95 protein-coding genes and 2 pseudogenes (1 of these 97 cut by a window edge) are annotated in these 115,343 nt (G+C 70.5%); 62 read left to right on the forward strand and 35 right to left on the reverse strand.

Annotation, left to right across the window (positions count from 1 at the left end; translation table 11 throughout):
* Positions 1-63: 63 nt before the first annotated feature.
* Together AC1DWP_RS13860 and AC1DWP_RS13865 are read left to right on the forward strand one after the other, a co-directional pair.
* On the forward strand, positions 64-774 hold the full coding sequence (locus tag AC1DWP_RS13860; protein ID WP_477615055.1) for an MOSC domain-containing protein: 711 nt from the start codon (positions 64-66) through the stop codon (positions 772-774).
* A gap of 115 nt (positions 775-889) precedes the next feature.
* Positions 890-2,383 (forward strand): sensor histidine kinase, encoded by a 1,494-nt coding sequence (locus tag AC1DWP_RS13865; RefSeq protein WP_477615056.1) that lies wholly within the window; start codon positions 890-892, stop codon positions 2,381-2,383.
* 74 nt (positions 2,384-2,457) lie between these two features.
* Here the strand turns inward: AC1DWP_RS13865 and AC1DWP_RS13870 are convergent, their stop codons facing one another.
* Entirely contained in the window at positions 2,458-2,706 is a 249-nt protein-coding gene (locus AC1DWP_RS13870; RefSeq protein ID WP_477615057.1) for a WhiB family transcriptional regulator, read from the reverse strand.
* Between the two features lie 486 nt (positions 2,707-3,192).
* On the opposite strand from AC1DWP_RS13870, the gene AC1DWP_RS13875 reads away from it, so the two are divergent.
* Positions 3,193-3,609 (forward strand): hypothetical protein, encoded by a 417-nt coding sequence (locus tag AC1DWP_RS13875; protein WP_477615058.1) that lies wholly within the window; start codon positions 3,193-3,195, stop codon positions 3,607-3,609.
* Positions 3,610-3,677: 68 nt separating this feature from the next.
* Here the strand turns inward: AC1DWP_RS13875 and AC1DWP_RS13880 are convergent, their stop codons facing one another.
* Both AC1DWP_RS13880 and AC1DWP_RS13885 read right to left on the reverse strand, forming a co-directional pair.
* Complete coding sequence (locus AC1DWP_RS13880; RefSeq protein ID WP_477615059.1) at positions 3,678-4,088, reverse strand: PPOX class F420-dependent oxidoreductase; 411 nt, start codon at positions 4,086-4,088, stop codon at positions 3,678-3,680.
* Positions 4,089-4,185: 97 nt separating this feature from the next.
* The gene (locus tag AC1DWP_RS13885; RefSeq protein WP_477615060.1) at positions 4,186-8,631 is read right to left on the reverse strand and encodes an FtsK/SpoIIIE domain-containing protein; all 4,446 of its coding nucleotides are present in this window, start codon (positions 8,629-8,631) and stop codon (positions 4,186-4,188) included.
* Positions 8,632-8,890: 259 nt separating this feature from the next.
* Between AC1DWP_RS13885 and AC1DWP_RS13890 the strand changes: the two genes are divergently transcribed.
* From AC1DWP_RS13890 to AC1DWP_RS13910, 5 genes and pseudogenes are all read left to right on the forward strand, one after another.
* Positions 8,891-11,029 carry a hypothetical protein gene (locus AC1DWP_RS13890; protein WP_477615061.1) on the forward strand — a complete coding sequence of 713 codons (2,139 nt, stop codon included), beginning with the start codon at positions 8,891-8,893 and terminating at the stop codon, positions 11,027-11,029.
* 184 nt (positions 11,030-11,213) lie between these two features.
* Positions 11,214-11,825 (forward strand): annotated as a pseudogene (locus tag AC1DWP_RS13895) (ATPase, T2SS/T4P/T4SS family); the annotation flags it as partial.
* Positions 11,826-11,951: 126 nt separating this feature from the next.
* Positions 11,952-13,151 (forward strand): adenine-specific methyltransferase EcoRI family protein, encoded by a 1,200-nt coding sequence (locus AC1DWP_RS13900; RefSeq protein WP_477615062.1) that lies wholly within the window; start codon positions 11,952-11,954, stop codon positions 13,149-13,151.
* Positions 13,148-14,317 carry a GmrSD restriction endonuclease domain-containing protein gene (locus tag AC1DWP_RS13905; RefSeq protein ID WP_477615063.1) on the forward strand — a complete coding sequence of 390 codons (1,170 nt, stop codon included), beginning with the start codon at positions 13,148-13,150 and terminating at the stop codon, positions 14,315-14,317. The genes AC1DWP_RS13900 and AC1DWP_RS13905 overlap by 4 nt, the downstream gene beginning before the upstream one ends.
* Before the next feature lie 207 nt (positions 14,318-14,524).
* Positions 14,525-15,016 (forward strand): hypothetical protein, encoded by a 492-nt coding sequence (locus AC1DWP_RS13910; RefSeq protein ID WP_477615064.1) that lies wholly within the window; start codon positions 14,525-14,527, stop codon positions 15,014-15,016.
* Between the two features lie 158 nt (positions 15,017-15,174).
* On the opposite strand, the gene AC1DWP_RS13915 is transcribed toward AC1DWP_RS13910, so the two are convergent.
* The 6 genes from AC1DWP_RS13915 to AC1DWP_RS13940 form a co-directional block, all read right to left on the reverse strand.
* On the reverse strand, positions 15,175-16,329 hold the full coding sequence (locus AC1DWP_RS13915) for a phage major capsid protein (RefSeq protein ID WP_477615065.1): 1,155 nt from the start codon (positions 16,327-16,329) through the stop codon (positions 15,175-15,177).
* A 486-nt stretch (positions 16,330-16,815) separates the two neighbouring features.
* Positions 16,816-17,406, reverse strand: a complete 591-nt coding sequence (locus AC1DWP_RS13920; protein WP_477615066.1) for a hypothetical protein — start codon at positions 17,404-17,406, stop codon at positions 16,816-16,818.
* The gene (locus AC1DWP_RS13925; protein ID WP_477615067.1) at positions 17,403-17,564 is read right to left on the reverse strand and encodes a hypothetical protein; all 162 of its coding nucleotides are present in this window, start codon (positions 17,562-17,564) and stop codon (positions 17,403-17,405) included. Before AC1DWP_RS13925 ends, AC1DWP_RS13920 begins: the two co-directional genes overlap by 4 nt.
* A 235-nt stretch (positions 17,565-17,799) precedes the next feature.
* A complete protein-coding gene (locus tag AC1DWP_RS13930) occupies positions 17,800-19,065 on the reverse strand; it encodes an ATP-binding protein (protein WP_477615068.1) in 1,266 nt (421 codons plus the stop codon).
* A 148-nt stretch (positions 19,066-19,213) separates the two neighbouring features.
* A complete protein-coding gene (locus AC1DWP_RS13935) occupies positions 19,214-19,447 on the reverse strand; it encodes a hypothetical protein (protein ID WP_477615069.1) in 234 nt (77 codons plus the stop codon).
* Positions 19,448-19,674: 227 nt separating this feature from the next.
* Positions 19,675-21,186, reverse strand: a complete 1,512-nt coding sequence (locus AC1DWP_RS13940; RefSeq protein ID WP_477615070.1) for a recombinase family protein — start codon at positions 21,184-21,186, stop codon at positions 19,675-19,677.
* A 43-nt stretch (positions 21,187-21,229) separates the two neighbouring features.
* Between AC1DWP_RS13940 and AC1DWP_RS13945 the strand changes: the two are divergent.
* The 13 genes and pseudogenes from AC1DWP_RS13945 to AC1DWP_RS14005 form a co-directional block, all read left to right on the forward strand.
* Positions 21,230-21,847 (forward strand): annotated as a pseudogene (locus AC1DWP_RS13945) (CpaF family protein); the annotation flags it as partial.
* 4 nt (positions 21,848-21,851) lie between these two features.
* A complete protein-coding gene (locus AC1DWP_RS13950; RefSeq protein ID WP_477615071.1) occupies positions 21,852-22,718 on the forward strand; it encodes a type II secretion system F family protein in 867 nt (288 codons plus the stop codon).
* Positions 22,715-23,647 carry a type II secretion system F family protein gene (locus AC1DWP_RS13955; RefSeq protein ID WP_477615072.1) on the forward strand — a complete coding sequence of 311 codons (933 nt, stop codon included), beginning with the start codon at positions 22,715-22,717 and terminating at the stop codon, positions 23,645-23,647. Before AC1DWP_RS13950 ends, AC1DWP_RS13955 begins: the two co-directional genes overlap by 4 nt.
* Positions 23,648-23,751: 104 nt before the next feature.
* Positions 23,752-23,979, forward strand: coding sequence for a hypothetical protein (locus tag AC1DWP_RS13960; RefSeq protein ID WP_477615073.1), 228 nt, complete (start codon positions 23,752-23,754; stop codon positions 23,977-23,979).
* Positions 23,980-24,029: 50 nt separating this feature from the next.
* Positions 24,030-24,380, forward strand: a complete 351-nt coding sequence (locus AC1DWP_RS13965; RefSeq protein ID WP_477615074.1) for a TadE/TadG family type IV pilus assembly protein — start codon at positions 24,030-24,032, stop codon at positions 24,378-24,380.
* Entirely contained in the window at positions 24,380-24,841 is a 462-nt protein-coding gene (locus AC1DWP_RS13970; protein ID WP_477615075.1) for a TadE/TadG family type IV pilus assembly protein, read from the forward strand. The genes AC1DWP_RS13965 and AC1DWP_RS13970 overlap by 1 nt, the downstream gene beginning before the upstream one ends.
* A 125-nt stretch (positions 24,842-24,966) precedes the next feature.
* On the forward strand, positions 24,967-25,383 hold the full coding sequence (locus AC1DWP_RS13975; RefSeq protein ID WP_477615076.1) for a pilus assembly protein TadG-related protein: 417 nt from the start codon (positions 24,967-24,969) through the stop codon (positions 25,381-25,383).
* Between the two features lie 267 nt (positions 25,384-25,650).
* Complete coding sequence (locus tag AC1DWP_RS13980) at positions 25,651-26,334, forward strand: hypothetical protein (RefSeq protein WP_477615077.1); 684 nt, start codon at positions 25,651-25,653, stop codon at positions 26,332-26,334.
* Between the two features lie 3 nt (positions 26,335-26,337).
* Positions 26,338-36,303 carry a DUF6603 domain-containing protein gene (locus AC1DWP_RS13985; RefSeq protein WP_477615078.1) on the forward strand — a complete coding sequence of 3,322 codons (9,966 nt, stop codon included), beginning with the start codon at positions 26,338-26,340 and terminating at the stop codon, positions 36,301-36,303.
* Entirely contained in the window at positions 36,300-38,360 is a 2,061-nt protein-coding gene (locus AC1DWP_RS13990) for a hypothetical protein (protein WP_477615079.1), read from the forward strand. The genes AC1DWP_RS13985 and AC1DWP_RS13990 overlap by 4 nt, the downstream gene beginning before the upstream one ends.
* A complete protein-coding gene (locus AC1DWP_RS13995) occupies positions 38,357-39,346 on the forward strand; it encodes a hypothetical protein (RefSeq protein ID WP_477615080.1) in 990 nt (329 codons plus the stop codon). Before AC1DWP_RS13990 ends, AC1DWP_RS13995 begins: the two co-directional genes overlap by 4 nt.
* Positions 39,346-43,233, forward strand: coding sequence for a hypothetical protein (locus tag AC1DWP_RS14000; RefSeq protein WP_477615081.1), 3,888 nt, complete (start codon positions 39,346-39,348; stop codon positions 43,231-43,233). The genes AC1DWP_RS13995 and AC1DWP_RS14000 overlap by 1 nt, the downstream gene beginning before the upstream one ends.
* Entirely contained in the window at positions 43,230-47,042 is a 3,813-nt protein-coding gene (locus tag AC1DWP_RS14005; protein ID WP_477615082.1) for a hypothetical protein, read from the forward strand. Before AC1DWP_RS14000 ends, AC1DWP_RS14005 begins: the two co-directional genes overlap by 4 nt.
* A gap of 80 nt (positions 47,043-47,122) precedes the next feature.
* Here the strand turns inward: AC1DWP_RS14005 and AC1DWP_RS14010 are convergent, their stop codons facing one another.
* From AC1DWP_RS14010 to AC1DWP_RS14020, 3 genes are read right to left on the reverse strand one after another with little or no spacing between them, the layout of a single operon-like run.
* Positions 47,123-48,334: a hypothetical protein gene (locus AC1DWP_RS14010; protein WP_477615083.1), complete on the reverse strand. Its 1,212-nt coding sequence runs from the start codon at positions 48,332-48,334 to the stop codon at positions 47,123-47,125.
* Between the two features lie 10 nt (positions 48,335-48,344).
* On the reverse strand, positions 48,345-48,662 hold the full coding sequence (locus AC1DWP_RS14015; RefSeq protein ID WP_477615084.1) for a hypothetical protein: 318 nt from the start codon (positions 48,660-48,662) through the stop codon (positions 48,345-48,347).
* Positions 48,662-48,934 (reverse strand): hypothetical protein, encoded by a 273-nt coding sequence (locus AC1DWP_RS14020; RefSeq protein ID WP_477615085.1) that lies wholly within the window; start codon positions 48,932-48,934, stop codon positions 48,662-48,664. Before AC1DWP_RS14020 ends, AC1DWP_RS14015 begins: the two co-directional genes overlap by 1 nt.
* A gap of 272 nt (positions 48,935-49,206) precedes the next feature.
* Here AC1DWP_RS14020 and AC1DWP_RS14025 point away from each other — a divergent pair, with 272 nt between their 5' ends.
* Entirely contained in the window at positions 49,207-50,430 is a 1,224-nt protein-coding gene (locus tag AC1DWP_RS14025; RefSeq protein ID WP_477615086.1) for an acetyl-CoA C-acetyltransferase, read from the forward strand.
* On the forward strand, positions 50,431-51,393 hold the full coding sequence (meaB, locus tag AC1DWP_RS14030) for a methylmalonyl Co-A mutase-associated GTPase MeaB (RefSeq protein WP_477615087.1): 963 nt from the start codon (positions 50,431-50,433) through the stop codon (positions 51,391-51,393).
* Between the two features lie 68 nt (positions 51,394-51,461).
* Here meaB and AC1DWP_RS14035 read toward each other — a convergent pair whose 3' ends face one another.
* Positions 51,462-51,929: a group II truncated hemoglobin gene (locus tag AC1DWP_RS14035; protein WP_477615088.1), complete on the reverse strand. Its 468-nt coding sequence runs from the start codon at positions 51,927-51,929 to the stop codon at positions 51,462-51,464.
* 102 nt (positions 51,930-52,031) lie between these two features.
* Between AC1DWP_RS14035 and AC1DWP_RS14040 the strand changes: the two genes are divergently transcribed.
* The 8 genes from AC1DWP_RS14040 to AC1DWP_RS14075 all read left to right on the forward strand — a co-directional run bounded on the left by AC1DWP_RS14040 (position 52,032) and on the right by AC1DWP_RS14075 (position 62,371).
* Positions 52,032-53,534, forward strand: coding sequence for a serine/threonine-protein kinase (locus tag AC1DWP_RS14040; RefSeq protein WP_477615089.1), 1,503 nt, complete (start codon positions 52,032-52,034; stop codon positions 53,532-53,534).
* A gap of 69 nt (positions 53,535-53,603) precedes the next feature.
* Complete coding sequence (locus AC1DWP_RS14045) at positions 53,604-54,611, forward strand: GNAT family N-acetyltransferase (RefSeq protein WP_477615090.1); 1,008 nt, start codon at positions 53,604-53,606, stop codon at positions 54,609-54,611.
* 64 nt (positions 54,612-54,675) lie between these two features.
* Positions 54,676-54,984: a thiamine-binding protein gene (locus AC1DWP_RS14050; protein ID WP_477615091.1), complete on the forward strand. Its 309-nt coding sequence runs from the start codon at positions 54,676-54,678 to the stop codon at positions 54,982-54,984.
* 177 nt (positions 54,985-55,161) lie between these two features.
* Positions 55,162-58,281, forward strand: a complete 3,120-nt coding sequence (locus tag AC1DWP_RS14055) for an FtsX-like permease family protein (protein ID WP_477615092.1) — start codon at positions 55,162-55,164, stop codon at positions 58,279-58,281.
* 20 nt (positions 58,282-58,301) lie between these two features.
* Entirely contained in the window at positions 58,302-59,177 is an 876-nt protein-coding gene (locus AC1DWP_RS14060; RefSeq protein ID WP_477615093.1) for an ABC transporter ATP-binding protein, read from the forward strand.
* Positions 59,170-59,913, forward strand: a complete 744-nt coding sequence (locus AC1DWP_RS14065; protein WP_477615094.1) for an ABC transporter ATP-binding protein — start codon at positions 59,170-59,172, stop codon at positions 59,911-59,913. The genes AC1DWP_RS14060 and AC1DWP_RS14065 overlap by 8 nt, the downstream gene beginning before the upstream one ends.
* A gap of 10 nt (positions 59,914-59,923) precedes the next feature.
* Positions 59,924-60,439: a MarR family winged helix-turn-helix transcriptional regulator gene (locus AC1DWP_RS14070; protein ID WP_477615095.1), complete on the forward strand. Its 516-nt coding sequence runs from the start codon at positions 59,924-59,926 to the stop codon at positions 60,437-60,439.
* Positions 60,440-60,631: 192 nt separating this feature from the next.
* Positions 60,632-62,371 carry an acyl-CoA mutase large subunit family protein gene (locus tag AC1DWP_RS14075; RefSeq protein ID WP_477615096.1) on the forward strand — a complete coding sequence of 580 codons (1,740 nt, stop codon included), beginning with the start codon at positions 60,632-60,634 and terminating at the stop codon, positions 62,369-62,371.
* 58 nt (positions 62,372-62,429) lie between these two features.
* Here the strand turns inward: AC1DWP_RS14075 and AC1DWP_RS14080 are convergent, their stop codons facing one another.
* A complete protein-coding gene (locus AC1DWP_RS14080) occupies positions 62,430-63,071 on the reverse strand; it encodes a TetR/AcrR family transcriptional regulator (protein ID WP_477615097.1) in 642 nt (213 codons plus the stop codon).
* A gap of 147 nt (positions 63,072-63,218) precedes the next feature.
* Between AC1DWP_RS14080 and AC1DWP_RS14085 the strand changes: the two genes are divergently transcribed.
* Genes AC1DWP_RS14085 through AC1DWP_RS14100 form a run of 4 tightly spaced genes read left to right on the forward strand, consistent with a single transcriptional unit; the run spans position 63,219 to position 67,326 of the window.
* The gene (locus AC1DWP_RS14085) at positions 63,219-63,959 is read left to right on the forward strand and encodes a hypothetical protein (protein ID WP_477615098.1); all 741 of its coding nucleotides are present in this window, start codon (positions 63,219-63,221) and stop codon (positions 63,957-63,959) included.
* A complete protein-coding gene (locus AC1DWP_RS14090) occupies positions 63,956-64,957 on the forward strand; it encodes a DUF8094 domain-containing protein (RefSeq protein ID WP_477615099.1) in 1,002 nt (333 codons plus the stop codon). The genes AC1DWP_RS14085 and AC1DWP_RS14090 overlap by 4 nt, the downstream gene beginning before the upstream one ends.
* 15 nt (positions 64,958-64,972) lie before the next feature.
* Positions 64,973-65,971 carry a co-chaperone YbbN gene (locus AC1DWP_RS14095; protein WP_477615100.1) on the forward strand — a complete coding sequence of 333 codons (999 nt, stop codon included), beginning with the start codon at positions 64,973-64,975 and terminating at the stop codon, positions 65,969-65,971.
* A 44-nt stretch (positions 65,972-66,015) separates the two neighbouring features.
* On the forward strand, positions 66,016-67,326 hold the full coding sequence (locus AC1DWP_RS14100; protein ID WP_477615101.1) for an ATP-grasp domain-containing protein: 1,311 nt from the start codon (positions 66,016-66,018) through the stop codon (positions 67,324-67,326).
* A gap of 295 nt (positions 67,327-67,621) precedes the next feature.
* Here the strand turns inward: AC1DWP_RS14100 and pgm are convergent, their stop codons facing one another.
* Genes pgm through AC1DWP_RS14125 form a run of 5 tightly spaced genes read right to left on the reverse strand, consistent with a single transcriptional unit; the run spans position 67,622 to position 77,240 of the window.
* Entirely contained in the window at positions 67,622-69,265 is a 1,644-nt protein-coding gene (gene pgm / locus AC1DWP_RS14105; protein ID WP_477615102.1) for a phosphoglucomutase (alpha-D-glucose-1,6-bisphosphate-dependent), read from the reverse strand.
* The gene (glgB, locus tag AC1DWP_RS14110) at positions 69,262-71,979 is read right to left on the reverse strand and encodes a 1,4-alpha-glucan branching protein GlgB (RefSeq protein WP_477615103.1); all 2,718 of its coding nucleotides are present in this window, start codon (positions 71,977-71,979) and stop codon (positions 69,262-69,264) included. Before glgB ends, pgm begins: the two co-directional genes overlap by 4 nt.
* Positions 71,976-73,412, reverse strand: coding sequence for a maltokinase N-terminal cap-like domain-containing protein (locus AC1DWP_RS14115; protein WP_477615104.1), 1,437 nt, complete (start codon positions 73,410-73,412; stop codon positions 71,976-71,978). The genes glgB and AC1DWP_RS14115 overlap by 4 nt, the downstream gene beginning before the upstream one ends.
* Positions 73,405-75,114: a maltose alpha-D-glucosyltransferase gene (gene treS, locus AC1DWP_RS14120; RefSeq protein ID WP_477615105.1), complete on the reverse strand. Its 1,710-nt coding sequence runs from the start codon at positions 75,112-75,114 to the stop codon at positions 73,405-73,407. The genes AC1DWP_RS14115 and treS overlap by 8 nt, the downstream gene beginning before the upstream one ends.
* Positions 75,114-77,240, reverse strand: coding sequence for an alpha-1,4-glucan--maltose-1-phosphate maltosyltransferase (locus AC1DWP_RS14125; protein ID WP_477615106.1), 2,127 nt, complete (start codon positions 77,238-77,240; stop codon positions 75,114-75,116). The genes treS and AC1DWP_RS14125 overlap by 1 nt, the downstream gene beginning before the upstream one ends.
* Positions 77,241-77,371: 131 nt before the next feature.
* Here AC1DWP_RS14125 and glgP point away from each other — a divergent pair, with 131 nt between their 5' ends.
* On the forward strand, positions 77,372-79,951 hold the full coding sequence (glgP, locus tag AC1DWP_RS14130; protein ID WP_477615107.1) for an alpha-glucan family phosphorylase: 2,580 nt from the start codon (positions 77,372-77,374) through the stop codon (positions 79,949-79,951).
* Positions 79,952-80,243: 292 nt separating this feature from the next.
* Here glgP and AC1DWP_RS14135 read toward each other — a convergent pair whose 3' ends face one another.
* Positions 80,244-80,852, reverse strand: coding sequence for a hypothetical protein (locus tag AC1DWP_RS14135; protein ID WP_477615108.1), 609 nt, complete (start codon positions 80,850-80,852; stop codon positions 80,244-80,246).
* A gap of 202 nt (positions 80,853-81,054) precedes the next feature.
* Between AC1DWP_RS14135 and AC1DWP_RS14140 the strand changes: the two genes are divergently transcribed.
* The 5 genes from AC1DWP_RS14140 (at position 81,055) to AC1DWP_RS14160 (ending at position 84,739) form a co-directional block, all read left to right on the forward strand.
* The gene (locus AC1DWP_RS14140; protein WP_477615109.1) at positions 81,055-82,260 is read left to right on the forward strand and encodes a hypothetical protein; all 1,206 of its coding nucleotides are present in this window, start codon (positions 81,055-81,057) and stop codon (positions 82,258-82,260) included.
* Between the two features lie 142 nt (positions 82,261-82,402).
* Entirely contained in the window at positions 82,403-82,981 is a 579-nt protein-coding gene (locus AC1DWP_RS14145) for a hypothetical protein (protein WP_477615110.1), read from the forward strand.
* 115 nt (positions 82,982-83,096) lie between these two features.
* Positions 83,097-83,579: an Hcp family type VI secretion system effector gene (locus AC1DWP_RS14150; protein WP_477615111.1), complete on the forward strand. Its 483-nt coding sequence runs from the start codon at positions 83,097-83,099 to the stop codon at positions 83,577-83,579.
* Positions 83,580-83,666: 87 nt separating this feature from the next.
* Entirely contained in the window at positions 83,667-84,380 is a 714-nt protein-coding gene (locus AC1DWP_RS14155; RefSeq protein ID WP_477615112.1) for a spermidine synthase, read from the forward strand.
* A gap of 26 nt (positions 84,381-84,406) precedes the next feature.
* On the forward strand, positions 84,407-84,739 hold the full coding sequence (locus AC1DWP_RS14160) for a hypothetical protein (RefSeq protein ID WP_477615113.1): 333 nt from the start codon (positions 84,407-84,409) through the stop codon (positions 84,737-84,739).
* A gap of 33 nt (positions 84,740-84,772) precedes the next feature.
* Here AC1DWP_RS14160 and AC1DWP_RS14165 read toward each other — a convergent pair whose 3' ends face one another.
* From AC1DWP_RS14165 to AC1DWP_RS14175, 3 genes are read right to left on the reverse strand one after another with little or no spacing between them, the layout of a single operon-like run.
* Positions 84,773-85,171, reverse strand: a complete 399-nt coding sequence (locus AC1DWP_RS14165) for an MAPEG family protein (protein WP_477615114.1) — start codon at positions 85,169-85,171, stop codon at positions 84,773-84,775.
* Positions 85,168-86,139: a glutathione synthase gene (gene gshB / locus AC1DWP_RS14170; RefSeq protein WP_477615115.1), complete on the reverse strand. Its 972-nt coding sequence runs from the start codon at positions 86,137-86,139 to the stop codon at positions 85,168-85,170. Before gshB ends, AC1DWP_RS14165 begins: the two co-directional genes overlap by 4 nt.
* On the reverse strand, positions 86,136-87,023 hold the full coding sequence (locus tag AC1DWP_RS14175) for a glutamate-cysteine ligase family protein (protein ID WP_477615116.1): 888 nt from the start codon (positions 87,021-87,023) through the stop codon (positions 86,136-86,138). The genes gshB and AC1DWP_RS14175 overlap by 4 nt, the downstream gene beginning before the upstream one ends.
* A 59-nt stretch (positions 87,024-87,082) precedes the next feature.
* Between AC1DWP_RS14175 and AC1DWP_RS14180 the strand changes: the two genes are divergently transcribed.
* The 8 genes from AC1DWP_RS14180 to AC1DWP_RS14215 all read left to right on the forward strand — a co-directional run bounded on the left by AC1DWP_RS14180 (position 87,083) and on the right by AC1DWP_RS14215 (position 93,016).
* A complete protein-coding gene (locus AC1DWP_RS14180) occupies positions 87,083-87,736 on the forward strand; it encodes a TetR/AcrR family transcriptional regulator (protein WP_477615117.1) in 654 nt (217 codons plus the stop codon).
* 70 nt (positions 87,737-87,806) lie between these two features.
* The gene (gene bioB / locus AC1DWP_RS14185) at positions 87,807-88,823 is read left to right on the forward strand and encodes a biotin synthase BioB (protein WP_477615118.1); all 1,017 of its coding nucleotides are present in this window, start codon (positions 87,807-87,809) and stop codon (positions 88,821-88,823) included.
* Between the two features lie 13 nt (positions 88,824-88,836).
* On the forward strand, positions 88,837-89,034 hold the full coding sequence (bsaP, locus tag AC1DWP_RS14190) for a biotin synthase auxiliary protein BsaP (protein ID WP_477615119.1): 198 nt from the start codon (positions 88,837-88,839) through the stop codon (positions 89,032-89,034).
* Entirely contained in the window at positions 89,027-90,376 is a 1,350-nt protein-coding gene (locus tag AC1DWP_RS14195; protein ID WP_477615120.1) for an adenosylmethionine--8-amino-7-oxononanoate transaminase, read from the forward strand. The genes bsaP and AC1DWP_RS14195 overlap by 8 nt, the downstream gene beginning before the upstream one ends.
* A gap of 12 nt (positions 90,377-90,388) precedes the next feature.
* Complete coding sequence (locus tag AC1DWP_RS14200; protein ID WP_477615121.1) at positions 90,389-91,513, forward strand: 8-amino-7-oxononanoate synthase; 1,125 nt, start codon at positions 90,389-90,391, stop codon at positions 91,511-91,513.
* Complete coding sequence (gene bioD, locus AC1DWP_RS14205) at positions 91,506-92,249, forward strand: dethiobiotin synthase (protein WP_477615122.1); 744 nt, start codon at positions 91,506-91,508, stop codon at positions 92,247-92,249. The genes AC1DWP_RS14200 and bioD overlap by 8 nt, the downstream gene beginning before the upstream one ends.
* Before the next feature lie 10 nt (positions 92,250-92,259).
* The gene (locus AC1DWP_RS14210) at positions 92,260-92,727 is read left to right on the forward strand and encodes a methyltransferase family protein (RefSeq protein WP_477615123.1); all 468 of its coding nucleotides are present in this window, start codon (positions 92,260-92,262) and stop codon (positions 92,725-92,727) included.
* 100 nt (positions 92,728-92,827) lie between these two features.
* The gene (locus tag AC1DWP_RS14215; RefSeq protein WP_477615124.1) at positions 92,828-93,016 is read left to right on the forward strand and encodes a hypothetical protein; all 189 of its coding nucleotides are present in this window, start codon (positions 92,828-92,830) and stop codon (positions 93,014-93,016) included.
* 43 nt (positions 93,017-93,059) lie between these two features.
* Here AC1DWP_RS14215 and glgX read toward each other — a convergent pair whose 3' ends face one another.
* The gene (glgX, locus tag AC1DWP_RS14220; protein WP_477615125.1) at positions 93,060-95,216 is read right to left on the reverse strand and encodes a glycogen debranching protein GlgX; all 2,157 of its coding nucleotides are present in this window, start codon (positions 95,214-95,216) and stop codon (positions 93,060-93,062) included.
* Between the two features lie 115 nt (positions 95,217-95,331).
* Between glgX and AC1DWP_RS14225 the strand changes: the two genes are divergently transcribed.
* From AC1DWP_RS14225 to AC1DWP_RS14240, 4 genes are read left to right on the forward strand one after another with little or no spacing between them, the layout of a single operon-like run.
* Complete coding sequence (locus tag AC1DWP_RS14225) at positions 95,332-95,820, forward strand: T3SS (YopN, CesT) and YbjN peptide-binding chaperone 1 (RefSeq protein ID WP_477615126.1); 489 nt, start codon at positions 95,332-95,334, stop codon at positions 95,818-95,820.
* Positions 95,817-96,611, forward strand: a complete 795-nt coding sequence (locus tag AC1DWP_RS14230) for an enoyl-CoA hydratase/isomerase family protein (protein WP_477615127.1) — start codon at positions 95,817-95,819, stop codon at positions 96,609-96,611. The genes AC1DWP_RS14225 and AC1DWP_RS14230 overlap by 4 nt, the downstream gene beginning before the upstream one ends.
* A 3-nt stretch (positions 96,612-96,614) precedes the next feature.
* Positions 96,615-97,562: a class I SAM-dependent methyltransferase gene (locus AC1DWP_RS14235; protein WP_477615128.1), complete on the forward strand. Its 948-nt coding sequence runs from the start codon at positions 96,615-96,617 to the stop codon at positions 97,560-97,562.
* Positions 97,563-97,597: 35 nt separating this feature from the next.
* A complete protein-coding gene (locus tag AC1DWP_RS14240) occupies positions 97,598-98,272 on the forward strand; it encodes an acyltransferase (RefSeq protein WP_477615129.1) in 675 nt (224 codons plus the stop codon).
* Between the two features lie 48 nt (positions 98,273-98,320).
* Here AC1DWP_RS14240 and AC1DWP_RS14245 read toward each other — a convergent pair whose 3' ends face one another.
* From AC1DWP_RS14245 to AC1DWP_RS14255, 3 genes are all read right to left on the reverse strand, one after another.
* On the reverse strand, positions 98,321-98,752 hold the full coding sequence (locus AC1DWP_RS14245) for a hypothetical protein (RefSeq protein WP_477615130.1): 432 nt from the start codon (positions 98,750-98,752) through the stop codon (positions 98,321-98,323).
* Between the two features lie 176 nt (positions 98,753-98,928).
* Positions 98,929-100,449 carry a 1,4-alpha-glucan branching protein domain-containing protein gene (locus AC1DWP_RS14250; protein ID WP_477615131.1) on the reverse strand — a complete coding sequence of 507 codons (1,521 nt, stop codon included), beginning with the start codon at positions 100,447-100,449 and terminating at the stop codon, positions 98,929-98,931.
* Positions 100,450-100,489: 40 nt separating this feature from the next.
* A complete protein-coding gene (locus AC1DWP_RS14255) occupies positions 100,490-100,903 on the reverse strand; it encodes an MmcQ/YjbR family DNA-binding protein (RefSeq protein WP_477615132.1) in 414 nt (137 codons plus the stop codon).
* Between the two features lie 97 nt (positions 100,904-101,000).
* Here AC1DWP_RS14255 and AC1DWP_RS14260 point away from each other — a divergent pair, with 97 nt between their 5' ends.
* Together AC1DWP_RS14260 and arfB are read left to right on the forward strand one after the other, a co-directional pair.
* The gene (locus AC1DWP_RS14260; RefSeq protein ID WP_477615133.1) at positions 101,001-101,714 is read left to right on the forward strand and encodes a VOC family protein; all 714 of its coding nucleotides are present in this window, start codon (positions 101,001-101,003) and stop codon (positions 101,712-101,714) included.
* On the forward strand, positions 101,711-102,196 hold the full coding sequence (arfB, locus tag AC1DWP_RS14265) for an alternative ribosome rescue aminoacyl-tRNA hydrolase ArfB (protein WP_477615134.1): 486 nt from the start codon (positions 101,711-101,713) through the stop codon (positions 102,194-102,196). Before AC1DWP_RS14260 ends, arfB begins: the two co-directional genes overlap by 4 nt.
* Here the strand turns inward: arfB and AC1DWP_RS14270 are convergent.
* Positions 102,193-102,942: a class I SAM-dependent methyltransferase gene (locus AC1DWP_RS14270; protein WP_477615135.1), complete on the reverse strand. Its 750-nt coding sequence runs from the start codon at positions 102,940-102,942 to the stop codon at positions 102,193-102,195. The two genes, arfB and AC1DWP_RS14270, sit on opposite strands and share 4 nt — an antisense overlap.
* Positions 102,943-103,151: 209 nt before the next feature.
* Between AC1DWP_RS14270 and AC1DWP_RS14275 the strand changes: the two genes are divergently transcribed.
* The 3 genes from AC1DWP_RS14275 to AC1DWP_RS14285 all read left to right on the forward strand — a co-directional run bounded on the left by AC1DWP_RS14275 (position 103,152) and on the right by AC1DWP_RS14285 (position 105,777).
* Complete coding sequence (locus tag AC1DWP_RS14275) at positions 103,152-103,616, forward strand: hypothetical protein (RefSeq protein WP_477615136.1); 465 nt, start codon at positions 103,152-103,154, stop codon at positions 103,614-103,616.
* Positions 103,617-103,987: 371 nt separating this feature from the next.
* Positions 103,988-104,770 (forward strand): electron transfer flavoprotein subunit beta/FixA family protein, encoded by a 783-nt coding sequence (locus AC1DWP_RS14280; protein ID WP_477615137.1) that lies wholly within the window; start codon positions 103,988-103,990, stop codon positions 104,768-104,770.
* 47 nt (positions 104,771-104,817) lie between these two features.
* Positions 104,818-105,777, forward strand: coding sequence for an electron transfer flavoprotein subunit alpha/FixB family protein (locus AC1DWP_RS14285; protein WP_477615138.1), 960 nt, complete (start codon positions 104,818-104,820; stop codon positions 105,775-105,777).
* Between the two features lie 282 nt (positions 105,778-106,059).
* Here AC1DWP_RS14285 and AC1DWP_RS14290 read toward each other — a convergent pair whose 3' ends face one another.
* From AC1DWP_RS14290 to AC1DWP_RS14300, 3 genes are all read right to left on the reverse strand, one after another.
* Positions 106,060-107,520, reverse strand: a complete 1,461-nt coding sequence (locus AC1DWP_RS14290) for a S8 family peptidase (protein WP_477615139.1) — start codon at positions 107,518-107,520, stop codon at positions 106,060-106,062.
* 117 nt (positions 107,521-107,637) lie between these two features.
* Complete coding sequence (locus AC1DWP_RS14295) at positions 107,638-108,795, reverse strand: hypothetical protein (RefSeq protein ID WP_477615140.1); 1,158 nt, start codon at positions 108,793-108,795, stop codon at positions 107,638-107,640.
* Entirely contained in the window at positions 108,785-109,288 is a 504-nt protein-coding gene (locus AC1DWP_RS14300; protein WP_477615141.1) for a SigE family RNA polymerase sigma factor, read from the reverse strand. The genes AC1DWP_RS14295 and AC1DWP_RS14300 overlap by 11 nt, the downstream gene beginning before the upstream one ends.
* A 137-nt stretch (positions 109,289-109,425) precedes the next feature.
* On the opposite strand from AC1DWP_RS14300, the gene AC1DWP_RS14305 reads away from it, so the two are divergent.
* The 3 genes from AC1DWP_RS14305 to AC1DWP_RS14315 are packed head-to-tail and all read left to right on the forward strand — an operon-like array spanning position 109,426 to position 112,087.
* The gene (locus AC1DWP_RS14305; protein ID WP_477615142.1) at positions 109,426-110,613 is read left to right on the forward strand and encodes a cysteine desulfurase family protein; all 1,188 of its coding nucleotides are present in this window, start codon (positions 109,426-109,428) and stop codon (positions 110,611-110,613) included.
* Positions 110,613-111,698, forward strand: coding sequence for a tRNA 2-thiouridine(34) synthase MnmA (gene mnmA / locus AC1DWP_RS14310; protein WP_477615143.1), 1,086 nt, complete (start codon positions 110,613-110,615; stop codon positions 111,696-111,698). Before AC1DWP_RS14305 ends, mnmA begins: the two co-directional genes overlap by 1 nt.
* A 5-nt stretch (positions 111,699-111,703) precedes the next feature.
* Entirely contained in the window at positions 111,704-112,087 is a 384-nt protein-coding gene (locus AC1DWP_RS14315; RefSeq protein WP_477615144.1) for an MmcQ/YjbR family DNA-binding protein, read from the forward strand.
* 109 nt (positions 112,088-112,196) lie between these two features.
* On the opposite strand, the gene AC1DWP_RS14320 is transcribed toward AC1DWP_RS14315, so the two are convergent.
* From AC1DWP_RS14320 to AC1DWP_RS14330, 3 genes are all read right to left on the reverse strand, one after another.
* A complete protein-coding gene (locus AC1DWP_RS14320; RefSeq protein ID WP_477615145.1) occupies positions 112,197-112,820 on the reverse strand; it encodes an antibiotic biosynthesis monooxygenase in 624 nt (207 codons plus the stop codon).
* A 151-nt stretch (positions 112,821-112,971) separates the two neighbouring features.
* Entirely contained in the window at positions 112,972-113,202 is a 231-nt protein-coding gene (locus AC1DWP_RS14325) for a hypothetical protein (RefSeq protein ID WP_477615146.1), read from the reverse strand.
* A 223-nt stretch (positions 113,203-113,425) separates the two neighbouring features.
* Positions 113,426-113,755 (reverse strand): hypothetical protein, encoded by a 330-nt coding sequence (locus AC1DWP_RS14330; RefSeq protein WP_477615147.1) that lies wholly within the window; start codon positions 113,753-113,755, stop codon positions 113,426-113,428.
* A gap of 257 nt (positions 113,756-114,012) precedes the next feature.
* Between AC1DWP_RS14330 and AC1DWP_RS14335 the strand changes: the two genes are divergently transcribed.
* The gene (locus AC1DWP_RS14335) at positions 114,013-114,987 is read left to right on the forward strand and encodes a S1C family serine protease (RefSeq protein ID WP_477615148.1); all 975 of its coding nucleotides are present in this window, start codon (positions 114,013-114,015) and stop codon (positions 114,985-114,987) included.
* Between the two features lie 8 nt (positions 114,988-114,995).
* On the opposite strand, the gene AC1DWP_RS14340 is transcribed toward AC1DWP_RS14335, so the two are convergent.
* Positions 114,996-115,343: the 3' portion of a hypothetical protein gene (locus tag AC1DWP_RS14340; protein WP_477615149.1), read on the reverse strand. Its footprint extends 69 nt past the window's final position; only the last 348 of its 417 coding nucleotides appear in the window; its start codon lies off the right edge, out of view; its stop codon occupies positions 114,996-114,998.

Genomic DNA, 115,343 nt, shown 5'->3' on the forward strand with positions numbered 1-115,343 from the left:
GTCCGCGAGACTAGGCGGAAATGGACGGCGATGTGGCGTGATCGTGCGGTTAGGGTGACCCGGGTGACCGCTGAGCTGACGAAGTACCAGGTGGTCCTGGTGACCCGCTACCCGGTGAAGTCCATGGGTGGCGAAACCCTGTCGACCGTTGAGGTCGGGCGCGAGGGGCTGCTCGCCGACCGCGAGTACGCCGTCTACGGCGCCGACGGCAAGCTGGCCAGCGGCAAGCACACCCGGCGCTTCCGCCGGATGGACCCGGTCTTCGAGCTTGCTGCCGTCAAGCTCGGCAGCGACACCGTGGTGCGGTTGGCCGACGGGAGGGAGGTCCTTGTCGGGCAACCGGATGCCGACGCGGTGCTGTCGGAGCACTTCGGCGAGCCGGTCACCCTGCGACGCGAGACCGACGTGATGCACCAGGACCAGGCGCAGCTGTCCATCGTGGGCAGCGCCACCCTCGCCGAGCTCGGTCGTCACGAGGGTGACGGCCGACCTCTGGACCCGCGGCACCTGCGCGCCAACATCGTGGTTCGGACCGATCAGCCGTATGCCGAGGAGTCGTGGGTCGGGCGCGAGGTCGCCATCGGGACGGTGCGGGTGCACGTCGCCGAGCCGATCGAGAGGTGCCGCATGGTCGGGGTGGCGCAGGTGGGCCTCGCCGCCCGCGGCGGCATGCTGAAGGCGATCAGCGACCACCACGACCTCAACGCGGGTCTGTACGCCTCGATCCTCCACCCCGGCACGATCTCGGTGGGGGATCCCGTCACGCTCGCCTGACCCTGCAGCCGACAACCCGGAAGTCGCCGGCCCCGCCCGACCCGAACCGATGAGCACGGTGCGAGCCGGGCGGGCGCACCGTGGGTGGCAACGTCTCGCCGATTAGGCTTCCCGCGTGCCCACCCTCAACGAGGTCCTCCAGTCAGCGACCGACCTCGCGCCCGCCGAGGTCGAGTGGCTGCAGCTGCTCGTCGGTGACTGGCAGCTCATCTCCGACCTGTCCTTCGCCGACCTGGTGCTGTGGGTGCCGGGCGGGATCGAGGGCTGGCTCGCCGTCGCCCACGTCCGCCCGACGACTGGACAGATGGTGTTCTTCGAGGACGTCGTGGGCCGTCGCACGCATCGCGGGCGGCAGTCGCTGCTGGACCAGTCGTACCTCGACCTCCGCATCGTCCGCGAGAAGGACCCGATCTTCCGCGACGACATGCCGGTCCGCGAGGAAGCCATCCCCGTCGTGCGCGGAGGGCGTGCGCTCGCGGTGATCACGCGGCATACCAACCTGGCGGCGATGCGGACGCCGAGCCGTCTGGAGCTGACTTACCAGGCGCTCGCCGACGCGTTGGCGCGGATGATCGCGGCAGGGGAGTTCCCCAACACGGCAGCGCCCACCGGGCAGCGGCGTGGCGCGCCGCGCGTGGGGGATGGCGTCATCCGGCTCGACGTCAACGGGATCGTGTCCTACGCCAGCCCGAACGCCCTCTCGGCCGTCCACCGCCTCGGGCACGTCGGCGACGTCATCGGCGAGCTGCTGGCCCAGGTCGTGGCTGACCTCCTGCGAGACGAGTCACCGGTCGACGAGTCGCTGGCGCTCGTCGTGACCGGGCGGGCGCCGTGGCGCACCGAGGTGACCTCGCGTGGCGCGAGCGTCTCGATGCGCGCGATCCCGCTCACCGAGGGGGGGCACCGGATAGGCGCGCTGCTGCTGCTGCGCGACGTGTCCGAGCTGCGGCGCCGCGAGCTCGAGCTGCTCACCAAGGACGCGACCATCCGCGAGATCCACCACCGCGTGAAGAACAACCTCCAGACCGTCGCGGCGCTGCTGCGGCTCCAGGCGAGGAGGCTGCCCGAGGGAGAGGCCGGTCGGGTGGCACTCGAGGAGGCGGTGCGACGCGTGGGGGTCATCGCGCTGGTCCACGAGACGCTGAGCGCGGGCTTCGACGAGACGGTCGACTTCGATGACATCGCGGTGCGAGGGCTCCAGGCCATCACGGAGGTGGCCAAGGTCGAGCACCCGATCACCTCGGCGGTGCAGGGGTCGTTCGGCACGCTGCGCGCCGAGGACGCGACCGCCCTGGCCATGGTGCTGTCCGAGCTGGTCCAGAACGCCGTCGAGCACGGCCTCGCCGAGACCGGTGGAGGCACCGTCGAGGTCGAGGCCCACCGCACGACGGACGACCGCGGCGACGAGCTCCTCACCGTGACGATCACCGACGACGGGGTGGGTCTGCCGGGCGACTTCAGGCCGGGTGGCTCGGGGCTCGGCACCCAGATCGTGCAGTCGCTCATCCAGGACCTGCGGGGCCGGATCACCTGGGAAGCAGCAAAGCCGCACGGGACGCGGGTGCGTTTCATCGCGCGGCTTCGGCCACTGGGGAGGGAGCTCGCCTGACGGCGGTCCCTGTTCTGTGCAGTTGTGGGGGTTGTGTGGTGCGGCCGACGTGAGTCGGTGGAGGAACGCTCGGGTCAGCCGGCGCGACGGGCGCGCGCGTTGCGGCGCTTGAGGGCGCGGCGCTCGTCCTCGGACATGCCGCCCCAGACGCCGGCGTCCTGGCCGGACTCGATGGCCCACTTGAGGCACACGTCGACAACGGTGCAGCGTCGGCACACAACTTTTGCTTCCTCGATCTGGAGGATCGCCGGGCCGGTGTTCCCGATCGGGAAGAACAGCTCAGGGTCCTCGTCGAGGCAGGCAGCGCGGTCGCGCCAGTCCATGAAGATCGTGCTCCTTGCGGTGACAGGGGGGTTCGCGTCCGTGTGGTGGGCCCTGGGTTGCGGACCTCACGGCACGGACGCGTCATTGCGGGGTGTGCGGGGTCGTTCACCTGAGAGTCAGGGCCGACCGGCAAGACTAGCCGACCCATGTCCACACAGGGAGAAACACGTGCGCACCCATTTTGGTGGGGTGGACGCACTTCTGCCAACGGGTTGCCGGGTGTTTCTGTTCCAGCCTCACAGATCGGGCTCAGTTTCGGGCGTCTGAGCACAAGATATCGCCCGTGTAACAGTGAGGTGTTGGTCACATGTCGGACTGAGACGGCCCGCAAGGGCCATTTCGCGCGTCCGAATCCCGGTCATCCGCGCCCAGCGGGTGGCCTCGACAGCCCACGTGTGGCATGGCCGGCCCCCTGTTGGCTGACCTGAGGGCACGTTCGGTATGCCGCGTGCGCGCCGTCCGCGCGCGGGCCTAGCCTGAGTCCCGTGACCAGTCCGGCCCCTGCCCCGTCCCGCCCTCGCGACGTGTTCCGCTCTGTTGCTGCAGGGGTGTGCGCCGTGCAGGTCGTGACGCTGCTGGGGTTCGTCGTGTTCTACCTCTGGGAGCTGACCCAGGACTCAGCCGGCGACGTCACGCGCGTGGTCATGTCAGCGTTGTTGATCGCCGTCTTCGCTGTCGGGATCGCAGCCATGGCCCGGGGCTGGCTGCGCGGCGACAACTGGCCGAACACCCCGACCGTCGTCTGGAACGCGCTGCTGCTCCCCGTCGGCTGGAGCCTCGTGCAGGGTGGTCGAGGCCTCGTGGGTGCGCTCGTCATCGTCGTGGCGCTGGTCGGCATCGTGGCGGCGATCCGGGCCAGGACGACGGACTCCGAGGACACCGAAGACCTCTCGACGGACTGAGCCGGCCGTGCCACGGCCGGGTCGGGCCGCGCCCGGGCAGGTCCGAGCCCGGCCGGTCCGAGCCTGGCTCAGACGGCGTCAGGCGCCGGCGTGATGCGCAGCATGACGCGCTGCGGGGCGCCGCGGCGGAGCAGCCGCTCGATCCCCATGACGAGGCGGTACTCGAGCCCGTACTTGGCGCCCATCACCTCATCGAGTCGGGTCGTCGCGTGACTGCCCTCCACGACCTCGGCCATGCCTGCCACCGGCGGGACGGAGTTGTCGATGGTCCCGCGACGGCTGGACGGCTGCAGCTCGATGCGCTCGTCGTTGCGCACCCGCTTGACCTTGCCACTGCCGCTCGGCGTGGTCACGACGAGCGTGTCACCGTCGCGGCCGACCCACACGGTGGTGGGCACGCCTTCGCCAGACTTGCGGAACGTGGTGAGGGAGACGAACTTCTCGTCGCCGAGGGCGGCCAGGTCAGGGGTGAGAGTCACCTCCTGACCCTAGTCCGGACCCGCCCCGCGCGCAGGGCGGGCTCGTGCCGCGGCGAGCTTCGCGTAGATGGCTGGTCGGGGCTTGGTAGGGGGCTGGTCAGGGTTGGTCGGGGGCTTGGTCGGGCATCGCGACCTGCAAGGCCGTCGCGACGCCGCCGTGCACGAGGTAGCCCCGACCAGGGAGGGCAGCGCGGTCGACCGGCACCCGGACACCGAACACGTCCGCCCCGGCCGAGGTCTCCGGTCCGAGCAGGACCCCCGTGCGGTGTCGGGCCAGCTCCACGGTGAGGCCGCGGTACTGCGCGGCGAGGGTGCTCGCGTCGCAGCCAGCCACCAGGAGGCCGTCGTCGCGGTCGACCACTGCGGCCACCTGCCTGAGCGCGGCTTCGACTGCGGAGTCGAGCAGCTCGTCGGCGTTGTCCACCAGCACGGCCAGGTTCGGCACGTCCCGGCGCAGCGCCACGAGGCCTTGGGGCTGGGTCGGGTCGTCGCACCACGTGACCCGCGGGTCGCAACGAACGGCTCCCCAGGGACCCGGTCGGGTTGCGACAACGGCCAGACGTCGCCCCCGCCTCAGCAGCTCGGTGGCGATCATGGCGAGCGTTGTCGACACACCAGATCCGTTGCTGCCGGCCACGATCCAGCGTCGGCCATCTCGGTCGGGGGACAGGCCCTGGGCAGCGAGCTCGTCGCCACCCACACCGATCGGCACCAGGTCGTCGTGCCCGGAAGGTCTCGGCAGGGACGCGGCGCCCACCCGATCCGGGAGGGCGTCGACCCGCCAAGGCAGGCGGGTCGGGCGCTCTGCGTCCGCGAGCGAGGCCGATGGCCCCCTGCCGCGGGTGTGGGTCTTCCTCGGGTGGGTCGCGCCCGCCGCGACCGGCGTACCCGACGTGACCGCCGCTACCGCCGCTACCGGGGCGACCGCAGATGGGCTCAGTCGCGGCGACGCGAGGGCGAGCTGGACCTCGGTGCCGTCCAACAAGATGCCGCGGCCGGGCGGCTGCGAGCGGGGCACGGCCCTCGCTGGGAGGCCCGCGAGCAACAGGTCGGCCGGGTCGGCAAGCCTCAGCAGGACCCGATGGGCCGTGGCCGAGGCGGCGCGTCCGACCAGGAGGGCTCGCTCACCCGCCAGCGCTGCGGTGAGTCCCACCCCGGCTCCCTCCCGAAGCAGCCCCAACAGTCGCTCCACCACGGTGCCGTGCGCCACCTCGTCGGTGCGCTGGGCCAGCACGTCCCAGTCGTCCACGACGACCAGCAGCCCGGGAGGCGCGAGGTGGTCACCCGCCTGCCACCAGGCGGCCATCGTGGCGTGATCGCTCGCAGCGAGTCGCTGCCGGCGGTCGGCCACGTCGCGGGACAGCCTGGCGACCAGGCGCTCCAGCCTGGGCAGGTCGTCCCACCCGACGTGTGCGCCGCAGTGGGGCAGCGCCTCGAGGTGGGACAGCGAACCCCCGCTCACGGCATACACGTGCAGCCGAGTGGGGTCGAGCGCGGAGGTGGCGCCGAGGGCGACGGCCGACAGCGCACTGCTGCGTCCGCTCCCCGCGGTGCCGACGAAGCCCCAGTGACCCGGCGCAGCGAGATCGACCTCCAGCGGAAGCTGTCGCTGTGCCTCAGGCTGGTCGGCGAGCCCGATGGGAATGACGTACCCGCCTTTGGCAGACAAGTCCTCTGCCTCCAGCCGTCTCGGCAGGGGAGGCAACCACGGACTGGGTGCCGCACGTGCGCCGATCTGCGCGACAGCTTCCGCCACGACCTCGATGATGTCCGCGAGGTCCGAGCCCACCGCCTCCTGGTCGCCGGGCGCGACAGGCCACGGTGCCGGCCCGTGGTCCCACTCGACCGCCCTGACGCGTATGCCGCTGGGCGCGGCCGGGCGGGAGCGTCCGCCCGCGTGGGCTGCCTGGAAGGTCACCAGGGATCCGCCTCCGGCCCGAGCGAAACCACGCCCCGGTACGGCGCGATCGAGTCCCGCGGCATCGGGAGCGTCGATGACGTCGTCGGAGTCAGCGCGGTCGCGGACGCGCAGGGCGATGCGGAGGTTGACGTTGGCCTTGATGTCGGCCGTCACCACTCCCGCCGGTCGTTGCGTGGCGAGGATGACGTGGACGCCGAGGGACCTGCCCAGGGCGGCGACGCGGACGACCCCGTCGACGAACTGGGGGAGCTCTTCAGCCAGCGCCCTGAACTCGTCGACGACGATGACAAGTCGCGCAAGCGGACACGCTGCAGAGGTCGACGAGGACTGGTACGCAACGAAATCCGTGACCGCAGCCTCGGCGAGCAGCCGCTCACGCCGCGTGAGCTCGGCCAAGAGCGAAGCGAGGGCGCGGTCAGCGAGATGGTCATCGAGGTCGGTCACCACGCCGGCCACGTGGGGCAGGCCCTGGCACTCGCGGAAGGCTGCGCCACCCTTGTAGTCGACGAGGACGAACGAGAGGTGCTCGGGACGGTTGTGGAGCGCGAGAGAGGCGACCAGGGTCCGCAGCAGCTCCGACTTGCCGGCGCCGGTGGTGCCGGCCAGGAGAATGTGCGGCCCGTCTTCGGCAAGGTCCACGGTGAAAGGGCCCTCGGCGGTGACGCCGATCGGCACGGCCGTGCGGTGTGGTGTCCGTGCCCAGCTACGGACCAACGCGGCCGGGGCGTCGTCGGGTGCGTCCCTGTCCTGCGCGATGCCCAACAGGTGGGCAAGGCCGAGGGCTGTCGGCAGCGACTCGTCCCTTCCTCCGGGTGTCGCGTCCCGCAGCGGAGCGAGCCCCCGGCTGAGCCGGTCGGCCCACCAGGCGCCGGCCCGGTCCACGACGAGGTCGGTGGCGGCACCGCCCGGGAGGTGCAACGAGGCGCGGGCAGGGGTGGTCAGGTCGAGAACGGCCCCGGACTCGGACGGCAGCCCGGCGCGGTCCTCGTTGAGGGCGACCACGCAGATCCCGACGGACGGACCGTGCTCGAGCACCTCGGCAAGGTCGGGGAGGCCACGCAGGGCAGAGGCTCCGTCGAGGACCACCACCGTGCGAGAGCCGGACCACCGGCTGGTAGCGACGGCCGGAGCCGAGCGGCGCGCCCGGACTCGTTCGGCCAGCTGGACGACGGCGGCACGGGCGGTGCCGTCGTCGTCCAGGCCGCTGACCCACTGCCGGTTCGTTTCGCCATCCGGTTGGCGCACGTGGGGGAGTCGACTCATCCATGACCAGGCCGGGTCAGCTCGCAGTGCCCCGGCGACGAGGACGAGGTCGAGATCGAGGGGGGAGTGCAGGGCGACGAGCTGGCCGAGGACGACGCGCAGCACGCCCATCACAGCGCTGCGCTCACCGCAGACCCCCAGGACCCCGATGCCGGCCACCGAGACGGCGCACGGAACCTGTTGCACCGCAGGATGTTCCGCGCCCTGGTCGCCGGGCGGTCGGATGACCCGCACGGTCGCTGCTGTCGTGCACTGGCCGATGCTCACCGTGAGTGCGTCAGCGTCTCCGCGACGTCGCTCCCAGAGACGGGCGCCTGGCAACGTCGCGATCGCGAGGATCTCGGAGGGGTCGGGTAGCGCTCGTCGGAGTGAACGCGACTCCTCGGCGCAGGCCGCCGCCACGCGCTGTCCGGCGCTGGCAAGGTGACGTTCGTATGCCGCGTGCTCCGCGGCATACGTCCGCTTGCTCCCGAGGCGGTCGCTCAAGGCGGTGCCCGCCATCAGGAGGGGGCTCATCACCGCGAACGCAAGCATCATCGGACCGAAGAAGACCGCCATGACGGCTGCGAACGGGACCGGGAGCAGCATCGCGATCCAGGGCACGCGGGCGCGGCCGGGCGCCTCCGGCGGTGACGGCAGCGCGATCGACACGGAAGCAGTGGGCGAGAGCAGCCGGGGCCGCCTGTTGACGGCGCGGGTCCCGTCAGGTCGAGCACTGAGCGCGGCCGGAACCGCGGCCGCCGGACGCAGGACCAGCACGGTGTCGCCGACCTTGACGGTCGTACGGACCACCAGGTGAACGGGTTCTGAGCCGACAGGGGCACCATCGAGGTCGGTGCCGTTGGTCGACCCGAGGTCGGCAAGGGTGATGTCGTCGACCGTCACCCGGACAGCAGCGTGCAGCCGAGACAGTCGCTGGTCGTCGAGACCGATGGTCGCCTCGTCGGAGCGACCCACGGTGTAGTACCCCGGTGCCAGCTCGACCGTCCGACCGGCGTCGGGTCCATGGGCGATCGCCAGGGCGACCGGGGTGCGCGGGGAGCTGCGGGCAGGGGGCCCGAGCGGACGCCTGGAGGCGAGGGCGATCGCCGCACCGTCGACGAGCAGCCCCAGCCCCAGCAAGGCGTCGTCGGCGACGGGGATCCCGCCGATCCAGATGACCGGGTCCCGCAGCTCGTCGCGCGTCTGGTCGGCCACGAGGTGCGGTGCGTGGTCGGCCAGGAGGTCCCCCAAGGCGGTGGCCAGGTCGGACGAGGTGGCACCCACGGGAGCCTCGACCTCGACCTCGACCTCGACGGGTCGGGGCGACGGCGCGACCCGTCCTGTGGAACGGCGCACGACCGTCAGCTGTAGTCGCATGCCACGACCGTAGGCAGGGAGCGGAAGGGGTCCATGTGGTTATCCACCACTGTGGACGACAAGGACCGAGCCGGTACGTTACCCCCTAGTGTTCCGTGGACGTCCGCAACCGGAGGCAGACGAGGGGTTTGCCGACCGGGGTCTGGGACGTTGTCGACGTGTTCACGCCGGGGGATGCCCTGAGCTCGGTCGCCTGCCTGCACCCCTCTGACCTGCGGCGTTGCTCGATCACGACGGGCGCGCCTGTTAGCCTGACCGCGTGCGGGCGGTCGCCATCCCGCGGTGGACACGGGGGGTGGGGCGCCCTCCGCCGGGACCGTGCGTTCTCGCGTTCCTGCTGACCGTGGTCGGCGCTACGCCGCTGCTGTGGAATGGTCGATACTTCTTCCGCGGCGATACCCAGATCGCGTACCTGGGCTGGTGGTACCACTTGGGCGAAGCCGTGCGCGAGGGCCATCTCCCCCTCATGGAACCCTTGGCCTGGGAGGCCGGAAACTACGCCGCGGAAGGACAGTGGGGACTGTTCAGCCCCCTGACGATCCTCATCGGCGTGTTGGCCACGGTCGTGCCCGACGTCGTCGTGTTCGTCACGGTGTTGAAGATCGGGCTCATCGTTCTCGGTGGCGTCGGCACGTACCTGGTCGCCACCAGCTACGGCGCCCGTGAGCCCTTCGCCCTCGTGGCCGGACTCGTCGTGGGGCTCTCCGGCCAGTCGGTGTTCCAGGACTGGCCCTCGTGGGTCAACGGTCACATGGGGGCGGCACTCCTGCCCTGGGCGTGGTGGTTCATCCGGCGGGCGATGGCGGGGCGCAGCCCGGCGGGCGCGCTGATCCTGTGCTACCTGGTTGCCGCCGTCGGCTACGTCTACTGCGCGATGTGGCTGACGGTGATCTTGCTCGGCTGTCTGGTCGACGCGGCGCTGTCCCGCTCCCGACCAGAGCTGTTCACGGTCGTCGGCCTCTTGACCTTCAGTGGGTTGGTCTCGGTTGCGGTGTATCTGCCTGGCCTGCTGACCTCGCCCGTGACGATGAGGGACTCGTGGGCGGTGGTAGGGCGGGGCGGGTTCACGGTGGACCTCCAAAGCCTCTTCTCGTCGATGTTGCCGACGCGGAAGAGGAGCTACCTCGTCTGGCTCCTCCCAGCGGTCCTGTGGATGGACCTCGGACGGCTCCGGCGCTCGTCGCGCGACCTGGCTGGCGCAGCTGTGGCGACGGCGGTCCTCCTCCTGTGGGTGCTCGGTCCGAGCGCTGTCGGGCCGTTGCGGTGGCCGATGCGCGTCGTGCCGGCCCTGATGGTGCCCCTCGTCGTGCTTCTCGCCGTAGTTGCCTCTCGATGCCTCCCGACGCGGGTCTCCCGGTCTCGCCTGATCCTGTCGCTCGCGTGGGTGTGCGGAGCCGCCTACGTCGTGGTGGCCCGTGACCCGGGCCAAGGCAAGCAGGCAGCGCTGGGTGTGGTGCTTCTGGGCCTGGCCCTGGGGATGACGGCCTGGTCACTCGGCTATCAAGGGGCGCGCACGACAACGGGCGTTGTCCTGGCCTGGACGGTGGCGTTGTTCGTCGTCCTCTTCGCCCTCTACCCGGTTCCTCCCGCAGCCGATCGACACATGCCTGCGGCGCCGGCGCAGTATGGCGGCCGGATCCCATCGGCCCGTGGCGACGTCATGGTCCTTGGAGAAGCAGGGGGTCAGATCCAACTCAACCCGGCCATCGCTGACGAACTTCTCATCGGTTCGTCGTGGTACCTGGGGCGCGGGGATGTCCAGAACGGGTACTCAACCATCAGGTTCCGCAGGTTCAGCGAAAGGTTCTGCCGAACGGTCAACGGTGGCACGTGCGCCAGGGCGCTGAGCGCGCTGATGTCGACCGAACCCACGACGGGCCGGCCATGGGCTGACCTCCTCTCGGTCAGCTCCGTGGTCCTGTACCGCCCGTCCTTTCCGACGACGGACCTCATGCGTCCACCACAGGGGTGGAGGGTGGCCGGGGTGACGACCCACACCGTTGTCTGGACGCGAAACCACGCCGTCCCCTCGGCCGGGGGTGTGGTGGCGACCTCCGCGGGCGTCGTCGTGGACCGGGAGTCCGTGTCCGATCGCGTGGTCAGACTACGAGTGACCAGTTCGGGGTCGGGTCGTGGAACGGTCACCTTCAGCCGCCTCGCCTGGCCGGGCTACTCCACCGAGGGCGCCGAGCGGGTGGCGCCGGTCAGCGGCATGCTCCTGCGGGTGGCACTGCCTCCCGGTTCGAAAGGCTCCACCATCACCCTGCGATGGGACCCGCCCGGTTGGACGGTTGAGCTGTCGGCACTGTCGACGGCTGTCCTCGGCGGAGTGGCGTGGATCCTCTGGTTCTGGGCTGACCGGTCGCGGTGGCGCCGACGCGAGCCACTGGTCGAGTGACACTCGCTCGACCTCGGGAACGAGGCTGACCGGCCGAGGGGAGTGTCCGGGCGGTTGCCCCGTGCCCTGTGGACGGGCAGGAGCGGGCTGGAAAGTTACCCGCTAGTATGACGCAGACGTCCGCAGCCGGAGGCAAACGAGGGGTTCGCCTACCAGGGGGGTTGGGACGTCCTGGGGGGATGAGATGGACGCTGTCATGACCGTTGAGTCCGAAGTTCGGGAGCTCATCCGCCGGTCAGGGGTTGACCCTGTCCGGGACGTGGGGGAGCTGGACCGACTCGTGCGCGACGCGGTGGCCGACTACGACGAGCGCTCGCTGCACGGGAGCCTTCCGGCACTGGCCGACCTCGAGCACGCGGTGAAGTCGGTGAAGGACGCGGTGGCGGGGTTCGGTCCGCTGCAGCCCTACTTCGACGACCCCGAGATCGAGGAGATCTGGATCAACGAGCCCACGAAGGTGTTCGTTGCCCGTGGAGGAGTCTCCGAGCTGACCACCACGATGTTGACGGCCGACTCCGTCCGCGACCTCGTCGAAAGGATGCTCAAGACGAGTGGTCGGCGGGTCGACCTGTCGAGTCCGTTCGTCGACGCCGTCCTCCCGGACGGGTCACGCCTCCACGTGGTCATCCCGGACATCACCCGGGCGCACTGGTCGGTCAACATCCGCAAGTTCGTGGTCCGTGCAGCGCACCTCGACGACCTGGTCGGGCTCGGCACCCTGACGCCGCACGCCGCGCGTTTCCTGGGCGCCGCCGTCGCCTCCGGGCTCAACATCCTCGTGGCGGGAGGGACCCGCACGGCTTGGGTCCGGGTATGTTCTTAGATCGTCTGCCTGCCTGATGGCGGGCCTCCCGAATCTTGTCGGACCGTCCCGATAGTGTGACGCGGAGCGAGCGCCACGGCGGTGCGGGGAGAGGCAGACATGGGCGTGTCCACGGCAGCGAAGAAGCGAAATCTCGATGCGGCCAAAGCAGCCAAGAACGACGAGTTCTACACCCAGTGGGCCGACATCGAGCGGGAGATGAACGCCTACCTGGAGTACGACCCAGACGCGTTCCGCGGGAAGGTCGTACTCCTGCCGTGCGACGACCCGGAGTGGTCCAACTTCGCGAAGTTCTTCGCCCTCCACTTCGCCGACTACGGCATCAAGCGGTTGGTCTCTACCTCGTACGCCCCAGACAGCAACCCCGCTGGCGAGTTCTACCGGCCGACGTTGTTCGAGTCGGACAGCCCTGCTTTCGACGCTTCTATGGACCGCATCCGGGGCAAGAAGTTTGTGCTGGAAGCGAAGGATGTAAACGCGGACGGTGTCATCAACATCGACGACCTCCAGTGGGAATACCTCGACGGTGACGGTGACTTCCGCAGCGAGGAGGTCACCGCTCTGCGTGACGAGGCGGACATGGTCATCACCAACCCGCCGTTCAGCCTGTTCCGTGCGTTTCTTGCGTGGGTCGTCGAAGCGGACAAGAAGTTCTCGATGATCGGCAACAGCAACGCCGTGACCTACGTTGAGGCGTTCCCGCTCATCCAGGACAACAAGATGTGGAAGGGCGCCACGGCCAACCACACGGACATGGTGTTCGGTGTGCCCAAGGGGACCGAGGTCAACGAGGCGGATCGCCTTAAGGCGGAGAGGCTCGGCTACCCGTCGGACGACGAGCGCGACTACACCAGGCTCGGGAACTCGTGCTGGTTCACGAACATTGACCATGGGCGGCGTCACGAGGCCCTGCAACTGATGACAATGGCTGACAACGTCAAGTTCAGTCGGCACAAGGACGTTCGGGGGACCGGCTACCGTCGCTACTACAACTACGACGCCATTGAGGTCCCGCATGTTGATGCGATCCCGGCGGACTTCCAGGGCGTAATGGGGGTCCCGATCACCTTCCTGGACAGGTACAACCCGGACCAGTTCGAGATCGTCGGAAGTTCCGAGGACATGGAGCAGATGGGCGCGCTCGGTGCTAAGCCGCTCGGGCCGGACTTCGTGCGGACCTACTTTGAGCAAGGCGGGACGGGCAGTATCAGTGCGGGCCACCGGAAGCTTGGCCTGACCGAGCCGCGCTACTACGTTCCCTTTAAGCGCATCCTTATTCGACACAAGGCCACGCAGTGATCACCGACCTCAAGCACTTCACCGTCGCGGAGGTCCTCGACGGATTCGTCTACAACGAGCTGGAGGCGAAGGGGCTGTTTGGGCTCTCCGGACGACTCACCATCCAGCCCGAGTACCAGCGGCACTACATCTACGGTGACGGCAAGAGGGACGTCGGCGTCATCGACTCGATCCTGAAGGGCTACCCGCTCGGTCTGATCTACTTCAACGTGGTGGGAGACCGCTTAGAAGTGCTCGACGGACAACAGCGCATCACTAGCATCGGGCGGTTCGTAACCGGCAAGTTCGCCATCAAACTGGCCGGGCGCGAGCAGACGTTCACCTCCCTTCCGCCCGAGGAACGGCAGAAGATCCTCGACTCCGATCTGCTCGTCTACGAGTGCACAGGGACGGAAATAGAGATCAAGGAGTGGTTCGAGACGATCAATATCGCCGGCATCCCGCTCAACGCCCAGGAGTTGCTGAACGCGATCTACTCAGGCCCGTTCGTGACGCTGGCCAAGGCGGAGTTCAGCAACTCGGCGAACGCCAACCTCCAGAAGTGGAACGCCTACATCAAGAAGGCCGACCCGAAGCGGCAGGAGGTACTCGCGATCGCGCTCGACTGGGTCGCCACCTCGAAGTCGATGACTGTCGACGCGTACCTCGCCCAGCACCGGAGTGACGACAACATCACCGAGTTGAAGACGTACTTCACGACGGTCATCGACTGGATCGTCTCGGTGTTCACCCGCTCGCCCGACAAGGAGATGAAGGGCCTGGAGTGGGATCGGCTGTACGAGACCTATCACTCGACCTCGTACAACCCGGCGGCAGTCGATGCCGAGGTCTCGCGCCTGCGTAGTGACGCGTTCGTGGACAACCACCGAGGGATCTACGAGTACGTGCTCGGAGGCGAGACCGACACCAAGCTGCTGTCGATCCGCGTGTTTGACGACAGGACCATCGCTCTCCGATATCAGCAGCAGACCGATAAGGCGACCGCCGATGGGGTTTCCAACTGCCCGCTGTGCGCAATCGGCGAGAACGCCAACAAGACGCGGATCTACAAGTTGACCGAGATGGACGCCGACCACGTGGACGCCTGGTCTAAGGGCGGCGCCACTGACATCAGCAACTGCGAGATGCTGTGCGTGACACACAACCGGGCCAAGGGCAACCGGTAGGTCGGACGCGCTGCGCGTTATCCGACCACCCACCTGTCTTGCGTAGGGGTGACCTAACCGTCCGCCCTTGCGCTGCTCGGCCGTTCAGCGTCCTGCAAGACGACGTGGAAGGCGGGCACGATACACCGCCCCGTGCCGCGGGGGTCCACTACTAGCGGTACGGACAGTACAGAACGTGACCCGAGCCGCGGGTGCTGTAGTGGGTGCATGTACAGCCGCATGACGATCGGGGATGCCGCGTGGGAAGACCCCGCCCGGTTCGCGCGGTTCTACCGCGACCCAGCCAACCGCGACTACATGGCCGAGTACGCGAGCGCTGCATGGGATTACGTCGGCGGCTGCACCCGTTACCTCGGCCGTGCGGCGTGGCGGGACCTGTTCCAGCGAGCCGGTTACCGGGAAGACGACCGGCCCGCGGAGCGTCCCACCGAGCCCATGCTGTTGTGGCGCGGCGCGCCCTCCGAGCACCGTGCGCGCTGGTCGTGGACGCCGAATCGCGACCTAGCAATCGGGTTCGTCGTGAACGCCCCGTTCCACGAGGAGATGGGCGACCTGTGGTGCGCGATGGTTGAGCCGTGGCGCCTGCTGGCCAAGATCACGAACGGAGACGACTACGTCGAGTACGTCGTGGACACTGAGGGGCTGCGAATCGTCAGTGACAGCGAGCGGATCCGAACCGATCTAGTCGAGGTGCTGTAGACGCAGCACCGCCCACCGGAGGGAACCATCTCCGGTGGGCGGTGCGGGGGACGGGCGCAGGTCCGGCTGAGATTAGGAAGCTCCGGCCTTCGCTCCCCGACGGGCAAGGACTGATCCGAAGAGCAGCCCGCGGGGTGACGTTGACGCCCGGGTCAGGGTCAGGCGACGGTCGCCTGCACGACGCCAGCGGGGCGCAGGACGCCCATCTGGAACCGACCTTCGGCGCGACCCACGACCTGGTTCTTCTCGAACCCGCCCGCGGCGTAGCCGAACCGGAAGTCGATCACTCCGTCGGTGAACAGCTTCACGCTGTCCTGCGACAGCACGTATGCCTTCGCGCCAGCGCCGCTCGGGACCGACGTGCTGAGCGCCACCGGGACGCCCCACACCTGCCGCTTGCTGCGGTCGATGGGGAGTGCCTGGTCGGTGTTTCGGAGCAGGTAGCCACCCGTGGCGCCGCCCTCGCGGAGCAGTTCGATGGCCTCCCATGTGACCGGGTTCATCACGACGAGGAACGGGGTCAGCGAGAGGGTCTCCAGAGACGTGATCGCCTTCCTGATGGTGGTCAGCGCGTCCGTGACCAGCGCCTGCAGCTGGATGCCGGAGGTGAGTGCGATGCCGTGGAGGTTCGGGCTGACGCCGTCACCCGTGAGCGCCTGCGCTGCAACGGCTTCCGCGAGCCCTCCGACCATCTCCAGCCGGAGCCACTGGGACAGGGACGAGTTGTCCTTGATCCAGTACTCGGGGATCGGCTCGCTGATGTGCGCGACGACCTCCAGCTTGTCATCGACCCGGGTGAGGGTGAAGACCGAGGTCGGCTTGGTGCCACCGGTCGCGACGGGCGCGGCGTTGTTGGTGCGAGTCGTCTCGCGGAGGTAGTTGAACGTCGACGCGACGACCTGCGCCGGGATCGACTCCATGAACGACACCGGGGCGCGCTCCTTGAGCACCGTCAGGTCGATGAAGTCGGACGGAGTGACGGCCGAGCCGACAGCCAGCAGCGACTTGACGTTGGTCGGGCTGTCGCCGTCGGCGTTCAGGATGCGCGACGCGACTCCCTTGAACGACAGCGCCCGGGTGTTGTCGTCGTCGTTGGAGGCCTCGCTGTAGGAGTCGAAACCCTTGAACAGCTCGGCGTCCGCGTCGGCCTTGGCCTTCACGTCGGCGAGCCGCTGGATCTCGGACTGGTGGCCTTCCAGCGCCTTGCGCTCGTTGACCGTGACGTCGCGGCCAGCGGCCTTCGCCTCGGTGATGATCGCCTGTCCAGCCTTGACGTGCTCGGTGATCTGCTCGTGCAGTGACTTGGTCTTCATGGCGGAACCGTCCCCTTCTGGGACTCGAAGTGATGAGGGGAGTCGTCACGGAGGCGGGCGCTCAACGAACGAGCCTGGCACTCAACGGGATTCGACTCGGTGGCGGTGTCACGGGCGTTGGCCCTTCCGGCTCCTCGGCCGACTCGCGTCGGTGTTGGCCTTCCGGGCTCCTAGGCTGGCGTCCTGCTACCTGAGCCGAATGCTACTGTGCCGCAACGGATTTCGGCTAGTGGGGCTCGCCGGGGGAATCCCTACTATCTCGGGGGGGCATTCGGAACACGTTCCAGTGCATCGGCATCCGGGAATCCCTACACCCGTGGGGGTATTTTTCCCAAAACTCGCAGCATCACACGCGTTGTTACCGGCGCGCACATCCAGAGGACGGTCGCTTGCGGCAGTCTACGCCCCTACCCCCACAGCGCGTCCTCTCCAGTCCTCGCTGCGTCCTTGGCCGCGCAGTCCGGGGCACCTCGGTCACGCGGGGTCTCATGAGACCTCCTCGGCCGCTTTAGCGAGCAGGTACTCACTGACGACCAGCCGGATGCGCGGCTCCTTTGCCTCGAGTTCCCGAGCCAGTGCTCGTGCGAGCGACCACGCGAGGTGGCGCGGGTTGACGTCAGCCTCGTTGAGCAGCGCGACGAACGCGGCCATGTCGTTGTCGAGTGCCGCGACGAGAGCCCGAGCGTGGGTCTGTGTCTTGGTCATGACGGTCTGTCCTTCCTGTCGTTCCTCGGGGGGACGGCGATAGCGAGCGGCGAAGCACTCGTCGCTACACACGACGCGCCGACGCCCGGACAGCGGTCGGCCGCACTCGGTGCAGAAGCGACGGGTGGCGAGGTCCTTGCGCTGCTCGGGGACAGGCCCGTGGTCCACGCCTCCCCACACACCAGCCGTCTCACCGCGGCCTGCCTCCTGGCACAGCCCGAACACCGGGCAGTCGGTGCACAGCTTGGCTGCCACGGCGCGGACGAGCGGGTCGTCAGAGGTGAAGCGCGGGTCGCTGTCACAGGCGGTCGGCTCGGGGAGGCTAGCCAGCGCGAATCGGAGGTCTACCTGCGCTGCCGTGCGTGCCCTCATGACCACGGTCCCGCGTCGATGCGGTCGGTGTCGTACGGACCGAGTTCGTCCATCCGGCGCTCCCTCTCGCCGAAGACAACGAACGGGTAGCAGTCCGTCTCGGGCCGCTGCTCGTCCTCGTCGTCTTCGGGTGTGGTGGGGTTGGTGGTGTCAGGCATGACGAACCTCCTTGGTTCGATCGGTGATTGGTGTGAGCCCATGCCGCAGCGGAGCCGAACACGTTGCGACACGGGCAGTTCGATCCGCCCCGGGGCGGATACCTGAGGTGAGACGAGCCGCCCACCGGCAGCGGGTACCCGCCCTCCGCCCCTATAGGCGGATGGGCGGATACATCCGCCCGTTCGCCCCGAGGTGTAGGGGCGGATAGGGGCGGATGGGCGGATAGCCTCGTGGTTAGTCCTCATTCGAGTCCTCCCCGGCGAGCCAGTAATAGGTGCCGCGTCCGCGCTGGCGGGCGACCAGCTGGCCCGTGTCGGTGAGCCGGTCGCGCGCCTCGCGGATGGGGTCGTTCTTGCCGGCGATGCCTTCCTCGATGGCGGTCTTGGTGCAGCCCGGGTTCTCCCCGACGAAGGCCAGCACCTCGGCCTGGAACCTGAAGCCGCGCTCCTGCTTCCGCGAGCCACCACCGAGCGACAGGTGCCGGGTCTCGGGGTCGTAGGTCAGCCGCGACTCGGGGTGCTCCACGTCCCGTCCGTACGCCTTGAAGTAGCGACGCGACACGGGGTCGTCAGGGTCCTCACGGACGAGTGACCACACGGCGTCGGGCCAGTCGAGGATGCGGGAGTCGCCGCGGGACCGCTCGTTGCTGTGGCCCATGTGATGCACGACCAGCAGCTCGCTGATACCGGCCTCGCGGACAAGCTCGTCCAGCGCCTCAAGGAAGCGACCGGCGTCCTTGTCCTCGCTGAGCCCCAGCGCGTCCAGCGCCGGACGGAGGCAGTCGAACACGAGCACGTCCGCCGACCCCAGCGCCTCCGCCCAGCGCGAGCGGACCCCGGGGTCGAGGATGTTGAACGACGACAGCCGCCCCCGCAGGGAGAGCAGGTCAACGGAATCCACCTTGCCGATGTCCTGGTCGCGCAGCCAGCGGCGCCACATGCCCGGGCTGAGTTCGTTGTCCACCAGCACGATCCGGTCGGCCTGCGCGGTGAAGAACTCGTCCAGGAACGGTTCGCCGTCTGCCAGCGCCCGCGCGAGGTTGCCTGTCACTGTCGTCTTTCCGGCCTTCTGCGCCGCGGCGAACACGACCCGGCCACCGCTCGGCCACAGCCGGTCCACGCGGTAGGCGACTTCCTCGTCCGGCTCGTCGAGGAAGTCCGACAGGTGAGTCAGCGAGGGGATGTCCACCCTGATGCCGCTCTCCCCGTCGTAGATCCGCTTGGCCTCGTCGCGCGCCCGCATGTAGTTGAGCTGGTCAGTGACCCTTTTGACGTAAGAAACCTGATCAGGCTTGAGCTTCGGGATCAGATCGAGCATCAGTCCCACACCGTCCGGGTGCTGCCCGAGGTAGAGGCGCAGGTAGTCCTCGTCGGGCATCATCGCGGCGACCTGCCGCAGCGTGATGCCGTCCTCCCCGGGCGGCTCGGCCGCTGCGTCCTGCCGCTTCCAGTAGGCGATCTCCTCCGGCGTCGCGTCGTCCGGGTAGTCGTTGCGGCTCATGACGATCCGCCACCTCCCCGGCGACGCAGGGTCGCCTGTAGAGCAGCGCCGAGCCGGTCCCGCCGCACCGTAGACTTGAGGTCAGTCCTGCTGGCGCGGACTTTGGAGGCGGATCGGTTCTTGAGAGCCGGTCCGCTTTCCGTTGCAGTCATCGGGAACCGCCTCCCCGCAGCATCCCCGCGAGGTAGGCCAGCTGCTCCTCGGTCGGCTCGGAAGCCGACAGCTCCTCGCTGATCGCGCGCCGCAGCTTGGCGAAGGCGAGGTTGCCCTTGGCGCGGGCGAGCCGGTCAGGGTCCCCCTTGCCTCCGCCGCGGCTCATCCGGTAGGCCACCGCGAGCTGCGAGCGAGCCCTCCGAACCTCGTGTGCCAGGTCCTCTTTCATGCGAAACTCCCGTTCTGCTGGTAGGTCGCCCGGTGGGGCGGCTCTTCAGAACGGGAGTCGGGTTCAGCGGATATCGATTCAGCGGTAGAGCCGCTGGCGCGGGCATCTAATACGGCGAGTATACCCGGGGACCCTCGGATCGCCTAGACACGGCGCATCGGAAGTCGTTGCGGTACAAGGGAATCCGCGCGCTATTGCTCAGACAGATAGGTCGCGGACGTGCTAGGTCAGACAGCCCAGGAGGCGAGCGTCTCGTCATCGGGCGCATCGGTCGGGCCGAGGTCCTCCGGGACCTTCCACTCGAACGACATCCGCGCGAGCAGCTGCGCCTCGGTCCGGCGACCCGGCTTCCCGCGCGTGATCGTGATCCGGTGGAGCGCGTCCCCGACCACGTCACGCTTGTCCTCGTCGGTGGTCGCGGCAGCCCAGTCCTCCACGAAGTAGTTCGCCGGGGTGTACACCGGCTCGACACGAGTCGGCATGTCCCGAGCCTGACGCCGCAGCTCCCTCAGAGCCTTGATCTGCTCGGCGAGCCGGTCATACTCGGCGTCGTCGTCGGTGGCGTTCTGCGTCGCTTGCAGGTCCCGTATCGTCCGCTCCAGCTCGGCCAACTCCACCGCGCCGCCCTCTACCGCCTCGTGCACGACGGTCCAGCGGACCCGGTCGCCCTTCTGCCGCAGGAACTCCCGCACCACCGCGTCCTCGAAGTTGCTGATCGCGTGAGAGCAATCGGGGCAGTAGTACCCGGGCCGTCGCTGAATCGTGCCGCGCCACATGCGGACCGGCTCGTCGTGCTCGCCGCAGTACACGAGCCCGCTGAGCATCCCGCTCGTCTTGGCGCGCAGCGCCCTCGGCTTGGACTGGGCGGTGTCGCGGTTGTCCAGCAGGGCGATCATGGTGTCCCAGTCGCGCTTCGGCATCACCGCGAGGTCCTCATCGACCAGCGGCAGTCCGGTGGCCGCGTCGCGTAGGACCTCATTGCCGCGGATCTTCGTGTCGCTGTTGCCCGGGTTGAACGGCGTCATCCCCGCGAGTACCGGGTGCCGCAGGATCCGCTCGACGGTCGAGTAGACCCAGTCGCCCTTGCCCGTCGGCGTGGGCGCGCCGACCTCGTCCAGCCACTGCACGGTGCTGTAGACGGACCGCCCGGCGAGCGTCCGCCGAGCCGCCTCGCGGACGTAACCGATCCGCTCCGGGTCCTGCGCCAGCACGTACCCCGGGCCGTCCGGGTTCGGCACGGACCGCCACCCGTAGGGGATCGTCCCGCCGACCACCCGGCCGGAGCGAACCAGGTGCGACCGGGCAGCCTTGACCCGAGCCGAGATCGCGGCAGCTTCCATCTCCCCGAACACCGCCAGCATCTGCGCGAACCCGCGACCCTCCGCCGTGGTCATGTCGATGGTCTGCTCCACGCCGACGATGCCGGCTCCGCGGGCCTGGAGCGCCTCGTCGGCGTGAAGGAAGTCGAGCACCCGGCGCGCCAGCCGGTCCACCTTCCACACGATCACCGCGTCGTAGCGGGTTGGGGACCTCATGAGCGCCTGCCAGCCCGCGCGGTCCTCCGGCTTGTTGTGCGTCGCTGATACGCCGTCATCGCGAAACGTGCCGACGACCTGCCAGCCGCGGGCAGCGGCATACTGCTCGGCAGCTTCGACCTGGCGCTCGATGCTGACGGACTCCTCCGAGGTGACGGAGATGCGTGCGTAGATGACCGCCCTGCGTTCCCGGTTCGTGCTCATACCGGGAACGCTACTCCAACATACCCGGAACTACCCCGCTAGTACCCAAGCCGGCAAGACGACGCTGCTCAACTGCCTGAGTGCCGCCATCCCACCACGCGAACGAGTCGTCACGTGCGAGGAGGTCTTCGAGCTGAAGATCCCGCTCAGGGACGTGGCATCGATGCAGTGTCGTCAGCCCAGCCTCGAGGGCACCGGGGAGATTCCACTGCGACGACTGGTCAGGGAAGCGCTGCGCATGCGTCCGTCGCGGATCATCGTCGGAGAGGTGCGTCAGGCCGAGAGCCTCGACCTGCTCATCGCCCTCAACAGCGGTCTGCCCGGCATGTGCACCATCCATGCCAACAGCGCTCGCGAAGCCATCACGAAGATGTGCACGCTGCCGCTGCTCGCCGGCGAGAACGTCGGTAGTCGGTTCGTCGTGCCGACCGTCGCGGGGTCAGTCGACATCGTGGTGCACGCCGCGCTCGACCACGATGGGGTCCGGCGGGTTCGCGAGATCGTCGCGGTACCGGGGCGGGTCGAGGGTGACGTCGTCGAGACGGCCGACATCTTCACCCAGCGTGAGGGTGTGCTCCGTCGAGCAGACGGTTTCCCGCCGCATCCGGAGCGGTTCCGACGCGCCGGGTACGACGTTGCCGCCCTCTTGGCCCAGGAGTGACCAGATGATCGGAATCCTCGTGGGGTTGCTCCTGGGCTGTGGCCTCTTCTGCCTGTGGTGGTCGGCCTGGGTGCCTGAGCCGAAACCCATACGCCCGCAACGGGTCTCGCTCATGGACCGGTTGCACGACGAGCTCGTCCAGGCGGGGTACCCGTCCCTCGGTCCACGCACCCTGGTCGTTGCCTGCCTGGTGGCTTTCGTGTTCGTCGCAGTCGGGGTCCTTGCGACCACCGGGGTCGCGCCGGTGGCGCTGTGCTTCGCAGCCATGGCGGGTTATGGCCCCTTCGCCCTGGTGCGGCTGCGGGCCAGGCGACGCCGATCCAACCTGCGTGAGCTCTGGCCCGATGCGGTGGACAACATCACCTCCGGGGTGCGCGCAGGGCTGGCCCTGCCCGAGGCGCTGAGCCAGCTGGGCGTGCGTGGGCCGGAAGAACTACGACCGGCGTTCCAGGCCTTCGCGGAGGACTATCGGGCCAGCGGGAGGTTCCACGACTGCCTCGACCGCCTCAAGGACCGGCTGAGCGACCCGGTCGCGGACCGGCTTGTCGAGTCCCTGCGGATCGCCCGGGAGGTCGGCGGAAGCGATCTCGGTGGTCTGCTGCGCACCCTGTCGACGTTTCTTCGCGAGGACAGCCGCACCCGATCCGAGCTCGAGACCCGACAGGGCTGGACCGTCAACGCGGCCCGGCTCGCCGTCGCGGCCCCCTGGATGGTGCTGGCGATGCTGTGCACCCGATCCGAGTCGATCCAGGCCTATGCGACCACGACCGGCACGGTGATCCTGCTCGTCGGCGCGGCGGTGTCGGCGGCCGCATACCGGGTGATGGTCTTCATCGGGCGGCTGCCCGAGGACGAGCGAGTGCTCCGATGACGAGCGCGCTGGCCGGCGGGGCCCTCGGGCTCGCACTGGGACTCGGCCTGCTCCTCGTCTGGGGCGGGCTGCCGCGAAACCGCCGTGCCACCCTCGACGACCGACTCCTTCCCTATCTGCGTGACGCCCCGCGCCCCTCTCGCTTGTTGGACCCTCGCAGGGTCGGGCGACCCGGCGCCCTGAGGGTCCTGGCTGGACCGCTGGTCGCCGATCTCGGAGGCCGCATCGAGTCCATCCTCGGCGGGTCGGCGTCAGTGAGGCGACGCCTCCAGCGGGCTGGCAAGGCTCCAGACGTGGACCGGTTCCGAGCCGAACAGGTGCTGTGGGGCGCTGTCGGCCTGCTCGTGGGGATCGTCGTCGGCAGCCTCGTCTGGCTGGGCAAGGGTGGTTCGGTGGTGCCTGCAGTCCTGGTCGTCCTGTGCAGCGTCGGCTCTGCGGTGGTGGCTCGAGACCAGTGGCTCAGCCGAGAGGCGAACGTCCGCGAGCAGCGGATGTTGGGCGAGTTCCCCACGATTGCCGAGCTGCTGGCTCTCGCCGTCGGCGCGGGCGAGGGCGCCGTGGGCGCACTCGAACGGGTGTGTCGCCTGTCGCACGGTGAGCTGTCCGCCGAGCTCGGCCGCTGCCTGGCCGACGCCCGCGCCGGAGCAAACCTGGAGAAGGCCCTGCAGGGACTAGCAGACCGCACAGGCCTGATGAGCCTCTCGAGGTTCGTCGACGGCATGGTGATCGCGGTCGAGCGGGGCACGCCCCTCGCCGAGGTGCTTCGCGCCCAGGCGCACGACGTTCGCGAGACCGGCCGGCGGGCAGTCATGGAGGCGGGTGGCAAGAAGGAGATCGCGATGATGATCCCCGTCGTGTTCCTCGTGCTGCCGATCACCGTGTTGTTCGCAGTCTTTCCCGGGTTTGCCTTCCTGCGGTTCTCGATCTGACCACTCCTGACCACTTCTGGCCACGTGACCTCCTGACGACAGCACCTCCTGACGACAGCACCACTTGGCTCAGCACCTGCTGAACCATCACCGAGAGGAACCTCATGACAGTCCTTCACCGCTCACTGGTCCGCGCCCAGCTGGCCGGGGCCCGCGCCTTCCGGAGCGTCGGCCAGCCTGGCGAGCGACGCGAGCACCGCGAGCGGGGCGACGTCCCGGGTTGGGTGCTGATCACCCTGATGACAGCCGGCCTGGTGGCGGTCCTGTGGGCAGTCGCGGAGGACCAGCTCACGACGATGTTCTCCGACGCGCTCAACAGCGCACGGCGGTAGCGACCGTGCGGTGCAGGCCTGGCGACGGTCGGCGCGAGGGCGGTGCGGCCGTGGTCGACTTCGTCCTGGTCTCGGTGTTGGTGTCCGTGCTCTTCCTCGCCGTTTTCCAGGTCGGGCTCGCCCTGTACGTCCGCAACACCATCATCTCCTGCGCATCCGAGGGGGCTCGCTTCGGCGCGAGGGCCGACGCCGACCCGCGCGTCGGTGCGGCCCGCGCGCGCGAGCTCATCGGGAGCTCGCTGTCGGCACGATTTGCCCGCGACGTGTCTGCCGAGGTCGTGGAGGCCGGAGGTGTGCAGGTCGTTGCGGTGCGCGTGCGCGCGCCGCTGCCCGTTCTCGGACCGTTCGGCCCTGACAGCGGGTTCGACCTCGTGGGTCGTGCATTCCTGGAGCGGCAGTGATGCTGGTGCTGCGTCGGCGGGCAGTGGCGCTCAGGATGAAGGGCGAGCGTGGCAGCGCCGTCGTGGAGTTCGTCTTCCTGGCCGTGTTGCTGATGGTCCCGCTGTTGTACCTCGTGATGACCCTGTCGAGGATCCAAGCGGCTGCGTATGCCGCGTCGACCGCGGCGCGCGAAGCGGGCAGGGCGTTCGTGACGGCATCCGAGCCTGCGGCTGCCCGCGAGCGCGCGTCAGCCGCCGCCCGGATCGCCTTCGAGGACCAGGGCTTCGGCCCTGACGGGGCGCTGACGATGGCCTGTGACGGCACACCGTGCCTGCGGCCCGACGGTCGGATCGAGATGACGACCACCGTGACGGTTCCCCTGCCCCTGATCCCGTCCTTCGCCCGCGGTGCCGTGCCGCTCGAGGTGCCGGTCACGGCCAGTCACGTGGCCGTCGTCGACCGGTTCCGGGGACAGCGATGACCCGCCAGTGCAGCGGGCAGCTCACGGCGGCATCGCGTGGGCCACTCGGCGACCGCTGGTGGCAGTTGTCGAGGCGCTTGAGATCCCCAGTGGTGCTCGGCCGGAGCGGCCCGGAGGCGGGCCAGGTGACGTTGTTGATCCTGGGGTTCAGCGTCGTGGCGATCCTGCTCATCCTCGGGACCGTGGCCGTCACCTCCGTTCAGCTGTCCCGGATGCGCCTCCTCGACGCCGCCGACGGAGCAGCACTGGATGCGGCCGACTCCCTCGACCTCGGTGCGTACCAGCGCGGGTTGGGCGATGCGGTCGCGGTCAACAGCAAGACCGTGCGCGAGACCGCGGTGGGGTACCTCGCACAGCGCCCGAGGCCCGCCAGCATGCTGGCCTGGCAGGTGGCTCCGGGCACCGGGACTCCGGACGGCCAGACCGCGGTCGTCCGCCTCTCCGGCCGGGCCGAGCTGCCGTTGGTCGGTGGGCTCCTGGACACCTTGGGCGGCTCGGTGACGATCACCGTGGAGTCGCGTGCTCGCGCCGACCTGGATTAGGCGTCCGCCCTGACGATTCGCGACACGGCGAGGCCGCGACGGGCGATTGTCGTGTATGTGGACTTTTGCGTCGCCAGATGTGGCGGTTCTGTGACAGGCCGTTGACCGCCGAGTCTCGCCGCTGGTTACCTGCAGGGAGCATCACTGACATGCATTCGCTTGGGTGTGGCTGCGGAAGGGCACGGAGCCACACCTCATCTGGCCGTGTCTGGGGAGTCCGGGGAGACGGTCTGTCGATGGTCCGCGCCGCCTTCAGGGAGGTGTGCTGTGACGCTGCGGGGCGAGCTTCCCTCCGGCGGGCGGAACTCCGGCGCGCGCAACTCTGGCGCGCGGGCTTCCGCCGCTCTCGGGGTCGGCGGCACGACGGGTCTGAGAGACGTCCTCACCGATGCGTCCATCCTCAAGGCGATCCGCAACGCTGACCGGCTCAAGCCGGGGGACAGGCCCAAGAAGGGCGTGACGCTCAAGGCCGCCGAGGCGACTCGCCTCCTGCGCAGCATCATCCACTTCGTGGCCGACGTGCCGTCCGACTCCTCGCCGATCGTGGTGTGGGAGCAGGAAGGCAGCGAGCTGTGGGTCGACATCTCGACCACCGCGCTCACCTGCATCCCGGGAGTCATCCGGGTCGCCGTGAAGGTCGGCTGCGACCAGCTGCCCGAACCGGCCGTGATCACGGTGCCGTTCGGGGTCGGGACGCCCGAGGCGCCAACGGGTCTGGTGATGTCGAGCCTGAGCCGGCTCGACGGACCCGAGGTCGTCACCGGACGCTGGACGGCGGCCCTCACTGCATTTGCCTGGGAGGCCATCCTGGAGCTCGCGCGCAGGATGTGCGCCGAGCTCGGCAAGGACGCCGCAGGCCTGCCCCTCATCCCCGGGTCGGTCGCCGCGGGGTCGCAGATCCTCGTCGTGCAGCCGATGGCGCGCAACGACCTCTCCGGACTGCGGCGCTGACCGATGACACTGACCCAGGACGGGATGGGCGCCTTCGGGTCGCTCGCTCAAGCGCTGGGGATCACCGACGGGTCAGGGGCCAACAGTGCGTGGTTCGGCGACCCGATGGGCACGTCGGGCAACGCCCACGGCCTGACGACGATCCTCGCCGACACCGGTCAGCGGGACGCGCTCATCGCCTTCGTCGACGAGGCGCTCGGACCGCCTGAGCTGCACCGCGAGGGTGAGCAGAAGTGGATCCCCCTGTTCTCCGAGTCCTCGCCGGCGATCACCGTGTATGCCGTGGTCGAACCGGTGCAGGGCGCGGTGCGCGTGGGCGTTGCGGTGGAGCACCAGGCAGGGACGACAGCCCCGACGGTCAAGACGACGATCCACGTCCCGATCTTCCACGTGCCCCGCAGCGGTCAGACCGACAGCCGCCCGACCGACGCGACCCTCCCGCGCTGGCTGCTCCTCGGCCGCCCCGGTGGCCGGATCAGCATCGGCGTCGAGGCCGACTTCGCGGACGCTCCGCCGGTCCCGGGAGTGGCCTACCTCGGCGGGGCGAGCGTGCACCTCGCGATCCCGACCACGACAGACGACACGGTCGGCTTCTCCCTCTCGCTCGTCGACCTCCAGCTCCCGGGGGCGACGGCTCCCCAGAGCCGCACCCTCGACCTCGACTCCCTGACCACGCTCGGCGCCGACATCCTCGAGTTCGTCGTCGGCATGGTGCGCCAGCAGATCGACGCCCTCAACCCTGCCGACCCGGTCTTCCGGCACGTCATGGGCCTCGCCGGGATGCTCGGCCTGCGCGGACCCACCGTTGGCGTGCCGCCCCTGCCGATCGCCGAGCTCCCGACGCGAGGCCTGACCGCCCTCGTCGAGTGGGTCGAGTCGATCCTCGAGGACGACACCGTCCTGGACGCCTGGCTGGCCGAGCTGGCCCGCCTCGTGGGCGGTATCCCTGATGCCGCGACGAACTCTGTGGGCTTCGCCATCGGGCCGGCGACGCTGCGTCTCGGGCTGCGGGTGACGCCCGGCACCGGTGGGCACCCGACGCTCGTGCCCTGGCTCGACGTCCGCTGGTCGCCCGCGCCGGGGATGGCCGACCTGACGGCGACCGTCGACCTCCTGCGCGCGGACACCGGCACGGGCAGTGTCACTGCAGTCCCGGGGCTGCGGGCCGAGGCAGCCTTCGGCTCCCAGGCCCACAGCGGCACACCCCTGCTGACCGGCGCGACCGCAGTGGGCGGTCTGCGGGTCGGCATCGGCCTGGACGCGGCGCGCAAGCCGGCCTTCACCCTCACCCTCCACGGGGTCGACCTCCCGGGAGGCATCCACCACGACCTGCTCGACCTCTCCTCGCCGCAGGCAGCGGTCGCGGCCGTCGACTCCCTCGTCTCGACTGCCCTCAGCAATGCCCTCCTGGGGCTGGGAGGCGCCCAGGCCGCCGTCGAGCGGCTCCTCGGCATCGCCGCGCCGGCCAACGTCACCGCGATCACCGCCTCGGCCCTCATCGCCGACCCGCTGGCTGCGATCAAGAACTACTGGCTCGACGTCCTGCAGACCCCGAATGCCATGGCCGATGTCCTCGGCCGCCTCGCCGAGCTGCTCACCGGCGCCGTGCAGGTGCCGACCCAGACCGGCGACGCAGCCGACCCGTGGCGCCTCGACGTCGCCAGCGGTGTCGGGCTGCGGGCCTGGCGCGAGACCGACGCCATCCACGGGACGGAGACCCTCGTCCTCGCCCTCGGCGCGGACGCCTCCCTGCCGGTGCTCACCGACCTCGAGGTGGCGGTCGGCGCCGACGTGGTCCTCCTGCGGGTCGAGCTGACCGCTGGTCACGTCTCGTTGGCGGCCGGCGCGAGCGCCGAGGTCCTGCTCCGACCCGTGGGCGCCGACCCGATGACCCTCGACCTCGAGATCGCGAAGGTCGCCTTCACCGGCATCGGCGTCGCAGCCACGTGGGCCCCGGGCGCGGGACTGGCTGCACGCGTCCTGGGTGACGGGCTCACCGTCACCTACACCGACCCGCGCACGCTGGGGCAGCGAGTCCACGGCATACCGCTGCCCGAGATCTCCGCCGCTGGGGTCGTGACGTTCACGCCCGACTGGGACCAGGTCGAAGGCCTGGTCACCGCCCTGCTCGGCAGGGCGCGGTCCGACGTCCTCGGCACCCTCCTGGACCTCGCCGGCTGGAGGGGGAGCGGCGCGCACCTGCGCCTCGGCGCCCTCATCACCGACCCGGGCACTGCCATCGAGAACTGGCTGCTCGACCTCGCCCTCGACTGCGCCAACATCCGCACCGCCCTCGGCCCGGTCGCGTGGTTGCTCAGCGGTGGCGCACTCGCGACGCCGTTCGGTGGCGGCCGGCCGGCCGACCCCTACCGGTGCCCTGTCGGCGGCGATCGCCGTGCGCCCGGACTGGCGGTCTGGACCGTCCCCGGCTGCCCGGACGTCTCGAGCGGCGGACCCGGCGGCCCCGGGTACGGCGAGCTGCTGCGCGGCTACACGGTGCCCGACGGGCCCGCGGTCGCCGCCACGTTGCGAGCGGCCGCACCCAGTGCGCCCGACCTGGCCGACCTGCTCGTGGGCCGGACCCGGCTGGGGGAGGGCATCGACTCGCTCGTCACCCGCTGGAAGGACACCGACGGCGTGGTCGGCGCGGTGGCGCCCACCGGCGTGACCACGAGCGTCCTGACCGGTCTGTCGTATGCCGAGCTCGTCGCCAACGGGCGGACCGGCAGCTACGTCCTGGACGGCGTCGGTGTCGCCACGGACACCGTGGTGCACGTCGGCTGCGGTGCCGGCTGGCTCACCGACGTGCCGGGCGGCCAGGCGATCGACGCGACGGGGACGGCGCCCACGCCGATGCCCGATGCGACGACCGGGCAGTGGTTCGTCCAGCTGCCCACCCCTCCGTCCGTCGCCTCCGAGCGTCCGGACCACGACACCACCGCGGCGCTCGCGGCACGCCTGACCGCGGTGCTGGCCGGGCGCACGGCCGACGTGGTCCTCGTGGGGTACGGCGCGGCCGGCGCCGCGGCGGTGCGCACGGCGGTGGGTCAACAGCGGGTCACCGCCGTCGTGACGGTGGGGACGCCCTGGTCGCCGGTCGTGCTGACGTCGCTGACCACGGGGCTGGGCGGCGATGCCGTGCGCTTCCTCGACCGGCTCGTCCCCGACCCTCTGCCGACGTGGACCGACACGTTGCTCGCCCTCGGCTGCGACCCGCTGCGGCGTGGCCAGGGCCTCGTGCGGCGGGCCATGGCGGTGCTCACCCCCACCGACCTGCCGAGCGCCGCGGACGAGACCCTGCCGACAACCGCCGAGGTGCACGCGGTGTTCGGTGCGGTCCCCGAGGCCGACGTCCGCTCGGCCATCGCCTCGGTCGCCGTGGCCGGAATCGCGGCCCGCTCGGCCGAGGCGGCAGCCGACGTCGCCCGCACCACCGGTCCTCCCACCGAGGTGCATGTCGGTGTCGACCTGCCGGTCCTCGACCTCGACCTCGGCGGCCTGCTCGTGGGCGTCGGGGCGCGGGTCGACCTCGCCTCGGCGCGCCGGGCGACCCCACACCTCCAGCCGCTCCGCGAGGTCGTCCTCGACGTGCACCTCGGCATCACCGACGGCTGGCTGGTCGGCGGGCCGGGCGCGGCCCAGCAGGATCTCGCGGTGCGCTGGGTCGAGGCGCGGGTCACGATCCCCCTCGGCGAGGGCGGCGGCGACGGGACGACCGAGCTCGTCCTCCACGAGGCCCGCGCGTTCGCGGCATACCGGGAGTCGTGGGTGGTCAGGGCCGACGGTGACGGCACCACGGCCACGACCGCGCTGCCCGAGGTCAAGATCCTGCTGTCCGAGATCGGCACGCGCATCCGCACGGCCTCGCCGGCGCTCGCCGGCCTGCTCACCCACCTGGGGATCCTCCGGGACAGCGGAGTCGACCCCGACGCCATCGACCACCTGCTGCACGACCCGGTCGCCACGATCCGCCCCCTCGTCGTCGCACGCGCCGCCCAGCTGGCCGACGACGTGCGCGCACWGACCGGCGTGACGGTCCGCCCGAGCGACTTGGCGCCGACCGCGATCCGGGTCGGGGCCAGTGGCCTGCACGTCGACGTGGACCTCGCCACCGGGACCATCACCGGCGACCTGACGCTCGCCGTCGAGGGTCTGCCCCCGCTGGAGCTGACGCTGGGCGCCGGAGCCGCGGGCGTGACGGCGACCGCCGCCCTGGGCGTCCTTGTCGACGGCGTGGGGGGCATGCGCCTCGTCGGGTCCGCCGGGACCGCGGGTGCCCAGCTGGCCGTGGAGTCGCGGGCTCCGGGCGCGGTCGGGTCGACGACCACCACGCTCTATCCGGCAGTCGACACCGAGGCGCTGACCCGGCTCGCGACGGTGGCCGTCCCGGCCGTCGTCGCCCAGCAGCTCGCCCGCTGGTGCCGCACGGAGGCGAGCGACGCCGGGCGCGCCACGATCGACGCGGGCCTGTCGGCCCTCGGGCTCCTCGGCCCGCCCGCTCCCTCGGGAGCGCGCGACGTCGTGCTGCCGTTCGGACTGTTCACCGACCCGGGCGCGTGGTTGCGAACCCGTTCGGACCCTCTCGCAGCGGCCGTCGCCGTGCTCGAGGCGCTGGCTCCCGTGGTCGTCCCCGGCCGCGCCGTCGGCGAGGCCGGCTGGCCCCTCGGCAACGGGCTGACCATCTCGTATGCCGTGGCCGCGGGTCGCCTCGACCTGTCAGCCGAGCTCGCGCTGACCCCTGACGTCGGGGGCAAGACGGTGACGGTGGCGGTGACCGGTGGGTTGTCGATCACCGCGGCCGGCGTCGTCGCCCCGCTGCTCGACGCCGAGGTGCTCATCGACGGCCCGGGGCTGCGGCTCCAGGTCGCTCCGACCGTCACCCTCGACCTCGTGCGGAGTGCGCCGGGCACGCCGATCCGGCTCTACCCCGCGGGCGCGGGTCTGGCCGACGCCATCGGGGCGGCCGCCCAGTCAGCCGTCCGGGTCGCCCTCAACGAGGTCATCGGGCACCGCAACGACGGGACGGCCACGCCCCTGCGCGCGGTCGCGAGGGCGGTGCACGAGCTCGGTTCCGGCCTGGACCTGCTCGTGGCCGACCAGTTCACCGACGGGCGGATCTCGGCCTTCGTCAGTCCCAGCCCCGCGGCATACCTCGAAGCGCACCTGCCCGGCGTCGTCACCGCCGGCGTGCAGGCCCTGGCCGAGGCACTCGACCCAACCGGAACGCTGGTCCGGGTCGACCCGGTCGCCCTGGGCGTCCGGCGGATCACCTTCGGCACCGTCACGCAGATCCACCTGGACCTCGACTCCACGACGCCCTCGCTGACGATCGGCGGCGACGTGACCCTGCGGGACAGCGGCGCCCACGTGATCGGCCACATCGCGCTCGAGGGGCTCACCCTCTCGCCGCAAGGCGTGCGCGTCGTCATGCGCGCGGGTCCGTTCGCCATCCCGGCCGGCCCGGTCGTGCTCCGGCCGATCGCCGTCATCCGGGCCGGGTTCACCGGCAACGGCTTCATCCCCCTCGTGGGGGTCGGGCTCGGGCTCGACGCAGCCGGGGCACAGTCGGTCGAGGTCCGGTTCGGGCCGACTGGCGTCGACGTGGCCGCGGTGACCCGCGTCGCCGGCGTCGAGACCGGCGCCGACCTGACCCCGGCAGGCGTGGCGCCCATGGTCCTGGGGGTCGCGCTCGACCTGGCAGCCAGCGTGCTCACCGAACGGCTCGGGACCGTCGTCACCGACCGCGCCACCGGCATGCTCCAGGGCGTCGTCTTCACCGGAGGCGGGCGCCAGATAGACACCACGCTCTTCGGCGACTTCCAGCATCCAGAGCGGCTGCTCCACCGCCTCGAGGTGCTGCTGTGGAACTGCGCCACCGACCCCGCCCACGGCGTCAACCCGGTGCGTCCGCTCGGCGTGACCATCGACGGGGCCGTGAAGATCTCGCTCGCGAGCGAGGACCTCGGCGCGGGGCAGAAGCAGATCGGGCTCAACGTCACGCCGGTGGGCGACTTCGCCTTCCCGACCTCGGGAGTCAACGTCGTCCTGCGGGCCGACGCGTCCTGGATCGACGACGACGTCCTGCCCGGCCTGTCGATCTTCGTCCTCAAGGGCACGGGGGTCGACGACCTCGTGATCTCGCCGGCCTTCACGGTGGCCGGCCTCGGCGTGCGCATCACCAAGCCAGCCGGTCCGCTCCTCGAGCTGGGCTCGATCGCCCTGGACGGCATCGGGCTGTCGATCTATGCCGCGGTCAACCCGGACGGCGTGGGCGGGGGCGCCCAGATCGAGCTCGTCGGACTCGCGGTCGCCCCCGGTGGCGGCGGCGACAACGGCGTCGCGAACAACATCATGAACGACGTCGGGTCGGCGAGCCAGAACAACCGCCCCAACTTCAGCCCTGCCCTGTCCGTCCAGCGCCAGCCCGGGCCGGGCCAGCAGGTCAAGGTCGGGCTCCGGGCCGGCGAGCCACCGGGGCCGTGGTGGCTGGTCATCCAGCGACAGCTCGGGCCGTTGTACGTCGACCGGATCGGGCTTGGAGTCGTGGAGTCCGGCGGGCGGGTCACCGAGATCTCGCTGCTGTTCTCCGGCCAGCTCTCCGTCTTCGGCCTGACCGCCGCGGTGGACCGGCTGTCGATCACGTGGCACGGCGGCGACGTCCTGTCGATCTCCAGCTGGTCGGTCGACCTCATGGGTCTGGCCGTCTCCGCGAACCTGTCGGGGCTGTCCATCGCCGGTGGCCTGCTCAAGACCGTCGACGGCGACACCACGTCGTACGTCGGCATGCTCATGGGGCGGTTCGCGGCCTATGGGCTATCGGTGTTCGGCGGCTACTCCGACGACGGCCACGGCCATGCCAGCTTCTTCATCTTCGGCGCGATCAACGGACCGATCGGCGGCCCGCCGGCCTTCTTCCTCACCGGACTCGGCGGCGGCCTGGGCATCAACCGCGGACTGGTCATCCCGCAGGACATCTCCCGGTTCGGCGAGTTCCCGTTCATCCAGGCGCTCGACCCCGGCGCCACGCCACCGGCCAACCCGATGGACGAGCTGCACCGCCTGTCGATCTACTTCCCGCACCAGATGGGCAACTTCTGGTTCGCGGCCGGCATCTCGTTCACCTGCTTCAGCCTCATCGACGGTGTCGCGGTCGTCGCCGTGTCCTTCGGCAACGGGCTGACCATCGACCTGCTCGGACTGGCCCGGATGGCCCTGCCGCGGCCGCAGGCGGCCATCGTCTCGATCGAGCTGGCGCTGCTCGTGCACTTCTCGACGAGCGAGGGCGTCTTCCTCATGAAGGCCCAGCTCACCGACAACTCGTGGCTGCTCTACCGTGACGTCCGGCTGACCGGCGGCTTCGCTTTCGCCCTGTGGTGGAAGGGGCCGCTCTCTGGGCAGTTCGTCGTGACGATGGGCGGCTACCACCCGAGCTTCCACCGCGACGGCTATCCCGTGGTGCCGCGGCTGGGCATCGTCTGGCAGATCAGCAGCGTGCTCGTCATCAAGGGAGAGTCCTACTTCGCGCTGACGTCCGAGGCGCTGATGGCCGGCATCAAGGTCGTCGTCTCGCTCGACCTCGGGTGGGTCTGGGCGCGGGTGGAGTTCGGGGCCGACGGCATCGTCTACTTCGACCCGTTCTGGTTCGAGGTCAGCGCCTATGCCCGGATCTCAGCCGGCATCCACATCGACCTCGGCTGGTTCGGGACGATCAGCTTCAGCATCACCCTCGGGGCGAGCATCAAGGTGTGGGGCCCGGACTTCGCGGGCCGCGCCGAGTTCGAGATCGGCCCGTGCACGGTCCCCATCGAGTTCGGTGGCTCGAAGGCGCTGCCGCCACCCATGCCGTGGACGGCGTTCGTCGCGAAGTACCTCGAGGCGTCCGGCAACGCCGCCCGCACCCTGTCGGCCATCACCGGCAAGGGCACGCTGCCGACGGCGGCCGGGAGCCAGTCGGGCGCGCCGTCCTCCGACGGCACCCTGGCCCTGCCGTTCCGGGTGTTCGCCGAGTTCGAGCTCACCATCACGACGAGCGCCCCGGCGACTGCTTTCGCCTTTGGTGCCACCACCTTCCAGGTCCCCATCCTCCGGGCCGGCCAGTCCACCCGGCTCGGCCTGTCGCCGATGCAGGCCCACGACCTGACCTCCACCGTGGCCGTCCAGCTCTTCGCGCTCGACCCGGTGACCGGGGTCGCCACCCCAGACGCGCGCCTGTCCAAGCTCGTCACCGGCTTCAACTCCAGCCTCACCAGCCCGCGGTCGGGTAACGACTACTACCCGGTCGGGGTGTGGGGGCCGCCGGGTGCCGATGTCCCGAACAAGCCTCTCCCGCAAGGTGATGTCGTCCAGGCGGGCAAGCTCGTCGTCCTCGTCGCCGGCATCGAGGGCGCGGCCGTCGGTCCGCAGATCGACTACCGACAGGTCAAGGCGCGGCCCGAGGACCGCCGGCCCCTCCCGCTCACGGCCAAGGGCACCGACCGCAAGCAGTTCCTCAACGTCGCCAAGGCCCTGGACGACGGGCCCGTCAAGGCGATCGCGTCGGCCGACGACGCCTTGGCCCTGGCCGCCGCACGCCTGTTCACCGAGCGCAACGGCCTGCCGCGCGGCGGGCACAGCGCCGTCGCCCGCGCGGCATACCGGCTGGACCACACCGCACCACCCATGTTCGGCACGCTGACCGACGGACTGGCCCCGGCGAACGCCGACAAGGGGGTCAAGACGGAGCTCGCCCCGCCAACGCCACCCGCGCAGCGCGACCCCCGGAGCCCGTTCGTCGCCGGACACCTCACCTCCGGCGTCGGCGCCGTCATCCGCGCCACCGGGACGACCGTCGCCGACGGCCGGCTCAAGCGCCGCCCGGCCCCGTCGATCGAGTCCGTCCACGGGCGGATGGCGCTGCACCTGCCCGTTTCGCTGACCCTCGGAGCGCCACCGTCGGTCCCGGCCCGTGGCACCGTGCTCGCGTCGGGGTCCGTGCCCCGCACCGACGCCGTCGGGTCGACTCGTTCGTATGCCGCAGGCCCGCTCGGCACGCCCGGCCTCCAGTCCCTCGTCGGTGGGCTCCGCACCGAGGCTTCGCGCTCCTCGGCTCGTGGTCGCCGGTCCGCGGCGACGGCCCGTGGCGATGCTGCGGCTTCCATCCTGCGCAGTGGCGACGTCGTCGCTCTCCAGTGCCCCGACGCGGCCTTCGACGTCGACGAGGCCCGCCGCCCGAGCCTCAAGGTTGCCGGCAAGGCCCGGGTCACCGTGCTGCAGGGACGCACCGTGCTGTTCGACGATGACGTCGTCGACACGACGGTCCCGGTCCCGGCGGGTGCCACGCACATCGGCCTCCACGCCGACGGCGACGCCGACGCGTCCGACGGACTGGCGGGCTGGCACGAGGGCACGCGCGTGGCACGGCTCGGCAGCCAGACCGCGCTGGCGGCGGGCTGCGTCGTGTCCTCCGCAGCCACCGACGGCACGGGCGTGCTGCAGTGGGACAGCGCCGGATCCGTGGCCCACGAGGCCCCCGAGGTGACCACTCGGTTCAGCCGACCCGTGCACACGGTGGCCGTCGCGCTCACCGGCACCAGTCCCACCACCCTCGACCCGACCGAGCTGCGCCTGGTGGGTGGGCACGTGGCGACCGACCGGGCCGGGGTCGAGCGGCCGCCCCAGGCGGTCTCGCTCGGCTCGACGAGCGTGCTCGTGTATGCCGTCGTGCCCGACAAGGACGCCACGGCGATGTCCGTGGTGGTCACGGCGGGTTCGGCCTGGGTCGTCACCGGCGTCGTCGGCTCCGACCTGGCGCCGGAGGAGCTCGCGGCGGTCCTGGCCGCACGCGGTCTGTCGGCCGCCACCGCCAAGGTGCTCGCGGTGGCGGGGCCGGGGTGCCAGGTCCAGTGGACGGCCCCCGCTCAGCGGTCCGGCGGCCCGAGGCGGCCGCGGGCCGCCAGCCCGCGTCGCCCGAGGAGGAAGTCCACGTCATGACGATGCAACCGGGCCGCTTCCAGCTGTACACGAAGTTCTCGCCGGCACTGACGGCTGGCAGCTACAAGTTCACGACCAACCAGAACCTCGCGGCCGTGGGCAAGGACGGGGCCCTCGGCGCGACCGAGCTGCCCGTCGCCCGGCTCGACACCCACGTCACCGTGACCTCTCCGCGCTACCTCCTGCCGCCGGACCAGGCGCTGTCGACCTACCCACCGGCGGGCACCGAGGGCGCGTACGGTTCACGGCTGCCGCAGGTCGTCATCAAGCGGCGCACCCTGCCCTGGGAGCGGGCCGTGGCGGGCGCGCCGGCGGGTACTCCCTGGCTGGCGCTCGTGGTCTTCGCGGAGGGCGAGGCCGAGGTGCTCACCAACGTCGACGTCGCCCAGTGCGTGACCTCCGGCGTCAGCCTGCCCGGTGCACCGGACGTCGCCAAGGGCTCGTGCCTGTCGATCCGCAAGTCGATGGTGGACACGATCATGCCCACCCAGAAGGACGTGCCGCTGCTCGTCCACGGGCGCGAGGTCGACCTCGACGACACCGAGCTGATGATGGGCGACGACGACGGTTTCCTCGCCGTCGTGATCGCCAACCGGCTGCCACTGGCCGTGACGGACTCCGAGGGCAAGGAGGTGCCGGTCAAGTACCACGCCTGCCTGGTCAACCTGGAGGGCCAGTTCAACCAGCTGCTGCCGCAGGCGCCGCCGCACAAGCGGTTCACCGACCACCTCGTCCTGGAGACCGGCTACTTCCAGTACACGCAGGCGGCCTACGACCAGAAGCTCATGGGGATGTCGACGTCGGCGACCAAGGTCGGGCTGGGCGCCCATGGTGAGACGGTCGACGGTCCTGTCGGCCCGGCCGCCGATCCCGACCCGCGGGCAGCCCAGGTCGCGACCCACTACGCCGCGACGGTCACCCCCGAGACGACGACCAAGGCCTACGCCGGGTCCACCTCCTGGGTGGCAGGCAAGGCATCCTCTGAGATCTCGAAGGACGTGGTCGTCTCCGCCGTCGCGGACCGCATCATCCTGGCGCTGGACCCCGTGCTGCGATTCCCCGTGCTGCTGCGCTGGAGCTTCACCTCCGTCGGCGACGCGACCTTCGAACAGCTCATGAAGCACGTCGACAACGGACTGCTCGGCACTCGGGGAGTCACCCCCAAGGACCCGGTCGGGCGGGCCGCTCTCGAGGTCACCGAGACCGGTCACGTCGGTCTGGACCAGCGCACGAGGCGTGGCGACCTGGTCCGGGCGTGGTACCGCGGACCGCTGCTCCCGCACCCGGCCGACCTCGCCGGACCGCGGCTGCAACTCGCCCACACCGGTGACCAGCTGCGGTCGGTCATCCCCGACGGCCGCGAGGACCTGTCGCTGGCTGCCGCGTTCGAGATCGGCAGGCTGCTCGCCCTGAGCCAGCCCTCGATGGTCGCCGCGCTCCTGGAGTGGCGCCAACGGGACTACCAGGTGGCGCGCGGGCACGCCATCTGGGACGGCGTCATCGCCGACCTGGGCATCACCGGTGTCGTGATGAACGCCGCGCCGAGCCTGGGGGTCCTGCTGTCCCGCGCGTTCGCCGGAGCCGCCGCGTCCGCGCCGGGCGCCGTCATCGGGCCGCCGCGCGAGCTGGTCACGCCGGGCGCGCCGATGGAGCTGAAGGGGGACGGGCTGGCCACCGTGCTCCAGCACTTCGGCCTCGACGTCGCCGCTGACGTGGACCTCCCCGTGCTCCTGCACACCCTGCGCGAGACCGAGGTGCCTCGTATGCCGCTCGCTGACCTCACGCGTCCGGCCGCCAACGCGGCGCTCAGCTCGGCCCTGCGCTCGGCTCACGAGCGCACCGTCACCCAGTTCGTCGTCGGCGCGCTGTCCACGCAGATCATGACGTCCCCCCAGATCCCGACCGGACCCGCCGGGGGGCCCGGGCTCGCCGGCGGCACACCGGGAGCGCCCGGCGGCATCCTCGGCGGCGTGCCGGTCCGGCCGCACGACGCACCCCTGGACGAGGGCGACGACGCCCTCGAGCGGGCCCTGCACGACCGGAGGGAGGAACCGTGAAGCTCGACGTGCCCACGATGGTCCTCGACCTGCCACTGCGGCTCAGCGAGGCGATCTCCGTCCCCACCACGGTCGAGGACGACGACGACGACTCGGCCATCCCCGCTGCGCTGCGCGCCTGGCTGGTCCGGCTCCGTCTGTTGGAGGGCGTGCCGTTCGCCAACCTCGTCGCCGACAGTGAGCTGCTGCCGCCCGAGTCGATCCGGTGGTTCTACCTCGACCGGCGCTGGACCGACGCCCTGGTGATGGGCGCCCTGGCGGTCGGCACCGTCAACAGCGACGACCGCACCCAGCTGAGCGCCGCCTACGACGCGATCCGCACCGAGCTGGACCAGGAGGAGCGCAACGCGCGGCGGCACCCGGGTCAGCCGCGGTACGGAGGGGCGGTCGACGCGGTCAGCGGCTTCCTGCTGCGCTCCCAGGCGGTCTCGGGGTGGCCGGGCCTGCACGTTCGGGCGATGACGCTCGACCCTGTCGGCGAGGCAGACAACCGGTTCGTCCCCGAGGACGACCCCAACCGGATGCGGCTGCTGCGTTTGGAACGGCTGGCGCCCGCGGTGCTGTTCTGCCTCTTTGACGGCATTCCCTCGGTCGTGCACGTCGAGGAGCCGCGGCAGGGCGTCCAGTTCGGCTTCGACCCCGGCGAGGTCGACGGGTCGTTCAGCTACATCCCTCGCGACGTCAACACCTTCGCGGACCTCGAGAAGCCGGGCGGTGCCCCGGTCATCCTCGACGTGCCGTTCCGGGCCACCGAGGGCGCCACGGGAGTCATCGACATCCAGCAGGTGCAGAAGGACCTCGTCAACCTGACGGCGACCCACGTGGGGACCAGCCTCGACGCCGCGGAGTACGCGCTGCAGCTGCTCCGTTTCCCCTACCGGCAGGTCTTCGGCGACCCTCGCGGCGTGAGCATCGGCACGGTGTTCAAGGCCTCCGTGGTCTATGCCAAGCAGGTCAACGAGACGTTCAGGCTCGGAGGCGTGTGATGGCAGGCTTCGACCTGACTCCCGAGCGGCTCGCCAAGAGCATCTACACCGACCGCTTCGCCGCGCTGGCCCGCGCCGACGTCGACCTCGCCACGTGGAAGACCTGGGACAAGTACCTGGTCCGGGAGAAGCGGATCCTGGTGCCGGTCGACGTCCAGGCCTACGTCGTGCCCGCCGGGGGAACGGAGCCGTGCGTCGACGTCGCCGGCGTCGACGGAGACCCGGCGCCCTTCGACGCCGGTGCAGCTCGCGCGGCGGGCGTCCATCTCCACTGGGCGCTGCCCGACGCGTTGCTGCGGGGTGAGAACGACCCGGTCACCAAGAAGGTCAGGCTGCCCCGGCTGCCCGACCGGTGGGTCGTGGTCCGCACGCTGCTCCCCGAAGGTGCGCGCACGGCATACGCCTCGGGGTGGGTCATGGACGCGGTGACCGGCGGCGTCACACCACTGTCCACGTATGCCGGGACCGTCCCGCCCGGCGCGTTGCCGCTCGACGGCGGGGTTCCTATGGAGGTGCTGGACGGCGGGGCTCGCGGCAGCCTCATGTGGACGGCGACCTACCTGGGCGCGATCAACCGGTTCGCCCTGCACGACCCCCTCGTCGACCTGCCGGGCGTCGAGGTGGCTCCGCACGGCTTCCACCGGGGCAAGGCCAGCTACACGGTCGCCGGATGGTGGACCGACTCCGCCGCCGACCCGCTCGCCGGGAGTCGCGGGGAGACCAGCGTGCGGGCGCGCCTCGCCCAGCTGCGTTGGTGGGTCAGCCCCGACGGCGAGGATGCCGTGGAGTATCCCGAGGACCCCCGGACCACCAAGCTCGAGCAGTATGCAGGGCTGAAGTCGCCACGGACCTACGCGGCGACGACGGTGCAGACCCAGTACGCGAAGTCGACGACGACCTACAGCTCGGTCGCTCCCGAGGCCGCGATGCCCGTCGCCGACGTGGCTGGGGTGACCGTCGGGATCGGGGCCACCCGCTACCACACGATGCTCCACGGCTCGGTCATCGGCGTGCCCGTCGACGGCACAGCAGGAGGTGCCGACGACCGGCCGGACCCCTCGACCCTGGCGGCGAGCCTGGGCACCGACATCGACGACATCGTGTCGGCCTTCGCGGCCCCTGCGCTCGGGATCGATCCGGCCAAACGCCTGACGGCAGAACGACTGTGCGCGGCCTTCACCGGTGACCTGCTCGGGCGGATCGGCACACCGGACGGCCTCTCCGACCTGGCCGACCAGGAGCACGCCAACGGCTTCTGGGCGCTGCCCGGGCGCCCCGTCGCGGGGGCGAAGGCGGACCGGCTGCGGACCGAGGACGGGACACCCCTGGGCCCCCTGGCCGTGGGGCGCAAGGGCCGGGCCGCCCACCAGCCGGCCAAGGGTTCCGGGGTGCCGAAAGGCACCAAGGTCGGCTGGCGGGGCGTGGCTCCGATGACGAGCGGCAAGCGCGCCACGGCGCGTGACGACGCGCGCGGCGAGGAGCGCGGCGAGCGCGACGACCCCGGAGCGGGGACACGCAAGGGCGGCACCAGCGCCACGCCTCCCGCAAGTCGCGAGGTCGTCCGCGCCGCACCGCGGGTCTTCCGCCCGGCACCGATGATGGTGGGCCTGCGTGGGGCCCACCCGTCGGCGCGGCACCACGGAGACGGGATGTTCGACGACAAGGGGCTGCTGCGCTGCCGCTTCCCCGGCGAGGTGTCGCCCTCGATCGACGGCACCGTCGACGGGCGCTCGGTCCTGCCCACCCTGGGCAGTGGAGCGGTACCCGGCGAGGTCACCCGGGTGGTCCGCGAGGCGATCATCTGCGACGGCTACTCGGTCGGTTGGCTGGCGGCGTCCTCGGGTCGCAAGGGGGACGACGTGCGGGCGATCGAGGGCCGCCTCACCGCCGAGATGCTGCGGCTCTACGGCACGACGGCGACCTATGACGGATCCGGCACCGGTCTGGTCGCCGAGGCTGCCCGGGCCCGGATGCCTCGGGCGGCGGCCCGGGACTCCTGGTCGGGTCACTCCCAGCTCGAGGAGGTCGAGACCCTCCAGGTCGCGGCCGAGCTGTCCCGCTTCTCCCTGGTGGCCTGGACCCCACCGAGCCCGATCGCGATCACGACGTGGCGGCAGCCGTGGGTCCCGCTCTGGCTCGAGTGGCGGGTCGAGCTCACCGGCACCGAGGACCTGGCGGGCTGGTCGCTCGTGGACGGCGACCTGCGGCGCAGCGAGCCGGTCGTCGGCGCGACGCGGACCCTTGCCGGACGCAGCCCGCTGACGACCGGGGTGGGCGAGTCCCTCACGACGGCCATGACGAAGTGGCTGGAGCAGGAGCAGGCGCGGGACCTGGCCTCGCCGAGCCAGTCCCTGATCCCCGACCCCGACGAGGACGTCCTGGCGGGGGTGGCCAACCTCATCCGGCCGCTGGACCTGTGCTCGGCCTCCTTCGACGGGATCCGTGAGCAGCTGCTCGGGATCGCCTACGAGGGGTTCGTCCAACGGGTTCGGGGCACCGACGGGGTCAACCGGCCGCGGGCGACCGGCCTGCCCGTGCCGCTCTTCGGCGGCTCGCTCTCGGTGCTGGACCTGCGGCTGGTCGACGCGTTCGGCCGGGTGGTCGACGTCCCGCTCACGGGGCTCGCGCGCACCAGCACCCAGGAGCTGCCCACCGAGCCGACCGGTGTCCTGCTGCCTCCACGCATCCAGAACAGCGCCCGGTGGCTGCTCCGACTCGTCGACCCGGCCTACGGGCTCGACCAGGACCCGGCCGACGCCCCCGAGGCGTACGTCGACCAGCTGCGGGCCGCGCTCGCCGTCACCCCGGTGTCCGGCTTCCTGCTGCCCGACCACATCGACGAGGCCCTCGAGGTGTTCGACCGCGACGGTCACCCACTGGGGCAGCTCGAGCACGACTCCTTCAGCGTCGACGACGGCCCCGGCTCGGTGCGCTGGGACCCCGCGCCCGGACGACCGGTCCCGCCGGACGCCGGTCCGCTGACCGACATCCCGCCGCACGCGCAGCACGCAGCCCTGTTCGCCGCCGGACTCGTCCAGGCCGACATCGAGGCCCGGCAGGCGGCGGTGCCACCGTCGTGCAGCGCACTGTCGGCCCTGCTGCGCGCCATCGACTCGACGCTCTGGACCGTCGACACGTTCGCCGCCATCGGCACGCCGACGATCGCCGGGCTCGTGGGGCGACCGGTCGCCGTGGTCCGGGCCACGTTGCGCCTGGACGCGCCCGACGACATCGACGAGGTGCAGGTCGACGAGGCCGGCGGCGCGGAGGCGCGCAAGGCGGCATACGCAGCGCTCGCGGCGCACGAGTTCCCGTTCCGCATCGGCGAGCTGGGCCGCAGCGATGACAGCGTCCTCGGCTTCTTCGTCGACGACGACTACACCCGCTTCCACGTCGTCGACAAGGTCGTGGCCGACTCGGCCCTGGCCTCCGGACCGCGGACCGGCTTCCTCGGCCGGCTCGGCGACACCCCGGCACAGGACCCGATCGAGCACGGCTACCTCGTCCTCGAGGACACCCTGACGATCCGCATCGGCCAGACTCTGCGCCTGACGATCCTCATGCTGCCGGCCGGCAAGGTGCACGTCACCTCGGGCATCCTGCCGCGCAAGGCGCTGGAGCTGGCCGACACCTGGGTCGGCCCCGGGCTCGCAGCGATGGTGCCCTCCATGCGCGTCGGACCGCTGCTCGTCGACCCGGCCGAGATCCGGCTGCCCAACGTCGCCTCGCTCGGCGGCAAGCAGCAGTTCACCCGGCGCACCGGGCCGATCAGCTGGAGGGACGACCCGATCCTCGCCTCGACCACCAACGCCTACCTGCCCAAGCTGCCCCACGAGGTCCAGGAGGGCTGGATACGCGTGGCGCCCGACGAGGAGGGGAGCCCATGACCGGCAAGCGGCGGGCACCGCTGGGGTCCGCGTCGCAGCGGGAGGCGATGGCGGCCGGGCTGCGACGTGAGGCGGCGCGCGCAGCCAAACGTGGGCTGGCCGCGGATCGGGCCGCCCGCGACGCCACGCTGCTCAAGGGAGTCGACCGGGTGGCGCTCGAGGAGGCCATGCGGTCGGTCCTCGCGGCGCGGGAGGAAGCAGGAGCCGACCGCCCCCACGCGGCAGCCGCCGAGGCTGCTGATGCAGCACACGCCGAGGACGCCGCCCTTGCGTTCCCTTCGGCGGTGGACCCTGCGGGCCGCTGGGTGCCCATCGGCCCCTCGGTCGTGCGGCGGGGTCAGGCCGTCGACCGGCCACGGGTTGCGGGCCGCATCCGCGACATCGCGGTGGACGCGACCGGGCGGCGGGCGTATGCCGCGACGGCGCAGGGCGGCGTCTGGTACACCGACGACGGGGCGGCGACGTGGTCGCCGGTCGGCGGGTGGTCCGAGCGACGCAGGATCCGTGGGGGCGCGGTCAACGCCCAGGCGTGCGGCTGCCTCCTCGTGGACTTCAACGCGATGCCCCTGCTGGACACCGTGCTGGTCGGGACCGGCGAGCCCAACTTCCTGCCCGTGGGGACGCCTGCGCCGACCGGGGAGACGACGATCGACGGGGTCGGTGTCCTCGCGGCGATCGGCCCGACCTTCCCAGCCGGTCAGGCCGAGCCGTGGGAGCCCGACACCGGCATCGCCGCTCTCGAGGGGCTGGGCATCTTCAAGCTCGTCCGGAGCCCGGCGAGCACCCCGGGCCTGGCCACGGCCGGCGCCACCCAGGACGTCGTCATCGCCTGCACGACCAACGGCGCGTTCCTGGGGCGGCGGCAGTCGTTGCCTGCGGGCGGTGGAAACCCGGTCCGCGACGGGTATGTCTGGCAGCGCCTGGCGGCGGTGACCACGGCCTTTCCCGGTGCGGCGATCTCGGACGCGGTCTGGCTGCCCGGCGGGCGGCTCGTGCTCGCGGTCTCGGGCCAGGGCCTGGCCTTCAGCGACAACCTCGGCGCCGGGGTGACGCCCCTGGCGTTGACCAACCCGGTTGCGATTACCGGTCACGTGAGCCTCGCCGCCACGGGCAACACGGTCTATGCGATCGGCGAGACCGGCGGCAACCCGGCCCTGTGGCGGGTGGCCGACGCGACCGTGGCCGCCCCGACGGCAGACGACGTCGGCACCCCCGGCGGCGCCGGCGGGGTCCCGGCGACGCTGTGGGGGACCCAGCGCGACTACGACCAGTGCCTCGCCGTCGACGTCGTCGGCGCGGTCCACCGCGTCTACTTCGGTGGCAGCTCCTTCTCCTACGGCCCGGCCGACGGCGACTGGGGCGCCAGCCTCTACTGCTTCGACGTGGCCGCATCAGGCGTGGCGGCTCCGCCGTTCGTCCTCCAGGCCACGGTGGGCGTCTCCTCGGCGGCCGCCCTGCCAGGTGGTGATGGCGCGACCGCGGCCGGCGCCATCGGCAACAACGTCCACGGCGACGTGCACCGGCTCGTCCTCACCGGCAACGCCCCGCCGCGCCGTCAGGTCTGGGCAGCGACCGACGGCGGGGTCTTCGTCTCCGACCGCTCGGGTCGCGTCGGCACCTTCGCGGCCTGCAACACCGGCCTCGCCTCGCTCCAACCGGTGTTCGTCCGCAGCCACCCGGTCAACGGACACCTCGTGGCCACCGGGTGCCAGGACAACGGCAGCCAGGTGCGCATCGGCGACTCGGTCTGGGACGAGCCGTTCACCGGGGACGGCGGCGGTGTCGCCTTCCACCCGACCGCCTCGCACCTCCTGGTACGGCAGTTCAACCTCGCCCGGTGGTACTGCACGTCGACCACCGCCTTCGTCGACCCGATGACCCGGAACCCCGGCGAGCCGAGCCGGGTGTTCGGCATCGGCGGCGAGGGCACCAACAACTGGTCCAGCTTCTACTCGGGGGCCGCGACGGTGCGCGTCCCGCCGGTCGGTGCCAACCCGCCCACTGGGCGGCTCGCGATCGGCACGTACCGCGTGTGGCTCACCGACGACCTCGGGGTCGGTGTCGGACCGAACACCTGGCGGGCCATTCCCTACCCCAACGGCGTTGCGGCCGACGGCCGCCCCGGGGTCAACGGCGCGGCCAACGCCGCTCAGATGGGGATCGGTCTCACTGCCCCATCCCTCGGCACGATCGTCACCCTCACGTGGGTGTCACCGACCCAGCTGCTCGTCCTCTACACCGGCGGCATCGTCCGCTTCACCGAGGCCCCGCCGGGAACCTGGGCCTCCACGACGTGGTCGATCACCAACGCCGCCGTCGCGATCCCACGCACCACGACGTTGACCGACGTCGCGGCGGTGCCCGGCACCCAGGACTTCTACGTGGCGACGACCGGCGTGGTCGGTGGCCCCGACGAGACCCTGTGGTTCTTCAACAACGCCGACAACCGCTTCAAGCGCACCACGCTGCGCCGCCAGCTGGACGCGGGCGGGGCCGTCAACAGCGGTCCCCGCGACCCGGTCTTCTCCGTCGTCGTCGACCCCGGCGACGCGACAGGAAACACGGTGTATGCCGGCACCGTCACCGGGGTGTGGCGGGGCACGCGCACCAACAACGCCACCGGTGCCCACACGTGGGTTCCCTACGTCAACGGGCTGCCCCAGGCGACCGTGCAGGACCTCGACATCTGGCGCGACCGGGGCGGTGCGCTGTCGGCGCCACGGCTGCTGCGGGCGGGTGTCCAGTCACGCGGAGTGTGGGAGGTCGACCTGGCGCGGGACGCGGTGCCGCAGACGTGGATCCGTTCGCACCGGTTCGACGACCGGCGCAACCCGCTGACCGTCCACACCGACCCGCTCGCGGCGCCGCCCGCGCTCCCGGCGTCGCTCGCGGCGAGCCCGGACATCACCGTGCGACCGAGGTGGCCGGTCGCGGCCACCCCGGTCTTCCTGCCCGCCCCGGCCATCACGGCAATCAACGCGCCGGCCTACGACGTGTGGACCTTCCAGACGGCCTTCCGGTGGCTGCATCCCAGCGTCGTCGCCAACGGCCAGTTCTCCGACGCGCTCGGGCGGCTCGTGGCGCTGCACCGCACCCAGATGGCGCCGGCAAAGTCGGCCGTACCTCAGATCGACGCAGCTGTCTGGGCCGACGTGGTGGGCGGGGTGCGCGTCAAGGCCGACGGCACGGTGACCACGGACACGGCGGATCCGCGGGCGGTCTACCGCGCGCCGTGGCAGACGCCGCGCGCGGCCAACGTGACCGCGACGGAGGCCGACCTGCTGGACCTCGTGCCCCGCAACGTCGTCAACGACCTCTGGACCGTGTTCCGCGAACCGTCGACCGTCGACGTCCTCGTCCACCACCGGGATGCCATCGGGCTGCGAGCCAACCAGGGCTTCGTCGTCCTGCTGTGGCGCGTGGGCGCGACCCCCTCGGACCTGTTGGCCCTCTCGGTGACCACGCTCCTGCCCTTCCTCACTGCGGCTGCGGCCGGGACGGCTCAGGCGGTACCGGGCGGCTGGAACCTCGCGACGGGCGGGGGCGGGGTCACCTGGCGGACCGTGCCGACGGCAGTGGACGCACGGATGCCGCGAGCGGTGTCCATCGACGTCGACCTCACCCCGGTGCCGAACAAGCAGCAGGTGCTGTTCCTCGCCTTCGTCGGGTCGATCGGTGCCGGCGAGGTGTTCGTGCCGCCCACCACCGCGCCGGGTGCCGTCGTCCCGCCCACCACCGTCTCGGAGCTCGTCCGCTTCTGCCCGTATGCCGCCGCGCGCATCGTCCACATCGAGAACCGCCCCACCTGACGCCCCTGGCTGCGGGGTTGCCGACAAACGCCTGCCGACGCCTGCGCGTCGTCGGCGCGTCGTCGGCGTACGGCGCGGGTTCAGGAGCGGAAGACGACGACGCGGGGCTCGATGTTGCGGCGGTCCTGACCACCCTGCAACGTGTAACCGCTGGCGACCCACGAGGTGGTCCGCGTGGGATGGGGGCGACAGACGACGTAGTCGCCCCACTTGCCCGCCTGCGGGGAGTGGGTCGAGGTCGCCGTCGTCTTCGTGGCCCACGTGTTGGCCTGCTGGTCGAGGACGCCGACCGCGTGCGCCGGCTGGGTCGGGCCGCCGAAGAAGGCGGTGAGACCGATGCCGCCCCGCTTGTTGGGGGCCGCCGCCGGATAGGCCCAGGCGCCGTTCTGGCTCCAGAGGTCCGGCTCGGCCACCACGGCCAGCGACTGCTCGTCGAGCGTCACCCCACGGATGTAGGGCTGAGGCCGACCCGGGCCCCGGCCGGCGCTCCACAGGAAGCCGAGCCGGCCGCCAGCCCGCCAGGCGCCGGTGATCCGGTCATCGCAACGGCTGAGCCAGGGCTGGCCGTCCGGCCCGAGCGAGCGGTAGTCGCTGTCGTTCCACGCCGTGACCGGGATCGTCCAGGTGGTGACATCGGCCGCGTCGTCCAGCCACTGGAAGAGCCGCAGGGACCGGCGCGCCTGGTCGTTCCCGGCGAACCACATCGACGAACCGGCTCCCGAGACCAGGCGCAACGAGCCGACCCCGGTGGTCGACCAGTGCCGCCTCGTGAGGGGCCCGGTCCGGGTCAGGTCGGCACGGGCATACCTGATGATCCCCGCCCGCACCCACCGGTCGGAGCCGTCGTAGTGGTTGAAGGTCAGCCACAGGTTCTTGGTGCTGACCGCCAGGTCGGGGAAGTCGAACCAGACGTCGGTCCAGGCCGGGTCGAGATCAGCCGGCGCGACGTCCCACCAGCGCCACGTCCCCGAGACGGCGGTCCGGCTGACGGCGAGACGAAAGATGTTGCTGCGCCCCGATTTCGAGTACTGCAGCAGCCACACCCACAGGCGTTGGGCCGGCAGGTAGGTGACGATCTGGTCGCAGCAGAACATGCCGCGGTCGGCCGGGAACTCGGTGAAGGGGTCGAGCAGCGACCAGGTCGCGCCGCGGTCCGACGAGCGCGTGGCGAACCAGTTGCCCGTCACGAAGAGGGTCGAGGAGGACACTCCGAGCGTGGGCTCGCCGACGGTCCCGGTCTGCGTGCCGGTGGCCGCGTCGTCGAGGGCGAGGTTCGAGGTGATCGTCACCACGGGTCGGCGCTCACTCCGGGTCGCTCGGCGGGGGAGCGGATGCCGCCGGAGCGACGGGTGTGGCCGGGGGTGTCTCGGGGGGCTTGGGCCCTGGCTTCTTGCGCTTGGCCGACTGCTGCCGGTCGCGCTGGTCCAGGTCCCTGTCGCTCATCGGTGTGCCGAGGTCGGGCTCGGCTCCGGCGGGCAGGCCCTCGGCCGCCTCGGCTCCGGCCAGGGCGTCCTCGCGGGCCTTGTCCCGCTTCCTGCGCGGACGGACATGCGTGCCCGAGAGGGCGTCGGCACCCTCGTGGGTGGCCTCCGTGGAGCCGGCTCGCCGCTTGGTGGCCATCAGTCCGGATCGCCCCCTGAGCCGTTGCGGGCCAGCGCCGGAGCCATCGGGCGGCGCCACTCCACCCGGGCCAGGACGGCCAGCACGGCGGCTGCCGCGAGGAAGACGAGGGCCAGCGCACGCTCGGTCCCGCCGCTGCCCGCGTCTCCGCCCTCACCGCCGAGCCGCTCGATCCAGTCGGGCACCAGGGCTGTCACGACGGCCAGCACGGTGCCGATCCCCGCGAGGACGACCTCGGCCCAGAACCGTCTGCGCACCACACGTCCGCCCATTGCCCGCTCCTCACGATCGGCCGGCCGGCTGAGTCAGCCGCCGCTCCCGGTGGGGGCACGGCCCCCATCCAAGGATGGACCTCGGCCGCGGCCGCGACAAGGTTTCGACGGGGCTCATCCGGTCCGGCGCCGGGGACCCGGGACCCGCTGGGAGGCCACCTCGCGGCATACCGGAGTGTGGTCAGGACCACCTGCCCTGGCGGGTCCTGGCGCCGGGCGCCGCATTAGAGTGAACGCAGGTAGTCCCCAATGGCGCTGGAGGCCTTGTCACCATGTCTGATCGTCCCGTTTCCGTCATCGTCGCGGGTGCCCGCACGCCCATGGGCCGCCTGCTCGGCTCGCTCAAGGACTTCTCAGGCGCCGACCTCGGTGGCTTCGCCATCAAGGGCGCCCTGGAGAAGGCAGGCGTGAGCCCCGACCAGGTCGACTACGTGATCATGGGCCAGGTCCTGCAGGCCGGCGCCGGCCAGATCCCCGCCCGGCAGGCCGCCGCCAAGGCCGGCATCCCCATGTCCGTCCCGGCGCTGACCATCAACAAGGTCTGCCTCTCCGGCATCAACGCCATCGCGATGGCCGACCAGCTGATCCGCGCCGGTGAGTTCGACGTGGTCGTCGCGGGCGGCCAGGAGTCGATGACCAACGCCCCGCACCTGCTGGAGAAGTCCCGCGAGGGCTTCAAGTACGGCGACGTGCAGATGCGCGACCACATGGCCTTCGACGGCCTGTGGGACGCCTTCACCGACCAGGCCATGGGGCTGCTCACCGAGCAGGCCAACACCGGCGACCAGGAGTTCACCCGCGAGCAGCAGGACGAGTTCGCGGCCCGCAGCCACCAGCTCGCGGCGCGCGCCTGGAAGGACGGGCTGTTCGACGACGAGGTCGTCACTGTCTCCATCCCGCAGCGCAAGGGCGACCCGCTGGAGTTCAAGACCGACGAGGGCATCCGCGCCGACACGACGACCGAGACCCTCGGCAAGCTCCGCCCGGCGTTCTCCAAGGACGGCACCATCACGGCAGGCACGGCCAGCCAGATCAGCGACGGCGCCGCCGCCGTCGTTGTCATGAGCAAGACCAAGGCCCAGGAGCTCGGCCTGTCCTGGATCGCCGAGATCGGCGCCCACGGGGTCGTTGCGGGCCCTGACTCCACCCTCCAGCAGCAGCCCGCGCGCGCCATCGCCAAGGCGTGCGAGCGCGAGGGCATCACGCCCGCCGACCTCGACCTCGTCGAGATCAACGAGGCGTTCGCCGCGGTCGGGCTGGCCTCGGCCAAGGAGCTCGGCATCGACGTGGACAAGGTCAACGTCAACGGTGGCGCGATCGCCCTCGGACACCCGATCGGCATGTCCGGCGCCCGGATCGCCCTGCACCTCGCGCTGGAGCTGGGCCGCCGCGGCGGCGGCGTCGGCGCGGCCGCCTTGTGTGGCGGCGGTGGCCAGGGTGACGCCCTCATCGTGCGCGTGCCCAAGAGCGACGCCACCACCGACGCCAAGGCCTGAGTGGCCCCCCGCACCGTCGACGTCCCTGCCCTGGTCGAATCGGCCAGGGCAGGGTCGCCTCGTGCCGTCGCGCGGCTGATCTCCCTCGTCGAGGACGGTCACCCGGCCCTGCGTGAGGTGATGGCAGCACTCGCGCCACACACCGGCAAGGCCCACATCATCGGCATCACCGGCAGTCCTGGCGTGGGCAAGTCCACGTCCACCAATGCGCTCGTCGGCGCCCTTCGCACACAGGGCAAGCGAATCGGCATCCTCGCCGTCGACCCCTCGTCGCCGTTCTCCGGCGGCGCGCTCCTCGGCGACCGGGTGCGCATGCAGGACCACGCTCTCGACCCCGACGTCTACATCCGCTCGATGGCCAGTCGAGGCCACCTGGGTGGGCTCTCGTGGACGACGCCGCAGGCGCTGCGGGTGCTCGACGCCGCCGGGTGTGACGTGATCCTGGTCGAGACCGTCGGGGTGGGTCAGTCCGAGGTGGAGGTCGCGGGACTCGCGGACACGACCATCGTGCTGCTCGCGCCCGGCATGGGTGACGGCATCCAGGCGGCCAAGGCGGGCATCCTCGAGATCGGCGACATCTTCGTCGTCAACAAGGCCGACCGCGACGGGGCCGACGCCACGGTCCGCGACATCCGCCACATGATCTCCCTGGGCGACCGCACCGAACCGAACCTCTGGCGCCCGCCCGTGCTGAAGACCGTTGCGCAGCAAGGTCAGGGCGTCGACGAGGTCATCGAGGCGATCGAGAAGCACACGGCCTGGATGGAGGGGTCCGGCGCGCTGCGCGAGCGCCGCATCCGTCGCGCCGGCGACGAGATCGAGTCGATCGCGCTCCAGGCCCTGCGCGCCAAGATGGGCGACCTGCGGCACGGCAACGGCGTCGACGAGCTCGCCGCCGCCGTCGTGGACGGCACGACCGACCCGTATGCCGCGGCCGACCAGATCGTCGACGCCCTCGCCTGAGTCGCCTCCCGCCGTTCGGGGACCGCCGGGTCCTGTGACGGCGGATCGTCCGGACAACGGGCCCGGGGTCAGTCGCGGCCGGAGGTGACCAGGCCGTCCCAGTCCCAGCGCGGCATACCCAGGCCGTCGGGCACGGTCGCGTCCTCGTCGTGGAACTCGTTGACGTCGGCGACGGCCCACTCCATGTAGGCCCGCAGGGCCGACCGGAACTCGGGGTCACCGGGGAGTCCCACGTCGTCGGCGGCCGCGACGAAGCACTCCACGAACAGCGGCCCGAGCTCGAGCATCCCCGGGCCGTTGCCGGCATGCATCCGCAGCATCGACGACTGGTCGCTCAGCTGCTCCGAGAACCGTGGTGGGCCCCCGAGTACCTCGGCCCAGTAGGCGGCGAGCCGCTCGACGTGCTGGGGGTTGAGGTCTTCCTTGCTGAACGGGTGGTTGAGCAGCGGATCGGCGACGCAGCGCTCGTGGTGCGCGCGGGCCAGGGCGAGGAAGGCCTCGTCGCCCCCGGCGAACTCGTACAGGCTCGGCCGCATCCCGGCAGCCTCGCACGAGGGTCACGTGGAGTGTCAAGGTGCACCCGTGGCGAATAGGGTGAAGCCCGGACCCGACCCGAAAGGACCAGAGTGCAGCCCCAGGTGATTGCCGGACGCTACGAGGTGCTCCGTTCCATCGGCAGAGGTGGCATGGGCACGGTCTGGCTGGCACGCGACACCGTGCTGGGCCGCGAGGTGGCCATCAAGCAGATCGGTGCGCTCCCGGGCGAGCCCGCGGCGGCGGCACGGGCCATGCGCGAGGCCCGGATCGCGGCCTCCCTCAACGACGCCCACGCCGTCGGGGTGTTCGACGTCGTGGACGAGAACGACTCGCACTGGCTGGTCATGGAGTACGTCGAGGGGCAGAGCCTGGCCGAGAAAATCCACGAGGTCGGCGCGCTGCCGCCCACGCGGGTCGCGGCGATCGGGTCCGCCGTGGCGAGTGCCCTCGCTCGTGCGCACGAGCGGGGGATCGTGCACCGGGACATCAAGCCGGGCAACATCCTCATCGACAACGTGGGCACTCCCAAGATCAGCGACTTCGGGATCGCTCGCGCACACACGGACGACCAGCTCACCCAGACGGGGTTCATGACCGGCACACCCGGCTACCTCTCGCCCGAGCTGGCGCGAGGGGGCGACCCGACTCCCGCCACGGACGTCTGGGCCCTCGGGGCGACGTTGTACTACGCGGTGGAGGGCCAGCCGCCCTACGAGTCGCAGGCCAACCCGCTCGCCACCCTGCAGGCCATCGCGCGCGGTGAGGCCCGCCCGATGGAGCAGGCCGGCCCGCTGGGTGGCGCCATCGCGGCCATGATGGACCACGACACCTCACAACGCTGGGACATGGCCACCGCCTCCGAACGGCTGGGCCGGATCGCGGCCGGCGACACCACCATGGCCCTGCCCGCGGGAGCCGTCCTCCCCGGAGCGGGGGCTGCCGCCGCCGGGGCCACGGAGGTGCTGGCCGCACCCCTCGAGACCACCCAGCGACTGGAGACGCCGCCCCTGCCGCCGCCCACGGCATACCCGCCCCGGGAGGCCGAGCCGCGCGGGGACGAGCGTCCCCGCGCACTGGGCTGGGTGGTTGCCCTGCTGGTCCTCGCCCTGATCGGGCTCGGCATCGCCTACGCGCTCACCGACGGTTTCGGCAGCCAGACCCCCAACACGGGCAGGACGACCACCGTCACGTCGACCCAGACCCAGACCGAGACGCCGTCGAGCTCCTCGTCGAGCTCGTCCAGCTCCACGACCAGCAAGACGTCGACGACCACGACCGCTCCACCGAAGTCCGACGCGCAGCTGACCCGCTTCATCGAGTCCTACTACCGGGACGTCACGAAGCAGGGCAAGCGGGACGACACGTTCGCCCAGCTGACCCCGAAGATGCAGCAGGACTCCAAGGGTCGGGCGGGCTACGAGGCGTTCTGGAGCGGCATCAAGTCGGTCGACGTCGGTGACGTGCAGTCCAACGCCGACACCGGCGTGGTGACGGCATCGCTGACCTTCACCAGGCAGGACGACAGCAAGAGCGACGAGACCCACAAGCTGACCGTCGTGAGGGACGGCGACTCCTGGCTGATCGACAGCGACACCCTGCAGTGACCCCTGCGCCCTGAGCGCCACGCCGAAAACCATTGGCGGGCCACGAGTCCGCGGGCCTACCGTCGAGGGATGGAGATCCGCAGACTCAACCCTCTCGACGAGACGGAGCTTGTCCGTTTCCACGAGATCGGCGAGGCTGCCGAGCGCTTCGAGCGTCCCTACGCCACGACGTGGGGGCTGGACGAGATGCGCATCGACCTCACCGAAGAGGACCCCTCCGAACGCAAGGACTGCGTGGTCGCCGTCGATGGCGAGGAGATCGTCGGCGCCGGCATCGCGTTCTCCGCGACCAACGACAACACCCACCTGTCCTGGCTGATGCCGTGGGTCGAGCCGCAGCGACGTGGCCGGGGCATCGGCTCAGCGGTCCTCGCCGAGCTCGTCGCGATCTGCCGTGCGGACCACCGCACCGACCTGGTGATGGAGACCTCCTACCCGTTCGACCGTCGCGAGGACCACCCCTACCGCCGGTTCGCCGAGAAGAACGGCTTCGCCCTCGCCAACACCGAGATCCGCCGGGTGCGGACGTTGCCGGTCGAGGACATCGACCTCGACGCCGTGATGAACGAGGCCGCTCAGCACCACGAGGGCTACCGCATCGTGACGTTCGACGACCCGGTCCCCGATGAGCTGCTGCCGTCGATGTGCGCGGCCCACAACCAGCTCGCCGTCGAGGCGCCCGGTGGTGAGCTCGAGTTCGAGCCCGAGTCGCTCACGCCCGAGCTGGTCCGCATCCACGAGGACCAGCGCCGGCGCATGGGTCGTCGCAAGATCTCGACCCTCGCCGTCACGGATGCCGGCGAGGTGGTCGGGTTCAGCGACCTGGTCATCCCGCCCGAGGACCTGCCCAACGTCTGGCAGTGGGGCACGCTCGTCACGGCCGAGCACCGGGGGCACCACCTGGGCATGGCGATGAAGGCGCGCGGCCTCAAGGAGCTGCAGACCCGGATCGGCCCGGAACGCACGCGCATCGTGACGTGCAACGCCGAGCAGAACGGCTACATGGTGTCGATCAACGAGAGCCTCGGCTTCCGTGCCGTCGAGGTGGCCCCGGCCTTCCTGCTCCGCGAGGCCTGAGCGGCGTGCGGCACCCGGACGGGGCGCATGCCGCGGTGCCGGCCACGCGGCATACGGTGGGGTCATGCTGGTTGCCTTCTCCGTCGCCCCGTCCGTGCCCGCCGACTCCGCCGGTTCGGTGAGTGAGGCGGTCGCCGCCGCCGTCACCGTCGTGCGGGAGTCGGGCCTGCCGCACCGCACCTCCTCGATGTTCACCGAGGTGGAGGGGGAGTGGGACGAGGTGATGGCCGTGGTCAAGGGTGCGGTCGACGCCGTGGCCGCGTTCGGGCCGCGGGTGAGCCTCGTGCTCAAGGCCGACATCCGGGACGGGTATGCCGGTGAGCTCACCGCCAAGCTCGACCGCCTCGAGGCAGCCATCGACGCCCAGAAGTAGCCGGGGCGCTCCCTCCGCAAAACCCTGCGGCAGTCGGCCCGCTTGCGCGTCGATCGTTGCCGGAATGTGCTCCCCTGTCGGATGAATCCCCTTTAGGGTCGAACGGGACGCGGGCGAGACCTGCCGGTGCCCAAGGGAACTCACCGGGACGCGCGGGAGCATGGAGGCACTGACGGCATGTGGGCTGCGATCAGATATCGCCGGGCCCAGGCGGTCGTCCTCGTCCTGCTGTCGGCCCTGATCGCCACGTGTGCAGTCTTCGCGCCGTTGTACCAGCGGGCGCTCGAGCAGTCGCTGCTGCGGACGAGCATCAACGCGGCGAGCGTCGCCGACACGGCCCTCGTGGTCCGGAGCGGCCGAGGAACGGCGAACCCCGACTTCGGGAGTGCCGACCTCGCAGGCAACGTCCCCGTGTCGGTGCGGGTGCTCTACGGCGAGCCCATCGGCCAGCTGTCGGATGCCATCGACATCGTGCCGCGAGCCGGGCTGAAGCCGTCGCCGGGCGACCTCGTCGCGCGAGACCGCGTGTGTGAGCACCTCACCATCACGACGGGTGCCTGCCCCAAGGCGGTCGGTGAGGTCCTCGTGTCCGCCAAGGACCTGGCCGCCTGGAAGTGGCCTCTGGGCAAGACCTTCCAGACCTCGGTTCCAGGCCTCGGCCAGGGCGTCAAACCCACCACCATCCTCACCGTGGTCGGGGCCTACGAGGTGGTCCCCGACGAGGCCTACTGGCTCCGGACCCAGCTCGACGGCAAGTCCGGGTCGCTGGTCGACGTGGGGACCGAGCAGGTGCCGGCCATCGACGACTTCGTGACACCCGAGGCGACGTTCACCAAGGACTGGAGCGTGGCGCAGGCTTCGCTGACCCTCCCGCTGCGCCGGGACCTGTTCACGTTGGGCAACCTGCAGCAGATCTCCCACGTCCTGGCAGCCAGGGGCGGCAACCGCGTCGCGGGGCAGGGGATCGACGGCGCGCTCGTCGAGACCCAGCTGCCCTCGATCATCGACGGGATCCGGGTGGGCCAGCACCAGCTGCAGGTCATCGTTCCGCTCCTCATGGCACAGCTCGGGCTGCTGGCGGCCGCCATCCTGCTTCTGGTCGCCCAGGCAGCGGTGGAGCAGCGACGCCCCGAGGTGGCCCTGGCACGACTGCGTGGCCGCAGCAGGGAGGGCGCCGGCCGGATCGTCATGGGGGAGCTCGCCGTGACAGTCGCCCTCGGGCTGCCCGTCGGATTCCTCCTGGCGCTCTTCCTGACGACCCTCGTCCGGTGGTTCCTCCTGCCCGACGGGGTCCCGTTCGAGGTGCCGTGGTCCTCGGTTGCAGCCCTGGCTGCGTCGGCGGTCGTCTGCGCCGTGGCGATCTGGCTGGCGGCCAGGCCGGTCCAGCAGCAGACCGTGTCGGCCCTGCTCCGGCGGGTGTCGCGCGAACGCGTCCGCGCGTTCGGCATCGTGGACGTCCTCGCCGTCGCGCTCGCCGCCTTCGGGCTCATCGGTCTGGCCACCGGCTCGCTCGAGGGTCCGCTGGCTCTCGTGACGCCGACGCTGATCGCCCTGGCCGCCGGGCTGGTCGCCTCACGGCTGGCGGTCCCGGTCGCGGCCGCCAGCGGTCGTGCCAACCTGCGGCGGGGGCGGATCGGTCCCGCCCTCACCGCTTTCGGTCTCGAACGTCGACCCACGCTGCGCAAGGTGGTCACCGTGGTCAGCGTCGCGGTTGCGCTGACCGTGTTCGCCGCCAATGCGCTCGTCGTGGGCGATCGCAACTGGACAGCTCGTGCCCAGGTGCAGACCGGCGCACCGGCCGTCATCGACACCGACAGCCGCAACCCCGCCAGCCTCTTGGCCACCGTGCGGGCGATCGACCCGACCGGCGCCGAGGCGAGTCCGGTGGCCATCGTCCGGTGGACCGACCGGGGCGCCACCGCGACGATGGCGGTGGTCACCAAGGACTTCGAGGAGACGTCGTTCGCCCCGCCGGGCGAGTCCTACCGACTCGGCGAGCTGGCACCTCCCGACGTTGCGCCCGTGCACCTCGTCGGCACCCGGGTCACTGGACGCGTCGCCTGGGACCTCACCACGCCCGAGGGTGAGACGAGCCAGCGGCCCAGCGGCCAGTCCGGCAGCCCGCTGCCACCCGGCGTGGGCCCGGGGTCCGAGGAGCCCTCGGAGCTGCGCATCTCCGTGACGACACCGCAGGGTCAGCGGCTCACCCGGGTCATCGGGCAGATCCCGTTGCAGGGCAAGGGCTCCCGAGCGCTCAACGCCCTGCTGCTCTGCCCGGACGGGTGCCGGCTCGACGGGCTGGAGTTCCGCAAGACCGACCAGCAGGTCAGCGAGGTCAGCGGCACGCTGAGCATCACGGGGCTCGGCCTTGACGGGAAGTCGCTCGACGTCGCGGCCCCCACCCAGTGGAACCCGTTCGTCGCGCCGGCCACGAGCAGCCGCGACGTCCTGAAGCAGGTGCCGGCCGCCGGCGACACGCTCGCCCTGGAGCTCGTCAGCACCGGCTTTGCGCTCGAGCTCTCCCACGCCGACGTCCCAGCGGTCCTGCCGGGGCTGCTGGCCGGCCCCGTGCCGCCTGGCGGGACCGCGGAGGGCTTCGATGCCATCGGCATCAACGGTGCACCGCTCACGGCCGCCGCCCAGCAGACGGTCTCCACCCTGCCGGTCCTGGGCAAGCAGGGAGTCCTGGTGGACTACGAGACGCTGGCCCGGCTGGGCGGCCGCCTTCCCGACAGCGGAACCCTGTCCGTCTGGGTCGCCGACCCCGCAAGGGCCGACGCCGTGGCCCAAGGCCTCCGCGCGCAAGGGGTGGGCATCCTCGCAAGGCACAGTGTGACCGCGGCCAAGGACCGTCTCGACGAGTCCGCCTCCGCCCAGGGCCTGCGACTGGCTGCCTTCACCGGTGCGATGGGGGTGCTCCTCGCGGCCCTGGTGGTCCTCGTGATGACGGTCACGGGCTGGCGCGTGGTCGCCCGTGACCTGGCTGCCCTCCACATGTCCGGCGTCCCGCTCAAGGCCCTGCGGAGATCCCTGGTGCGCGAGCAAGTGGTGCTCGTCCTGGTCGGCACCGTGGTGGGGGTCGTCTGCGGCACGGTGAGCTCGTTCGTCGCCATGCCACTGGTCCCACTGTTCGACAGCTCAGCCGACCCCGTGCCGGCCCTGGAGCTGGAGCCGGCCACGGTGGCGATCGTCGGTGCCGCCGTCGTGGCCGCAGCGGTGCTCGTCGCCGTCGGCTGGCTGGCCGCAGTGGGAGCGGGTCGCAGGATCACCCTGAACCGGATCCGGGAGTCCCTGTGACCGCCACGAACGGAGTCCCTGTGACCGCCACGAGCGACAGGACCGGGGTGGCCACTCGGGGGCTGCGGGTGACCACGCGCGGCCTCGTCCACATCTACCGCGCCGAGGGCCATGACGTGGCCGCCCTGTCCGGCGTCGACCTCACGGTCCACCCCGGAGAGGTGGTGGGGCTGCTGGGGCCGTCCGGCGCCGGTAAGTCGACCCTCCTGACGTTGTTCGGCGGGCTCATGCGGCCCAGCGCAGGGCGCGTGCTGGTCGGCGATCACGAGCTGTCGACGATGACCGAAGCCGACCTCGACCGGTTCCGGGCCGCGGAGGTGGGGCTGGTCCTGCAGGGCGCTGCCCGCAACCTCCTGCCCTATCTCAGTGCCCGCCAGAACGTCGAGTTCGCCCAGACCTCCGCGCGCAGGGCCGGCCGCGACGTGCCGCCTCCCGGAGAGGTGCTGGAGCTCGTGGGTCTGGGCCACGCCGCGACCGCACCGCTGGACTCCCTGCCGCCCGGTCAGCTGCAGCTCGCCGCCCTGGCCGTGGCACTCGCAAGCAGGCCGGGCCTGCTGCTGGGCGACGAGCCCACCTCCCAGCTGCACCACTCGTCCCGCGACCTCGTGCTCGACACGGTGCACCGGGTCAACCAGGAGTGGGGGACCACCGTGGTGGTCGTGACCCACGACCCCGAGGTGGCGGCGCGGCTGCCCAGGACGGTCACCATCCGCGACGGCCGCGTCGGGGGCGAGGGCCGTTCCGGCGAGGAGTATGCCGTGGTGTCCGCGGACGGCTCGCTGCCCCTGCCGCCCGCAGCCGTGGGGGCGTTCCCCCCGGGCGCCCTGGTGCGCGTGCACGAGGTCGACGGTGTCTGGACGCTGATTCCGGAAGGCAGGGGTGAGGCGGGTGGGTGACCGGCGCGAGTGGTCCACGGACAGCGGGGCGATCGACGACGGCCGGCTGGGGGATGACCGAGCCCTCGGGCGCGTCGAGTCGCCGCCCCTGAGGGTCGAGGGCGTCACCGTGCGCTACGGGTCCACGGTCGCCGTCGCGGGCGCGGACCTGGAGGCTTATGCCGGGGAGTTCATCGCGGTCACCGGTCACAGTGGTGCCGGGAAGTCCTCGCTGCTGTGGGCCATCGGTGGCGCTGTGGCCAGCGAGGGCACGGTGCGCCTCGGCGACGACGTCGTCCGGGACCGGGCCCAGGCCGCGCGACTCGGCATCGAGGTCATCCCGCAGGGAAGCGCCCTCGCTGTGCTCCTCTCGGCCCAGGAGAACGTCGCACTGCCGCTGCTGGCGCGGGGGGTGCGCTCCGACCAGGCCGGGCGTCGGGCTCAGGAGGCACTGGAGTCGGTCGGCCTGCACGAGTCCGGCAGCCACCTGGCCGAGGAGCTCAGCGGTGGCCAGCAGCAGCGGGTGGCCGTCGCTCGTGGCCTTGCCCTGCGCGGCACGGTGCTCCTCGCCGACGAGCCCACCTCCGAGCTCGACCACGACAACCGTGAACGCGTCCTGGCGCTGTTGCGGGCCGAGGCTCGGCGGGGCGCGATCGTCATCATGGCCACGCACGACCCCGAGGCCGCCGAGGAGGCGGACGGTGAGATCCGCCTCGATGATGGACAGCTCGAGACCGTCCGACTCCCTGCGGGCTAGCCTGCTGCGCGTGCCGAAGCCCATTCGCCTGCCGTTCGACCCGATCACGCGCGCGGCCCAGCTGTGGACCAGACGCTGGGGGCGCACCTCCCAGCCGTTGGCGATGGCGAGCGCGACGTCGATCATGCGCGTCCAGCAGCTGCTGATCACGGACTACGACGCCCTGGTCGGCAGGCACGGCCTGACGTTCGCCCGCTACGAGGCGCTGGTGCTGCTCGCGTTCAGCCGCGACGGCCGGTTGGGCATGAGCAAGATCGGCCAGCGCCTGATGGTCCACCCGACCAGCGCCACCAACATCATCCAGCGCCTCGACGCCCAGGGTTTCGTCGAACGCCTGCCCAACCCCGATGACGGTCGAGGCACCCTCGCCGTGATCACGCCGGCAGGACGCGAGGCCATGGAGGCCGCGACCGCTGACCTGGTCAAGGAGAAGTTCGGTCTCGGCATGCTGACCGCCGCCGAGCACGAACAGCTGTTCGACCTGCTCCGCAAGGTGCGCGTCGGCGCCGCCGACTTCGACGCCTGACCCAGCCCCCCGGCATACCCCGAGCCACCCACCCCCCACCTTTATCGGGTCTAGGGACTTGGGTCGACTTCACCCCGAAACGGTTCTGGGGTGAAGCCGACGTTTGTCCCTAGACCCGATAAAGGGTGGGGCGGGGGTGGGTGGGGGAGCTCTGGCGTGACATTTACTAGGACGTCCTAGTAAATTGGCGCCATGCCCGAGAACCCCGCACCCACCACCCCCGCGACGAGCGACGGCGCTGCCCGCTGGCAGGCCCGCTACGACGCAGCCCAGGCCAAGGGGCAGGTGCGCGACGCAGACTTCACCACGCTCTCGCAGATGCCCGTGGAGCCCGTCTACGGGCCGACCGACGGCTCCGAGGTGCCCGAGCGGATCGGCTGGCCGGGGGAGTACCCCTTCACGCGAGGTCTCTACCCGACGGGCTACCGCGGCCGCACCTGGACGATCCGGCAGTTCGCCGGCTTCGGCAACGCGGTGCAGACCAATGAGCGCTACAAGATGATCCTGGAGCGCGGGGGCGGTGGCCTCTCGGTGGCCTTCGACATGCCCACCCTGATGGGGCGCGACTCCGACGACCCGATGAGCCTCGGCGAGGTCGGCCACTGCGGCGTCGCGATCGACTCCGCCAAGGACATGGAGGTGCTGTTCAACGAGCTGCCGCTCGAGGACATCACCACGTCGATGACGATCAGCGGTCCGGCCGTCCCCGTGTTCTGCATGTACCTCGTCGCCGCCGAGCGCCAGGGTGTCGACCTGGGCGTCCTCAACGGAACGCTGCAGACCGACATCTTCAAGGAGTACATCGCCCAGAAGGAGTGGCTGTTCGCCCCCGAGCCGCACCTGCGCCTGATCGGCGACCTGATGGAGTACTGCGCCGAGAACATCCCCGACTACAAGCCGCTGTCGGTCTCGGGCTACCACATCCGCGAGGCCGGTTCCACGGCTGCGCAGGAGCTCGCGTTCACCCTCGCCGACGGGTTCGGCTACGTCGAGCTAGGGCTCTCCCGCGGCCTCGACATCGACACCTTCGCCCCCGGGCTGTCCTTCTTCTTCGACAGCCACCTGGACTTCTTCGAGGAGATCGCGAAGTTCCGTGCCGCCCGCCGGATCTGGGCTCGCTGGTTGCGCGACACCTACGGCGCGAAGACCGACAAGGCCCAGTGGCTGCGGTTCCACACCCAGACCGCCGGGGTGTCGCTCACGGCGCAGCAGCCCTACAACAACGTGGTCCGGACCGCTGTCGAGGCGCTCGCGGCTGTCCTGGGTGGCACCAACAGCCTCCACACCAACGCGCTCGACGAGACCTTGGCGCTGCCCAGCGAGCAGGCTGCCGAGATCGCCCTGCGCACCCAGCAGGTGATCATGGAGGAGACCGGCGTCGTCAACGTCGCCGACCCGCTCGGGGGCAGCTGGTACGTCGAGGCCCTCACCGACAAGATCGAGGCCGAAGCCGAAGCCATCTTCGACAAGATCAGGGCGATGGGTGAGCTCGGCAAGCCCCGCAACGCCGAGGGTGGCGTCGACCACGCGGTCGGCCCGATGACCTCCGGCATCCTGCGCGGCATCGAGGACGGCTGGTTCATGTCCGAGATCGCCGAGGCCGCCTTCCAGTACCAGGTGTCGTTGGAGAAGGGAGACAAGAAGGTCGTCGGCGTCAACTGCCACACCGCCTCGGTCACCCACGAGCTCGAGATCCTGCGCGTCAGCCACGAGGTCGAGCGCGAGCAGGTCGCCACTCTCAAGACGCGCAAGACGGACCGCGACGAGGACGCCGTGCGCGCTGCCGTGCAGCACATGGTCGAGGTGGCCCGCACCAGCGGAAACATGGTGCCCGCCATGCTCGACGCGGCGCGCGCCGAGGCGACGCTGGGCGAGATCTGCGACGCGCTGCGCGACGAGTGGGGCGTCTACCGCGAGCCCGCCCGCTTCTGACCGACCGGGGTATGCCGCGTGGCGGCCTTGTGCCGCGCGCCGGATCGGGAGCGTCGGGTCAGGGCTCCCCGGCGGGCTCGCGTTGCTCGCGCCGCAGCCGCGCGTAGGCCACGTCGGCCAGCAGGGCGATGAGGCCGTCGATGAAGGCCTCGTCGGGCTCACCCGTCGCCAGGGCGCGGTGCATGACCGAGCCGACGACCACGTCGGCGAGCAAGTCGACGTCGATCATGTCCTGTCGGATCTCGCCGCGGCCGATCGCGCGCTCGACGGACGTCGCCACCAGGGCGTGCAAGCGCGTCGACAGGGACTCCCGCACCTTCTGGCCGACCCCCTCGGGGTCACGGGCCGACTCGGCCAGCAACGCGGCATACGCACCACCGGTGGAGGGGTCGCGCAGCAGCCGCGCTGCCTCGCCGATGCCGGCGCGCATGTCGGCCGCCAGCGAGCCGTTGTCCTCGATCTCGATCTCGTCAAAGGTCGCGGCCACGGCGTGCACGGCGAGCTCGACCTTCGAGGGCCAGCGCCGGTAGAGCGTGCTCTTGGCCACACCCGCCTTGGCGGCAACGTGCTCCATCGACATCCGGGCCACGCCCTTGTCGGCGAGCACCTGTCGCGCCGCCGCGGTGATCGCCTGCTCGGTCGCCTCCTCACGGGGGCGCCCGGGGCGGCGACTTCGGTCGTGCCGTGAACGTGAGGTCATCACGGGCGATCATGCCACCGACGACGTGATTTCAGGCGTTGGGGATTTGTCGTCATGGACCAACCTGGGTCATGGTGGTGTGATTGCCGACTGCGGGGAGCTCCCGCGTGTCGGCCCACTCACGTAAGGATTTCTACTGTGTCGGTTGTGGCCAAACGCGCGCTCTTCGCCGCGGTGACCGTGATCGGACTCGTGCTCCTGGTCGTCGGAGCCTGGTTCACCGTCCACCTCGGGTCCTCCGGGAGCGCCGTGCTCCGGTCCGTTCCCCCCAAGGGCGCTGTCGTCGTCATCGAACCGTCGGTGCTCAACCGCGTCGACCGCCCGGTGAGCATCACGGCCGTTGGCCCCTCGGGGACGCAGATCTGGATGGGCCGGACGAGCCCCACGGACGCCAAGGCGATCGTCGGTGCCGCCGACCACACCTCGGTCAGCGGGGCCCACGTGAGGGACTGGAGCCTGGTGCAGTCGCGGTCCGGCGCCGGCGCTGCGCCCCAGCTCGACACGGCCGACATCTGGCGCCAGACCGCCACCGGCGAGGGCAGGGTGCGACTCACGGTCGACCAGGCCGGAGCCCCCGAGTCGGTCGTCATCGCCGCACCTGATGGCAAGCCGGTCGACCTCAGCTCGCTGACGGTCACCGTCGAGCGCCGGACCTGGTTCTTCCAGGCGCTGCTCGTCACGCTCGTCGGCCTCCTGGCCGCCGCGGCTGGTGGAGCTGGACTGTGGCAGAACCGGCCGCGTCGCACCCAGAGCCCGACCGAGGGCCCCACCGAGAGCCCGACCGAGGGGCCGACCGAGGGCCCCACCGAGGGGCCGACCGAGAACTCGACCCCAGCCCCGACCGAAGGCAACGGGACCGACGCGCCCACCGAGGAGGTGCGCGCATGAGCGGCTCGACCCCTCGCGCTGCGCTCGTGGGCGCCCTGGGCGTGACCCTGAGCCTGGTGCTGGCGGGCTGTGGTGCCGGTTCCAGCCTGGTGGGGGTGCACGACGCGCCCAAGCAGGCCGCCGCCACGGCGCCGATCTCGGCGCAGAGTGCCGAAGCCATCGCCAGCCGGGTCCTCACCAAGGCCGCCGACGCGGGCGCAGCGAAGCCGGCCGATGCCGCGACGCTCCGCGCGGAGGCGCTCACGGGCAGCGCCCTCGCGGTCGCCAACGCCGCCAGCCGACTCCAGACGGGTGCCACCCCCACCGCCGCACCGATGAGGCGCACCGAGCCGCCCAAGGTCCTCGGGGTCTCGCGGGGCACGGGCTGGCCCCGCCTGATCCTCGCCCAGACGACCACGGCGGAGAACGGCGCGGTGCTGAACCTCCTGGTCTCGCCGGACGCCAGGACGCCGTTCCGGCTCAGCGCCGCCGCGCCCATGCAGCCCGGCGCCACGGTGGCGGCTCTCGACTCGCTGACCACGGGTTCGCCGATGGTCACCCCGGCCACCAGGCTCGCGGTGCAGCCCGCCGACCTGCTCAAGGGGTATGCCGCGAGTCTCGCCTTCCCCAAGCCGGTCGCCGACCCCCACGTCGACGCGGCGGAGCCGTTCTCCACGGCGATCCGCGCCCACGCGGCCGAACAGGCCAAGACCTTCGGGAAGCTGGCCACCCTCAAGCAGACGCACACCGTCGAGCCGGACAGCACGGTCGCCATCGCGTTGCGCGGTGGTGGAGCCCTCGTCTTCGGCCTGCTGGAACGCACTGACACGATCACGCTGCGCCCCGGCGGCAAGTCGCTCACGCCCAGCGCCGACTTCCAACGACTCGTGCGCAAGAAGACCCTCACCAAGAGCGCCGAACTCAAGTCCTACGAGACCGTCGTGTTCACCGTGCCGGCCGAGGGGAAGGCGCAGCTCGTCGCCGTCGACGAGGTGCTGTTCTCGGCCAAGGGCGCGTGAGGGACAATCACCGCCATGAGTGATCAGCCGTTGACCACAGGTGGCCTCCGGGGCGCCGTCGACCTCACCGCACTGCGGGGTCAAACCCCGTCGGCCGCCTCGACCGCGCCCCCTGGGGCGACCGCGGCGGGTGGCGCAGGTGCGTCCGACGCCACCGGCACGCCGGCTCCCACGGGGGTCGCCGGTCGGGCAGGCGTCGTCGTCGAGGGCACGGACACCAACTTCCAGGAGGTCGCCAACGCCTCGGTGGGTGTCCCGATGCTGCTGGTCCTCTGGGCTGCCCAGATCCCCGAGTCGCGCGACTACCTCGACACCGTGGTCAGGATCGCGGGCAGCTACGAAGGCCGGTTCCAGGTCGTCAGCGTCAACGTCGAGCAGAACCCCACCCTGCTGCGGGCCTTCCAGGTGCAGAGCGTCCCGGTCACCATGGGGCTGATCCAGGGCCAGCCCGTGCCGTTGTTCGCCGGGATCCAGCCGGAGCAGGCCCTTCGACCGGTGCTCGACGAGTTCCTCGGCCTGGCGGTGCAGCACGGTGTGGCGGGTCGCGTCGACATCGCCGGCGCGGGCGAGCCTGCCGAAGGCGCCGAGGTCGAGGAGCAGCTCCCGCCCCTGCACCAGGAGGCCTACGACGCCATCGAGCGCGGCGACCTCGACGGTGCCGCGGCGGCATACCAGCAGGCGCTGAAGCAGAACCCCGCCGACGCCGAGGCTGAGCTGGGGCTCGCCCAGGTCGGCCTCCTGCAGCGCACCGAGGGTGCGGACCTGCAAGGCGCCCGCGCAGCGGCCGCCGAGCACCCCACGGATGTCGCTGCGCAGGGCCTGGTCGCAGACCTCGACGTCCTCGGTGGGCACGTGGAGGACGCGTTCCTGCGGCTCATCGACCTCGTGCGGGCAACCGCCGGTGAGGAGCGGGAGCAGGCGAAGAACCACCTCCTCCAGCTCTTCGCCGTGGTCGGCTCGCACGACGAGCGCGTCCGCAAGGCACGAACGTCCCTGATGAGCGCCTTGTTCTGAGGCTCCACTTTCGGTGCGCCTGCTGAGCCGACAGGATGGGGTGCATGGCAAAGACGCAGGAACACCTCATCGGACTGTTGCTGGGCGCGGAAGGTGACTGGCCGCGCGCGTTCGAGACCCTCGCGGGTCGGCTGGGCGTCCTGAAGGGGCCCGACGGGACGAGCCACCACGTCAACACCGAACGCATGACGATCGAGCCGTTCAACCTGCGTGACAAACCACGGCAGGACCTCGTGATCGACCGGCTGGCCTACTGGTACTACCACCCGCGAGAGTGGCTCAAGAAGGCCGCACTGATGGACGACGTCTACCTGCTCAACAGCCCGTTCACGTTCCAGTCCATGGAGAAGCACTCGGCCTACTGCGCGTTGCTGCGCCTGGGGATGAACGTCCCCGAGACCGTGCTGGTGCCCTACAAGAACCCGATCGACAACGCGCGATGGGCCTTCACCGCGGCCCGGTACAACAAGGAGTTCGACCTCGACGCGATTGCAGAGGAGATCGGCTACCCGCTGTTCATGAAGCCGTTCGACGGCGGTGGCTGGCGCGGCGTGTCCCAGGTCAAGAACGTCGAGGACCTGCACAGTGCCTACGACGACTCCGGCGAGATGCTGATGCACCTGCAGGCGTCCGTGAAGGACTTCGAGGTGTTCGCCCGGGCGCTCACCATCGGGCCCGAGACGATGGTGATGAAGTTCCAGCCCGACGAGCCGATGCACAACAGGTATGCCGTCCAGCACGGCTTCCTGGGCGAGGGCGTGGGCACCGAGGCGGTCACCATCGCCCAGACGGTGAACGCGTTCTTCCGGTGGGAGTTCAACTCCTGCGAGATGCTGGTCAAGGACGGCGTCGTCTACCCGATCGACTACGCCAACGCGTGTCCCGACGTGGCGGTGACCTCGCTGCACTACTACTTCCCGTGGGCCATGAAGGCGCTGCTGAAGTGGTCGGTGTTCTGCGTCGCCACCGGCCGCAAGGCGCGCACCCAGGTCGACACCGGGCCGTGGTTCGAGATCGCCGACGACGACGCGCTCGACTACGGGGCCAAGCTCGCGGCATACCAGGGGTTGGCCGACGACCACTTCGACACCGAGCGCTACCGGGAGTTCTGCGAGGTCGCCCTCCCGAACATCGACGACATGGTGCTCGAGTGGGTCGACTCACCCGACTTCCGGAGCCTGCTGACCGAGACCATCCAGACGACCTATCCCCAGCACGAGTGGGACAAGTTCGAGGGGCACTTCGGCGGTCTGACCCGCATGTGGGTCAAGGACGAGCAGTCACGCCTGGGGTCCGGCAGCTCGGCCGTCGACGAGACCGTCGTGAGCGGCCCCGCACCCGCCGTGGCGGACTAGCAGGCGCGGCACTCCTGCGGGAGCTGGTGGCGGCGTGCTTCGGGCTGCATCAACCGGGGGCGGCGCAAGCCGCGCAGTCGGTCGAGGGTGACGAGGTTGGGGCCGGTGTCGCTTCGGCGGGGGAAGCTGCGAGGCCCGGGCTGGCGTGCGTCGTTCGAGGGCGTCATGTAGGTCCCAACCGGCGCGGGCCGAATTCTGTTCCCCGGCACAGGAACTCACAGCGAACCAGCGGACAGCGACCAGGTGGGATGGGCTGTGCAAGGGCGATCGTTCTCAGCCTGCCCTCACCTTTCGGTCAGGCACCGAGGGCCGCGCCGACGACGTCCTTGGCCTCGGCCTGCACTTGGGCCAGGTGCTCGGCCCCCTTGAACGACTCGGCATAGATCTTGTAGACGTCCTCGGTCCCTGATGGGCGCGCCGCGAACCAGGCGCTCTCCGTCGTGACCTTGAGGCCACCGATGGCCGCGTCGTTGCCGGGTGCCTGCGTCAGCTTGGCCGTGATCGGTTCCCCCGCAAGGGAGTCCGCAGCCACGTCGCCGGGCGAGAGGGCCGCGAGCTTGGCCTTCTGTTCACGCGTTGCAGCAGCATCGATCCGTGCGTATGCCGGGTCGCCGTGCTTCGCGGTCAGCTCGCGGTAGTGCTGGCTGGGGCTCTGCCCGGTCACGGCGAGGATCTCGGAGGCGAGCAGCGCCAGGATGATGCCGTCCTTGTCGGTGGTCCAGGCCTTGCCGTCCCGGCGCAGGAAGGACGCTCCCGCGGACTCCTCACCGCCGAAGCCGAAGCTTCCGTCGATGAGGCCGGGCACGAACCACTTGAAGCCCACCGGCACCTCGACGAGCTGCCCGCCGACGTCGGCGGCCACCCGGTCGATCATCGAGGACGACACCAGGGTCTTGCCGATGGCCGCGTCGGCCGGCCAGTCCGGGCGGGCACCCCCGAAGAGGTACTGGATCGCGACGGCGAGGAAGTGGTTGGGGTTCATCAGCCCGCCGTCGGGGGTGACGATGCCGTGCCGGTCGGAGTCGGCGTCGTTGCCCGTGGCGATGTCGTAGTCGTCCTTGCGCGAGATCAGCGAGGCCATGGCGAAGGGGGAGGAGCAGTCCATCCGGATCTTGCCGTCCCAGTCCAGGGTCATGAAGCGCCACGTCGGGTCGACCAGGGGGTTCACCACGGTGAGGTCGAGTCCGTGGCGCTCCGCGATCTCACCCCAGTAGTGCACCGCCGCGCCGCCGAGCGGGTCAGCGCCGATGCGTACGCCGGCATCCTTGATTCGTTGGAGGTCGATCACGTTCGGCAGGTCGTCGACGTAGCTGCCCAGGAAGTCGTAGGGCTGGGCGTGCGCACGGGCCCTGCTGAACGGGATGCGACGGACACCCTTGAGGCCGCCGGCGATCAGCTCGTTGGCACGCGCCGCGATCACCGTGGTCGCGTCGCTGTCGGCAGGGCCGCCGTGGGGCGGGTTGTACTTGAACCCTCCGTCGGCCGGCGGGTTGTGGGAGGGGGTGACCACGATGCCGTCGGCCAGGACGGCGCCGCTCGTGCGGCCCTCGTTGGCGCGGATGATGGCATGGCTGACGGCCGGGGTCGGGGTGTAGCCGTCTCGGTCGTCGACCAGGACGATCACGTCGTTGGCCGCCAGCACCTCGAGGGCCGATGCCCAGGCGGGCTCCGAGAGGCCGTGGGTGTCGCGCCCGATGAACAGCGGGCCGTCGTAGCCCTGGGACTTGCGGTAGTCGCAGATGGCCTGGGTCGTGGCGAGGATGTGCGCCTCGTTGAACGCCGTCTTCAGGCTCGACCCACGGTGGCCCGACGTGCCGAAGGCGACCTGCTGGTCGATGTCCTCCGGGTCGGGCACCAGGGTGTAGTAGGCCGTGACGAGATGGGCGACGTCGACGAGGTCGGAGGGCTGGGCCGGCTGACCTGCGCGCGGGTGGTTCATCGGTCTGCCGCCGTGTCGACCGGGGCCAGGTACACCGCCGAGAGGGATGCGACCCTGACCTCGACGGAGTAGGGCTGGCCGTTGGCGCCGTGCTCCTGTGCCGTCACGACGACCTCTGCCTGGCTCGGCGTGCCGAACTCGTCGTAGCCGCTCGTGTCGAGGATGACCTTCCAGTCACCGGCCCGCGGGACGCCGATCCGCAGCGGGTCCCTCGGCAGGCCACCGAAGTTCACCGCGACCGCGACGACGGCTCCCTGACGGTCCTGGGTGCCGAATCGCAGGTAGGAGTACGTGTTCCAGGCGTTGTCATCCGCGTTGAGCCACTCGAAACCGGCAGGGTCGGAGTCCAGCGCCCACAGGGCCTCGTTGTCGCGGTAGACGCGGTTGAGCTCCTTGACCAGGTTGTGCACGCGGTAGTGCGCCGCGTGGTCGAGCAGCCACCAGTCGAGCTGCCGGCCGTCGGCCCACTCGGCCTCCTGGGCGAACTCGGTGCCCATGAAGAGCAGCTGCTTGCCCGGGTGGCTCCAGATGTAGGCGAGGAAGGCCCGCACCGTTGCCAGCTGGTCGTAGCGACTGCCCGGGACCTTGCGGAGCAGGGAGCCCTTGCCGTGGACGACCTCGTCGTGGCTGATCGGGAGGAGGTAGTTCTCGCTGAACGCGTACATGAGGGAGAAGGTCAGCAGGTGGTGGTGGTACTGCCGGTGGATCGGGTCCTCCTTGAGGTACTTCAAGGAGTCGTTCATCCAGCCCATGTTCCACTTGAGCCCGAACCCGAGTCCGCCCGTGCTGGTGGGTTTGGTGACACCCGGCCAGGACGTGGACTCCTCGGCGATCATCACGATCCCCGGCACGCGCTTGTATGCCGTGGCGTTGGCCTCCTGGAGCAGGTCGACCGCCTCGAGGTTCTCGCGTCCCCCGTGGATGTTGGGGACCCACTCGCCGTCCTTGCGGGCGTAGTCGAGGTAGAGCATCGAGGCGACGCCGTCGACCCGCAGGCCGTCGACGTGGAACTCCTCCATCCAGTAGACCGCGTTGGCCACGAGGAAGTTGCGCACCTGCATCCGGCCGAAGTCGAAGATGTAGGAACCCCACTCCGTGTGCCAGCCCTTGCGCGGATCCGGGTGCTCGTAGAGCGGCAGCCCGTCGAACCGGGCCAGCGCCCACGGGTCGGTGGCGAAGTGCCCGGGCACCCAGTCGAGGATGACGCCGATCCCAGCCTGGTGCAGCCGGTCGACGAGGTAACGGAACTCGTCCGGTCGGCCGAACCGCGCGCTCGGGGCGTAGTAGCTCGTCACGTGGTAGCCCCACGACGGCGGGTAGGGGTGCTCCATCACAGGCATGAACTCGACGTGCGTGAAGCCGAGGTCAGCGACGTAGTTGACCAGGTGCTCCGCGAGGGCGACGTAGCCGTGGTTGCTGCGCCACGACCCGAGGTGCACCTCATAGACGCTCATGGGCGCGGTGTGGACGTCGTTCTCGGCGCGCTGCGTCATCCACTCGTCGTCGCTCCAGCTGTAGCGGGACTGCACGACCGACGAGGCCCGACCAGGCGGCGGCTCCGTGGCGCGGGCCATCGGGTCGGCCTTCTCGCGGACCTTGCCGTCGGCGCCGCGCACCAGGAACTTGTAGAGGGTGCCGTCGCCGACACCGGGGATGAACAGCTCCCACACCCCGGACTCGCCGAGCAGCCGCATCGAGTGGCTGCGCGTGTCCCAGCCGTTGAAGTCGCCGGCGACGTGCACCGCCTGGGCGCGCGGAGCCCACACGGCGAACGAGGTGCCGACCACGGTGCCCATGGGGCCCGGGTACTCGCGCACGTGGGCGCCGAGCACGGTCCACAGCTGCTCGTGCCGGCCCTCACCGATGAGGTGGAGGTCGATCGGCCCGAGCGTGGGGGCGAACCGGTAGGGGTCGTCCATCTCGTGCTCGATGCCGTCGCCGTAGGCCACGATCAGGCGGTAGTCCTGGGTCTCGGTGGCTCCGGGGCGGATGCCGCCCCACACCCCGTCGGACTCGTGGGCGAGCTCGATCCGTTCGCCGTCCTGGAAACGCACGGCGACCACGGAGGCGAACGGCTTGTAGGCACGCACCAGCAGCCCGTCGTCCTCCAGGTGGTGGCCGAGCAGGTCGTGCGGCTGCTGGTGCCGCCCGTCGGCCAGTGCCCTGATCGCTTCGGCGGGTGTCGTGGGGACGGGCACCGGCTCGGGTTCGCGCTCGACGGGCGGCTCGACGGCCTGGCGCGAGGCGTTGCGGCGGGCGGCCGAGCGGCTGGTCGGCGTCTCGGCCGGGGGGCCAGCAGGCACCTCGACAGCAGGCATACCGGCAGCAGGGTCATCGGCGGCAGGCTCATGGGCATCGGGCTCATGGGCATCAGGCTCATCGACCGTGGCGCCTTCGGCCGAGGGGGCGCCCGAGGCGGCGGTCTCCGCGGGCGGGGTCGCCGCGGCGGGCGTCTCGGCAGCAATCGCCTCGGCGGGGTCGGGCAGCCCGAACCACGTGCGGGTGGGCTCCTCGGCCGCGGCCGACCCAGCTCCGTCCGGGGTGTCTTCCGCGTCAGGGACCTGCGCCTCGTCCGAGGACTCGGGGGCGACGGACTCCTCGGTCGTCGTCGACTCCGTCGAGTCGGCCGCCGTCGACTCCTGCGCTGTCTCCTCCGGAGCCACGTCGTCGGTGGAGCCGGACTTCTGCTTCTTCTTGCCGAACCGTGGACTCATGTCAGGTCCTTTCTCGCGTCGTCGAGCAGTCGGACCACGGCAGCCGTGGGGATGGTCAGCCAGGTGGGCCTGTTCCTGGCTTCGTAGACGACCTCGTAGAGGGCTTTGTCCAGCTGGAACGCGATGAGCAGCGCCGCGTCCTCGCGGGGATCGCGACCGCACTGCGCGGCATACCCGTCGAGGAAGGCTTGCTGGGCGCTGGCCGCCCAGTCGCGGGCGCTGCCGCCGGGGTGGGACTGCTCCCACGAGCCAGCCGCGTAGTCGAACGAGCGAAGCATGCCCGCGATGTCGCGCACGGCGAGGTCGGGCAGGCTGCGTTCGGCCAGGGGCCGCAGGGGCTCGCCCTCGAAGTCGAGGAGCACCCAGCCGCGCTCGGCCACCTTGAGCACCTGCCCGAGGTGGTAGTCGCCGTGGATGCGTTGCAGCGCAGGCCAGCTCGCGTTGACGGCCCGGTCGAAGACGTCTGCGATGCGGTGCTCGTGGGCGGCCAGCGCCGGGACCTCGGAGGCGGCCGCGATGTAGCGTCCGCGCATGCCGGCTGCGACCGCGGCGATCGCCTCGGGGGTCACGGGTTCGGTCGGGAGCACCTCGGCGAGGCGGGCGTGCACCTCCGCGGTGGCAGCACCCAGCTGGTGGGCCGCCTCGGTGAAGTCCTCGTGGGCGGCCACCGCCCTCAGCGCGACGCGCCAGGCATCCTCCGTGCCCGGGAAGAACTCCTGCGCAAACGCCAGGTGTCCGTATGCCGGCTCGTCGCCTTCGTTGACCCCCGGCCAGGTGGCGCTGACCGTGCCGACCATGGTGGGGACCCTCGTCGAGCCGGCCTCGGAGAGGGCGCCCTGCACGGTGACGTCGGGGTTCTCCCCGGCATGCAACATGCGGAACACCTTGCAGATCAACGGCTTCGGCGTTCCGTCAGCGTCTGCGCAGTCGAACACGATGGAGGTGTTCGACTGTTCACCGGACAGCACCTTCGACGACGTGAGCACGGTCTCGGACGTCCACGACGGGTGACGCCTCGACACCACGGCCGGCTCGGGGGTGTCGGAGACGCCCCCCGCCTGCGGCGCGGCCTGTTCGAGGATCAGGGCGAGCAGCTGGGCGGCGTACACGGGGTCGTGGGTGCCGTCGTAGACCCAGCGGGTGCCGAGGACGCTGTGTTCCAACGTGCCGACCAACGCGTGCTGACCGCCCTCGAGCGGGGCGCCGCGGTAGGTGAGTGGCACCTGGTAGAGCACCGGCGTGGACCCGCCCTCGTCGACGAGGAGCAACGTCTCGATGCCCACTGCGCCTGCGGGGTCGTCGAGCCGCCACGACCAGACCTTGCGCAGCACCGGCAGCCGACCCTTCGCGGCATACCAGCGCTGGCGCGCCATCCACGGACCGACCAGCTCGATCTTGGTCGGCGAGAGGGTTGCGTCGTGGATCTCAGCCATGCGCTGCACCTGGCACCAGGCGGAGCCAGAAGAAGTCACGGGAACCAAGGGTCAGGGTGATGGTGCCGTCGTCGGTGATCTTCGGAAAGCCTTGCCCGCCAAACAGATCAGCGAGGTGCGCGCCCTTGAACTCGTCGGGCACCCGGATCGTCGTCGCCTGCGGCCGGCTCGAGAGGTTGTTGACGCAGAGCACGGCCTCGGAGTCGGTGCCGTCCACGTGGTCCCACTCGACGCGCAGGAACGACAGCACGCCGTCGTTGTCTGACGGGCAGACCTCGAAGTCGCCTCGACCGAACACGGGGTGACGCTTGCGGATCTCGAGCATGGCGCGCACCCAGTGCAGCAGCGAGGAGCTGCTGGCCATCTGGGCCTCGACGTTCACGTTGTTGTAGTGGTAGACGAGCGACGACACGACCGGCAGGTAGAGCTTGCCGGGATCGGCCGAGGAGAAGCCGGAGTTGCGGTCGGGCGTCCACTGCATCGGCGTGCGGACGGCATCACGGTCGTTGAGCCAGATGTTGTCGCCCATGCCGATCTCGTCGCCGTAGTAGAGGCACGGCGAACCCGGCAGGGACAGCAGCAGCGCGTGGATGAGCTCGATCTCGGCCCTGCTGTTGTCGAGCAGGGGGGACAGCCGACGCCGGATGCCGACGTTCGCGCGCATCCGGGGGTCGGGTGCGTACCAGCCGTACATCGCGGCGCGCTGCTCCGGGGTCACCATCTCGAGGGTGAGCTCGTCGTGGTTGCGCAGGAACGTGCCCCACTGGGTGCCGGGCGGGATCTCGGGGGTGTCGGCCAGCACGTCGATGATCGGGGCGGCCTTCTCCTCACGCAGCGAGTAGTAGAGCATCGGCATGACGGGGAAGTGGAAGCACATCTGGCACTCCGGCTCCTCCTCGGTGCCGAAGTAGTCGACGACGTCGGCCGGGGGCTGGTTGGCCTCGGCGAGCAGGATCCGACCGGGGTACTCCGTGTCGACCATCTTGCGGAGCTTGGCGAGGAACTCGTGTGTCTTCGGGTGGTTCTCGCAGTTGTGGCCCTCCTCCTCGTAGAGGTAGGGGACCGCGTCGAGGCGGAAGCCGTCGATGCCCATGTCCATCCAGAACCGCACGACGTCGAACATCGCCTCGTGGACGGCGGGGTTCTCGAAGTTGAGGTCGGGCTGGTGGCCGAAGAACCGGTGCCAGAAGAACTGCCGGCGCACCGGGTCGAACGTCCAGTTCGACACCTCGGTGTCGATGAAGATGATGCGCGCGTCCGAGTATGGCTCGTCGGTGTCGGACCACACGTAGAAGTCGCCGAAGGGACCCTCGGGGTCGGACCGGGACGCCTGGAACCAGGGGTGCTGGTCGCTCGTGTGGTTCATGACGAAGTCCGTGATGACCCTGATCCCCCGGGCATGGGCCTGGGAGACGAGCTCCTGGAAGTCAGGCAGCGTGCCGAACTCGGGGAGGACGGCGGTGTAGTCGGCGATGTCGTAGCCGCCGTCACGAAGGGGCGAGGCGTAGAAGGGCGGCAGCCACAGGCAGTCGACGCCCAGCCAGGCGAGGTAGTCGAGGCGGCCCATCAGTCCGGTGAAGTCGCCGGAGCCCGAGCCCTTGGAGTCCCCGAAACCGCGGACGAGGACTTCGTAGAAGACCGCGGTCTTGAACCACTCGGGGTCGTTCTTCAGACCGGGTTGGGCGAGGTTGAGACCCTGCATCAGAACCTCCGGATTGCGACGATGTGGACGGGCTCGGTCTCGGGACCGAGTCTGACGTAGACGTGCTCCCCCCAGTGCCACGACGCCCCGGTCACCAGGTCCTGGGCTGCGATCCCGTCGTGGTAGTCGAGGCCGAGCGCGGGCATGTCCAGGTGCATGGCCGACTCGCGCGTGCTGTGCGGGTCGAGGTTGGCGACCACCACGATGGTGTCGTCCGTGCCGTCGGGCAGGATCCGCCGCTTGGAGAACGCCATGATGTTCTCGTCGTCGACGTGGTGGAAGGTGATGTTGCGCAGCCAGTGCAGCGCCGGGTGCTCGCGCCGGATCTGGTTGAGCATCGTCAGGTAGCCCGCGAGGGACTGCCCCTCCTTGGCCCCACCGGGCTCGTAGTCCTCCCAGTGCCGGTTCTTGTACTGGTACTTCTCGTTGTCGATCTGCTCCTCTGCACCCGGACGGGCGACGTGCTCGATGAGCTCGTAGCCGGCGTAGATCCCGTAGGTGGGGACCAGGGTCGCGGCCAGGGCCGCGCGCAGCTTCCAGGCCGAGGGGCCGCCGAACTGCATGTAGGGCGTGAGGATGTCGTGCGTCGTGGGCCAGAACGACGGCCGCATGTAGGCCGCGGAATCGCCGGCGAGCTCCTTGACGTACTCCTCGAGCTCCCACCGCTGGTTGCGCCAGGTGTAGTACGTGTAGGACTGCTGGAAACCGACCTTCCCGAGCGAGTGCATCATCGCGGGCTTGGTGAACGCCTCGGCCAGCCAGATCACGTCGGGGTGGTCGCGGCCCACGTCGGCGATGATCCACTGCCAGAACTCGACCGGCTTGGTGTGCGGGTTGTCGACCCGGAAGATCTTGACCCCGTGGTCGATCCACACCTGGACCATGCGGCGCATCTCGGCGTACGACCCGACCGGGTCGTTGTCGAAGTTGAGCGGGTAGATGTCCTGGTACTTCTTGGGCGGGTTCTCCGCGTACGCGATGGTGCCGTCGGCCCGGGTGGTGAACCACTCCGGGTGAGTCTTCACGTACGGGTGGTCGGGGGAGCACTGGAGCGCGATGTCCATCGCGACCTCCATGCCGTGCTCGTGCGTCTGCGCCACGAAGTAGTCGAAGTCGGCGAAGGTCCCGAGGTCGGGGTGGATCGCGTCGTGTCCGCCGTCGGGGGAGCCGATGGCATAGGGGCTGCCCGGGTCGTCGGGACCGGCGCCGAGGGTGTTGTTCGGACCCTTGCGCGCCGTCGTGCCGATCGGGTGGATCGGCGTGAGGTAGACGACGTCGAAGCCCATCCGAGCGATCGCGGGCAGCCGCTCGGCCGCCGTGCGCAGGGTGCCGGACTTCCACTTTCCGGTCACCGGGTCCTGCACGGCACCTTCCGACCGCGGGAAGATCTCGTACCACGCGCCATACAGGGCTCTCTCACGCTCCACGAGCAACGGGTATGCCGTGGACGGGCTCACGTAGTCGCGCAGCGGGCGGGCGGCCAGCTCGGCGCGCACCGAGGGGTCGGTGCCGGCGTGCAGCCGGGCCAGGGGCGGGCGGCGGGTGTCGCGCAGGGCAGTGACCGCGTCCTTGAGGACGGCCTGCTGCTCCTGGGTGCGCGTGACCTCGGACAGGGCCCGTTCGAGGGTGCGGGCGCCTTCTTCGAGCATCAGCTCGGTGTCGATCTCGGCGGCGACCTTGATCGACGCATCGTGGTCCCAGGTGCCGTAGGGGTCGGACCAGCCCTCGACGCGGTAGGTCCACCAGCCCTCGGTGTCGGGCTCGACGACGGCCGCCCAGGTGTTGAGGCCGGGGTTGGTCGAGGTCATGGCGGTGACGCGCTCTGAGCCGTCGGGCGCGACGAGGACGACGGAGGCGTTGACCGCGTCGTGTCCCTCGCGGAAGACGGTGGCGCCGATCGTGAACTGCTCGCCCACGACGGCCTTGGCCGGGCGGGCGCCGCCGTCGACGACGGGGCTGACGTCCTGGACCGGGATGCGGCCGATGGGAGTCTGTGGGGGAGTCGTGGTCGGCGCCTGGGCTGAGGCTGTCGTGGGAGTGCTCGCGCCCGGTTGCCGTTTGCTGGTGCCCTTGGCGGGGGATGCGGCGGGAGTGTCAGGTCTGGTTGCACGTGGCGTCGCTGTCACGCGCCCGACGCTACTCGGTCTGGGGCCCCGCGCACCTCCCCAGACCCCAGAAGGCCCGGTTGCTGAAACTTTTTGAAAGTTCTGCAAGAACGCGTCATTGGGATTGGGCTGGAGGGCTTAGGATGCCCCACGTGAAGGCGATCCGACGCTTCAGCGTCCGTACAGTTCTGCCCGCGCCCATTGCCGCTCTCGGCGATCTGGCCAGCAACCTGCGGTGGTGCTGGCACCCACCCACCCGAGACCTGTTCCAGCGCATCGACCCTGAGCGCTGGAACAAGGTCCGCAAGGATCCGGTTCGGCTGCTCTCGGCCCTGTCCCCGCAGGAGCTCACCGACCTCGCGGGCGACACTGACTTCGTCGCGGCCGTCTCGGCAGCCAAGGCAGACCTCGACACCTACCTGACGGAGCCGCGCTGGTTCCAGGCGTGGGCGGGCGAGGTCGAGGGTGGCGCCCCCAAGGCGATCGGCTACTTCAGCCCCGAGTTCGGCATCACCGAGGTGCTGCCGCAGTACTCGGGTGGCCTGGGCATCCTCGCGGGCGACCACCTGAAGACGGCCTCCGACCTCGGTGTCCCGATCGTCGGTGTCGGTCTCTTCTACAAGACCGGCTACTTCAAGCAGAGCCTCAACCGCGACGGCTGGCAGCAGGAGACCTACCCGGTCCTGGACCCCGACGAGCTGCCCCTGAGCCTCCTGCGCGAGGACGACGACACCCCGTGCGTCATCACCCTCGACCTGCCCGGTGGTCGCGAGCTGCACGCCCACGTCTGGCGCGCCCAGGTCGGACGCGTCCCGCTGCTGCTGCTCGACTCGGACGTCCCTGAGAACGACGACGCTGCGCGCAACATCACCAACCGCCTCTACGGTGGCGGCGGCGAGCAGCGACTCCAGCAGGAGATGCTGCTCGGTATCGGTGGCGTCCGGGCCCTTCGGCTGTGGTCGCGACTGACCGGAGCGCCGGTGCCGGACGTCTACCACACCAACGAGGGGCACGCCGGGTTCCTCGGCGTCGAGCGCATCCACGAGCTGACTCAGTCGGCCGGGCTCACCTTCGACGAGGCCCTCGAGGCCGTCCGCGCGGCGACCGTGTTCACGACCCACACCCCGGTCCCCGCCGGCATCGACCGGTTCGACGCCGAGCTCATCACGCGTCACTTCGGTGGCGACCGCGCCGTCGAGGGCGTGCCCGTGGAGCGGCTGCTGACCCTGGGTGCGGAGGACTACCCGGGTGGTCAGCCCGGCATGTTCAACATGGCCGTCATGGGCCTGCGCCTCGGCCAGCGCGCCAACGGTGTGTCCCAGCTGCACGGTGTCGTCAGCCGCGAGATGTTCGACGGGCTGTGGCCGGGCTTCGACGACGACGAGGTCCCGATCTCCAGTGTCACCAACGGCGTCCACGCCGGCACCTGGGTGGACCGCAAGGTCTACGAGGTCGCCGCGAAGCACCTCGGCACCACCGACATCGAGCGCGACAACGCCTGGGATCGCATCGGTGACGTCCCGCGTGACGCCATCTGGGCGACCAAGCGCGACATGCGCGAGCAGCTCGTCGTCGAGGCGCGTCGCCGCACCAAGTCGTCGTGGACCAAGCGTGGCGCCAGCCCGGCTGAGCTCGGCTGGGTCGACGACATCCTCGACCCCGACGTGCTGACGATCGGGTTCGCCCGCCGCGTGCCGACCTACAAGCGGCTCACCCTGATGCTGCGCGACCCCGCGCGCCTCAAGCGACTGCTGCTGGACCCCAAGCGCCCGATCCAGCTCGTCATCGCCGGCAAGTCCCACCCCGCCGACGAGACCGGCAAGCAGCTCATCCAGCAGATGGTGCGCTTCGCCGACGACCCGGAGATCCGCCACCGCATCGTGTTCCTCCCGAACTACGACATCGCCATGGCGCAGTACCTCTACCCGGGTTGCGACGTCTGGCTCAACAACCCGCTGCGCCCGTTCGAGGCGTGCGGGACCTCGGGCATGAAGGCCGCCCTCAATGGTGGCCTCAACCTGTCCATCCTCGACGGCTGGTGGGACGAGTGGTTCGACGGCGAGAACGGCTGGGCCATCCCGACCGCTGACGGTGTCGACGACCCCGAGCGCCGCGACGACATCGAGGCGTCCGCGCTCTACGACCTGATCGAGAACTCGGTCGCCCCGAGGTTCTACGACGTCGACGCCGAGGGCCTGCCGCAGAACTGGATCTCGATGATCACCCACACGCTGTCGACCCTCGGGCCCAAGGTCCTCGCCAGCCGCATGGTGCGCGACTACACGACGCAGCTCTACGGGCCCGCCGCCCGGGCCGGGTGGTCGCTCAACGGCAAGACCTTCGTCGGTGCCCGCGACCTGGCGGCCTACAAGGCCAAGGTCAAGGCGGCCTGGCCGACCGTCCACGTCGACCACGTCGAGTCCTCGGGTGTCTCGGACAGCCCGCAGATCGGCGAGACCCTCCACGTGCGCGCCTATGTCTCGCTCGGCGTCCTGACGCCGGACGAGGTCGATGTGCAGGTCGTGCACGGCAACGCCCACGACAGCGACGACCTGAGTGACGTCGACACCCAGTCGCTGGTCCTCGTCGAGTCCTACGAAGGTGGCCGTCACCAGTTCGCGGGCGACCTCGCGCTGGCTCGCACCGGCTCGTTCGGCTACACCGTCCGAGTGCTCCCCAAGCACTCGGGCCTGGCCAGCACCAGCGAGCTCGGTCTCGTCGCCAACGCCTGAGGCGCGCCTGAGGTCGTCAACGGCCAGGCAAACAGCAGCAAGGTATGCCGCGTGCGGACGTCCGCACGCGGCATACCCATGCCTGGCCCCTGTGGACAACGTCTGGGATCAGCTCGAGACCACAGCCCCAAGGTCAAAGCCATCCCCACCCTGGCGACCATGACCCCGCCCCACAGCCCGCCACCCCGGCGGGCCCGCTGGCACGCCCGCCGGCGCGAGCTCCCTGCCGATCGGGGGCGCCGATGTCACTCCCACGCATGCAGCCAGCGGCTGCACGTGAGGTGGAGGACGGTCAGCGCTGCGTCCCCGCGGACGAATGGCGAAGGCTCATGCCCGCGGCCAGCACCCACAGCGGTACGAGGAGCAGGGGCACCGTGTAGAGACTGAAGAGCTGCGCCGTCGCGACGAGGTACCCGGCAGCGCACATCCATCGAGGCAGCTGCCTCGTCCGCGCCGAACCTCGAGCGAGCAGGAGGACGGTGACCCCCGCGCAGAGCGCCGCCGGGACGAACATCACGACATATCCCAGCTGGGGTAGGAGCTCCCGTCCCTGTTCGATGCCCTGGTCGCCGGTGAGTCGACCGAACTCGACGCTGAGCGAGACCGTCGCGAACGCCGCGGCAGCCACACCGGCCAGCGCTGCGAAGGCTGTCGCAGCCAGGCGCGCCACGAGGTTCTCGGTGCTGCGGGAGCCAGGAGCGTCGAGGGACTGCGTCATGTGTACGACGAAGGCGATGAAGAGGAGGCCCGAGAGTGTCAGCAGGTATCCGCCCGCAGCATGCCGAAGCCGTTCGACCGAGCTGTCGAAGTAGGTGAACGACGACGCGGCATCCGCGAACGCGCCAACCACGTCCCCGAGCAAGGCGGTCGCCGATGCAGTGAAGAGGAGTGCAAACCCCACGTCCAGGAGCCTCATGACTCGGGTGTCACGGTCACCCTGTTCCATTTTCCAATCGTCGCCCATCTGGAGCCGCGGCGCAGGGTCGCCCTGGGGTCCACAGCTGTGGCCCCACAACTGACGAAAGGCGGGCCCTGGGGAGGACGACGGGAACGGCTGCTGGCGGGACTGTTGAAGCTGCACACCGGCCATGAAAGGCGACGACATGCTTCCCACACCACGCGACGAAAGGCCACCGAGCGCCACCCTGTCGGCGCGGCGAGCGGCGAGGTTGGCCAGCGGGGCGTTCACGCTGGCCCTCATCGGGACGACCATGACCGCCTGCGGAGGGTCAGACGCCAACGCGCCGGTCGCCCAGAGCCCTACCGCGAAGGCCGAGGCGCCCACCACTGCCACCAAAGCCCCTTCGACGCCGGCCGCCGAGGTCACCTTCGTGCAGGACGCAGGGGGCGAGGGCGGTGAGTCCTCGGGACGAGTCGAGATCACGGTCATCGCTGCCTCCGGGCTTGGGGTGTCCGTGACCATGTCCATGTTCAGCGACCCGAATGCCAAGGACCCTGAGGAGGTCGTCAGGCAGACCTGGGACGGGACCAGGCTGCTCACCTTCGACTCGATGGGGGGCCCGCAGTACGTCCTGTACGAGGCGGTGAACGAACACCCCGATGCATGGAATGGCTTGGGCCTGTTGTCCCGGGAACTGATGGGACCGACGACGGGTACCACCTGCCACGCCCTTGGTCGAGGTCGAGTCATCCTGAAGCGAGACGCGGCCGGGTACCGCTGTGCCACGGTCGCCACTGAGCAGCAAGACGGCTTCAGCGCCGACTACTGGTTCGACAAGGACACGGGAGTCCTTCTGGAGACGGGGGCCCTTCACGCAGCAACCTTCACGCAGCGTCCGAGCGCGGACAGGGCAACTTTCTCCACGACTCCTCCGGCCGGTTCACCTGCCACCGTCATCGCTGCACGCAAACCATCGTCCGGGGGCACTGTGCAGGTGCCGCCGTTCAACCTCGAGCTGCTGACCACCGGAAGGGCGACCTCGGCCACCTATGCCGGACACTCGTACGTCCTCGCATTCTTCAACTCAGACACCTACTGGGACTCTCCCGACTCCTGCGCCGGCTGCCTGTCCGCCCTCAGGAGCCTCCAACAGATGACATCGAACGGCACGACGCCTCCCGTGCTCGCGGTCCAGGTGGGCGAGAGGGGCAAGCCAGGGCTCCCGCTGGTCCCACCAGGCGTCACGCTGCCGATCGCCAACGACCCCACACCCACGCTGCGGAACGCCCTTGGCCTGACCAAGCAGCTGACCATGGCCTTCGTCGGAAAGGACGGGGCCGTGAAGGTCAGCTACAACTCGGCACCGACCCCAGCGCAGCTGAGGCAGGCACTCGCCTCCATCAAGTGAAGAACCCGGACCCGACAGCCAGCGCCCGCCCGCCCGCCACAGATCTGAACCACCACTGGGAGCCACCATGCTTCGCACGCCAGTCGCACGCCTCCGTGCCCGTCGGCCCTCCTGGCGATACGGCTCACCTGCGGTCATTGGTGTGCTGACGCTGGTCCTGTGTGCGTGTGGCACGGCGCCTTCCGCCGAGGAATCCCGGGTGGATGGGGATGTGGTGACAGGCGCGCCTCCGGATCAGTTGTCCCGGTTTGCCACAGAACTGGCCGCTGAGGGGCGGATCGCGTACTACCTGGGGCCCAAGGCCGCGGGCTACGGGTTCGACGGGATCGTCAAGATCGACAACCAGGGACCGCTGATCAACATTGAGGCCCACTACGGCCCCTGCGACCCGGGGCGCGAGGGCTACTGCGTGCCCCCGGCTTTTGTCAGCACCCAGGATTGGGAGCGGTTGCCGGCCGGCTTTCCCTGTGCGCGGCTCGAGCCCCGGCTGTCGGTGCCGACCGTGGTGCTCGACGGTCAGCTCACCCTGTTCTCCGGGCGACTGCAGCTCAAGATCGTCGACGACGCCGATCAGGACGTCCCCAACCGCCCGGTTGATCACGCCCTCGCACTGGTGGCGCAGCTGCGGACTCTCGACGGCGCGGAGCCGCTGGACCAGCTGCCTCCCCCCGCGCCAGAGGTCCTGACGTGGCTGGACCAGACCTGCCCCGCCGGGCACTGAAAGGGCCGGAGGGAGCGAGGACCGGGCCCGCGTCACGCTGCCCGCCGAGGTTGACAGCGAACACCGACAGGTCGACCTTGGGGTAGTCCGTGAGCCCAGCCAAGGAGACGGTGTGATGGCCAGCTCGATCTTCGCCAGGATCGGCACGATCAAGGGTGAGTCCCGCGATGCCAAGCACAAGGACGAGATCGAGGTCCTGTCGTGGTCGTGGGGGGTGTCCCAGTCCGGCACCGCCGGTCACGGGGGAGGGGGCGGGGCAGGCAAGGCGAGCTTCCAGGACCTCACCTTCACCCACCACGTCGACAAGGCCTCTCCGCTCCTGATGAAGGCGTGCGCCACGGGTGAGCACGTCAAGGACGCGACGATCACGGTGCGCAAGGCCGGCAAGGGCCAGCAGGAGTATCTCGTCATCACGCTGACAGACCTCCTCGTGACGAGCGTCTCCACGAGCGTCAGTGCCGAAGGGGACGCCACGATGGAGAGCGTCGGGCTGTCGTTCGCAAAGGTCGACCTGGAGTACAAGCCGCAGAAGGCAGATGGCTCGCTGGAGGCTGGGATCCACTTCAAGTACGACCTCAAGACGAACAAGGCGGGCTAGCCAGGGCGCCACCGCCTGGTCCTGCCCCACCTCCACTCGCGTGGTCCGACAACTGCCGCACGCCCACCCCGGCACTAGTCTCGGTGGGTGAGGATCCAGGAGCTCGACTGGGGCGACACCCCTTGGGGGGAGATCAGCCTTCGCCAGCGCTGGGACCGCGTGACGGAGCGGGACGTGTACGAGGTCAAGCTGGGGGACGACTTCCTCATGTCCAGCCAGTTCACCGCGGGCGAGCAGGAACTGGCGCGGATCGGCCTCGCGGCCGTGACGGGCGCGTCACTGACAGTCCTGGTGGGCGGGCTCGGGCTCGGCTACACCGCGGTGGCCGCTCTCGAGGACGACCGGGTCGCCGAGCTGACCGTGGTCGAGGCCCTTCCCATGGTCATCTCGTGGCACGAGCGCGACCTGCTGCCCGACACCCACGGACTGGCCGCCGATCCGCGCGTACGCCTGGTGCCCGACGACTTCTTCGACGTGGTGCGTTCCGGCCGCGCCGACCGCACCTATGACGCGGTGCTCGTAGACATCGACCACGCCCCCGACTGGCTGTTGCGCGACGACCATGGTGACCTCTACACGGTCGAGGGCTTCGCGCGGGTGGGCGCGATGCTTGCCCACGACGGGGCGTTCGCGCTGTGGTCCGACGAGCCACCCGAACCCGAGGTGGTGCGGCGAATGGGCGAGGCCTTCGAGCGCGCCGACGCCCATGTGGTGTCGTTCCCCAACCCGCTCACGGGCGGCGAGTCGGCCAACACCGTGTACCTGGCGGTCCGCCCGCGAAGGCTTATTCGGTTGTCGTGAGGAGGGCACCCTGAGAGGCTCGCGCCATGCAGCCCAGCGCGGTGGACCCGCCGTTCGACCAGCTCCTGGCAACCGCAGAGGCAGTCGCACAGGCACGGCCGGAGGTAGACCTCGAGATGGCTCGGGAGGTGTTCCTGGAGGCGGCGACGTTGCTCTACAACGGCCTCGCCCTCGATGGTCTGGACGAACACGACGCCGACGCCGTGGTCGCTGGGCTGTGCCTCGACCTCGTTGCACCGGACCCAGGCTCGGCGGTGCGCGCGCATGCACTGGCAGCCCTGGAGGCGCCGGGGGACCTGCATGACGCGAAAGGTGTGGCCGCGGCATACGAGGTCTCGGCGAGGATCCTGCAGCTCTGAATAGGCGCCGCGACCGTCAGGACGCCGCGACCGTCAGAACGCCGCGACCCCGGCGGTCACCGCGAGGGCCAGGCCGAACGCGTAGGTCCCCATGGCGCCCGTCATGCGTGGCGCCGACTCCGAAGCAAGCGTCGCGGACGTGAGCATCGAGTACGCGTGCAGGAGGCGGGACGCGGTGGCGGCGACGATGAGCCCGGATGCCCACGGCCCGGGCGAGAGCCATCCCACGAGCAGGAAGAGGGCGATGAGGGTCGGGACGTACTCGGTCGCGTTGCCGTGCGCCCGTTGGGCGATCAGCAGTGGGTCTGAAGGATCAGTCGGCATCTGGCTGCCGCCGCGCTTGGCTGCGTACCCACGGTTCAGCGAGACGTTGAAGCCGAGGACGAAGATCGCGGCGGCCAGGATTGCTGAGCAGACGATCGCTGTGGTCATGACGGTGCCTTCCATGAGGTGTGGGTGAGGACGTGTGAGACCAGGTCGGCGCAGTACGTCGTGCCCAGCAGGGCGTCGGCCTTGCGCAGCGCCCCGGGTGAGGTGACGTTGACCTCGATGAGGTGGTCGCCGATGACGTCGAGGCCGACGCATCGCAGGCCGTGGGCGCGCAGGGTGGGAGCCAGGCGGTCGACGATCTCGAGGTCTCGAGGAGTGAGGTCGGCCGGTCCGTCCGGGCTGACGATCCGGAAGTCCCCCGGCACCGGATGCCGGATGCTGGCACCGACGGCGACGCCGTCCAGCACGTAGATCCGCTTGTTTCCGGCTTCGACCTGCGCCAGGTAGGGCTGCGCGACCACCGCTCGAGCTCCCCCGGACGTGGAGGTCTCGATGATCGACGCGAGGTTGGGATCGTGGTGCGACAGCAGGAAGACACCGCGTCCGCTGAACCCGTCCACCGGCTTCACGACGATGCGCTCGTGCTCGGCCAGGAAGGAGCGGATCGTCTCGCCGTGGGCGGTCACGACCGTCGGTGGCACGAGGTCCGGGAAGGACAGGCCGAGCAGGTGTTCGCTGCAGGCTCGCAGTCCGCCCGGGGCGTTGACGATCGCCGTGCCGCTGAGGTCGACGTGGTCGAGCACGTAGGTCGCGGCGAGGAAGTCCAGGTCGAGCGGAGGTTCCAGGCGCATGAACACCGCGCGCACGTCCTCCAACCGCACCAGCTCCTCGGGCCCGGCGTCGTACCACGGGTCCGGAACGGTCCAGCGGCACCCGGCCGCTGGGGTGGACGGCGCGAGCTTGAGCGCGCGAGCCCGGGCCACGGCGCGTCCGTCGACGATCTCGAGGTCTCGTGCCTCGGCGGCCAACACCTCCACGCCGAGCTCCTGTGCGGCGTGCATCAGTCCGACGCTCGTGTCGAGGGAGGCGTCGAGCCCGTCGAGCGGGTCGACCACGAACACGGTCCTCACGCCGCCACCTCCCCAGCGCCGACCAGGTCCAGAAGCGGGCTCGGGTCGGCCGCTTGCCACTGGTGCCAGTACGTCGGAAGCGTGGGGAGCAGCAGGTCGAGCGCGTTGCGACGCAACCGCTCGTCATACATCAGCGCCCAGATGGTGCCCAGCAGCTCGGTCGTCGGTCGCTGGGAGTCGAGGTACCGCAGCTCGAGGTACCCGCCGCGGGGGCGAACCGGCGGGAAGATCGTTCCGAGGTGGTACTGGTCGTCCTCTGCCTCCGGGATCGGCAACCGCTCGGCGGCCCGGGCGAACGCGGCATACGCGCTGATGGGGTCGTGCACGTCGAGGTGCCGGCCGTCGTAGCCCGTCCGCGCCGGGTCGATGCCCTGCCAGATCCGGGTGCGCTCGAGCGAGCCGCCGTAGGCAGCGACCAGGGCCGGCCCGGCGAGGTTGGCGACCAGCCACTGCTCGCGACCGGCGGGGCCGGGCGCCAGGTCCACGCAGACCTGCAACGAGGCGGTCAGTCGCATCATCCGCCGTCCCGAGTCGCCGGTGCGGTCGAACAGGTCCTGCATCGCCAGGTATCGCGGCGTCGGCAGGGCGAGGGGAACCTGCGCCAGGGAGCGCCAGGGGTCCACGCCGGTCAGCGCCACCTCAGTGACCTCGGCGCTGTCGGCGACGCTGCCCAGGCTCCAGTCGACCTCACGGATCAGCGCCTCGACGGAGGTCTGCGGCGGCAGGCTCAGCTCGAGCTGGCCGCCGGGCTCGTATGACGGGTGGCCGCGTTCGGCGAGCTGCTCATCGATGCGGGGCGTGCCGAGGACGTGCATCTCGAGCTCCACGCCGATGCGTCGCGGCCCGGGAGTGGGGCTGAACGCCCGAATCACTGCTTCCCTCATCGGTCCTTCTCCATTTCATCGCAGTTGCACTGCGGTCAATTACCGTTAGAGTGGCCCTCGTGGCCGAACCTGTCAAGAGGCATTACCGCTCGCCCGCCCGCACGGCCGCGGCCGAGGAGACACGCGCTCGCATCCGCCAGGCAGCGCTGGACCTCTTCGTCGAGCGCGGGTTCCAGGGGACGACGCTCAAGGACGTCGCCGACCGCGCAGGTGTGGGAGAGCGAACCCTCTATGACGGCTTCGGCACCAAGCTCGGCCTGCTCCGGCACACGATCGCCATGCTGACGATGGGTGACGAGTCCCGGGTGCGGGCGGTCGACCGGCCCGAAGCGGTTGCCGCGCGGTCCATCGACGACCCGCGCGAGGCGCTGGCCGCTCACCTCAAGGGCGCGACCGACCTGATGAACCGGGCCGGCGACCTCATCCTGATGGGCGACTCCGTGCCGGGCGTCGACCCCGGCCTGGCACGCACCGTCACCCGCGGCAACGAGGCCGCCTACGAGCTCAACCTCCGGCTGGCGCAGCGGTTCCACGACCGAGGTGAGCTCCGACCGGGCCTGGGCGCTGCGGACGCCGCGGACATCATGTACACCCTTACGTCTCCCGGGGTGTTCCGCACGCTGCGGCGGATGCGGAGGTGGAGCCAGCGGAGGTACTACGAGTGGGTCCTGTCCACCGCGACCCAGCAACTGCTCAGGGACGGCCAGACGTGACCTTCGCCATGCACGTTCGGCGCGTGAGACTGGCTGACGACACTCGCCCACATGAGACAGACTCTGGCTCATGACAATTGAGGAGTCGGTTGCCAGCGAGATCCTCCAGGTCGCCCGTGAGCAGGTGCTCGAGCGCGGTGAGCCCCTGTCCTACGACCAGATCCTCGACGTGCTGAGGACGCCGGACGACCAGCTCGAGGAGCTCTTGGCCCTTGCCCACGAGGTCCGGCTCCAGTTCAACGGACCCGAGGTCGAGGTCGAGGGCATCGTCTCCATCAAGACCGGCGGTTGCCCCGAGGACTGCCACTTCTGCAGCCAGTCCGGCCAGTTCAGCTCGCCGGTGCGCTCGGTGTGGCTCGACATCCCCGAGCTGGTGCGCGCGGCGCGCCAGACCCGTGAGACGGGGGCGAGCGAGTTCTGCATCGTGGCCGCGGTGCGCGGGCCGGACGCGCGCCTGATGGCCCAGATGCGACAGGGCGTGGCGGCGATCAAGGCGGAGGTCGACATCCAGGTGGCCGCCTCGCTGGGCATGCTCAGGCAGGACCAGGTGGACGACCTGGTCGACATGGGCGTGCACCGGTACAACCACAACCTCGAGGCCGGGCGCTCGTTCTTCCCGCAGGTCGTGACCACGCACTCGTTCGAGGAGCGGTGGGACACCTGCCTCATGGTGAAGGAGTCCGGCATGGAGCTCTGCTGCGGCGGGCTCGTCGGCATGGGCGAGACGCTCGAGCAGCGCGCCGAGCTGGCCGCCCAGCTGGGCGAGCTGGCCCCGCACGAGGTGCCGCTCAACTTCCTCAACCCGCGTCCCGGCACCCCTTTCGGCGACCTGCCGGTCATGGACTCGGGCGACGCCTTGCGCACGATTGCCGCGTTCCGTCTCGCGCTGCCGCGCACCATCCTGCGTTACGCCGGCGGGCGCGAGCTCACCCTGGGCGACCTCGGCACCCGTGACGGCCTGCTCGGCGGGATCAACGCCGTCATCGTCGGCAACTACCTCACCACGCTCGGCCGGGACCCGAAGGAAGACCTCAGCCTGCTCGCGGAGCTCGAGATGCCGATCAAGGCGTTGAGCGAGACGTTCTGAGAGCGGGACGGGTATGCCGGGCGAGGACCCTTGGTGCGGCCGCTGCGGCCGGGCGCGGGAGGAGGCGGACCACTCCGCCTGCGACCGTGCCCTCGCGCTGGAACCGCCCCGGTTCTGTGGTCAGTGCCGTCGACGGATGAAGGTGCAGGTCCTCCCTCGGGGCTGGTCCGCGCAGTGCGCGGTCCACGGAGAGACCCGCAGTGGTGGCTGACGGGATGGCCGACGGCACGGCTGGCGGGACGGCCGACCTCGACCGTCTGATGGCGTTCGACCGCGACCACGTCTGGCACCCCTACTCGTCGGCCGGCACGGCCTCCGCGCCGTACCTCGTGGAGTCGGCGTCGGGCGTGCGGCTGTCGTTGCGTATGCCGGACGGCTCGGGACTGGACGCCATCGACGCGATGTCGTCGTGGTGGTGTGCCATCCACGGCTACGCCGTGCCGCAGCTCGACGCGGCGGTGCGCGTCCAGCTCTCGCGGATGAGTCACGTGATGTTCGGCGGCCTGACCCATGCGCCCGCGGTCAGGTTGGCCGAGCGGCTGGTGGCCTTGACCCCGCCCGACCTGCAGCGAGTGTTCTTCGCGGACTCGGGCTCGGTGTCAGTGGAGGTGGCCATGAAGATGGCCCTCCAGTTCCACGTCGGCGCCGGCTCGCGGCGCACGCGCTTCTTCACGATCCGCGGTGGCTACCACGGTGACACCTTCTCCCCGATGTCGGTGACGGACCCGGTCGGAGGGATGCACTCCCTGTTCACCGGCATCCTCCCGGAGCACGTCTTCGCACCGGTCCCCCCGGCCGGTGTCGATGTGCCGGCAGACGACCCGGCGATGGTGGCGTGGGAGCGGGAGACCCGCAGCCGGTATGCCGCGCACGCGCACGAGGTCGCCGCCGTCATCCTGGAGCCACTGCTCCAGGGCGCCGGGGGAATGCGGTTCCACAGCCCCCACGTGGTGCAGGTCCTTGCCGAGCTGGCGCGCGAGCACGGGGCCCTGGTGATCCTCGACGAGATCGCCACCGGCTTCGGGCGCACGGGCACCCTCTTCGCGATGGAGCGGGCTGACGTCGTCCCGGACATCCTGTGCGTGGGCAAGGCTCTGACTGGCGGCTACGTGTCCCTGGCGGCCGTGCTGTGCACGGAGGCTGTGGCCGAGGGCGTGAGCAGCGAGCGGGCCGGAGGTGCGCTCATGCATGGCCCCACGTTCATGGCCAACCCGTTGGCCTGCTCGGTCGCGCTGGCCAGTCTGAACCTTTTGCAGGACAACGATTTCAGCACCCAGGTGCGCGGTCTCGAAACCGGACTCACCACAGGCCTCAAGCCGGCCGAGGACGTCGATGCCGTGGCCGAGGTGCGCGTCCTCGGCGGCGTCGGCGTGATCCAGCTGCGAGAGCCGGCCCGCGTCGCCGACCTCACGGCGGCCGCGTTGCACCGAGGGGTGTGGATCCGACCGTTCCGCGATCTTGTCTACGCGATGCCGCCCTACGTCACGACTCCCGAGGACCTGGGCACCATCTGCGACGCCATGGTGCAGGCCGTTGCCACGGTCCACGGCTGAGAGGATGACGTCGTGAGCACCTTCCTCGACTGGCTGGCCGACCGGTCCAACGAGCGTGACCGCAAGGGACTTCGCCGCGAGGTCAGGCCGTTCAAGTCCGGTGAGCTCGTCGATCTCGCTGGCAACGACTACCTGGGACTGCGCCAGCACCCGGCCGTGATCGCGGGTGCCGTCGCCGCCGCCGAGACCTACGGCGGTGGGGCCGGGGCGTCACGGCTGGTCACCGGCACGCTGGAGGTCCACGAAGAGCTGGAGCGCGCCCTGTGCCGCCTCACTGGGGCGCCCTCGGCCCTCGTGCTGTCGACGGGATACCACGCCAACCTCGCGGTGCTCACGTCGCTGTCGGACCCCGAGACCCTCATCGTCAGCGACGCCCACGCGCACGCCTCCCTCATCGACGGTGCCCGCCTCAGCCGAGGCGCCGTGGCCGTCAGCCGCCACAACGACCTCGCGCACGTGCGCGAGCTGCTCGCCGCCCGCAGGCAACCCCGGGCGATCGTCGTGGTGGAGTCCGTGTACTCGGTCCTCGGCGACGCCGCCCCACTTGGCCCTCTCGCGGATCTCGCCGAGGAGCTCGGGGCTGTGCTGGTCGTTGACGATGCCCACGGACTCGGCGTCGTGGGGGAGCACGGTCAGGGCGGAGCCGCCCAGGCCGGCCTCATGGCCCGCGAGCACGTCGTGGTGACGGTGACGTTGTCGAAATCGCTTGCAGCCCAAGGCGGGGCGGTGCTGGCCCACGATGCCGTGCGCGACCACCTCGTCAACACGGCACGGCCCTTCATCTACGACACGGGGCTCGCGCCGGCCGCCGCGGGCGCCGCGCTCGGAGCGCTCGACGTCCTGGCCCGCGACTCCGGTCTACCTGCCGCCGCACGGGCGAACTCCGCGCTGCTCGCCGCGGCCTGCGGGGTCGCCGCCCCTGCGGGAGCGGTCCTCTCGGTCACCATGCCGGGACCGGACGAAGCGGTCGCAGCGGTCGCCCACGCTGAGCAACGCGGCATACGCATCGGTTGTTTCCGTCCGCCCTCGACGCCGGACGGCAGCTCGAGGCTCCGGCTGACGGCTCACGCCGACCATGGTCCCGACGTCCTCGACCATGCCATCGAGGTGCTTCGTGCCCTGGTCTCCCATGACTGAGCCGATCTCGCCTGAGCCGATCGCGTCCGACCCGATCTCGCTGCCCAAGGTCGTGCTCGTCACGGGCACCAGCACGGGGGTCGGCAAGACCGTGGTGACGGCCGCCCTCGCCGTGATGCTACGCAGACGGGGCGCCGCGGTGGCAGTGGTGAAGCCCTTGCAGACGGGGGTGAGCGCCGACGAGGACGGCGACCTCCAGGTCGTGCAGGCACTCCTCGGCGACGACCCGGGTGTCACCCTCCACGAGTTCGTGCGCCTGCACGCGCCGCTGGCGCCGGACACGGCGGCCAGGCTGCAGGAGATCACGCTGCCCCCCGTCGCTGAGCACTCACGGTCGATCTCCGCCATCGCCAACGAGGTCGATGTCGTGCTCGTGGAGGGCGCCGGTGGCCTCCTCGTTCGCCTCGACAGTCGCGGAGGGACCCTGGCCGACCTGGGAACAGCGCTGCGCTACAAGGGAGTCAGCGCCGGCTACGTCCTCGTGGTGAGCCCTGGACTCGGCACCCTGAACCACACCGCCCTCACTGCCGAAGCCCTCGCCGCCCGAGACCTGCCGCTGCTGGGCCTCGTGGTGGGGTCCTACCCGGACGACCCAGACCTTGCCGAGCAGACGAACCTGTTCGACCTGCCGCGGGTTGCCGGCGCACCGGTCCTCGGGCGCCTGCCAGAGGGGGCCGGCGCGTTGACCAGCGACGAGTTCCGCGACCAGGCGCCGCATTGGCTGTTCAGGACCTAGGCGTCACGTCGTGAGCGGCTCCGACGAAACAGTCTCGTTCCGGCTCTGGCCGCCGGTCGCCATCGGCGCGCCCCTGCTCGTGGGGTGGCTGGCCACCGCGCTCTGGGGAGACCCGGTCGACCTCGGCGCGTGGCGGGTTCCCGTGGGCTGGGCCCTGCTGCTGTTCTTCGTCGTGTGGAACGGCTGGTCCCTCTGGCTGTTCGGCCGTCACGAGACTGGTCTGCTGCCGGGGCAGGCGACGCACGCAATGATCCAGGAGGGGCCGTACCGCCTGTCCCGCAACCCGTTGTACGTCGGCCTCCTCGCGTTGTACCTCGCGGTGGCGTTGCTGGTGCCCACTTTCTGGGCGCTCATGCTCTTCCCGGCCGCGGTGCTGCTAGTCCTGTGGGGTGCGATCCGCCCCGAGGAGCGCTTCCTGCGCCAGCGGTTCGGCGCCCCCTATGACGACTACACGCGGCGCGTGCGTCGCTGGCTCTGACCGGGGCAGCGGTCGTCACCGATTCCCTACGCCCGCAGCCGAGCAGGAGGTAGATTCACGAGGGACGGGCAGACAGTTCGTCTCGGGGAGGTCGTGGCGAATGTTCGCAGTCATCCTGTACACCTTGTTCGGCCTGGGGGCCGCTGCCTTCCTCGCGGTGCTGGTCCTCGGCGCCGTCAACCGGGTCCGGGGTCGTGACAACGGGGAGTGGCAGGACGAGCGCGTGGACGGCCAACCGCCGAACGTGCGTCCGGGGCCCGGCTGGGGCAACGGGGGATCCTGGAACTGACCGCTCACGGGTGCCGCAGTCCCCGGGACGGCTCGGGATCCGCTCAGGTGGCGTCGGTCGCGCGATAGACCTGGATGCAGGTCGGGCCGATCTCGACGGGACCCGGGGGGGTCGGTGGAGCCGGGGGGGCGGGCCGCTCGTCGGTCGAGTCCCACAACAGCTGGTATGCCGTGAGGCCGGGTACTTCGGGGAGCGTCACCTTCTCGGGGTCGCGGCCGCCGTGGAGCACCACGAGCACCGACGCGTGACCGACCCAGGCGCCGTTGAGCAGCATCTGCAGGGTGCGCGTGGAGGGGTCCTCCCACCGCCCGTTCTCCATCAGCTCGCCATCGGCTGCGAACCACGCCAGGTCGGTCGACCCGTCCTCGTGCACCTCGCGGCCGGTGAAGAAGGTGCGTTGGCGCAGCACGGGGTGGTCGGCACGCAGGCGGGTGAGGAACCGCGTGGTGGCGAGGAGGTCCTGCTGCCAGCCCTCCAGACGCCAGTCGAACCACGACGTCTCGTTGTCCTGGCAGTAGGGGTTGTTGTTGCCCCCCTGGCTGCGGCCGAACTCGTCGCCCGCGTTGAGCATGGGTACGCCGGTGGCGAGGAGCGTCGTTGCGAGCAGGTTGCGCGTCGAGCGGCGCCTGGCCTCCTCGACCTCCGGTTCGGCAGGGCCGGTCTCGGGTCCCTCGACTCCGTGGTTCCAGGACCGGTTGTTGTCGCTGCCGTCACGGTTCCCCTCGCCGTTGGGGCCGTTGTGCTTCGAGTTGTAGCGAGTCAGGTCCACCGTCGTGAAGCCGTCGTGTGCCGCCACGAAGTTCACCGACGCGACAGGTCCGCGGTCGCGGGAGCCGAACAGGTCCTGCGACCCGGCCATGCGGGTCGCGAGCTCGCGCACCCCGTGGCCCTGGTGGTGGCCCGCCGACTGTGCCTTGAGGTCGTCGAGCCAGAAGGTGCGCACCGAGTCGCGGAACCGGTCGTTCCACTCGGCGAACGGCGGCGGGAACTGGCCGGTCCGCCAGCCGTGGATGCCCACGTCCCAGGGTTCGGCGATCAGCTTGACGCGGGAGAGCACGGGGTCGGTGCGCAACGCGACGAGGAACGGGTGGTTGGGGTCGTAGTCGTCGTTCTGGCCGCGCCCCAGGGCCACCGCGAGGTCGAACCGGAAGCCGTCCACATGGCACTCGTTGGCCCAGTACCGCAGGGAGTCGAGGACCATCTTGCAGACCATCGCGTGCCGCAGGTCGAGGGTGTTGCCGCAGCCGGTGACGTCGATGTCCTGTCCGCGCTCGTCCAGCCGGTAGTAGGCGCGGTTGTCCAGCCCGCGCCACGACAGCGACGCCCCGGTGCGACCGGCCTGCTCGGCGGTGTGGTTGTAGACGACGTCGAGGATGACCTCGATCCCCTCGGAGTGCAGCAGCCGCACCATGCCCTTGAACTCGTCGAGGGCGCCCTGAGGGTCCGTGGCCGAGGCGTACATCGAGTGCGGGGCGAAGAAGCCCAGCGTGTTGTAGCCCCAGTAGTTCGTCAGCCCGCGCTGGACCACCTCGGGCTCGGACGCGAAGGCGTGCACGGGCAGCAGCTCGACCGCGGTCGCTCCCAGCGCCTTGAGGTGGGCGATGACGGAGGGGTGGCACAGGCCGGCATACGTGCCTCGCAGGTGCTCGGGCACCTCGGGGTGCTGCATGGTCAGGCTGCGCACGTGGGTCTCGTAGACCACGGTGTCGGCGAGCGGCGTGTGCGGCGGGGAGTCGTCGCCCCAGTCGAAGCCCTCGTCGATGACCACGCAGCGCGGCACCGACCCGGCGCTGTCCAGCGGGCTGAGGACCAGGTCGTCGCCCTTGAGCCGGTGGCCGACGCGGTGGGCGAACACCTCCGGCGTCCACGACACGTCACCCTCGATGGCGCGGGCGTAGGGGTCGAGGAGCACCTTGGCGGGGTTGTAGCGCAAGCCCTCGGCGGGCCGCCACGGTCCGTCGGCGCGCAGGCCGTAGCGCTGACCGGCCACGACGCCGGGGAGGAAGCCGAACCAGATGCCGTGGGTGCGCTCGGTGAGCGGCACGCGACGCTCCGTGGTGCCGTCCTGGTCGCCTGCGTCGAAGAGGCAGACCTCGACCGAGTCGGCGTGACCTGCATAGACGGCGAACTCCGCCCCGCCCTCGACGAGGGTCATGCCCAGGGTGGGAGGAAGGTCACGCGGGCGCGGGGCGTGCGACATGGCCCTCAGCCTAGGCAGTGGTTACGGTTGGGCACATGACGGACCTCATCCGGCCTTCCGCCTCGACCCTCCGAGCCTCGCTCGTCCCCCTGTCGTGTCCCCGGGAGGTCCTCGCATGACCGACCCCACCTCGCTGCCCAACTTCCCGCCCCCCGCCAACGAGCACCCGCTCCGCGGTCGGGTCCTGGACGCCCTCATCGACCAGGGACTGGCGCCCAACGTGGACAACGACGGCGACGTCGCCTTCAGCGTGCAGGAGCAGCAGCTGTTCGTGCGGTGCACCGAGGGCGACTTCCAGATCATGCGCGTCTTCGGCCAGTGGGCCATCAGCGACACCGTTCCCAGCGACCCGCTGACGCGTTTGGCCACCTGCAACGAGATCACCCTGCAGATGAACGTCGTCAAGGCCGGCCTCGCCAACGACACCCTGGTCGTGACCAGCGAGCACATCGTCGACCAGGCCAGCAACGTGCCCGCCCTCGTGAACGTCTCGATCCAGCTGGTCCTGGCCGGCGTGCAGATGTGGCACGAGCGGATCATGGGCGGCGGGGACGACTCCGGCCCCGGAGCCGGCCAGCCCGCTCCCGAGGGCGACCCGGCATGAGCGAGGGCACCTCCACCAGCGTCGTCTCCCTCGAGGTCGAGGGCGGCATCGCGACGATCAGGATCAACCGTCCGCCGATGAACGCGCTCAACGCAGAGGTGCAGACCGCCCTCTCGGCGGCGGCCGTCGAGGCCGGCCAGCGCCGCGACGTCTCCGGGGTGATCCTCTATGGCGGCGAGAAGGTCTTCGCTGCCGGCGCGGACATCAAGGAGATGCAGCGGATGTCCTACACGGACATGGCCGACCATTCCGGCTCACTCCAGGACTTCACCCGCACCATCGCCAGGATTCCCAAGCCGACGGTCGCCGCCATCACGGGCTACGCCCTCGGCGGCGGGTGCGAGGTGGCCCTCGCGTGCGACTTCCGTGTCGCTGCCAGGAACGCCAAGCTCGGCCAGCCCGAGATCCTGCTCGGCGTGATTCCCGGTGCCGGCGGCACCCAGCGGCTGGCTCGCCTCGTCGGGCCGGCCAAGGCCAAGGAGATCGTCTTCTCCGGCCGGTTCGTGTCCGCCGACGAGGCGCTCGCGATCGGGCTCGTCGACGAGGTCGTCGAGGCCGAGGACGTGTATGCCGCCGCGAAGGCGCGGCTGGCTCCGTACGTCGGAGGCCCCGCCTACGCGATCCGCGCGGCGAAGGAGGCGATCGACCGTGGCCTCGAGACCGACCTCGACACCGGGCTGGAGATCGAGCGGATGCTGTTCAGCTCGCTGTTCGCGACCAGGGACCGTGAGATCGGCATGAAGTCCTTCGTCGAGAACGGCCCCGGCAAGGCGAAGTTCGAGGGCGCCTGAGCGATGGCACCCCCGACCAGAGCGGCCACGGCCGAGCAGGTGGCCGCTGCCTACGCCGACAACAAGCTGGCCCAGGTGCTCTACCACGACTGGGAGGCGCAGACCTACGACGACAAGTGGTCGATCTCCTTCGACGAGCGCTGCATCGACTACGCCCGCGACCGGTTCGAGGCCATCACCGGCTCGCCCGACCCGCTGCCCTATGCCACGGCGCTCGAGCTCGGGGCGGGCACCGGATTCTTCTCGCTCAACCTCAAGCAGGCCGGGATCCTCGACGCCGTGCACGTGACCGACCTGTCGCCGGGGATGGTCGAGGCCGCACGGGCCAACGCCGAGATGCTGGGATTCTCCGTCGAGGGCAGGGTCGCGGACGCGGAGCGAATTCCCTACGACGACAACATGTTCGACATCGTCGTCGGCCACGCCGTGATCCACCACATTCCCGATGTCGAGGCGGCGTTCCGCGAGATCCTCCGGGTGCTGAAGCCCGGCGGGCGGTTCGTTGTCGCCGGCGAGCCGACCAGGGTGGGAGACAGGTACGCCCGAACGCTCGGAAGCCTCACGTGGCACGCGACCAAAGCCGTCACCCAGCTCTCACCCCTGCGTGAGAAGTGGGCCAAGGACCAGGAAGCCCTCGACGAGTCGTCCCGCGCAGCCGCCCTCGAGGCGGTCGTCGACCTGCACACGTTCGACCCGGACGAGCTAGCCCGGACGGCTCTGCGAGCGGGTGCCATCGGGGTGCGCACCCAGACCGAGGAGCTCACTGCGGCCTTTGCCGGCTGGCCGATCCGGACCTTCGAAGCGGCGGTGAAGCCCGGCGTGCTGGGATGGAGCTGGGCGATGTTCGCCTACGGCACCTGGAAACGGCTGTCGGCGGTCGACCGGGTCCTCGCCAAGGCCGTGCCCGCGCGGTTCTTCTACAACGTCGGTATCACCGGCGTGAAGCCCTGACCGCTCGATCTCGCAGCGACGTGCACCGATCCGGAATGAGCCACGAGACCTCGGCAGCCGACGCGGACATGTCGCCCTCCGACCACGGCGAGCGTTCCGAGCACGGGCCGTTCGGACTGCCCCGACCTCTCGCGTGGGCCCGCTGGGTGGGCTGGGCGATGGCCAACCGAGCCTTCACCCGCCATCACCTGCTGAGCTACCTGCGGATGGCGCGGGCGAGTGCCCGCTACCCCTCGCTGCGGTTCGAGGGGCCGTGCTTCATCGGTCCGGACGTCCGGTTCGAGGTGCGCGAGGGTTACGGCCGGCTGGTCGTGGGCGCCTACACGCACGTCGGGGCGCACGCCCGGTTGCGGGCGCACGAGGGCACCCTGCGGATCGGCCCCAAGTCGGTCATCGGCATCCGCAACACGATCAACTGCTGGATCGACATCTCCATCGGGCAGGCCTGCCTGTTCGGCGACGACGTCTACATCTGCGACTTCGACCACGTGACGACGTCGCTGGAGGTGCCGATCAAGGACCAGGGCATCGTCAAGACGCCGGTGCGCATCGGCGACGACGTGTGGCTCGGCACCAAGGTCGTCGTCACCCGGGGCGTCGACATCGGCGACCAGAGCGTGGTCGCGGCCTCCGCCGTCGCGCGCGGTGAGTACCCGGCGCGCTCGGTCGTCGCCGGCATACCGGGCAGGGTCGTCAAGACCCGCGAATGAGCAGCGGACACGCGCCCCGCCCAGGCGCGAGGCGCGCGTCCACAGAGCTCACCCGAGTGAGAGCACGCCCGTCACGACCCCCGTGCCGGTGCCCGACTCGAAGTCCTGGGCGCCGACGTCGACGCCGTGGCCGCTGAGCTTGTCGTAGCGCCCCGTGCCCCCCATCAGGCTCACCGGCCCGGTGTTGGTGAGTCCGGTCTCGCCGAACACGATGAAGACGTGCTTCTGCGCGTAGAACTCGCCGCTGCCGTCCGCACAGGTGTAGACCGTCCGGATCAGCAGCGCCGCCTTGGGCTTCACCGGGTTGCCGGCGAAGACCCGCACGTCGTCGGACAGGGTGCCTGACGCGCAGAGGCCTCCCGTCGCGGTAAAGGTGGGGTCACCCTCGACAGACGCGTCGATGGTCTCCGTGATGGTGAATGGCGTCGGCTCGGCAGCCGGGGCGGAGCCGACCCCGAGCCCGATGGTTGCGAGTGCCATGGCTGCCCCTGCAGCGGCCATGCGTTGCTGTTTCGACATGACCAGGCCTCTCGATGGACGTGGTGACCGGCGGGCGCCGGGCCTCCTCCATTGGATGGCATCGTGTGGGCCCTCGCATCGCGGGAACCACCTAGGACACACGGGGGAGGCGGCCCTCGCCCCGACGTGCTCGGGACTCACCCGAGGCGGGCGTCCAGTGCGGGGAAAGCGTTGTCCCGCAGACCTTGTCGCCTGGCCTCGTCGACCGCCTGGGCACGGCGGCCGTCCTCGACGAGCTGGGCCAGGATGTGGAAGTCGCGTCGGTGCTCGTCGGCACGACGCCGGGCGTAGTCGACGGACTGCCCTCGGGTGACGAGGAACGCCCAGTCGCTCGACAGCGCGTGCCACAGGGTCTGGAGCAGCTGGTCGAGGTCGGGGCGTCGCGTGCGCAACCGCCCTGCAGCGCGCTCGCGGCCGAGCACGTCGAGCCAGCGACGCTGCAGCCATTCGTTCTCGTGCGCGATCTGGCGCACGGCCGGGCCATCCCACACCGAGTAGTCCTTGCCGGCGCCCCACGAGCCGGGCGCGAGGTCGAGGTCGCCCGCGACGTGGCCACCGGCGAGGGCCTTCTCGAGCGTGGTCACAGTGATGCCGGCCCGCCGCAAGGCCCGGATCGTCTTGCCCAGGAACACCGGTCCCTCGTGCCACCAGTGCCCGAAGAGCTCGGTGTCGTATGCCGCGACGACCAGTCCCGGCTCGCCGCGCACCTCGTGCGCGTGCAGCAGCTGATCGCGGACGGCGTCGACGAAGTGCGCCACGTCATGGTCCAGCTGGTCGCGCGCCTCGTCGGGGTCGTAGGGCCGTTTGCGGTCGACGTCCACGTCGGGCTCGGTGATCGCCCACAACCTGATGCCGGTGAACTCCTCGCGCGCATGGAAGTCGCGGTAGACCGGTGAGGCCGGGTAGCCGCTGCGCGAGGACCAGATGAGGTTGGTGACCTCGAGGTTGCGGGGCATTGCCACGATGTCGGTCCCGGCCACCCGCCACGCGGCGTGGGGATGACCGCCGGAGTCGCGCACGGTCTGCTCGTCGACGACGAAGTGCCCGACGCCGGCGTCCGTGAACGGTTGCGCGAGGGCCGGGTGCCAGCCACATTCGGGTGACCAGATCCCGCGAGGCCGTTCGCCGAGCCGCCAGGCGCTGTCGGCCAGGCCCGCCTGCAGCGCGAGCGCCGCGAGCTCGGGCAGGAGCAGGGGGAGGAACGGGTGCGCACTCGGGCCGCCCAGCAGCTCCACCACTCCCTGGTCACGCAGGCCGCGCAGGACCGGCGACCCGCCCGCACGCCACCGTGACTCGAGCAGGCTCGCCGCGCCGGACGCCCCGGCATACTCCCGCTCCGCCGTCGACCGGCGGTGCGGGTCGACGTCGAAGCCCATCTCGCGGGCGCGCATGCCCCACAGTCCAGCCCACGTCGCGGCGTCACGGCGCATCCGTGGATCGTCGAGCTGGGCGGCGAGCACGGGGGTGACGCCGAGGGTCAGCACGTCGCGATGGCCCTCTGCCGCAAGGGAGTCCAGCTCTGCGACGAGAGGCACGTAGGACTCCACCCAGGCCTGGAACAGCCACTCCTCGCCCAGTGGCCAGACCCCATGGCCGGGAAGCCAGGGCAGGTGGGAGTGCAGGACGAGGCAGAACGCGCCCGGCACGGGGGGAGTCACAAGCCACCAGTCTGCCGCACCGGGCGGCGAGCCTGGCGGGTCAGGGCGGTGGCTGGACGAGGCGGGCGAGCTTCTTCGGGGCCATGAGGCAGTAGCTGTCGGCCATCAGCTCGGCCACCTCGTCCCAGTCGGTGTCGTCGTCGATCACCATGCCGATGACGTGCGGACTCCAGTCCGGCTTGTAGAAAGGCAGCCCCGAGTGGACCAGGGCCTCGAGCTCCTCTCCGGAGGAGCGGAACGTGATGACGTCGGCGGGACTGCCCAGCCGCGCGGCCAGCCCGAACACCGAGCCGCCGCGGGGGTCGACGTGGGCGAGGTGGGCGAAGGTGCGCTGACGGATCCGCCACCGCACGCCGATCCAGGCGTCCTGCTCGTGCACCTCGGGCAGGGCGAGACAGATCGCGGCGACCCGGGCCACCAGGGCAGGGTCGAGATCGACGTCGACGTCACCCACGGCCGTGACCCTAGTCCGGGCCACCGACAACCCCACTCGCTGACCGGACCGCCGGAAACCGTTTGCCTGAGCCCCGCGCCCGTGACACGGTTCGGGAATGCCTTCCAGACTCGTCGGGGTCGACTTCGACGCACACGACCCCGCAGCACTGGCGCAGTTCTGGGGCTCGCTGCTCGTGCGGCCGGTGGAGGAGTACGGCGGGGGCTTGTTCCTCGCGGCCGACGAGACCCAGGTCGGCCTGCGCTTCGTGTCGAGCACGTCGGTCAAGACCCTGCAGAACCGCATCCACCTGCACCTCACGAGCGTCGACGCCGACGACCAGCAGCGAATCGTCGACGAGGCACTCGGCCTCGGCGCCCACCACCTCGACGTCGGCCAGCTGCCCGAAGAGGGGCACGTGGTCCTGGCGGACCCTGAGGGCAACGAGCTCTGCGTCATCGCGCCGGACAGCTCGTTCCTCGCGGGCTGCGGTTTCCTCGGTGAGCTGGCCTGCGAAGGGTCCCGCGACGTTGGCGTGTTCTGGAGCCAGGTGCTCGGCTGGCCGTTGGTGTGGGACCAGGACGGGGAGACGGCCGTCCAGTCGCCCGTGGGAGGGACGAAGGTCGCCTGGGGAGGTCCGCCGCTGGCTCCCAAGCCCACGAGGAACCGCCAACGCCTGCTGCTGGCCACCACGGACGACCACGCGACGGAGGTGGCCCGCCTCCTCTCGCTCGGCGCCACGCGGGTGGACGACTGGGACCGGGTGGGCCGGGAGGGCGGCGGCACGACCTTGGCCGACCCCGACGGCAACGAGCTGCGCCTCCTCCCGTGATCGCCGCACCTGGCGGTCGGCCACAACCGGGGGCGCCGTTGCGCGTGCCCGCAGGGCCGGGGCTGCGCCACGGCCTGGTCATCGATGCCGGTGAGCTGGTCGAACGCTTCTCCCGCTCGTCCGGGCCCGGGGGACAGGGCGTCAACACCACGGACAGCCGGGTCGAGCTCGACTTCGACCCGGCGACGTCACGCGCTGTCGCCGCGCTGCCCGAGGCCACCCGCGAGCGCCTGCTCGCGCGGTTGGCGCCGAAGCTCGTCGGCGGCCGGCTGGTCGTCGTCGCGTCCGAACACCGATCCCAGCGCCAGAACCGTGTGGTCGCGCGGCAGCGCCTCGTCACCATGCTCCGGGAGGCGGCCGCGCCCGACCCGCCCACCCGTCGCCCCACCCGCCCGACCAAGGGTTCGCAGCGACGCCGGATCGAGAGCAAGAAGCGCAGGGGCCAGCTCAAGACCGGCCGCCGCACCGTCGACGACGGCTAGGGGATCATCAGCCGCACGATGCCGAAGAGGTCCAGGCAGTCCTCGTCAGACGCGCCGAAGACGAAGTCGTCCACGGTCACCGAGCCGACGATCTCGCGCAGTTCTCGGTCCCAGTCCTGGGGCGCCTGCTCCTGCTGGGCTGCCACGAGCGACCCGTACGCCGCTTCCCACCGGAGCAGGCGCTCGCCGTGGCCCAGACGCACCAGGGTCACCTCGGCCCCGGGCAGCCACCGATCCAGCTCGGCCACCAGCTCCTCGGCGTCGTACTCGCGGCAGTGGTAGAGGTTCGAGGGCTTGTCGCGCCGCCCGAGCCCAGGCGAGAAGGTCGGCCGGTTCGGCGTCGACAGCACCACCACCCCGCCCGGTCGCGTCACCCGGGCGAGCTCGCGCACGTAGTCGCCGGGCGTCCAGATGTGCTCGAGCACCTGGAGCGAGAAAGTCGCGTCCGCCGCGCCAGTCACCAGCGGCAGCGCCGTCAAAGCGGCCCGCATGTAGGACGCCCGCTCACCTCCGTGGGTCCGCGCAGCGTGGGCGGTCGTCGCCGCGTCGTAGTCCAGGCCGACCACGCGCACTCCGGGCCAGAACACGTCGAGGAGGCCCGCTGCATACCCCTCGCCACATCCGGCGTCCAGGACGACGGCAGGTGCGGTGTGCACCCAGCCGGGGGCGGCCGCATACCCCGCCTCGTGGCGACGAAACCAGTAGTTCTCGTGCCAGACATGCGGTGCGGTGCGCTCCCCAGTCAATGCGAGAACGTGGGGCTCGACCTGCGGATATCCCGATTCTGGGGCCACCTGAAAGCCTCTCTTCGGCACTGCACGTCGAGACGCCAAGATATCCCCACCGTGGTCGCTCAGCCACGGGCGGATGTGGTCAGAAGGAGCTATTGCGGGCGGATTCGGGGCGGCGAAGACTGCGAGATGCAGGGGTAGCAGCTACCACCTGGGAGGCCATCATGCTGCGACGATTTTCGCTTGTCCTTCTGACCGGATTCCTGGTCCTACTCGCCGGTCCCGCCTATGCGGCACCCATCACCGAGACGCACACCGCAAAGGGGGTCGTCGAGACGTTCGTGGACGTCGTCCCCACCTGCGAAGGTGGCGGACCGCTGTACACGATCACCACGACGTCCAACTCCATCGAGCACGTGACCGCCTTCGACGACGGCCGCTCACACGAGACGTTCACGCAGACGGGCACCTTCACTGCGACACCGCTGGAGGACCCGGCCCTGCCTAGCTACGCCGGCAAGTTCACGGTCTGGGGCGGCTTCAACGCGAACGGGTCAGTGGTCGAGGGGACGTTCACGTTCAGCGTGCGCGGAAAGGGCTCGGACGGCTCAACCTTCTCGAACCAGAACGTGGAGCACTTCAACCAGCGCCCCGACGGTACGGTCCACGAGTTCTTCCACTGCCACTGAATGGTGATCGAGGGTCTTGGCTGAGCCCGCGGTTCGGGGCTCAGCCAAGACCTTGACCGGGCCGTGTCGTATCCCGCGATGTCCCGCCTGAGGCTCCGGACCTCGGCGGCGAGGTCGGCCACGGTCAACTTCTGGTCGCTGGGTTTGGGCTGCGCCATGCTCGTGCACCGATGGTGTGGGCACCGTCACCCTCCCTCACGAGCCGTGCGTGGACTTGCGCGGTTTGCCTCGTGGTGAGCGTCACGCGGTGCTGGCGTGTCGATCGGGGGCGCGGGCTGTAAGGATGGCACCTGACCCATTTTTCGATACTCACTGTCGATACGCGATGTCGATCCCAGCGGTATCCATTCCAAGAAGGGGACGATCAGTTCATGAACATCGTCGTCTGCGTGAAGTACGTGCCGGATGCACAGTCCGACCGCACGTTCAACGACTCCGACAACACCACCGACCGAGTGGGCGTTGACGGTCTGCTGTCCGAGCTCGACGAGTACGCCGTCGAGGAGGCCCTCAAGCTCGTGGAGGCCGGCGAGGGAGAGGTGACCGTCGTCACCGTCGGCCCGGACCAGGCGGCCGACGCACTCAAGAAGGCCCTGCAGATGGGCGCCGACAAGGCCATCCACGTCAAGGACGACGCGATACACGGCTCCGACGCCGTGGCGACCTCGCTGGTCCTCGCGGAGGCGATCAAGAAGACCGGCACCCCCGACCTCGTCATCACCGGCATGGCGTCCACCGACGGCACCATGAGCGTCGTCCCGGCGATGCTCGCCGAGCGTCTCGGCCTGCCGCAGGCGACCTTCGCGTCCGAGCTGTCCGTCGACGGCTCGACGGTGACGATCCGCCGCGACGGTGACGCCGCCTCGGAGACGATCGTCGCGACGCTGCCTGCGCTCGTGTCGGTCACCGACCAGATCAACGAGCCGCGCTACCCCTCGTTCAAGGGGATCATGGCCGCGAAGAAGAAGCCGGTCGAGGAGTGGGCGTTGTCCGACCTCGGCATCGACGCCTCGCAGGTCGGCCTCGACGCCGCCTGGACCAAGGTCGAGTCGTTCACCAAGCGCCCCCCGCGCGAGCAGGGCCAGATCGTCACCGACGACGGCGACGGCGGCACCAAGCTCGCGGAGTTCCTGTCCGCGCAGAAGTTCATCTGAGCCGGCCAGCCTGAGCTCCCCAACAACGCCTAAGAGAGGAACCACTCATGGCTGAAGTACTCGTCCTGGTCGACCACGCGAACGGCACCGTTCGCAAGACCACCTCAGAACTGCTCACCATCGCCCGCCGCCTCGGCGAGCCCAGCGCCGTCTTCGTCGGCTCCGGGTTCGACGCTGCGAAGGCGACGTTGGCCAAGTACGGCGCGGAGAAGGTCTACCGCGTCGAGAACGCGGACGTCACCGACTACCTCGTGGCGCCCCAGGCCGAGCTGCTCGCGCAGCTCGTCGAGAAGACCTCCGCTGCCGCGGTCCTCATCCCGAGCAACTCCGCCGGCAAGGAGATCGCCGCCCGGCTGGCCATCAAGACCGACTCCGGCCTGATCACCGACGCCGTCGACGTGCAGGCCGGTGAGGGTGGCGGCGTGTCCACCACCCAGTCGGTCTTCGCTGGTTCCTACAGCGTGAAGTCGACCGTGACCAAGGGCACCCCGATCATCACGGTCAAGCCCAACTCGGCCGCTCCAGAGGAGGCTGCCGGCGCGGCCGCCGACGAGGCGTTCGAGCCGACCATCTCCGAGGCTGCCAAGGGCGCCAAGGTCACCGAGTCCAAGCCTAAGGAAGCCACCGGCCGCCCTGAGCTGACCGAGGCCGCGATCGTGGTCTCCGGTGGTCGCGGCACCGGCGGCGACTTCTCGCCGGTCGAGACCTTCGCGGACTCCCTCGGTGCCGCTGTCGGCGCCTCCCGCGCCGCCGTCGACGCCGGCTGGTACCCGCACACCTCGCAGGTCGGCCAGACCGGCAAGCAGGTCTCGCCGCAGCTCTACGTCGCGTGCGGCATCTCCGGCGCCATCCAGCACCGGGCGGGCATGCAGACGTCCAAGACGATCATCGCCATCAACAAGGACGAGGAAGCCCCGATCTTCGAGCTCGTCGACTTCGGAGTCGTGGGTGACCTGTTCACGGTCCTCCCGCAGGCCACCGAGGCCGTCAATGCTTCCAAGGGCTGAGGCTTCCAAGGGCTGAGGCCTCGAAGGGCTGACCACAGCACACTGAATCACCGAAGGCCCCCGACCACGCTGGTCGGGGGCCTTCGGGGTGTGCCGGCCACGCGGCATACCCCTGTGCACGGAGGCTTGGTATGCCGGCCACCCGGCACACCGAGAACGCCCCGGACCACAGGGGGTGGTCCGAGGCGTTCCCCCGGTCTGCGCCGTGCGCACGCAGGTACCGGACGAGGTTCCCGGGTCCCCCTCACRGGGCCCGGGAACCTCGCGACCTTCCGCTGGCTGCTAGCGGATGGCGTTGGCGGCAGCGACGACGTCGACCAGGCCGTGGCCCTTGTCGAAGCTCGTCGTGCCATTGGTGCCTGCCTCGTAGGGTGCACCGTTGGTGTACTTGTAGGCAGTCGACTCGATCGCGGCCTCGATCTGCGCCGGGGTGGCGTTCGGGTTGGCCTGGAAGAGCTGCGCGACGATGCCCGAGATGTGCGGGGTGGCCATCGAGGTGCCGCTGATGGTGTTGTAGTCGCCGCCGTCCTTCGGATCGAGCCCCGAGGAGCAGATCGGCAGGTAGACGCGACACGAGCTGGTGATGTCCTCACCCGGCGCCGAGATGTCCGGGTAGGTCGACTTGTCGCCGGCCTTGCCGCGGCTCGAGAAGTCCGAGACGGTGCCGTCGCGAGTGCCGGTGTTCTGGTCGAAGAACGAGGCCACCGACAGGATGCCGGGGGTCGGGTCCTTGCCGGGCGGGTTGGACAGGTCCTTCGACCCGTCGCCGCCGTCGTTGCCGTTGGCCCAGACCGAGACGACGCCCTCCTTGACCAGTGCACGCTGGATCTTGGCCGTGGCCGAGTTCGGGTCGAACGCGCCACCACCGCTGGGGCCGTAGGAGTTCGACGTCACCTTGATCGGCGGGCAGGTGCTGGCCGGGACGCCCGCGCCACACGGGGCGTTGTGGTTCTCGAGCACCCAGTTGAGGGCTGCGTCGGCGCCGATGATGAACAGCACGGCACCGGTGCTGATGCTGACCAGGCTCGAGCCCGGGGCGGCACCGTGCATCTTGGTGCCGTCTGACAGCGTGACGTCGCGACCCGCGACGATCCCGTTGACGTGCATGCCGTGCCCGCCACCTGACAGCAGGTCGGTGTTGGCCGAGCCGGCGTCGACGGGGGCGCAGGTGCTCTCGGTGAGCGGCTCACACACCATCTTGAGGTTCTTGACGACGGCGGAGGTGCCGTCGGGGTTCTTCAGGAACGGGTGCGTCGGGTCCACCCCGGAGTCGATCACCGCGACGGAGACCCCCTTGCCGTCGAGCGCGGTCCCGTTGGCGCCTGTGAGGGTGTTGCGGGCCTCGTCGCCGCGGGTGGCCTTGTTGGAGGTCGACAGCAGCATCTCGATGGGCTGGTTGCCCTCGACGTAGGTCACGCCGGGCTGTGACCGGACTGCCTGCACCTGGGCGGGGAGTCCCGTGGCCACGACGACGCCGATCTTGTCGAACGTCGTCACCTTGCGAAGGCCAACCGCCTGCACGGCCTGGGTGGCGGCCGCGGTGTCCGTGCCGTGCACGAGGACGGTGGTCGGGGTGGCGGCCTTGAGCACCCCCAGCTGGGAAGCCAGCCACGGTTGGACCGGAGCGAGGGCCTTGCCTGAGGACAGCAGGCCTGCCGAAGCGGGCGTGGCGAGGGCCATGGCGGCCAGGGCGGCCGTGGCGGCCGTCGCGACGACTGCCCGGGTTCTCTTCGCGGTGTGCATGTAGTTCCCTTCGTGAGACCAGCACCGGTGGTGGTCGGTATGCCGTGTCCAACGAGGGGAGGCGGGCGCGGTTACGCCCGGTAGGTAAAGGGACGGTCAGGAAAGCCGGGCCCCGTGCTACTGCGTCACGCTGATGCCACCGGGACGCCCTGCGAACTCCGCCTGGAGGCCCACCACGTGGTCCGGCGTGCCCTCGACGAGCACGGCGAACACGGTGTACGGCAGGACCACGAGGTTGGCGAGCGCCGGGACACCCACGCGCACTCCGCCGTCCACCGTGGGCCGGACGGACTTGATCCCCTGGGGAAGTACTCCCCACACCAGGGACCGGCCGTCCGCCAGGGCGATCGTGTCGTAGCCGAAGGCGGTCTCCGGGTCCGCGCCGGCGAGCTCGGTCTGCAGCCCCCCGGACCCCACGACGACGGCCCCTCGGTCGACGCTCACCGTCAGGGGGGCTCCCAGGCGAACCTCGCCCAGCGAGATGGTCAGCTCCACGGCCTTCCTCGGCGGCGTGGTCGTCGACGGCGGTCCGGTGACGGTCACGTCGTAAGGCGGCAGCAGGGAAGGGGCCTCACCGTCCAGGTCCAGCGCCAGACCCGCACCGCCCCCACCGTCGCCGAGGGCCCAGCTGGGCATGCCTGCGTTGGTCGTCAGCCAGCCCACGTCCCTGGCGATGGTGGTCACCGCCTGCGGCGCGGCAAACGAGATGACGTATGCCGTGAAGTCACCGGCATCCCGCGTCACCACGGTGTGCTCGGCCATGGAGGCGGCGAGGCTGGGCTGGTAGACGATGTCGTCGGCCTTGCCGCGGACGACCCCGACGAGGACGCGCTGCCCCGAGGTGCCGTCGACCTCCCGCCACGCCGCCCCGGTGCGGAGCAGGGCCGCGCTGAGGGGCGGGGCGCTGGCGCCGTCGCGGGTGACCTTGACGGTCATCACGCCACCGTCCACCCGCAGGGCATAGGAGCCCCCGGATGCCACGATGGTGGTCGCCCCGGAGAGCTCGGGGTTCGTCGGCTGCCAGACATAGCTGCCGGAAGTGATGCCGCTGGGGGTGCCGGCAGGTGGGGCGGTGCGTGCCTCACCGGACAGCTGGAGCGCAACTGCCACCACCAGGGCCGCGGCGACGGCCGCTGCAGCACCGGCCGCAAGCCACCGGGCGGTCCGGCGGCGCTGGCGTCGACGTCCTTCGGCGAGGACGTCCGCGAGGGAGACGTGCATGGCCGGGGCGGGGTCCGTGCGAAGGCGTTCGATGAGGTCGAGGTCACTGGACATGGGCTTCCCCCTTGTCGGAGATGAGGCTTCGCAGGCGCTCGAGCCCGCGGGAGGACGACGACTTCACGGTGCCGACGCTGACTCCCAGCAGCTCGGCGACGGCGCGCTCGGACAGGTCGGCGTAGTGGCGCAGCACGACGACCTCGCGCTCGCGAACGGGCAGCTCCTGGAGGGCCCGCACGAGGTCGAGCCGCGTGCCGGCGTCGTCGGTCGCCCTGCGCTCGTCGACGTCGTCCCGGACGTCTTCGACCAGCACGAGCCGGCGATCCTTGCGCCAGGTGCTGACCACGAGATTGCGCAGGATGCGGTGGCAGTAGGCCTCGGGTTCGTCGAGACGGACCCTTGGCCAGACCCCGAACAGCCGGACCAGTGACTCCTGGACGGCGTCCTCCGCGCGGTTCGGGTCACCGGTCAGGAGCCAGGCCGTCCGCAGGAGCCGGGGCATGACCCGCTCCGCGAACTGCCCGAACGCGGCCTCCTCGCTCTGCTGCACCCCGCCCCCTCCACCCGACAGTCCCGAGCCCTGACGGTAGTCCCGAACACGGCAGCGGCCGGGGCTCGTCGCCCGCTGACGTACCCAACGCCACACTCCGACCGAAGGTTGAGCGGTTGACGAGTAAACTTTCGACGGTGACCGCCTACCTCGACCATGCCGCCACCACGCCGATGCTCCCATCGGCCATCGCGGCGATGGCCGACCAGCTGGCCACCACCGGCAACGCGTCCTCGCTGCACACCTCCGGCCGGATGGCTCGCAGGGTCGTCGAGGAGTCGCGCGAGCGGCTGGCCAAGGCGCTCGGCGCACGACCGTCCGAGGTGGTCTTCACGTCCGGGGGCACCGAGTCCGACAACCTGGCCGTGGCCGGCACGTTCGAGGCGAGGCGGGAGGCAGACCCGGGCCGGGTGCGCATCGTCTGCAGCGCGATCGAGCACCACGCCGTCCTCGACTGCGTCGAGCACCTGGTCGCCCAGGAGGGGGCCAAGGTGACGTGGGTCGAGCCCGACGCGCTCGGCTTCATCACGACCGACGCTGTGCGCGCCGCGATCGAGGAGGACCCCGACTCGGTGGCCCTGGTCACCGTCATGTGGGCCAACAACGAGGTCGGCACCGTGCAGCCCGTGGCAGCGCTCGCGGCCCTCGCCCATGAGTTCGGGGTGCCGTTCCACACCGACGCGGTGCAGGCCGCAGGCCACCTCCCCGTGGACTTCGCCGAGTCGGGAGCCGACCTGATGACGGTCACCGCCCACAAGGTCGGTGGGCCGGTGGGAGTCGGCGCGCTGCTCGTGCGCCGCGATGCAGTGGTCGTGCCCCAGACCTTTGGTGGGGGACAGGAGCGGCAGATCCGCAGCGGGACCCTCGACGTCCCCGGGATCCGCTCCTTCGCTGTGGCCATGGAGGAGTCCGTCGCCAGCATCTCGATGGAGGCACCTCGGCTGATGGCGTTGCGGGACAGGCTGATCCGTTCGGCGATGGATCTCGGCTACGACATCAGGGCGACGGGCGCGTGGGAGGCCGGCGACGGCATACACCGGCTGCCCGGCAACGCGCACCTGCTCGTTCCCGGCTGCGAGGGCGACTCCCTCCTCTACCTCCTCGACGCCGTCGGCGTCGAGTGCTCGACCGGTTCGGCCTGCCAGGCAGGTGTGCCGCAGCCGTCGCACGTTCTGCTGGCCATGGGGATCCCCGAGGAGTCCGCGCGGGGTGCGCTGCGCCTGACGTTCGGCCACACCTCGACCGACGCCGACGTCGACGCGGTGCTTGCCGCCCTGCCCGCGGCGATCGAGCGTGCCCGGCGGGCCAGCGGATGGACCGACTGATGCGGGTCGTCGCCGCCATGTCCGGCGGGGTGGACTCCGCCGTCGCCGCCGGACGGATGCTCGACGCGGGGCACGAGGTCGTCGGCGTGCACCTCGCCCTGTCGCAGAGTGCTGCGACGCTGCGCGAGTCGGCCCGTGGCTGCTGCACGATCGAGGACGCCGGGGATGCCCGCCGCGTCGCCGACATGCTCGGGATCCCCTTCTACGTCTGGGACATGGCCGAGCAGTTCAAGCGCGACGTCATGGAGGACTTCGTCGCGGAGTACTCCGCCGGACGCACCCCCAACCCCTGCCTGCGCTGCAACGAGAAGATCAAGTTCTCCGCGCTGCTCGACAAGGCGGTCGCGCTGGGCTTCGACGCGGTGGCGACCGGCCACTACGCCCAGGTCGTCGAGCGCGACGACGGCGGCCGAGAGCTGCACCGTGCCGTCGACATGGCCAAGGACCAGTCCTACGTGCTGGGGGTGCTCGACGCCGACCAGCTGGATCGGGCGTTCTTTCCCTTGGGTGACACGGCGAAGCCGGAGATCCGCGCCGAGGCCAAGGAGCGCGGCTTCTACGTCGCCAGCAAGCCCGACTCGCACGACATCTGCTTCATCGCCGACGGCGACACCCGCGGCTGGCTCACGTCTCGGTTGGGGGAGCAGCCCGGCGAGATCGTCGACGCCGAGTCGGGCGAGGTGGTGGGCGCGCACCAGGGCGCCTATGCCTACACCGTCGGTCAGCGACGGGGGCTGGGTCTCGATCGGTCGGTCATGGACGGTGACCCGCGCTACGTCGTGTCGGTGGACGCGGCGGCCAACCGCGTCATGATCGGCACGTCAGACCTGTTGGGGGTCAACGCGATTCGTGGTGACCACGCCCGGTGGTGCGGTCCGCCGCCGGAGGGCGTCGTCGAGGTGGGCGCCCAGGTGCGCGCACACGGCGAGGAAGTGCCCGCGCAGGCCTGGGCATCCGGCGACGACGTGGAGGTGCGGCTCGCTGGTCGGCTCCGCGGCGTCGCGCCGGGCCAGTCAGTGGTCCTCTACGAAGGAACGCGCGTGGTCGGCTCGGCGACGATCGCGTCCGCCTGGCTCGAGCGCTGACTCGTATGGTGCGCGGCGGGATCCAGGACGGGTCACCGCTGGCGCGGGTGCGGTCGCTGTGTCTCGCGCTCCCGGAGACGGAGCAACGGGAGTCGCACGGTGAGCCCTGCTGGTTCGCCGGTGGGAGGAAGGCTTTCGTGATGGCGGCGCAGGAGCACCACGACGACCGCACGGCGATCTGGACGGCTGCACCGGAAGGGGTGCAGTCCGCACTGGTCGCAGCCGAGCCGCGTCGTTACTTCCGGCCGCCGTATGTGGGTCATCGGGGGTGGGTCGGGGTCTATCTCGACGTGGACGACATCGACTGGTCGCACGTCGAGGAGATCATCGAGGACGCTTGGCGCTGCGTTGCACCGAAGCGGCTGATCACGCACCACGACGCGATCTAGGTCCGGGCGCGTCGCTCCCGAGGGTGCCTGCGCACTCCATGACCCGGGAGCGAGGTCGGGATGGTCCGGGGGCAGGGACCATCCCGGCATGTTGTGCCTGACGCTGCTGTCAAACCATCTCGGGGAGGTGGAGATGAGCGAGCACCACCTCCATCTCTGCCACGTCGTCGATGGTCGAGCCGATGTCCCTGCTCGCTGCTTCGCGAATGCCGGCAGCGGCATCGCGGCTGGCTTCGAGCTGCTCTCGGCGCTCGAAGGTGACGGTGCCCACCGCTCGGCCGGTCTCGCGGCTGATGAGCAGACTGGCGCTGCAGAACCCATCGAGCTCCTGAACCCTGGGGAGGACGGCCATCCTGAAGACGTCGGAAGCGCGTTCGGCATGATCGGCCATCCCGCTCAGCCAGGTGACCCGAGCGCAGGCGCCTTCGGGCATGGCGTGGTGGCGGTGGACGACGGCGACCTCCCACGTGTCCACGGTGCTGGTGCTGGCACCCAGGGCCTGCTCGGCTGCATCACGCAGCGGAAGGACCTTGCCGGCGCTGTCCCGCAGCGCAGCCTCTGACTCCCACGACGATGTGGCGATGCAGCGGCCGGACGCGCGGTCCACGAGCATCGACATCCCGACACATCCATCCATGGCGGTGATCGCCGGCGTGACCTCGTCACGGACGTTGGCGATCCCGTCGTCGATCTTGGAGGGGTCTGCCTGGACGGTTGTGGTTCGTGCATACACGACGAAACTCCTCTGCTCGGGGCAGCACCCCGACGGCGCTACCGTCAGGGCTAACACTGCTCCCCCGCCCGGTCCGCGGCAAGAGTGATCCCAGGGGATCTTGAGTGCCCTCTCCGAACGCAGGAGCCGTCCGGCGATCGGAGAGGAACGCTCAGGCGCGGGGGATCCAGCCCGGGGCCCGCACGCCGTTTCCGGTGAGGTTGTCGCACTTGACGAACTGTGTCCCCACGCGGGCGAGCGGGCAGTGGCCCTCGTCGGGGATCGTGTGGACGACGGTCGGGCCCGCGTCCTGGCGGGCGGTGGCAGGGACGGAGCCGGTTCCCAGGACGAGCAGGCCGGCCAGTGCGATCGTGGTGGTGATGGTGCGGCGAGTGGTGGACATGATCGGTTCCTTCGAGGGTCGAGGGCGGTCGACCTGAGTGCCGGACCTCCCGTGGTCAGACCGTTGTGACACGGGGTGGTTCCAGGCTGGTGCTGAGGCGGTATCAGCCGGGTAACAGCACGGTTGACTCCGGTTCCAGGCCGGAACCGTCTCCGCCACATGACGAGGCCCACCCTCCCTTCGGGGAGAGTGGGCCCAGTCGTGGGTCAGGCCAGCGACCTGGTTACGGCTCCTCGCCACCACCGGCGAGGAAGCCACGGTGACCGTTGCAGGAGTCGCCCGGCTGGAAGCCCGACGCCTTGCGCTCGGCTGGGGTCGCCCCGAAGAACGACTTGCTGTGGCCCCAGTTCTGGGGCGGCGCACCGCCGGGACCGGGGAACCCGGCACCATCGCCGTCCTCCAGTCCGGAGAACGCGCAGATCGAGTTGGCGTGCGCGGCGCCCTGCGCGGGCTTGCCAGTGCCGGTGATCTCGCCGGCACTGGCGGCTGACACTCCGACGAGGACGAGGACCCCGGCTGCCGCCGGGACGATGATCAGACGCTTGAGGCGCATGCGTGCTCCTTCGGTTGCAGATGGCCGCCCTGCACATCGCGCGGCTTGTCTCGACGCTAGAACTCCATGCAGGCTCCCCGCCTCCACCGGGGCCATGACTCCGGCTAGAACATCTGCACTGATTCGACGAGGGAATGGGCGCGAATCGGTAGGTTCGGGGCATCTGTGTGCCGAGGTCGACCGCGGGTCCGCGACCGCGTCGTTCGCCCTCGGTGAACCCAGGAATCCCACCGTGCCGACCGCTCGTTGACACTGGCATGACCACAGACCCGGCGGCCACGGACCCCGCGGCCTCTGACCCGGCCACAGAGTCGGCCGCGCTGGACGCCTACTCGGCGATTGTCACCTCCGTCGCGGCACAGCTGACGCCCAAGGTTGCGGCCCTGCGGATCCGGTCGCGCCGCGGAGAGTCCTCGGGGTCTGCCGTGGTGCTGACCGGCGAGTCGCATCTCCTCACCAACGCGCACGTCGTCGGCGACGCGAGCGGAGGCAGTGCCGAGTTCGCCGACGGAACGGTCGCGCACTTCGAGGTCGTTGGCCGTGACCCGCTGTCCGACATCGCGGTCATCCGCGCGGACCGCGAGGTGCCGGCGCCGCCGGAGTACGGCGACGCGAGCTCGCTCCTCGTGGGTTCGCTCGTGGTGGCCGTCGGCAACCCGCTGGGCCTGTCGGGCACCGTCACGGCCGGAGTGGTGAGCGCCCTCGGCCGCAGCATGCCGGTGCGTACCCGCACGACCGCGCGCCTGATCGAGGACGTCATCCAGACCGACGCCGCGCTCAACCCCGGCAACTCCGGTGGGGCGCTCGCCGACAGCCGCGGTCAGGTCGTCGGGATCAACACGGCTGTCGCCGGAATCGGCCTCGGCATGGCGGTACCAATCAATGCCACGACCCACCGGATCATCTACGCGCTGATGCACGACGGGCGGGTGCGGCGCGCCTACCTCGGGCTCGTGAGCACTCCCGCACGGCTGACGCCGGCGCAGGCCGAGCGGTACGGGCAGCGCGGCGCGCTGCGAGTGGTCGAGGTCGTCGAGAAGAGCCCGGCGGCGAGGAGTGGCCTGCTCGCGGGCGACCTGGTCCTTGCGATCGACGGCGCCCCGCTCGGCGATGCCCAGTCGCTGCAGAAGCGCCTGTTCACCGAGGCGATCGGGAGGCGGATGGAAGTCACCGTCATCCGCAACGGCGCACTGGTGGACGCGGTGGTCCTGCCGAGCGAGCTCCCCGACTGAGGGAGCAGTCAGCCGCCGTCCTCGCCCCTGTCCTCGCCGCGTCCCGTGTCGGTCTGGCCATCGCCGTCGTCGCTGTCGAAGAAGATGAACGCCATGTTGGATGGCGGGTCGCGCTTGGCCAGAAAGCGCCGCACGTCGACGCCATGGCGGGCGGCGCGTTGCAGGAACCGGCCGTAGGCGGCCTGCTCGCGAGCGCCCGGGCCGTACTCGGTGCCCGACGCGTGCTCGCGGCGGTCGACGGGTTCGCCTGACCGACGTCGGCGCTCGATGCCAGCGCTTGTCTCGCGAAGGGCGGCGTCGAACTCGTCGGCGTTGTCGAACGCGGCCACAGCGACGTTGCGAAATTCGCGGCGCTG

Source organism: Pedococcus sp. P2_F6 (assembly GCF_056403675.1).

Coding starts and splice junctions, on each gene's coding strand:
- AC1DWP_RS13870 (WP_477615057.1), bottom strand. CDS start 2,706: ATGGACTGGCGCGACCGCGCTGCCTGCCTCGACGAGGACCCTGAGCTG.
- AC1DWP_RS13885 (WP_477615060.1), bottom strand. CDS start 8,631: ATGCGACTACAGCTGACGGTCGTGCGCCGTTCCACAGGACGGGTCGCG.
- AC1DWP_RS13900 (WP_477615062.1), top strand. CDS start 11,952: ATGGGCGTGTCCACGGCAGCGAAGAAGCGAAATCTCGATGCGGCCAAA.
- AC1DWP_RS13910 (WP_477615064.1), top strand. CDS start 14,525: ATGTACAGCCGCATGACGATCGGGGATGCCGCGTGGGAAGACCCCGCC.
- AC1DWP_RS13915 (WP_477615065.1), bottom strand. CDS start 16,329: ATGAAGACCAAGTCACTGCACGAGCAGATCACCGAGCACGTCAAGGCT.
- AC1DWP_RS13920 (WP_477615066.1), bottom strand. CDS start 17,406: ATGAGGGCACGCACGGCAGCGCAGGTAGACCTCCGATTCGCGCTGGCT.
- AC1DWP_RS13925 (WP_477615067.1), bottom strand. CDS start 17,564: ATGCCTGACACCACCAACCCCACCACACCCGAAGACGACGAGGACGAG.
- AC1DWP_RS13930 (WP_477615068.1), bottom strand. CDS start 19,065: ATGAGCCGCAACGACTACCCGGACGACGCGACGCCGGAGGAGATCGCC.
- AC1DWP_RS13935 (WP_477615069.1), bottom strand. CDS start 19,447: ATGAAAGAGGACCTGGCACACGAGGTTCGGAGGGCTCGCTCGCAGCTC.
- AC1DWP_RS13940 (WP_477615070.1), bottom strand. CDS start 21,186: ATGAGCACGAACCGGGAACGCAGGGCGGTCATCTACGCACGCATCTCC.
- AC1DWP_RS13950 (WP_477615071.1), top strand. CDS start 21,852: ATGATCGGAATCCTCGTGGGGTTGCTCCTGGGCTGTGGCCTCTTCTGC.
- AC1DWP_RS13955 (WP_477615072.1), top strand. CDS start 22,715: ATGACGAGCGCGCTGGCCGGCGGGGCCCTCGGGCTCGCACTGGGACTC.
- AC1DWP_RS13960 (WP_477615073.1), top strand. CDS start 23,752: ATGACAGTCCTTCACCGCTCACTGGTCCGCGCCCAGCTGGCCGGGGCC.
- AC1DWP_RS13970 (WP_477615075.1), top strand. CDS start 24,380: ATGCTGGTGCTGCGTCGGCGGGCAGTGGCGCTCAGGATGAAGGGCGAG.
- AC1DWP_RS13990 (WP_477615079.1), top strand. CDS start 36,300: ATGACGATGCAACCGGGCCGCTTCCAGCTGTACACGAAGTTCTCGCCG.
- AC1DWP_RS14000 (WP_477615081.1), top strand. CDS start 39,346: ATGGCAGGCTTCGACCTGACTCCCGAGCGGCTCGCCAAGAGCATCTAC.
- AC1DWP_RS14005 (WP_477615082.1), top strand. CDS start 43,230: ATGACCGGCAAGCGGCGGGCACCGCTGGGGTCCGCGTCGCAGCGGGAG.
- AC1DWP_RS14015 (WP_477615084.1), bottom strand. CDS start 48,662: ATGGCCACCAAGCGGCGAGCCGGCTCCACGGAGGCCACCCACGAGGGT.
- AC1DWP_RS14020 (WP_477615085.1), bottom strand. CDS start 48,934: ATGGGCGGACGTGTGGTGCGCAGACGGTTCTGGGCCGAGGTCGTCCTC.
- AC1DWP_RS14025 (WP_477615086.1), top strand. CDS start 49,207: ATGTCTGATCGTCCCGTTTCCGTCATCGTCGCGGGTGCCCGCACGCCC.
- AC1DWP_RS14035 (WP_477615088.1), bottom strand. CDS start 51,929: ATGCGGCCGAGCCTGTACGAGTTCGCCGGGGGCGACGAGGCCTTCCTC.
- AC1DWP_RS14045 (WP_477615090.1), top strand. CDS start 53,604: ATGGAGATCCGCAGACTCAACCCTCTCGACGAGACGGAGCTTGTCCGT.
- AC1DWP_RS14050 (WP_477615091.1), top strand. CDS start 54,676: ATGCTGGTTGCCTTCTCCGTCGCCCCGTCCGTGCCCGCCGACTCCGCC.
- AC1DWP_RS14055 (WP_477615092.1), top strand. CDS start 55,162: ATGTGGGCTGCGATCAGATATCGCCGGGCCCAGGCGGTCGTCCTCGTC.
- AC1DWP_RS14075 (WP_477615096.1), top strand. CDS start 60,632: ATGCCCGAGAACCCCGCACCCACCACCCCCGCGACGAGCGACGGCGCT.
- AC1DWP_RS14080 (WP_477615097.1), bottom strand. CDS start 63,071: ATGACCTCACGTTCACGGCACGACCGAAGTCGCCGCCCCGGGCGCCCC.
- AC1DWP_RS14090 (WP_477615099.1), top strand. CDS start 63,956: ATGAGCGGCTCGACCCCTCGCGCTGCGCTCGTGGGCGCCCTGGGCGTG.
- AC1DWP_RS14095 (WP_477615100.1), top strand. CDS start 64,973: ATGAGTGATCAGCCGTTGACCACAGGTGGCCTCCGGGGCGCCGTCGAC.
- AC1DWP_RS14100 (WP_477615101.1), top strand. CDS start 66,016: ATGGCAAAGACGCAGGAACACCTCATCGGACTGTTGCTGGGCGCGGAA.
- pgm (WP_477615102.1), bottom strand. CDS start 69,265: ATGAACCACCCGCGCGCAGGTCAGCCGGCCCAGCCCTCCGACCTCGTC.
- glgB (WP_477615103.1), bottom strand. CDS start 71,979: ATGAGTCCACGGTTCGGCAAGAAGAAGCAGAAGTCCGGCTCCACCGAC.
- AC1DWP_RS14115 (WP_477615104.1), bottom strand. CDS start 73,412: ATGGCTGAGATCCACGACGCAACCCTCTCGCCGACCAAGATCGAGCTG.
- treS (WP_477615105.1), bottom strand. CDS start 75,114: ATGCAGGGTCTCAACCTCGCCCAACCCGGTCTGAAGAACGACCCCGAG.
- AC1DWP_RS14140 (WP_477615109.1), top strand. CDS start 81,055: ATGCTTCCCACACCACGCGACGAAAGGCCACCGAGCGCCACCCTGTCG.
- AC1DWP_RS14150 (WP_477615111.1), top strand. CDS start 83,097: ATGGCCAGCTCGATCTTCGCCAGGATCGGCACGATCAAGGGTGAGTCC.
- AC1DWP_RS14160 (WP_477615113.1), top strand. CDS start 84,407: ATGCAGCCCAGCGCGGTGGACCCGCCGTTCGACCAGCTCCTGGCAACC.
- AC1DWP_RS14165 (WP_477615114.1), bottom strand. CDS start 85,171: ATGACCACAGCGATCGTCTGCTCAGCAATCCTGGCCGCCGCGATCTTC.
- AC1DWP_RS14175 (WP_477615116.1), bottom strand. CDS start 87,023: ATGAGGGAAGCAGTGATTCGGGCGTTCAGCCCCACTCCCGGGCCGCGA.
- bioB (WP_477615118.1), top strand. CDS start 87,807: ATGACAATTGAGGAGTCGGTTGCCAGCGAGATCCTCCAGGTCGCCCGT.
- bsaP (WP_477615119.1), top strand. CDS start 88,837: ATGCCGGGCGAGGACCCTTGGTGCGGCCGCTGCGGCCGGGCGCGGGAG.
- bioD (WP_477615122.1), top strand. CDS start 91,506: ATGACTGAGCCGATCTCGCCTGAGCCGATCGCGTCCGACCCGATCTCG.
- AC1DWP_RS14215 (WP_477615124.1), top strand. CDS start 92,828: ATGTTCGCAGTCATCCTGTACACCTTGTTCGGCCTGGGGGCCGCTGCC.
- glgX (WP_477615125.1), bottom strand. CDS start 95,216: ATGTCGCACGCCCCGCGCCCGCGTGACCTTCCTCCCACCCTGGGCATG.
- AC1DWP_RS14225 (WP_477615126.1), top strand. CDS start 95,332: ATGACCGACCCCACCTCGCTGCCCAACTTCCCGCCCCCCGCCAACGAG.
- AC1DWP_RS14230 (WP_477615127.1), top strand. CDS start 95,817: ATGAGCGAGGGCACCTCCACCAGCGTCGTCTCCCTCGAGGTCGAGGGC.
- AC1DWP_RS14235 (WP_477615128.1), top strand. CDS start 96,615: ATGGCACCCCCGACCAGAGCGGCCACGGCCGAGCAGGTGGCCGCTGCC.
- AC1DWP_RS14240 (WP_477615129.1), top strand. CDS start 97,598: ATGAGCCACGAGACCTCGGCAGCCGACGCGGACATGTCGCCCTCCGAC.
- AC1DWP_RS14245 (WP_477615130.1), bottom strand. CDS start 98,752: ATGGCACTCGCAACCATCGGGCTCGGGGTCGGCTCCGCCCCGGCTGCC.
- AC1DWP_RS14260 (WP_477615133.1), top strand. CDS start 101,001: ATGCCTTCCAGACTCGTCGGGGTCGACTTCGACGCACACGACCCCGCA.
- AC1DWP_RS14275 (WP_477615136.1), top strand. CDS start 103,152: ATGCTGCGACGATTTTCGCTTGTCCTTCTGACCGGATTCCTGGTCCTA.
- AC1DWP_RS14280 (WP_477615137.1), top strand. CDS start 103,988: ATGAACATCGTCGTCTGCGTGAAGTACGTGCCGGATGCACAGTCCGAC.
- AC1DWP_RS14285 (WP_477615138.1), top strand. CDS start 104,818: ATGGCTGAAGTACTCGTCCTGGTCGACCACGCGAACGGCACCGTTCGC.
- AC1DWP_RS14290 (WP_477615139.1), bottom strand. CDS start 107,520: ATGCACACCGCGAAGAGAACCCGGGCAGTCGTCGCGACGGCCGCCACG.
- AC1DWP_RS14295 (WP_477615140.1), bottom strand. CDS start 108,795: ATGTCCAGTGACCTCGACCTCATCGAACGCCTTCGCACGGACCCCGCC.
- mnmA (WP_477615143.1), top strand. CDS start 110,613: ATGCGGGTCGTCGCCGCCATGTCCGGCGGGGTGGACTCCGCCGTCGCC.
- AC1DWP_RS14315 (WP_477615144.1), top strand. CDS start 111,704: ATGGTGCGCGGCGGGATCCAGGACGGGTCACCGCTGGCGCGGGTGCGG.
- AC1DWP_RS14325 (WP_477615146.1), bottom strand. CDS start 113,202: ATGTCCACCACTCGCCGCACCATCACCACCACGATCGCACTGGCCGGC.
- AC1DWP_RS14330 (WP_477615147.1), bottom strand. CDS start 113,755: ATGCGCCTCAAGCGTCTGATCATCGTCCCGGCGGCAGCCGGGGTCCTC.
- AC1DWP_RS14335 (WP_477615148.1), top strand. CDS start 114,013: ATGACCACAGACCCGGCGGCCACGGACCCCGCGGCCTCTGACCCGGCC.